Here is a 111,498-nt window from a genome sequence, read left to right on the forward strand (position 1 = left end):
CTGGGTCAATCTCGAGCAGCTCTCCGCGTGGCACAACGTGCCGCTCGCCAGCAAGGCCAACGGCCTCGACGGCTTCGACACCAAGCTCGAGTTCAACGCGCCGCTGCAGGAGAAGCATCTCGAGAAGCTGGTCGAGCTGCAGAAGGACAAGACCTACGACTACGCCGGCCGCACCAACCAGGGCGAAGGCCGCTTCACCTCGGGTGAGTGCGCGATCTACCTGACCTCGTCGGCCTTCTTCGGCAACGTCAAGGCGCAGGCCAAGTTCAACTTCACCGCCGCGCCGATGCCGTATTATCCGGACGTCAAGGGCGCGCCGCAGAACTCGATCATCGGCGGCGCTTCGCTCTGGGTGATGGGCGGCAAGTCGGCCGACGAATACAAGGGCGTCGCCAAATTCCTGACCTTCCTCTCCGACACCGATCGTCAGGTCTACATCCACAAGGCCTCGGGCTATCTGCCGATCACCAAGGCCGCTTATGAGAAGGCCAAGGCCGAGGGCTTCTACAAGGATCAGCCCTATCTCGAGACCCCGCTGCTCGAGCTGACCAACAAGGAGCCGACCGAGAATTCGCGCGGTCTGCGCCTCGGCAACATGGTCCAGCTGCGTGACGTCTGGTCGGAAGAGATCGAGCAGGCGCTGGCCGGCAAGAAGACCGCCAAGCAGGCGCTCGATGCCTCCGTCGAGCGCGGCAACACGATGCTGCGCCAGTTCGAAAAGACCGCCGCAAAATAAGGCGAAGGCGCCGGCGGGCCGCACGATCGGCGGCCCGCCGGCACCACCCCATCATGCAAAAGCAAGCGATTTTCCAATCAAAGCTGCTGCCGTATGCGCTGGTTGCGCCGCAACTCGCGATCGTTCTGATTTTCTTCTACTGGCCGGCCGCGCAGGCCGTCATCCAGTCCTTTCTGCTGCAGGATGCTTTCGGCCTCTCGACCAGCTTCGTCTGGTTCGAGAATTACGTCGAGCTGTTCAGTGATCCCGCCTATTTCGAGACGGTCGTCCGGACCTTCTTCTTCTCGTTTGCGATCGCGGCGTCCTCGCTCTCCGTGGCACTGCTGCTCGCGGTGATGGCGGACAAACCGTTGCGCGGCGGCGCGGTCTATCGCACGCTGCTGATCTGGCCCTATGCCGTGGCGCCGCCCGTGGTCGGCGTGCTCTGGGTCTTCATGCTGCATCCCTCGCTCGGCGTGCTCTCGCGCTATCTGCGTGCCGCCGGCATCGAATGGAATCCGCTGCTCGACGGCAACCAGGCCGCGACGCTGGTCATCCTCGCCGCCGCCTGGAAGCAGATCTCCTATAATTTCCTGTTCTTCCTCGCGGGTCTCGCGGCCATTCCGAAGAGCGTGCTCGAGGCCGCCGCGATCGACGGCGCGCGCCCGATGCGCCGGTTCTGGACCGTGACCTTCCCGCTGCTGTCGCCGACCATCTTCTTCCTGCTGGTCGTCAACATCGTCTACGCCTTCTTCGACACGTTCGGCATCATCGACACCATGACGCGCGGCGGTCCCGGCAAGTCGACGGAGACGCTGGTCTACAAGGTCTACAATGACGGCCTGATCGGCGGAAACCTCGGCAGCTCCGCGGCTCAGTCGGTGATCCTGATGGTCATGGTCATCGTGCTGACCGGCATCCAGTTCCGTTTCGTCGAACGCAAGGTGACCTACTGATGGTCGAGCAAGAGGGCTTTCGACGCTACGTCGCCCACATCGTCCTCTGGATCGGGATCGCGATCGTCGCCTTCCCGGTCTACGTCGCCATCGTCGCCTCGACCCAGGACAACGCGCTGATCGCCAACGGGCAGATGTCGCTGTTGCCCGGCGGCCATTTCTTCGAGGTCTACTACCAGACCATCTTCGTCGGCACGAGCGGCACGACCCGCGAGCCGGTCGGCAACATGATGCTGAACTCGCTGGTGATGGCGCTGGCGATCGCGATCGGCAAGATCGCGATCTCGATCATCTCGGCCTATGCGATCGTCTATTTCCGCTTTCCCTTCCGGATGCCGATCTTCTGGATCATCTTCATCACGCTGATGCTGCCGGTCGAGGTCCGCATCTATCCGACCTACAAGATCGTCGCCGATCTGCACATGCTCGACAGCTATGCCGGCCTCGCGCTGCCGCTGATCGCATCGGCCACCGCAACGCTGCTGTTCCGCCAGTTCTTCATGACCGTGCCGGATGAATTGCTGGAGGCCTCGCGCATCGACGGCGCCGGCCCGTTGCGCTTCTTCTGGGATACGCTGCTGCCGCTGTCGCGCACCAACATGGCCGCGCTGTTCGTGATCCTGTTCATCCTCGGCTGGAATCAATATCTCTGGCCGCTGCTGATCACCACACGCGACGACATGCAGACCATCCAGATCGGCATTCGCAAGATGATGACCACCAACGATGCGCTGACCGAATGGCCGATCGTGATGGCGACCGCCGTGCTGGCCATGCTGCCGCCGGTGTTCGTCGTCGTCGCCATGCAGAAATTGTTCGTGCGCGGCCTGGTCGAGACGGAGAAGTAGAGAGTCATGGCCAACGTCACCCTGCGCAACGTCCGCAAGACCTATCCCGGCGGCTTCGAGGCCATCAAGGGCGTCAACGTCGATGTCGGCGACGGCCAGTTCTGCGTGCTGGTCGGGCCCTCCGGCTGCGGCAAGTCCACGCTGCTGCGCATGGTCGCGGGGCTCGAGACCGTCACCGGCGGCGAGATCGACATCGGCGGCAAGGTCGTCAACCAGGTCGAGCCCGCCGATCGCGACATCGCGATGGTGTTCCAGAACTACGCGCTCTATCCGCATATGAGCGTATTCAACAACATGGCTTACGGCCTGCGCAATCGCGGCATGAAGGAAGCCGAGATCAAGACCCGCGTCGAGGAAGCCGCACGCGTGCTCGAGCTCGCGCCGATGCTGGAGCGCAAGCCGCGCCAGCTCTCCGGCGGCCAGCGCCAGCGCGTCGCCATGGGCCGCGCCATCGTGCGCCAGCCAAAAGTGTTCCTGTTCGACGAGCCGCTGTCGAACCTCGACGCCAAGCTCCGCATCTCGATGCGCGTCGAGATCCGCAAATTGCAGCGCCGGCTCAACGTCACCTCGATCTACGTCACCCACGACCAGCTCGAAGCGATGACGCTCGCCGACATCCTGGTCGTGATGAACGGCGGCCAGGTCGAGCAGGTCGGCAATCCGCTGGCGATCTATGAGAAGCCGGCCACGACCTTCGTTGCGTCCTTCATCGGCGCCCCGCCGATGAATCTGATGTCGACGCGCCAGGACGAGATCAAGTTGCAGCTCGGCGGCAGCGCAGGCGAGGCCGGCATCCTCGGCATCCGTCCGGAGGATCTTGCGATCACCGACCAGACCCCGGCCGGCGGCGTTGCACTGCCGCTGACGGTCGAGGCGATCGAGCGCGTCGGTGCCGAGACCTTCGTTTACGGCTCGCGCGCCCAGGACGGGCAGCGTGTCGCCGCCACCCCGGGCGAGCTACCGGCAGGCGAGGTCATCGTCCGCATTCCCGGAACCGAGGCCCCGGCGATCGGCCAGAAGATCCGGGTCGCGGCGGTGCGCCAAAAGCTGCATTTGTTCAGCGGCGATGGCCGGACGCGGATCGAGGCCTGACCGGTTCCGAAAGGTCCGGCCGGCCAAGACCGCGAAAACAACCCCATGCACAGTAGACGGGGCGCTGTTTTCATTGAGGTAATTCGCCCGCACCGTCGTCATGGCCGGGAGAGGGCGGAAGCAGTGAATCCACAGCCCCCTCCTACGTCCTTGAACCCAAACCGGGATATGCCCATATTGCTGACCAAGGGGCGCCGCTTCCGGGCCCTGAAATGCCAAAGTCGCTTCGAGAGGACTTTGTAAACTATGTCTCGTGTTCCTACGTTATCCAGTCCGTTCCTTCTGGGCTTCGACGAGATCGAGCGCGTGCTCGACCGCGTCGTCAAAGGCGCCGACGGCTACCCTCCCTACAATATCGAGAGGTGTGGCGGTGCGGACAGCCAGCCCGAGCGCTTGCGCATCACGCTGGCGGTCGCCGGATTCACCCGCGACCAACTCGATGTAACCATTGAGGAAAACCAGCTCGTCATCCGCGGGCGGCAGCAGGACGACAAGACCCGGCAATACATCCATCGCGGCATCGCCGCGCGCCACTTCCAGCGCACTTTCGTGCTGGCGGAGGGGATGCTGGTGCTGGGTGCGGATCTGAAGAACGGGTTGTTGTCGATCGACCTGGCCCGGCCTGAACCGGAGAGGATCGTTAAGACAATCGCTATCAATGAGCACGAATAATGGAACGAGTAGCGGACTCGACCGCTTAGTTTCTGTGAAGGAGTCGAGACCATGAGTGAAGGTCACGTTGTATTCGAACACGAAGCCAGGAACGCCTCGCCCGAGACGCTGGCGAACCTCGGCGAAGGCCACATCGCCTATGTGAAGCAGATCCGCTCCGAGGATGTGCCCGGCCTGTTCCCCGAAGCCCCGAAGATTGCGCCCGGCCTCAAGCTGTTCGCGCTACATGCCGCCGACGGCACGCCGATCATGCTGACCGACAGCCGCGAAGCCGCAGTGGCGAATGCCTGGAGCAACGAGCTGCAAGCCGTCAGCGTGCACTGAGCGCACGCGCGTCGCACGACTAGAAATTTGGCGGGCATGCCTTCGCACGAAGGCGCGCCCGTTTTCATTTGTGCCGCGCCGCTGCTAGACGATGGTCATGGATCAGCAGATGCCCATCGCGATTACGACATCCGAGTTGTCGCCCGGCGAGAAGCTGGCCGAGAGCATGCTCGCTCTCAACAACAGCCATGCAGAGGAATTGTCGTGGCTTGAGCGCGAGCGGATGCAGGACCTCGTCGCGCAGGCCTTCTACGCGCGCAGGATCGGCCAGCTCGATGCCTTCCTGATCGCACTCGATCAGGACGGGCGATACGACAGCCCGAACTTCCTGTGGTTTCAAGCGCGTTACGCGCGCTTCGTCTATGTCGACCGGATCGTGGTCGCAGCATCCGCACGCGGCATGGGATGCGCGCGCCGGCTTTACGCCGACCTGTTCGATCGTGCGGCCGAGGCCGGCCACGATCGCATCGTTTGCGAAGTCAAGCGCGTGCCGCCGAATCCGGCCTCAGACGCTTTCCACGCCGCCCTCGGATTTACCGAGGTCGGTAGCGCGAGCATCCAGGACGGAAGCAAGACGGTCCGCTACCTCTCGCGCCAGCTGTAGACGCGGTCCCGGACCACGACGAGGTAGCGCCCGTCAGGCGCGACTCAGGCTGCCGGTAGCTTTGCCTTGCGCAGATAGGGCAGCACGGTGACGAAGGAGCCGAAACGCTTGGCGGCGTCTTCATCCGACACCGACGCCGCGATCACGACATCTTCGCCTTGCGTCCAGTCGGCGGGCGTCGCCACCGGGAATTTAGCCGTGAGCTGCATGGAATCGATGACGCGCAGGATTTCCCGGAAGTTGCGCCCGGTCGTCATCGGATAGGTCAGCACCAGCTTGATCTTCTTGTCGGGGCCGATGACGAAGACCGAGCGCACCGTCTGATTATCGGCCGGCGTACGCCCTTCCGACGTATCGCCGGCCGAGGCCGGCAGCATCCCGAAAAGTTTTGCGACCTTGAGATCACGATCGCCGATCATCGGATAATTGACGGCATGGCCGGTGGCCTTGTGGATGTCGCCCTTCCACCTGTCGTGGTTCTCGACCGGATCGACGGAGATGCCGATGATCTTGACATTGCGCTTGTCGAACTCGCCCTTCAGGCCGGCCATGGTGCCGAGCTCGGTGGTGCAGACCGGCGTGAAATCCTTCGGATGCGAGAACAGCACCGCCCAGGAATCGCCGATCCAGTCGTGGAAGCGGATATCGCCTTCGGTGGTCTGCGCCGCGAAATCCGGCGCCATGTCGTTGAGTGCGAGTGCCATGAGGCAGGTCCTTCTGTGGTCTTCCGGTGAATGGCCAATGCGCGCGACGAATCCCGATGCAACTTCGACCTGTCCCTGATCGCGGCCGGGACGACGCGTTGCACCTGTTTGATTTTGCGACCGAAAATCCGGCCGGATCGAATAGCGCTGCAAGCAATGGCCCGATATCTGCGCCTGGCCGGGCCGAAAGTCATGGTGTCGTTCTGAAAAAGTTCTTAAGCATTGCGCCATGGCTACGAGCTACATCATCGGCCCGTTCCGGCTCGACGCGGACGCCGCGCTCCTGTTTCGCGGCAGCGCTCCGGTCGCGATCGGCCAGCGCGCCCTCGCCGTGCTGCGCGTGCTCGTCGAGCGCGCGGGAATGCCGGTCTCAAAGGATGCGCTGATCAAATCGGCCTGGGCCGGCCTCATCGTCGAGGAGAGCAATCTTCCCGTGCAGATCGCCGCACTGCGCCGCGTGTTCGAAGAAGAGCCGGGCGGCGAACGCTGGATCGAGACCATGCCGAAATACGGCTATCGGTTTGTCGGCCCGGTGAGTCCAGACCACCAGACCTCCGTCGCCGCGTTGCCTCCCGCCGCGACCGACGCGCCTCCCCTTCCGGCTCAACCGGCGATCGCGGTGCTGCCGTTCCAGAACATGAGCGGCGATCCAAGCCAGGAGTATTTTGCCGACGGCGTCGTCGAGGAGATCATCACGACGCTGTCGCGCTTCCGCTCGCTGTTCGTCATCGCGCGCAATTCCAGCTTCACCTACAAGGGCCGCGCCGTCGATGTGAAGCAGATCGGTCGCGAGCTCGGCGTCAGCTTCGTGCTCGAAGGCAGCGTGCGCAAATCGGCCGACCGCGTCCGCATCACCGCGCAGCTCATCGATGCGTCGACCGGCGCGCATCTGTGGGCCGACCGGTTCGACGGCGCGCTCGAGGATATCTTCGATTTGCAGGACCAGATCGCGCGGCAGGTCGTGGGGCTGCTGGTGCCGAAGCTCGAGCATTCCGCGATCGAGCGCGCCAAGCGCAAGCCGACGGAGAGCCTGGGCACCTACGAATATTATCTGCGCGGCACGGCGGCGATCTATCGCTTCACCATCCGCGAGGCCAATGTCGAGGCCCTGCAGATGTTCAGGCGTGCGATCGAGCTCGATCCGGAATTCGCGGCCGCCTACGGCATGGCCGCCTATTGCTACGTCAAGGACAGGACCAATCGCTGGCCCACCGACGATCTCGCGCGCGACATCGCCGAGACCGATCGGCTGGCGCGGAACGCCATTCGCCTCGGCGGCGACGACGCGCTCGCGCTCGCCACGAGCGCCGGCGCGTTGGCCTATGTCGTACGCGATCTCGACACCGGCGCCGCGTGCATCGCGCAGGCGCTTGCCGTCAATCCCAACATGATGTGGGCCTCCTATTTCGCCGGCTTCATCAAGAGCTGGATGGGCGAGCCTGAGGCCGCCGTCGCGCATCTGATGTATGCGATGCGCCTCAGCCCGGTCGATCCGTTGATGCCCCTGATGCAGGTCGCCACCGCCCACGCGCACTTCTTCGCCGGCCGCTACGCGGAAGCCTCGTCCTGGGCCAACGCAGCCTTGCGCGGCACGCCGAGACTGTTGCCGGCACTGCGCATCGGCGCAGCCGCCGATGCATTCGCCGGAGAGCTCGACGCCGCGCAGAAGTCCGTGGCCCGGCTGCTCCAGATCAACCCCGGCGAGCGCGTGTCCAATCTGGAGGCGATCTTCGGCCCCTACCGGCGCCCCGACGATGCCTGGCGCTATGGCGAAGGCCTGCGGCGAGCTGGACTGCCGGAATGACCGAGGCGTAGGGGCACGCTCGATCAGGTCAATCGCGCGCGGATGTCCGGCTTCAGCACCTTGCCGACCTTGGAGCGCGGAAGATCGTCCCAGACTTCGATCTGCTTCGGCGTCTTGACGCTGCCGATCTGTCCCTTGACGAAGGCGGCGAGCGCCACGGGGTCGATCCGATGGCCGGCGCGGGGCTGCACCACGGCGACGATCCGCTCGCCCCATTTCTCGTCCGCCAGCCCGATCACGGCGCAATCCTGCACCGCCTCATGCGCCCGCAGCGCGTTCTCGACCTCGATCGAGTAGACGTTGAACCCGCCGGTGATGATCATGTCCTTGGCGCGATCGACGATATAGAGGTAGCCGTCGTCGTCGAGGTAGCCGATGTCGCCGGTGTGGTGCCAGCCATGCACTGAGGCTTCAGCCGTGGCTTGCGGATTCTTGTAGTAGCCGTCCATCACGAGCGAGCCACGGACCACGATCTCGCCGCGCGCGCCGGTCGGCAGCAAATTGCCGTCGCCATCCATGATGCCCGCCTGCACCAGCGGGCTGATCCGCCCGGCCGAGGCGAGACGCTCCATCGCGATCGTGCCGTCGGCATTGTAATGCTCGCTCGGTGCCATCATCGAGATCATCATCGGCGCTTCGGTCTGGCCGAACAACTGCGCCATCGGCCCGATACGCCGGAGCGCCTCCGCAAGCCGCGTCGCCGAGATCGGCGCCGCGCCGTACCAGAAGCATTGCAGGGACTCGAGCTTCGCGGAGTTGAGCTTGGGATGATCGAGCAGCATGTAGATCACGGTCGGCGGCAGGAAGGTGTGCGTGACCCGGTAGCGTTCGATCAAATCGAGGAATTCGCCGATGTCAGGGTGATGCATGATCACGATGCGGCCGCCGAGCGCCATGATCGGGAAACACAGCACGCCGGCCGCATGGGTCAGCGGCGCGAGCGCGAGATAGACCGGGCGGCCCTTGAAGGGATAGCCCATCAGGGTCAGCGCCGTCATGGTCTCGATGTTGCGCCCGGACAGCATCACGCCCTTGGGCTTGCCGGTGGTGCCGCCGGTGCCCGGGATCATCGCGAGATCGTCGATGGTCTCGCGCTGATAAAAGCCGTCGTCGAGACCCACGAGCCAGTTGTCGAAGGATGGCGCGAAGGGTAACTCGGCATCGAGGCAAACGAGTGCGCGCAACTTCGGCAGCTCCGGCCTGACCGCCTCGACCATCGGTGCAAAGCTGGAGTGGAACAGCAGCAGGCCGCAATCGAACCCGTCGAGGATGAACTTGTTCTCGGCCGCTTCATTGCGCGGATTGATCGGGCACCAGACGGCGGCAGCGCGCGAGATGCCGAACACGCAGGAGAAGGCAAGCGGATCGTTGCCGGACAGGATCGCAACCTTCTCGCCGGGCGCGATGCCCGAGCGGTCGAGCCCACGCGCAATCCGATAGCTCAGCCGTTGCACCTCGCGATAGCTGAGATCGCGTCCGTCCATGGTGAGGCAGGGCGCGTCGGCGCCGAGCGAAGCACCTTTGTCGAGGTAATCGATGAAGCGCATGGTCGCTCCCGAAGCTGCAGCCGGTGGCGCAGAGAAACCGCGCCACCAGCCGATTGACTTAATCGTGCACGGTCAGAATCGGCTTACCGACAAGGCCAAAACTGCGCAACTGGCCGAGCAATTCGTGATGGCCGAACGCCTGGCAGCCGGAGGCGAAGCCGACGCGCTTGGGCGGCTGCTGCAGCAGATGTGCCGCCGCATAGGCCTGAAGCATGCCGGTCTGCTTGTAGTTGCTATTGCCGTTGATGACGCAGTGCGCGCGCCCCAACGGGCCGGAGGCATGCACCGAATCCAGCGACTTGTTGACGCGCGGGTTCTCGCGCGGCGGCATCGTGTTCATCACGCTGGCCGCGGTCTGCGCCAACGCGGCGTAGCGGTCGTCGGGGTTCATGTTCTTGGTCGCCTCCAGCGCGCCGGCGACGATCTGCGGCACGCCCAGCATCAGGGCGCGATTGAACACGCCGCCGAGCACCTTCACGTTGGCCACGCGCGGATCGCGCTTGAACCACACCGGATGCGAGGTGCCACCCCAGGGCAGCGCCAGCGCCAGCTCGTGCTGGCCGGGGATGGCGAGGTTGTAGAGCCCGGCATCGGGCTGATGCTCGACGTACTTGTTCTGCTCCAGATAGTAGGCCTTGGCCATCGCAGCGTTGACCAGGATAGTCTGCGTCGAGGCGATGGTCGGGCTGCCGCCCCAGAACACGGCAATGTCGAGCGTGTCGAGGCCGGGCGTCTCCAGGCACAGCTGGGCTGCGATCTCGCCGGTGGTGTACATCTGCGCGATGCCTGGCGCCAACAGCAACCCGGCATTGGCGAACTTTGCGCCGAACTCCTGTTCGAGCGTGATCAGCCAGTCCTGCTCGCCGGTGGTGTCAGTGTAGTGGCACCGGGCAGCGGCGCAGGCCTGCACCACCTCGGTGCCGAATTTGGCGAAGGGGCCCACGGTGTTGAGCACCACCGAGGCGCCCTTGAACAATTCGGTCAGCGCGGCCACGGTGTGCGGCACCGTCACCACCTCGTAGTCGGCGGTCTCGATGCCGGCCACATTCGATTTCATCGCGGCGTTGAGCTTCTCGGTGCTGCGGCCGGCGGCGATGAAGGGGATATTGTACTCGCGCAAATATTCGCAGACCAGGCGGCCGGTGTAGCCGGACGCGCCATAGACGATGACGGGCTTCTTGCTCATTGCGATCCTCCTGATGGGTTGTTGGTGGTGATCCGCGCTCACATGCCCATGCCGCCATCGACCGGCAGGCCGATGCCAGTGATGAAGCGCGCCTGGTCCGAACACAGGAAGACAGCAGCGTCGGCGATGTCCCTGACCTCGGCGAGCTTGCCGAGCGGCGTCTGCTCCACCACCGAGCCGACCGCGGCGTTGACGTCGGGCGCGAGCCCGATCTTCACGATGTCATTGGCGAGCTGCATGCCCATGTCGGTCGGGATCAGGCCCGGATAGATGCAGTTGACGCGCACGCCGAAACCGAGCTTGCCGGCTTCCATCGCACCCACCCGCGTCATGCGATCGACCGCGGATTTGGTGCCCGAATAGACCGCGATGGCCGGGAAGGCGATCGTCGCCGCGACCGAGGCGATGTTGACGACGGCGCCGCCCTTGCCCGCCGGCCCGCCCGGACGCATGGCGCGGAAGGCGTGCTTCATACCGAGCACGGTGCCGACGATGTTGACGTCGCACATCCGCCGCGCGTCCTCGGCCTTGACCTCGGAGATCAGCGAGGTGATCTCGATGCCCGCATTGTTGATCAGGATGTCGTAGCCGCCGAGCGTTGCGATCGTCGCAGCGGCCGCTTTCTCCCACTGCGCATCGTCGGTGACGTCGAGATGCACGAAGCCGGTCTTCACACCGAGCTTGGCAATCTGGCCGGCGCTGTCCTTGCCGACGTCATCGAGGATGTCGCCGATCATGACCGCCGCGCCGGATTGCGCGAGTGCATTCGCAATCGCGGCGCCTATCCCGCGGGCTCCGCCGGTGACCAGGGCTTTGCGGCCATCAAGACTCTTCTCACTCATCGCACATCCTCCCTTTGCTGATCTTTTGGACTGATCTTGTCGCTGATGATCGGTGCGTGCTGCGCTTCGCAGCACGGTGCCGGCGCCATGGCGCAACGGCATGCGAGTCCGTTCCGGCGGCGCGGCGCCGGTGGGGGCATTTCCTCCATTTGCTGGCGTCTTGACGACTGTCCAAATTCTTGGCGCGCACCCTCCTCCCGGAGCTTGACAGTTGTCAAGGCAAAATTTGACAGTTGTCAAAGAGGATGGTCTGTAGACGATGTGATCGTCGTAACGAAGAGACGGGAGACAGCGCGACAATGGCGCGGCGAGCGACAGGAGCGGTGAAGCGTGAGGCCGTGGTGGAGGTCGTGCGGGACGACAAGTTCAACGCGCGGCGGATCGAGCTGGCGGAGGCTGCGCTCGAAACCCTGGGCGAGCTCGGCTTCGCACGCACCAGCCTGCGCGAAATCGCGCAAAACTCCGCGTTCACGCACGGCGTGTTCCACTATTATTTCAGCGACAAGCTCGACCTGATCTGCTGCTGCGTCCGCCACTACAAGGCGAAGTGCGTGACGCGATATGACGATGTCGTCGCGACGGCAACGAGCCGCGACGAATTGACGGAGGGTTTCCTCGCCAAGCTCGCGGCAACGCTGCAGAGCGAAGCCCGCATGCACCGCCTTTGGTACGATTTGCGCTCGCAGGCGATGTTCGAGGCGGCGTTCCGCAAGGATGTGCTCGAGATCGACAAGAGCCTGGAAGCCATGATCTGGCGCATCGCCTCCCGCTATGCCGAGCTCGGCGGCAAGCGACCGGCGTCATCGCCGGCTGCGCTCTATGCGCTGTTCGACGGTCTATTCCAGAGCGCGCTGCTCAGGCACCTCGCGGGTGACAAGACGGCGACGCCCGAACTGCTCGACGAAGTCCGGCGCCTGATGCCGACGATCTGCTGAAGCGCACGAGCGCGCATTCACGAAGGAAGCGGGATCCGTCACCGCTCTCACCACGCATAGCGCAGCACGCCCTTGCCGGCGTAGCTGCGCGTGACGTTGGAGAATTCGCCTTCGAATGTCGCAGCCGCAGACCAGCCGTTCAGCCATGCCTTTTCCACCGAGGCCGTGACCAGCGCCGCGTCGGCGGCCTGCGCTGCGCCGTTGACGACGAAGCTCGCGCCCGGCAGCGCCTGGAAGGTCGCGCCGATCGAACGATCGGGATTGAAATCGTGGGCCCATGCGATGCGGCCGCGCAGAGTGGCCACGCCATCGGCCATCGCAAAGGATTTGTCGGTGCGCAGGCCGAGTTCGCTGCGGGTGTCGATGACGCTCTTGGCGCCATAGCTCAGGGCAAAGGTGTTATTGCCCGTGAGCGCCTGTTCCGCATAGGCCGGCAGGTCGAACGTGGTGAACTGGGCTGCCGCATAGGGCGTGACGCCGGCGCCGCCGATCGAAGGCACGACGAAACGGTAGCCGCCTTCGAGCCGACCGGACCAGGCGTTCGCGTTGAAGCGGGCCTGGAGGTGATCGGCGCCTGCGATGGTGACGGTGCGGTCGGTGGTGATGTCCTGCCAGCCATAGGCCAGCGCACCCGTGACATAGGCCGCACCTGCATTGTGGCGGATGAAAGCGCCGGCCTGAAACAGGTCGGAGCGGCCGGTGCCGCCATTGGCGACCGAGAAATTGGTGCCGCCGCCGGCAAGCGCAAAGCCGGCCACGGTAGAGGGGGAGATCCAGTAGTCGGCTCCAGCGGCTGTGCCCGCAATACGGCTGGTCGCGCTGTTCGAGCCGAGCGTCGCATTGCCATCGGTGGTCTGAGAGCCGCCAAAACCCGCGGCCCATACATTCCAGCGCGACTCGAAGCTCTGGGCCAACAGAGCCTTGCGCGACATCGCCGCATAGGCCTCCCGCTCGGCACCCTTGTCGGCACCCTTGCGGCCACCGGCGTAAGCGAGCGCCTCGCTGTCCTCTGCCGCATAGCCGGTCGTGCCACCGGATGCGCGCGGATCGCCGCGCCCCGCCACGAACGGATCGGTCAGCACGCCCATGAACTGGTTCATGGCGCTGAACGTCGCCTGCTGCGAACCGGTTGCCGTTTCACCCGAGGCCTGTGTCAGCGCATTGAGCAGCGGCGTGCCTGCCAGCGCGAACAGCGGGGTGAAGCCGGCCGGCAGGACCGCGCCGCCGATCAAGGGAGCATCGATACCCGCGGCGACGTTGCGCTGATTGACGCTGGCATTGCCGGGCAGCGAGTACGACAGCAGGCCGGGATCGAGCGTCAGCAGCACGTCGTTGCCGACTTGGCTCAGCCGCGCGTTCCGCGCAAAACTGTTGGCGATCAGGAAGTCCACACCGGAAAAGCTGCCATTGACCGTGCCCGCGGTCGCGATGGTGTAGGTCGTCGTCGTCGCAAGGCGCGTCAGCGGATCCACCACCACCTTGCCGGCGAGGCCCGCCGTACCGCTGACGTTGAGCCGATCCGCGGTGTGGGCGGTCGGGTCCACGTCCACGATGAATTGCGCGCCCGCGCCCTGCACGAAATTGCCCGTGAGCGTCGTGGTGCCGACCGTGCCGACGCCTGATGGCGCCAGCGTGCCGCCATTGTTCAGCAGATTGCCGGCGCCGAGATCGACCGTCGCGCCGCTGTTGAACACGCTGCCCGCGAGATTGTTGAAGGCGTTCGATCCCGCGCCGAACGCGACACTGCCGCTGACAATGCCGGAATTGTTCACCGTATGGTCGCCGCTGTTGCCGATGACGGCGTAAAGGCTTCCCGCGACCGATGCCGTGGCGCCAATGGTCAAGGTATTGGTTGCGCCGTTCAGATAGACGCCCCACGCGCCCGATATCGCGCCGCCATTGACCGTGACGGCGACATTGCCGCCACCGCCGGCATAGATGCCGCTTGCGGCGAGCGAGGTGACGTTGCCGATGCTGTTCACCGTGACGTCGCCCCCGGCCTCGGCGTGGATGCCGTCGTCATGCGCGCTGATGTTTCCGCGGCTGGTGACCGTCGAATAGCCGACGGCGGAGTACGCAAAAATTCCTGCGCCGCCGGACGCGGTGATGTCGGCAATACTGTCGACCGCGACGACGAACCCGAAGACATTCAACATGGTCGCATAGATGCCGTGATCGGCGGCGCGGATGTTTCCGCGGTTGGTAATCGAGATAGCTCGCTGTGATACGATATACATGCCGGAGCCGTTGCTCACGGTCATGTCGCCGATGCTGTTGATCGTGACATCGCCCCCGCCGCTCACGATAATTCCGTAGTCACGGGCGACAAGATTGCCGTGGTTGGTAATGCTTGAGTTATCGAGGCTCGTCGCAAAGATGCCGGTACCACCGGACGAGATATCACCGCCATCATGCGTGATTGTCAGGGAGGCACCCGTCGGCGTCTGCGCGACAAGACCGTATTGAGTGGCCGTGATGCTTCCGTTCTGCGCGATCGTTATATCGCTAAACTGTGACCCGGCCATAATGCCGGTGGCGGCGACAATGTTCCCAGTGCTTTCGACCCTAACGCCAAGGTTGCCTTCTGCGTAGATCCCGGCCCCCTGCGCGTTGATGTTTCCGACATCCTTGACGGTGATGCCTGCGCTGTACGAAACGGCAAAAATGCCGCTACCAATGCTGGAGCTAATGTCGCCGCCGTGCGCGATGGTGATATCACCGCCGGTAAATCTGGCATGGGTACCGGTGTTGATGCCATCACGATATGCTGTGATCGTGCCGCTGCTGGTGATGTTGAGGCCAAGGGTGCCGAAAATGCCACCTGTGAACGCGTAGATGCCGAAACCGCCGGCCGAGCTGATGTCGCCCGCTTGGTTGATCGTCAACACCCCGGTTTCCCACGATCCCGTCGCCAAGGACGAGACATGAATGCCGTCGGCAGTTCCGGTCACGGCGATGGAATAGCGCGTCATGTCACTGTTGATCGTGACGTCACCGCTCCCGCGCTCGAAATCGATGCCGGACGTGCCCGTAGCCGGCGTGATCTTGGTCGTCAGCGAATTGACGTTGAGCGTATCGACCGTGGCTTGATTGAAGTCAGCAGCGCCGATCCCGCCGGATTGATCGCCGGTACAGGTGGCGGTGGTTCCGACCGCGGTGCAGGCGCCCGGTCCGGCTTGCGCCGGCTGCAGCGCCATCAGCCCGAGCGCGCCGTTTGCCGCCGTGCCCAGCAGCGCCGCGCGCAAGCGGCGGCGCATTCCATTCCGCATCATGTCCGTTCATTGCCAATCGTGTCGCTGAACGACTTCTAGCGGACCCCGGCGCCTGACAATGTGCCGCCCGTCTCAAGCGCAAAAATTTCGCGACGCCTGTTCGGCTATCGCGAGACCGCGACGATCCGCGCGCGTGTCGCAGCGCGGCTTCGATCCGGCTTCGTGGCTCGGCGGGGAAGGAAAGCGGCCTTACGCCGCGGTCGCCGGCGGCAGCGCCAGCACCGAATAGATCGCCTGGGCATCGCGCGAGGCGCGGAGCTTCTTGGCGATGTCCTGGTCGCGGAGCAGGCGGGCGATGCGGGCGAGCGCCTTCAAATGATCGGCGCCGGCGCCTTCGGGGGCGAGCAGCAGGAAGACGAGGTCGACCGGCTGGCCGTCCATCGCCTCGAAATCGATCGGGCGATCGAGCCGGGCGAACAGGCCGAAGATCTTCTCGAGCTTGGGCAGCTTGCCGTGCGGAATGGCAACGCCATAGCCGACCGCGGTGGTGCCGAGCTTTTCGCGCTGGAGCAGCACCTCGAACACCGCGCGCTCGTTCTGTCCGGTCAGCTCAGCGGCCTTGGCCGCGAGTTCCTGGAGCGCCTGCTTCTTGCTGTTGACCTTCAATGCCGGGAGAATCGCCTCGGGCGCGACCAGATCGGTAATCGGCATGGAAGTGTTCCGAGGTGAATTAAACCGTCAGGTTCCGAATTGGCCGTCTCGATAGGTCGAGCCCGGCCGGCGTCAAGAAGGTGAAGCAGGAGGGGGACTTAGCCCAAGTCCCGTTACGTCCTGATGTGGGGCGCTTCTACTCCAACGCAATCCCGGTGCCAACTCCCGCGTGCGGCTTTGCCCCGGTCATTGTTAAGACCTGTGGTTGATACGGGGCTTCCTACCCCCCGGATTTGGTGCCCGGCGGGTCGATCCAGCCGACATTGCCGTCGGCGCGGCGGTAGATGATGTTCACCCGGCCCGAGGAGCCGTGCTGGAATACCAGGCAGGGTGCTCCGCTGAGGTCGAGTTCCATGACGGCTTCGCTGACCGACATCTGCCGCAGCGACGTCGTCGCCTCGGCGATGATCACGGGGCTGTAGCCGGTGACCTCGTCCTCGTCGTCGCCCTCCCCCGGCGCCTCCAGCACGTAAGCCGTCGCGTCCAGCGCGGCCAGCGCCGCGGAAGCGACGTGGGCCTTGCGGGCCGAACGGTCCTTGAGCCGGCTCTTGTAGCGCTTGAGCCGCTTCTCGATCATGATCAGCGCCTGGTCGGCGCTGGCATAGGCGTCCTGCGCGTTCGAATCGGCCTCCAGCGTTATTCCCGAATCGAGATGCAGCGCGCAATCGGTCCGGAAGCCGAAGCCGTCCTTGGACAGCGTGATGTGACCGGAATAATTGCCGTCGAAATATTTGCGCAGGACCTCTTCAGTCCGGTCGGTCACGCGGCCTCGCAGGGCCTCGCCGACGCTGACGCTCTTGCCCGAAATCCGAAGAGTCATGTGATGCCTCGCTTGGTTGCCCAGCTTGGATCGGTCGCGGTGGGGGATGAGAGTAGCGCGATTTCGCGCCAGCGCAATCAGGCCGGTTCGGTGTTGCGGGAGCGATCGGACATTGCCGTTGAAAGGACGTTACCAAGAGCGCTCTGCTTGTCGCGGCGGCGTTGCACCGAGGACGGAATGCGCATGGCTTCGCGGTACTTCGCGACCGTGCGGCGGGCAATATCAATGCCTGAAGCGCGCAAGCGTTCCACGATGGTATCATCAGACAGGATCGCGGACGGCTCCTCCGAATCGATCAGCTGCTTGATGTGGTGACGCACGGCTTCGGCGGAATGCGCCTCGCCGCCGTCGGCCGAGGCGATCGAGGCCGTAAAGAAATATTTCAATTCGAATGTGCCGCGATTCGTCGCCATGTATTTGTTGGCGGTGACGCGCGACACCGTGGATTCATGCATCTGGATGGCGTCGGCAACGGCCTTCAGATTGAGCGGCCGCAGATGCGCGACACCATGGGTGAAGAAGCCGTCCTGCTGGCGCACGATCTCGGTCGCAACTTTCAGGATGGTGCGGGCGCGCTGGTCGAGCGCGCGCACCAGCCAGGTCGCGTTCTGCAGCGCGTCCGAGAAATACGATTTGTCGCCGTCCTTGCCGATCTTCTTCGACAGCTCGGAATAGTAGGTCTGGTTGACCAGCACGCGCGGCAAGGTGTCGCTGTTGAGCTCGACATGCCAGCCGCCGTCCGGACCCGGGCGAACGTAGACGTCCGGCACCATGGTCTGGAGCCGCGCCGAGCCGAACTTCATGCCGGGCTTGGGATTGAGCCGCCTGATCTCGCCGATCATGTCGGCGATGTCCTCGTCGTCGACGCCGCAGAGCTTGCGGAGCGCGGCGATGTCGCGCTTGGCAAGCAGATCGAGATGCTCGACCAGCGCCTGCATCGCGGGATCGTAGCGGTCGAGCTCGCGGAGCTGGATCGCCAGGCATTCGCTCAAGCTGCGCGCGCAGACGCCGGGCGGATCGAATTTTTGCAGCACGGCAAGAACGTCCTCGACGTCCTTTTGCGTTGCGCCAAGCCGCTCGGCAGCCTGGCCGAGATCGGGCGGCAGATAGCCGGCCTCGTCGACGAGGTCGATCAGGTACTGCCCGATCATGCGCTGGGCCGCGCCGGTGAAGGCGACCGAGAGCTGCTCGGCAAGATGGTCGCTGAGCGTGGTTTCCGCCGCGACGAAGGCTTCGAGATTGTAGTCCTCGTCGCCGGAGGCGCCGCCGCCCCATTCGGTGTAGGTGGTCGGTGCGGCGTCCTGGGCGTTGCGCGCCGCCGCCTCGGCAGGCTCCTCGGAGAAGACGTTGTCCAGGCCCGTGTCCAGGGTCTGCTCGATCTCGGCGCGGGTGCCGAGATCCTTGCTCATCCATTCTTCCTGGCCGGGCTCGAAGGCGTTGCCGGTGCCGCCAAAGCCGTCATCGGCGCCATGACCGTCACCCTGGCTGCCTGAATCATCGCCATCGTGGTCGCTGAACTGGCCGGCCTCGGCCGGAGCCTCGCCGCCGGGGGCCTCGTCATTGGCCCGCTCCAGCAGGGGATTACGCTCGAGCTCCTCTTCCACGAAGGTCGTGAGATCGAGATTGGACAATTGCAGCAGCTTGATCGCCTGCATAAGCTGCGGCGTCATGACCAGCGACTGCGATTGCCGGAACTCTAATCTCTGCGTAAGCGCCATCTAACAAGAACCGTTCCCGAAAATTGGTCCGATTCTTGCTTATCTTAGTCCTGGCCCGATGTACACGCCTTGACGAAATGGAAAAAAGGGCTAGAGGCGGAATTCCTCGCCAAGGTAAAGGCGGCGCACATCCGGATCGGCGACGATCTCGTCCGGACTCCCCTCCGTCAGGATTTCACCGGCATAGACGATGTAGGCGCGGTCGGTGAGGCCGAGCGTCTCGCGCACATTGTGGTCGGTGATGAGCACGCCGATGCCGCGATTGGTGAGATGGCGGACGAGGTCCTGAATGTCGCCGACCGCAATCGGATCGATGCCGGCGAAGGGCTCGTCGAGCAGCATGTAGTTCGGACGCGTTGCGAGCGCGCGCGCGATCTCGACGCGGCGGCGCTCACCGCCCGACAGCGCGATCGAGGGCGATTTCCGCAGCCGCGTGATGTTGAATTCGTCGAGCAGGGAATCGAGCTGCTGCTCGCGCTTCTTGCGCGACGGCTCGACCACTTCGAGCACGGCGCGGATGTTCTGCTCGACGGTGAGGCCGCGGAAGATCGAGGCTTCCTGCGGCAGATAGCCGATGCCGAGCCGGGCGCGCTGATACATCGGCAGCTTGGTGACGTCGTGGCCGTCGAGCTCGATGGCGCCGCGATCGGCCTTGATCAGGCCGGTGATCATGTAGAACACGGTGGTCTTGCCGGCGCCGTTCGGACCGAGCAGGCCGACGGCTTCGCCGCGGCGCACATAGATGCTGACGCCGCGCACGACCTGGCGGCTGCCGAAACTCTTTTCCACGCTATGCACAGCCAGGAAGCCCGGCCGACGCAACAGCTGCGGCGCGCCCGTGCCGTTGGACTTTACGGCAGGCTTCGCGACGGGTCTGGCTTTGGGCGGTTGAGCGGCCGGCTGACGGGCCCGCGGCGGCGCCTCCACGCCATAGGGGTCCGGGGCCTGCATCGGCTGGTCACGGGCAATCGGCGGCGCGTCCCGCACCGGGCTCGCTACCAGGCCGCCGACGCTGTCACCGAGCGCGGTGATGTCCTGACGGGCAAATCCTGGCCGGCCGCGCTTGGCGGGGCGCCGACGGAACATGCTGAACAGATCGACCATCCCCGCCTTCTAGCCTTCCACGGATCCTGCGCGGTCATCGCGCGGTCTGCCATGCCGGCTTCTCGCTTCGCCGACGCAGCATGAATGTAGGGATGTCTCATGCCCAGTGAAACACGCCCGAAAAGCGGCGGACGCCGCTTCGAAAGCCCTGCCGCTAGATACAGTCTCGCCGGGCAAGCTTCAACCTCGGATCGGCCGCATCTCAGCCAAGTCGTTGAAGTTACGTTCGGAATTTACTTTTGTTTACCTGAACCGGGCAATTGCATTGGCGCGCCCGCGCCAGGCGCGACGGGCGTTCCGCATTTGCCGTTCGCGCCGCCCTGGGTCTGGATGAACAGACCCTGGACCTTGCCGCTGTCGGATTCCACCCGGGAGACACCGGTGGTCATGTCGACCATCAGGCGGTCGCCGCGCAGCACGTTCTGGCACTGCGTCAGCACCACGCCGCCGAGCATGGTGATGAGGTTGGTCTTGGTGTCGAACACCGCGGTCTCGCCGGTCACCACCTGGTCCTTCTGGGTGACGACGACATTGCCGCGCGCTTCCAGCCGCTTGATCGAGGAGGCGCCGCCAGGCCCAGGTGTCGCCGATTGCATCGGCGCTCCCGCTCCCGTCCCCGTCCCCGTTCCCGCTCCTGTCCCCTTGGCCGCCGCCTTGGCCCCCTTGGCCGGCTCAGCCGGCGGCGCGGCCTGCTTGTCGCCAGAGGATTCGTAGAACACCACCAGCGTCTTCGAGGTCATGGTGGTGTCGCCCTGCACGACCTTCACATTGCCGGAGAAGGTCGCTTCCTTCTTCTTGTCGCGCATCTCGAGCGAGGCGGCCTCGATCTGGATCGGCTGGTCGCGGTTCTGCGAAAAGCCCTGCATCGCGTTGGGCACGCCTTGCATGGTGCTTTGCGCGACGGCGGCACCGGTCGCGACCAGCGCAGCGCCGCCAAGCACCAGCGCTGCGACGATGGCGCGACGCTTACTGTCGTTGCGCGGAAAAAAATGAGCCATGAAAATCACTTTGAGTTCGCAGATTTGTTCTTGGACTTCGCAGGCGGAGGCACAGGCGCCGGCGCGGGCTGCTCGACCGGCGCGGGCGCAGCGTCATCCGTGCTGATCTTGTCCAGATGCATCACGACATTGCCTTCGAAGCGGATGACGTCGCCGCCCTCGGTGATGCGCAAGCGATCGGCAGTGAGCGTGCCGTTGGTCAGCTTGACGTCGACATGATCGTCCGAGGACACCGTGCCCTTGTTCATGTCGACGAAAGCGGAGTTCAGCCGCGCCTCATAGCCCGTCGAAGTGCGCAGGAAGATGTCCTTGTGCAGGTCGAGCTGCTGCTGCTTGTTGTCGAAGCGGCCGGTGCGGGCATCGAGCAGCAGGGTCGACTGGTCTTCCATCAGCACCTTCGCCTTGAGGTCATTGAGATCGACATGGTCGGGGTCGGTGATGTCCTGTGTCGCGGTCTTGGCCCAGAGCTCGTAGGGCCGCTGGTCCGGCGTGAAGCCGGACAGATGCGGCGATTCCATCGTGATCTTGGTGCCCGTCACCACCAAGTTTCCGGAATCGACCTTCACCGGGATCATGGTGAAGGGGTTGAGGAAGGTGGAGACCGCGACGATCGAGGCCATGGAGAGAACCACGGTCACCGGCACGGCGATGCGCAGAATCCGCACCAGGCGGCTGTGGCGCGCCGCGCTGGCAAACTTCGCCGCAAGCGCGGCGTCGTAGGTGGAAAACTGGGCCGAGTTCACCGCTGCTCCAGAGAGTCGCTCGCCTTCCGGTCCGAGAGGCGCGCCATTGTACCCGGCATCGCCACGATATGCAGCCTGCGACAGGCCGGACGAAAGTGTCCGAAACGGGGCGGCAGCCCGAACCTAGCCGCGGCCAGAGGGCTCAGGAATGCGCGAAAATGTCCTCTTCCTCCCAGCCCTGGAGGTCGAGCAGGGCGCGGGTCGGCAGGAAGTCGAAACAGGCTTTGGCCAGCGCGGTGCGGCCCTCCCGGACCAGCATGGCGTCGAGCCGCTCACGCAGGGCGTGCAGGTGCAGCACGTCGGAGGCGGCGTAGGCGAGCTGCGGCTCGGTCAGGCTGTCGGAACCCCAGTCGCTGGATTGCTGCTGCTTGGAGAGGTCGACATTGAGCACCTCGCGGACAAGGTCCTTGAGGCCATGGCGGTCGGTATAGGTGCGGGTCAGGCGGGAGGCGATCTTGGTGCAGTAGATCGGCCCGGTCATCACGCCGAAGCTCTGGTACAGCACCGCGACGTCGAACCGCGCAAAATGGAAGATCTTCGTGATGGCGGGATTGGCCAGCAGGGCCTTCAGGTTCGGCGCATCGGTGTGGCCCTTGGGGATCTGCACCACGTCGGCGCTGCCGTCGCCGGGCGAGAGCTGGACCACGCAGAGACGGTCGCGGTGGGGGTTCAACCCCATCGTCTCGGTGTCGATCGCCACCGCGCCGGTGTAGCGGGAGAGATCAGGCAGGTCACCGCGATGCAGGCGTACGGTCATGGCGTTTCAAACCCTTTGGTCGAATCGGTCGCGTCGATATCGTCAGCAAATTGGATAGCCCGCGATGTATCCACTGCCGGAGGCCTGCGCAAGCGCGGATAGCACCCGCTCAGATCGCCGCCAGCATGATGCAGACCATCGCCGCCACCGTGGTGCGGCTGGCGCCGTCCCGGAAGGCGTAGATGATGGGATCGTCGGGCATCTCGCGGCGATGCGCGATCATCAGGGCGCGGCCGAACCAGTAGAGCAACAGGGGCGCGAGCAGCCAGAGCATCCAGGGACGGCTATAGAGCGGCGTCACCGCGGAGGACGAGACGTAGAGCGCGAACACGGTGACGGCATTCATGGCGCTCGCCGCGGCCATGGCGGCGATGATTTGCAGATCGGTGATGCGGTAGTCGCGGTTGGACGGATCAGAGAGCCCTGCGCCCTCGCGCATGCTGAGTTCACTAAAACGCTTGATCAGCGCGAGCGAGGTGAACACGAACAGCGAGAACACCATCAGCCATTCCGACAGCATGACGCCGGCCGCGACTGCGCCCGCGCCGATGCGCAAGGAGTAGAGGCCGGCAAGCGTGACGACGTCGACCAGCATCTTGCGCTTGAGCACGAGCGAATAGGCGATGGTGGTGGCGAGATAGGCGGCGAGCACGCCGAGGAAAGTGACGGAAATGCAGAGGCTGGCGGCGACGGCGAAAGCCCACAACACGGGGATGGCGGTGAGCGCGGAGGAGATCGGCAAGTCGCCTGCCGCGAGCGCGCGATGGCGCTTGGTCGGATGCTGGCGGTCGGCGGCGAGGTCGAGCAGATCGTTCATCAGATAGGCGCCCGACGCACAGGCCGAGAACGCCAGGAACGCCAGCAGCGTCGAGCCGAGCGTGGCCAGATTGAGCTGATGCGCGGTGATGACGGGCACGAACACCAGCGTGTTCTTGGCGTATTGATAGATTCGCAGCGCCTTGGCCCAGATCTTCAGGCTGGCGCGGTGGCTGCTTCGGTGTGCGATACGCTCGATCGACGCGCGATCGAACGGCAGATGATCGCCCACGGCGAGATCGGCCGGCGTCACGACGCCGTCAAAGCCGAGATGCGCGGCGATGCCGGCGGCATGATCGGCGAAGCGGCCCGCGACCAGAAAAATCCGCTCGCCCCGCGCCCGCGCCACCAGCGCCTGGTTCAGCACGTCGGCATCATAGGGAAGGTGGGCGTAGTCGAGCTCGGCGCGTGCCAGAATATCCGTGAGCGCCGCCATGCCGGCGCGTCCGCCGGCGCCGAAGCGGGCCAGCATGCGCGCAGGCGCGGAGAACAGCGCCTCCATCAGCAGCTCCGAGCGCAGCAGCGCGCCCTCGAGATCGATGACGAGGGTCCGGGCAGGCGCGATCGTCGCCTGCGGCGCGGCCTCGCTCCGATCGTACTTCCTGACGGGCTGCTCCATCCGAAAACGCTCTGACTGACTGCAACACGACCGGCCCAGGGGTTGGGGAGGCCGGGAGCAGGAAAATGGACGGCCGCGAGCCTAGGGAGCATTCGCTAAGGGCGGCTTAATTCGGCTGTCGAAGGGGCCGACGCCGGCCTGTTGCAAGGATCCCACAATCCGGCGCGCGCTTGATATACCAGCGGAACCTGGGCCCCGCGCCCGTGGAAATCGCCTCCAACCACCCTATGTGAGGCCAGCCCCTCAGCACACATCAGGTGTCATGACAGACCAGACGCTCGCCGCGCCGATCGACGATCAGCAGGAACGCCAGCGCGGCTTTACGCGCTACCAGTCACTCCTGGTGGCGCTGCTCGCCTTCGCCCAGTTCACCATCATCCTCGACTTCATCATCATGTCGCCGCTCGGCGCCATCCTGATGCCCTCGCTCAACATCACGACCTCGCAATTCGGCGTCGCGGTGTCGGCCTATGCGTTCAGCGCCGGATTTTCCGGCATTCTCGCCGCCGGCTTTGCCGACCGGTTCGACCGCAAGCGGCTGCTGCTGTTCTTCTATACCGGCTTCACGCTCGGCACCGCGCTCTGCGCCGTCGCACAGACCTACGAGGTGCTGCTGCTCGGCCGGATCGTGACCGGATTGTTCGGCGGCGTGATCGGTTCGATCGTGCTCGCCATCGTCACCGATCTGTTTTCCCTGCAGCTGCGCGGCCGCGTCATGGGATTCATCCAGACGGCGTTCGCCGCGAGCCAGGTGCTCGGCATTCCGGCCGGCCTGTTTCTCGCCAATCACTGGAACTGGCATGTCTGCTTCATTGCGATCGTCGGCCTGTCGATCCTCGCAATTGCCATCATCGCCTTCGCCATGGAGCCGGTCGATGCGCATCTGAAGCTGAAGCAGGACAGGAATCCGTTCCATCATCTGCTCGCGACCGTGTTCGAGCCGCGTTACACGCTGGCCTTCGCGGTGACGACATTGCTGGCGACCGGCGGCTACATGCTGATGCCGTTCTCCAGCGCGTTCACCGTGAACAATATCGGCATCGACATGGCGCATCTGCCGACGATCTATCTCGTCTCCGGCCTGTTCAGCATCATCACGGGACCGCTGGTCGGCAGGGCGAGCGATGCGTTCGGCAAGTACCCGACCTTCGTGTTCGGCTGCGCGATGACCGTCCTGATGGTGCTGATCTACACCCATCTCGGCCACGTCTCGCTCACGACGGCCATCGCCGTCAACGTACTGCTGTTCGTCGGCATCTTCTCGCGCATGATCCCGTCGCAGGCGCTGATCTCGGCGATCCCCGACCAGAGCCAGCGCGGCTCGTTCAGCGCGATCAGCGCATCGCTTCAGCAGCTCTCCGGCGGGCTCGGCTCGGTGCTTGCGGCCGCGATCATCTCGCAACAACCCGACGGCTCGCTGCTGCATTTCGAGCGGATCGGCTATGTCGTGGTCACGACGACGATCATCACGCTGGTCGCGATGTATTTCGTGCAGAAAGGGGTAGCGGAGCGGGCGGGCAAGCGGGTGGTTTGAGGGGCGCCTCGCTCCCCCAAAGGACCCTCGCGGCGGCGATCCCGGGATCGCCGTCCAGCTAGCTTCAAAGATCGGAAGCAGCTCTATTTGGGGACCAAATCCCGCAAAATGGTGCCCAGGAAAGGACTCGAACCTTCACGGCCGTTAAGCCACTGGCACCTGAAGCCAGCGCGTCTACCAATTCCACCACCTGGGCATGCCGTTTGGGGCACGGAGGCGGTTACTACGGTTCGGTGACGCCGTTGTCAATTCATGGTTCGGGATGCGGATTGCGCATTGCAAACCGGCCCGATACAAGCCTGATAACACGCACTCTTCCCGCAGGATCTGACCCATGGCATCGAATCTGGAAACTCTCGTCACGGTTTTCGGCGGCTCGGGGTTTCTGGGCCGGAATGTCGTCCGCGCACTGTGCCGGCGGGATTACCGGGTCCGGGTCGCGGTGCGGCGGCCGGAACTAGCCGGATACCTCCAGCCCTCGGGCAAGGTCGGCCAGGTCCACACCATCCAGGCCAATCTGCGCTATCCGGCGTCGGTCGAGGCGGCGGTGCGTGATTCGCACATCGTCATCAATCTGGTCGGCATCCTCACCGAGGGCGGCGCCCAGACCTTCGACGCGGTCCAGGCCAAGGGCGCCGAGACCGTCGCCAAGGCGGCAGCGGCTGCCGGCGCCAGCCTGATCCATGTCTCGGCGATCGGCGCCGACGCCGAATCACCCTCGCGCTATGCCAAGGCCAAGGCGGCCGGCGAAGCCGCGGTCCTGGCCGCGGTGCCGTCGGCCACGATCTTCCGCCCCTCCGTGATGTTCGGCCCCGAGGACCAGTTCACCAACCGCTTCGCCTCGCTGGCGCGGCTGTCGCCGGTGCTGCCGCTGATCGGCGGCGAAACCAGGATGCAGCCGGTCTATGTCGGCGACGTCGCCACCGCGATCGCGGATGCCGTCGACGGCAAGGCCAAGGCCGGCGCGACCTACGAGCTCGGCGGGCCGGAAGTGCTGACCATGCGCGAGATCATCGAGACCATCGTCGGCATCGCCGATCGCAAGCCGATGCTGGTGCCGCTGTCCTTCGGGCTCGCCCGGCTCAAGGCCAATTTCCTGCAATTCGCGCCGGGCGCGATGAAGCTGACGCCGGACCAGGTGACGCTGCTCGAGCGCGACAATGTCGTGTCGGATGCGGCGAAGGCCGCCGGGCTGACGCTGGAAGGCCTCGGCATCACGGCCGATTCGCTGGAAGCGATCGCTCCGCAATATCTGTGGCGTTTCCGCCCGCAGGGCCAGTTCCAGCGCAAGAACGCGTGAGGGCTTCTTGCTTAACCTCGCCCCGCTTGCGGGGAGAGGTCGGATCGCCCCCGGCGATGCGAAGCATCGTCCGGCGCGATCCGGGTGAGGGGGTACAGGTCTCTCGACGATTTCCCGTGCGGAGAGAGGCCCCTCACCCCAACCCTCTCCCCGTAAGAACGGGGCGAGGGAGCGCAGCGTCAATACGGCGAGATCTCAAAACTTCAGCTTCTTGAAAACCGCCTCAGGCAGCGTCTTGATGATGAGCATCACGAGACGCCATCTGCCGCTGACATAGACGACGTCGGTCTTCTTCTCGACCGCGTTGAGGATCGCATCGCCAACCACAGGCGCGTCGACGGTGAGCGGGCCGATCAGCTTCATGCCTTCGGTCATCTTGGTGCGGACGAAACCGGGCTTCACGGTAATGACATGGACACCGCCGCGGCTGGCGCGGGCGCGCAGCCCGGACAGGAAGGCGGAGAAGCCGGCTTTCGCCGAGCCGTAGACATAGTTCGAGGCGCGGCCGCGATCGCCGGCGACCGACGACACGCCGACGATCGTGCCATTGCCGCGGCCTAAAAACTTCTCGGCGAACAGGCCGAGGATCAGCGACGGGCCCTCGTAGTTCGAGCGCATGATGGTGGTGGCGTGCGCGAGATCGCTCTCGGCGTTCGGCTGCACGCCCAGCAGGCCGATGATCGAGACGACGACATCGGGCAGCGCCGGAAGGCCTGCGACAAAGCCATCGAACGAGGCGGTGTCGAGCACGTCGAAGACCAGCGTGCTCGCTTCAATATTGTAGCGCGCGCGCAGATCGGCGGCATCAGGCTCGAGCGCGGCGGCATCGCGGCCTGCGAGGCCGACATCGTAGCCCGCCTTGGCAAAGGCGCGTGCCGCGGCGCGGCCGATATCGGAGGAGCCACCGAGTACCAGAACGGTCTTGCGTGACGTCACGGTTCAAACCTCATCGAACAGGCGTTGTGAAAGTTTCGAGCGGATGTTTTGGGCGGGATCGAGCGATTTGCGAATCGCGTTGAACCGCGCCAGCGCGGGGTAACCGGCCTCGAACGTCGCACGCGACTGGCGCGCATCCTTGGCGAGATAAAGCCGCCCGCCGGCAGCGACGACGAGGCGGTCGATCTCGTCGAGGAAATTCAGGATGTCGCCCTTCACCGGGAAATCCAGCGCCAGCGTGTAGCCGGGCAGCGGAAACGACAACAGGCCGTCGCCATGGCCGAGCTTCTTCAGCACCGCCAGGAACGAGGCATCGCCGCGCTTCGCAACACGATCGAGGATATCACCGAGCACGGCGCGTGCACTGGCTTGCGGAATCACGCATTGATGCTGGAGGAAGCCGCGCCGCCCATAGATGCGATTCCAGTCGGCAATGCTGTCGAGCGGAAAGAAATACGGATAGAGCGAGACCACATGGTCGCCGCCGGCCCGCCTTGCGCCCATGCGGTAATAGAGCTCGTTGAAGGCGCGGATGCTGATGCGATTGAGCGTCATCGACGGCAGATCGATCGGCACCGCGAGCCCGGGATTTTTACCCACGGGAAAGCGATCGGCGCCCTCGGCAAGCTCGCTGGCCGCTGCATGCTCGCCGAGATAGATCAGCGAACGGCCGAGATCGTTGCCGCGCGCCACGCAATCGATCCACGCCACCGAATATGTCGCGGAGTCACCGGCCTCGAGCGCGCGCATCGCGGCATCGAGATCGGACGCCGAAATCACGCGCTCGCGGATCCAGCCGGTCTCGACCGGGCGCAGTCGCATCGTGGCTTCGAGGATGATTCCGGTGAGGCCCATGCCGCCGACGGTCGCGAAGAAGGCATCCGAATTCTGCTCGCGCGAGATCTCGATGGTCTCGCCCTGCCCGGTGCGGAGCAGGATGCTGTCGACATAGCGGCCGAAACCGCCCTCGCCATGATGGTTCTTGCCGTGCACGTCGGCAGCGATGGCGCCGCCGACCGAGACGAACCGCGTGCCCGGCACCACGAACGGCAGGAAGCCGCGCGGGCCAAAGGTATCGATCAGGTCGGACAGCAGCACACCGGCTTCCAGGCGGATGCGGCCAGTTGCCGGATCGAACGACCTGACCCGGTCGAACCCGGTCATCCCGATCGTCCTGACGGCACCGATCGCGGCATCGCCATAGGCGCGGCCGTTGCCGCGCGCCACGGAACCGGTCACCACGGCTTCGCCCACGGCCTCGAACGACCGCGGCCGCAGCACTTCGCTATCGACGACCGGGAAGCGTCCCCAGCCGCTGACGAGGGTCATCGTTCAGCTCCGCCCGCGGGCCATCCCGCTCGGGGACCTGCCTAGCGGGCAAAAGCTGATATTGCGTTGAGGTGCGTCAGCGAGTTTGCGGCAGTTGGTACCGCTTCCCACCTCTCCCCAGCGGGGAGAGGTCGGATTGCTTTGGCGCGCCATTGCGCGCCTGAGCAATCCGGGTGAGGGGCCGCGGCACCCAGCGAGACCAGACCCCCTCACCCGGATCGCATCTAGCGATGCGACCCGACCTCTCCCTACGGGAGAGGTAAAACGGAGCGCGCCATCCGGGCTACGGGCCCTAAGCTTAATGCCCCAGCGCCAGTGCGATCAGGCCGAGCGTGCCGACGACGACGCGCCACCAGGCGAACACCGTGAAACCATGCCGGGTGACGTATCCGAGGAACGCCTTCACCACGATGATCGCGGTGATGAACGACACCACGAAGCCGATCGCGACGATGCCCATGTGGTCCATCGTCATCTCGGAGCGGTTCTTGTAGAAATCGTAGGCGAACGCGCCGATCATGGTGGGGATGGCGAGGAAGAACGAGAACTCCGCCGCCGCACGCTTGTCCGCGCCCAGGAACATCGCGGCGACGATGCTGGCACCGGAGCGCGACACGCCCGGGATCATCGCGATGCACTGCGCGATGCCGATATAGAGATACATCAGCAGCGGAAACTTGGTGGCGTCATGCTCGCGCGCCTTGAGCTCGAGCCGATCGACCCACAACAGGATGGCGCCGCCGACGATCAGCGAGAAGCAAACGACCCAGGGATTGAACAGCAGGCTCTTGATGTATTTGCCGGCGACGAGGCCGACGATCACAGCAGGCAGGAACGCCACCAGCACGCCGATCACGAAGCGGCGCGCATAGGCATCGCCCGTAAACATACCGATCGCGACGTCCCACAATTTCTTGAAATACAGCACGACGATCGCGAGGATCGCGCCGAGCTGGATCAGGACGGTAAACGAATCCCAGAAGGCGCCCTCGCCAAGGCCGAAGAAGCGCTCCGCAAGCAGCAGGTGGCCGGTCGAGGACACGGGAAGGAACTCGGTCACACCCTCGATGATGCCGAGGATCACTGCCCGTATTGTATCTGACATATTTACGGTCCATTTCCGCTGGAAAAGCGGGGCTCTTCTCGCCTATTCGTCCCTCGCTCGCAATCGCAAAATGCGCTAACGCGCCCTTGCCTCGCGGTTTTGAGGAACTAGTGTGGCGCCGCACAAACATTGATGGATTCTTAAGCACCATCAAATAGTCAAAGGGTTCATGTTTACGCTGTTTCATCATCCGTTCTGTCCGCATTCGCGTTTCATCCGCCTGATCGCGGGCGAATACGGGCTCGAACTGAAGCTGACCGAGGAGCGCAGCTGGGAACGGCGCGAGGCATTTCTGCTGCTCAATGCGGCCGGCACGACGCCGGTGCTGGTGGACGACGAACAGCCGCCGATCCCCGGCGCGGCCATTATTGCCGAGTATCTCGATGAGGCCTATGGCGCCGAGATGGGCCCCAAGCGCCTGATGCCGGAGACGATCGCCGAGCGCGTCGAGGTGCGCCGGCTGATGGCCTGGTTCAACGAAAAATTCTTCGAGGAAGTCTCCCATCCGCTCGTCACCGAGCGCATCTACAAGCGCTTCATGAGCGAGGAGAATGGCGGCGGGCCGCCCTCGCCCGACGTGATGCGCGCCGCCAAGGCCAACGTGCGCTATCATCTCGCCTATATCGGCTGGCTGGCGCAGACGCGTAACTTCCTCGCCGGCGACCGGCTCAGCTACGCGGATCTCGCCGCCGCGGCGCATCTCTCGGCGATCGACTATCTGGGCGACGTGCCATGGAGCGAGGACGACGCAGCAAAGGCGTGGTACGCGCGGGTGAAGTCCCGCCCGTCGTTCCGTCCGCTGCTGAGCGAATGGCTGGCGGGCGTGCCGGCGTCGCGGACCTACGTGGACCTGGATTTCTGAACTCCGATCCGACTGAACTGAAGGCGGCGCTGGCGCGCGAGGCGCGCGCGCTCGGCTTCGACTGCATCGGCATCACCGAGCCGGGCACGATCGAGAACGCCGGAAAACATTTCCTCGAATTCATCGCCTCCGGGGGCCATGGCGACATGGACTGGCTCGCGAGCCAGCCCGAGCGCCGGGTCGATCCGCGCGGGCTGTGGGCTGACGTGCGCAGCGTGATCATGCTCGGTGTCAATTACGGCCCCGACTCTGATCCGCTGAAAATCCTAGAGCAGCGCACGCGCGCCGCGATCTCGGTCTATGCGCAGGGCGACGACTATCACGACCTCATCAAGAAGCGGCTGAAGGCGCTGGCGCGCTGGCTGGTCGCGACCGCGCCGTCGGAGGTGAAGGTGTTCGTCGACACCGCGGCGGTGATGGAGAAGCCGCTGGCGCAAGCCGCCCATCTCGGCTGGCAGGGCAAGCACACCAATCTGGTCTCGCGCAAATTCGGTTCGTGGCTGTTTCTCGGCGCGATCTACACCACGCTCGACCTGCCGCGCGACGATGCCGAGATCGATCATTGCGGCTCGTGCCAGGCCTGCCTCGACATCTGCCCGACATCGGCGTTCCCCGCGCCCTACAAGCTCGATGCGCGGCGCTGCATCTCCTATCTCACCATCGAGAACAAGGGACCGATCCCGCACGAGTTTCGCAAGAGCATCGGCAACCGCATCTATGGCTGCGATGACTGTCTCGCCGCGTGCCCCTGGAACAAGTTTGCGCAGGAGGGACGTGAAGCAAAACTCTCTGCACGCGACGAGCTGCGTGCACCCGGTCTTGCTGAACTTTCCCAGCTCGACGACGCCGCGTTTCGCGCGCTGTTCACGAAGTCGCCGGTGAAGCGCATCGGCCGCGATCGCTTTTTGCGCAACGTGCTGATCGCGATCGGCAACTCCGGCGACGCGGCGCTGGCCGAAGAGGCGCGGCGATTGCTCGGTGATGCGAGCCCGCTGGTGCGTGGGGCTGCAGTGTGGGCGCTGGGGCAGTTGGTGGCGCAGGATGAATTTGACGCAACGAAGTCGGCCGCGTTGAGCAAGGAGCCCGACGACAGCGTGCGTGAGGAGTGGCGCGCCGCAGGTGCTAGCTGACCCTCATCCTGAGGAGCGCGCGTGCGCGCGTCTCGAAGGATAGAGGCCGAGATGCAGCAGCGGGGGCCTGCATCCTTCGAGACGGCGCTTCGCGCCTCCTCAGGATGAGGATCGGAGAGCTTGATTTCCCCGCGCATTCCCGCAAAGTCGCGCATCATGACAACAAACATGCCTTTCTTCACCCGCGACGGCGATACATTCCATCCGACGGAAGTGGCCAATGGCCCCTGGGATCCGAAATCGCTGCACGGGCGCGTCATCATCGGCCTGCTCGGCTTTGCCATCGAGGAGCGCCATTCCGGGCCTGAATTCGTGCCGGCGCGGTTGACCGTCGATATGTACAAGTTGCCGACCATCGACAAACCGATCGAGGTCAAGACGCGACTGGTGCGTGACGGCCTGCGCATCCGCGTGGTCGAGGCGGAATTCTTTTCCGGCGGCGTCAGCATGGCGCGGGCCTCGTGCCAGCTGTTGCGCAAAACGCAAAATCCCGACGGCAATGTCTGGTCGCCGCCGAACTGGGACGTGCCGAAGCCATCGGACATTCCAAAGCCGACCGATCCCAGGCTCGGCATGAACGGCAAATGGACGACGCGGCCGATCGTCGGTCACATGGGTTCGCTGGGTGCGCGCCGGCTCTGGATGAGCGAGGTGCGCGAGCTCGTTGCTGGCGTGCCGATGACGCCGTTCGTCCATGTCGCCACCGGCGCCGATTTCGCGAGCCCGTTCGCCAATGCCGGCGACAAGGGGCTCGGCTACATCAACAGCGACGTGACGATCTATCTGCATCGCCTGCCGGTGACGAACTGGATCGGCTTCGACGTGGTCAACCACCAGGCCACCGAAGGTGTCGCGATCGGCGAATGCTGGCTCTATGACGAACAGGGCCCGATCGGCACCGCGACGGTGGCCGCACTGGCGCAGCGCAAGCCGATGGCGAAGCCACCGCCGCCGTAGTTCGGAACAACAGACATCCGCGACTCGCTCCGCTGCGCTCCCTCCCCCGCAAGGGGGGAGGGAATGAGAGAGCGGTGCATCACGCCAGATGCCGCTTCATCTCGTCCCGCGCCTTCAGCTCTGCGCCCTGCTTGCCGACGATCTTGGCAATCCGCTCCGGCGCGAATTTCAGATCGACGAACGCCGGCGCGGTGTTGGCGACCTCGTGATAGCTGACGATCTTGCCGTCGCGCAGCGTCATGATCGCGACGCCTTCGAACATCGCACGCGCGCCGCCTGCTTCCGGCAGGGTTGATTTGTAGCTGAAGGTGTAGCGCGCATAGAGCGTGGTGCCGTTGCTGACGGGATCATGCATGTCCCAGCGGAAATCCATCGCCGTGCGATAGAAGAAATCATCGACCATCGCGGCGATCTTTTCGCGGCCCGCAAATGCGCCGTAGAACACGTCGTGATAGACGCCGTCCTCGGTGAACAGGTCTGCAAAGGCGCGACCGTTGCGTTGTTCGACCGCATCGCAGAAGGCGCGCAGCATGGCGGCGGTGGTCATGGGCGTTTCTCCCTTTCCATTCTCTGTCATGCCCCGGCTTGACCGGGGCATCCAGTACGCCGAGGCTTATCGGCTCTATCGCTGCTGCCTCTGGAGTACTGGATCGCCCGATCAAGTCGGGCGATGACACCGAGTGCTTGGCTGCACTTCACCCGATCTCCGCCACCGCGGCAAGAATGCGCGCGATGTCCTGCGGGCGCGACAGGCGGTGATCGCCGTCCTGGATCATGGTCAACACGACATCGTCGGCCGGCAGGCGATGCGTCAGCGCGAACGCATGCTGCCACGGCACGTCAGGATCCTGGGCGCCTTGCAGGATGCGGACGGGACAACCGAGATCGATCGCGCTGCCGAGCACGAGATGGTTGCGTCCCTCCTCGATCAGCTTGCGCGTGATCGGATAGGGCGTGCCGTCACCATATTCGGACGGCCGCAGCCAAAACCCCTTGGTCTCGATCTCCTTCTTCACCTCGGGCGAAAAATTCTTCCACATCAGCTCTTCCGTGAAGTCGGGCGCCGGCGCGATCAGCACCAGGCCGGCGAGCGAGGCCTTTCCCGAGCGCTTCCTGATCTCGCGCGCGAGCAGCAGCGCCATCCAGCCGCCCATGGAGGAACCGATCAGGATTTGCGGACCGGTGCAGAATCGCTCGAACACGGCGACGCTGTCCTCGAGCCAGCTTCCGATGGTTCCGTCGGCGAAATCGCCGCTGGATTCACCATGGCCGGAATAGTCGAACCGGACCGCGGCGCGGCCATGCTCGCCGGCCCAGCCGTCAAGCGCCACCGCCTTGCCGCCCTGCATGTCCGACTTGAAGCCGCCGAGCCAGACCACGCCGGGCCCTTGTCCGGCGCGGCGGCGCACCGCGATCCGGCGCGCCGAGGGCCCCTCGCCCACATCGATAAAATCAAGCACGGCATCTGGAATTGCTGGAGTCATGGAACGTTTACTCTGGCTGTGGGGTTTGAGCTGTCCGGGCGCATTCCGCGAAACAACCCTATATTGGTATTGTCCCTTTGGGACGCTTGCGGAACAGGTGCAAGGTGTCTATGTCGAGCACCGTGTCGATGGGCGTGACCAAAATGCCTCGCATTTGAGGGTTTTTCGCTCCCTGCAGGAGCGAGTTGCTTGCCCGCAAACGCATCTTCCTGCAAAATAGCCGCTTCCTTTCACAACTTTGGAGAACTACCCATTCGCCGTCCCAATAGAGCCCCGGCGCCTGCCGCCAAAGACGGGCCGCGCATCAATGATGATATTCGCAATGCGCAGATCCAGCTGATCGATCAGACCGGTGACAACAAAGGCACCGTCGAGACGATGCTTGCCATCAAGATGGCCCAGGAAGCCGGCATGGATCTGGTCGAGATTTCGCCAAATGTCAGCCCTCCCGTCTGCAAGATCATGGACTACGGGAAGTATAAGTATTCCGCCCAGAAGAAAGCCGCCGAAGCCCGCAAGCGTCAGAAGACCGTCGAGATCAAGGAGATCAAGCTCCGCCCGATGATCGACGATCACGATTATGACGTGAAGATGCGCGCGATGCTGCGGTTCTTCGAGGAGGGCGACAAGGTCAAGATCACCCTGCGCTATCGCGGCCGCGAAATGGCGCACCAGGAGATCGGCACCAAGCTGCTGGACAAGATCAAGACCGACGTCGCCGAGCTCGCCAAGGTCGAGCAGGACGCCCGGTTCGAGGGCCGTCAGGTCGTCATGGTCCTGGCGCCGCGCTGAGCGCAGCTCTTCAGGACTGAGAGTTCAACGGCCCGTCCGGATCCCCGGCGGGCCGTTTTGTTGTCAGGTCCGCGTCGCCTGCCACGTGCCGCTGCACTGGTCTCCGGAAATGATGCCCCTCCAGGAGCCTGCCCCCGCCGCACCGCCGAGTCGACCGCCGCCGGCGGCGTGCGAGGCGCCGACCGACACCTGGACCGCAACGGCGCCGCCACGATTGACCGTGCCGGACACCCGGCCGCCGCCGGCCGACGACACCCGGCTCCCGGTGACGGTGAAGGGGACGCTGTAGCCCGAGCTGCAATTGCCGCGGGTGGTGGCGAAAGTGACATTCCAGACACCGTCATAGCTGCGGATGCGGGCATCGGCCGTCGACGGAACGGCGGCAGCAGCAAGCACGGCGAGCAGCGCCAGATGGCGCGGACGGGCGACGACAGACAAAAGCGATTGGGAAAAATGGGCCATTTTGGTCCTGCTCGAGCCACACGACTTGGACAAGGATGTAGTAACTCCGAATAGTCGGCGCCCGGGTTCGGGCGGTTCATCGTTGCCAATTCGCCCGTTCTCTGTCATAAGCCCGGCCTTCATCGCCCGGCTGATTAAGGGCTGCCGTGGCGGTGTTTCGTGCGGGTTTCGCGCTTGTTCGTAAAACCTGAGCACAATCAACGCTCTAACGAGCATTTTTGACGGCCAGCCGCCTTCGCGGGCGGAACTCTGTGGCCATTAGGAGAGCCAAATGCCCAAGCTGAAGACCAAATCGGGCGCTAAAAAGCGCTTCAAGGTGACTGCCACCGGCAAAGTGATGTTCGCCCATCGCGGCAAGCGTCACGGCATGATCAAGCGGACGAAGAAGCAGATCCGTCAGCTCCGCGGCACATCCGTGCTGTTCAAGACCGACGGCGACAACGTCAAGAAGTACTTCTTGCCGAACGCCTGATCGCGTCCAGCGATCGTCGAAGATCATTGCCATCCGCGCCGCGCCTTTCGCGGCGATCCCAAACCGAAGTCATCTCTGAAGGATTTTTGTCATGTCTCGCGTCAAACGCGGTGTGACCGCTCACGCCAAGCACAAGAAAGTCTACAAGGCCGCCAAGGGCTTCTACGGCCGCCGCAAGAACACCATCCGCGCCGCCAAGCCGGCCGTGGAGAAGGCCCAGCAGTACGCGTTCCGTGATCGCAAGCGCAAGAAGCGCACCTTCCGCGCGCTCTGGATCCAGCGTCTCAACGCTGCCGTCCGTCCGTTCGGCCTGACCTACAGCCGATTTATCGACGGTCTCGCCAAGTCGGGCATCACCGTGGACCGCAAGGTGCTGTCGGATCTCGCGATCCACGAGCCCGCGTCGTTCCAGGCCATCGCCGAGAAGGCCAAAGCCGCCCTCGCGGCGTAATACGGCAAGGCTGCTCTGGCAGCCTGGGGCTTGCGCTAGCGGGCCTTCGAGCCCGCAGCCTTCAGCGCGCGTTGCGAGTAACGCTGGGCGACCTCCGCCCGGCAGAATGCCGTAAACGAGAGATACATGGTGCCGGACTTGTTCCGGTACTTGACGTCGCACGCGTGCATCTCGCGCTTGTAAGCCTGCGTTTGTGCGGCACTGAGGCCGGGCTTGAAGTCCGCCTCGCATTTCTTTTCGACGGCGGCACCGAGCTGGACGTCGCCGCTCGCGGTCAGCTCGCAATCCCTGAAGACCTTCATCGCGCTCTCGCAGCTCTTCTGCGCGCTGATGGTGTCGGCGACCTCGTCCAGCGTCATGGACGTGTCCATGCAGACCATGGCGCGCGTCGGGGTGGCCGCGACCGACAGGACGATGGCCACGACGGCAAGGGAAGCGGCACGGCAGCATTTCGAAAGCATCGCAAAGGTCTCCTCGTATCCCCCTTGGTGCCCGGCCCCCGCGCGAGGTTCAACCCAGCTGGTCCCATGCCCGAAATGACCGGCTTTTTGCTTGACGTTACGGCCTTCGGGCGGCGACAACCCAGCCGAATTTGGCAGCAAGGATTTGACTGTGTCCGACCTCGCAACGCTCGAAACATCCATCCTCGACCAGATCGCCGGCGCCGGCGATGAAGCCGCGCTCGAAGCGGTGCGCGTCGCAGCCCTCGGCAAGAAGGGCTCGATCTCGGCGCTGCTTGCCACGCTCGGCAAGATGTCGCCCGACGAGCGCAAGACGCAAGGTGCGGCGATCAACCTGGCCAAGGACAAGGTCACCGAGGCGCTCGCCGCACGGCGCGACCTGCTGAAGTCCGCAGCGCTCGATGCGCGGCTGGCATCCGAAACAATCGACGTGACCTTGCCGCTTCGCGATGCCCAGGCCGAAGCCGGCCGCATCCATCCGCTGAGCCAGGTGTGGGACGAGCTGACCACGATCTTCGCCGACATGGGTTTCTCGGTCGCCGAAGGCCCCGACATCGAGACCGACGACTACAACTTCACCAAGCTGAATTTTCCGGAAGGCCATCCGGCGCGCGAGATGCACGACACGTTCTTCTTCCATCCGAAGGAGGACGGCTCGCGCATGCTGTTGCGCACCCACACCTCGCCGGTGCAGGTGCGCACCATGCTGAGCCAGAAGCCGCCGATCCGCGTGATCTGCCCGGGCCGCACCTACCGCATCGATTCGGATGCGACCCACACGCCGCAATTCCACCAGGTCGAAGGCCTCGTCATCGACAAGCATTCGCATCTCGGCCACCTCAAATGGATCCTGCACGAGTTCTGCAAGGCGTTCTTCGAGGTCGACCACATCAACATGCGCTTCCGGCCGTCGTTCTTCCCCTTCACCGAGCCGTCGCTGGAAGTCGACATCCAGTGCCGCCGCGACAAGGGCGAGATTCGCTTCGGTGAGGGCGAGGACTGGCTCGAGATTCTCGGCTGCGGCATGGTGCATCCGAACGTGCTGCGCGCCTGCGGCATCGATCCCGACGAGTACCAGGGTTTTGCCTGGGGCATGGGCATCGACCGCATCGCCATGCTGAAATACGGCATCGCCGACCTGCGCCAGCTGTTCGACAGCGACGTCCGCTGGCTCAACCATTACGGCTTCAAGCCGCTCGAAGTGCCGACACTCGCGGGAGGGCTGAGCTCGTGAAATTCACCCTCTCCTGGCTGAAGGATCATCTCGACACCGACGAGCCGCTGGAAAAGCTCGCCGACAAGCTCACCATGATCGGGCTCGAGGTCGAGAACATCGAGGACAAGGCGAAGGCGTTGAAGCCGTTCACCATCGCGAAGGTGATCTCGGCCGAGCAGCATCCGAATGCAGATCGCTTGCGCGTCTGCATGGTCGACACCGGTGACGGTGGTGCGCCGGTGCAGGTCGTATGCGGTGCGCCGAATGCGCGCACAGGCCTCGTCAGCGTATTCTCGCCGCCCGGCACCTACATTCCCGGCAAGGACATCACGCTCGGCGTCGGCACAATCCGCGGCGTCGAGAGCCGCGGCATGCTGTGCTCGGCGGCCGAGCTGCAGATCTCCAACGACCACGACGGCATCATGGAATTGCCGGCGGATGCGCCGATCGGTGCGGGTTACGCCGAATGGGCGGCCCTTGGCGATCCCGTGATCGAGATCAACCTGACGCCGAACCGGCAGGATTGCACCGGCGTGCACGGCATCGCACGTGACCTCGCCGCCGCCGACATGGGCAAGTTCAGGGATCCCTCGATCAAGCCGATCAAGGGCGAATTCCCCTGCCCGGTGAAGGTCACGGTCGAGGACGCCGCGCTGTGCCCGGGCTTTGCGTTGCGCCTCGTGCGTGGCGTGAAGAACGGCCCGTCGCCGGAATGGCTGCAGAAGCGGCTGACCGCGATCGGGCTGCGCCCGATCAATGCGCTGGTCGACATCACCAACTTCATGACCTACGACCGCGCGCGTCCGCTGCACGTGTTCGACGCCAAGAAGGTGGTGGGCAATCTCGTGGTGCGCCGCGCCCGCGACGGCGAGGCGCTGCTCGCGCTCGACGGCCGCGCCTACAATCTCGATCCCTCGATCTGCGTGATCGCGGACCAGCATGGCGTCGAATCGCTCGCCGGCATCATGGGCGGCGAAGCCTCGGGCTGCGACGAAAACACCACCGACGTGCTGATCGAATCGGCGCTGTGGAACGAGATCAACGTCGCCCAGACCGGCCGCAAGCTCGGCATCAACTCCGATGCGCGCTACCGCTTCGAACGCGGCGTCGATCCGGCCTTCATGGTCCCGGGGCTCGAGCTCGCCACCAAGCTGGTGCTGGAGCTGTGCGGCGGCACGCCGTCGGAGAACGTCGTGGTGGGCAAGACCTTCGGCGACGATCGCGTGATCGATTTCCCGCTCACCGAGGTCAAGCGTCTCTCCGGCATCGAGGTGCCGCAGGTCGAGATGAAGCGCATCCTGAGCCATCTCGGCTTCATGATGGCGGGCCCGGGCCCCGTCGTGAAGGTCGCGGCGCCGTCGTGGCGCACTGACGTGCATGGCAAGGCCGACATCGTCGAGGAGGTCGTGCGCATCTACGGCGTCGACAAGGTGCCGATGACGCCGTTCGAGCGTGGCGAGGATGCACGCAAATCCGTGCTGACGCCGCTGCAGCTTCGCACCCGCCGCGCCCGGCGCGCGCTCGCGAGCCGCGGCATGATCGAAGCCGTGACGTGGTCGTTCATCACGAAGCCCGCGGCAAAGCTGTTCGGCGGCGGCCAGCGCGAGCTCGAAGTCGCCAACCCGATCGCCGCTGACCTCTCCGACATGCGGCCGAGCCTGTTGTCGGGCCTGGTGGCAGCCGCGCAGGCCAATGCCGATCGCGGCTATGGCGACGTCGTGCTGTTCGAGGTCGGCCAGGTCTTCAAGGGCGACCGTCCGCAGGATCAGTTCATGGCGGCGAGCGGCGTGCGCCGCGGCCTTGCGTCGTCGGACGGATCGGGACGGCACTGGTCGGGCTCGGCGCAGGCCGATGTGTTCGACGCCAAGGCCGATGCGCTTGCCGTGCTGGCCGCGGCCGGCGCGCCGATGCAGGCGCTCCAGATCGTTGCCGGCGGTCCCGCCTGGCTGCATCCGGGCCGCTCCGGCACCATCCAGATCGGCCCGCAGAACGTGCTCGGCACCTTCGGCGAGATGCATCCGCGCGCGCTGGAGGCGCTCGGCGCCGACGGCCCGCTTGTCGTGTTTGAAGTCACGCTCGACCGCATTCCGGAAGCCAAGAAGAAGCCGACCCGCGCAAAACCGCTGATCGAGCTGTCGGCGTTCCAGCCGGTGTCGCGCGACTTCGCCTTCATCGTCGACCGCGCCGTGAAGGCCGGCGACATCGTGCGCGCCGCGCAGGGTGTCGACAAGAAGCTCATCACCGGCGTCAACGTGTTCGACGTCTATGAGGGCAAGGGCATCGACGACGGCAAGAAGTCGATCGGCATCGCGGTGACGATCCAGCCGCGCGAGAAGACGCTGACCGACCAGGAGATCGAGGCGGTTGCCGCGAAGATCGTGGCGGAGGTCACGAAGAAGACCGGCGGCTCTCTGAGAGCATGATGCCGAAAAGCGCGAAGCGGTTTTCGGACAACGTCATGCTCACGAGACATCGAGCATGACGCTCACGGACTTCCTTCCCAAGGATGTCAGTCTCACCATCGCGATGGCGCTCTGCGCCATCGCTTTCGTTTCGGGCACCGCGCGCGGCTTTTCGGGCTTCGGCTCGGCGCTGATCTTCATGCCGCTGGCAAGCAGCGTCGCGGCGCCGCGGCTGGTTGCGGCGCTTCTCCTGGTCATCGATTTCGTCGCGGCGGCGCCGCTGCTGCCTGATGCGTGGCGGAAGGCGGATCGCAAGGCGACCGCGGTGATCGTGCTGGGCGCGCTGGTCGGTGTGCCCGTCGGCACCTATTTCCTCAGCGTGCTCGAGCCCGTCACCACGCGCTGGATCATCTCCTGCTTCGTCGCTGCGCTGCTTCTGCTGCTGCTGTCGGGCTGGCGCTATCGCGGCAAGGACCATGCCTGGCTCTCGGTCGGCATCGGCGGCCTCTCCGGCTTTTGCAGCGGACTGGCGCAGACCGGCGGACCGCCGATCGTCGGCTATTGGCTCGGCCGCCCCATCGCTCCCATCGTGGCGCGCGCCAACATCGTGCTGTTCTTCGGCGCGTCCGATTTCTTCTCGATGGTCAGTTATGCCACCACCGGCCTGATCTCGCGCGAGTCGCTGCTGCTGTCGCTGATCGTCGGGCCGGTCTACGCGATCGGCGTCGCCTTCGGCGCATCCCTGTTCGGCCGCGCCAGCGAGATCGTGTTTCGCAGAATCTGCTATGGGCTGATCGCGATCGCAGTGATCACCGGGTTGCCGGTGCTGGACGGGGTGTTGCGCTAATGTCGTCCTGGCGAAAGCCAGGACGACGCGAGAATGATTACTGCCTTGGCGCGCGACGCTTCTTCGTCGACTGCGTCGGCACTTCGGCCGGCTCGTCCTTCAGCGCGCCAATTTTACGGAGCGCGGCGTCGGCCGCGCGCTCGCCGCTGTCCCAGGCGCCGTCGACCGTGCCCCACAGCGTCTCATGCGTGGCTTCGCCGGCGAGGAACACATTGCCGATCGGCTCGCTCAGGATTTTTCGCGACAGCTGGCCGCCGGGAGAGGCTGCCGACATCGCGCCCATGACATAGGGCGAGGCATTCCAGCGCGTCACGGCCGTCTTCTGCACATTGGCGGCCGCTTCGCTACCGAACAGCTTCGTGATCCATTCCCTGGCGAAGGCCGCCATTGCCTTCTCGCCCTGCTCGGAGAGATCGCGGCCGAACGAGCCGCCGACGTCGATCGAGCACAGTGAGGATCCGCCGATATTGGCGAACATCAGCGCGGTGCGCGTCGAATTGCTCTGCTCGATCAGGATGTCGTCGCGCGAGAGCCCGAGCGGATTTCCCGGCAGTTGCAGCACGATGTGATCGTAGCTACCGAGCGTGAGCTTCGACGCAGCATCGAGCGTGCGCTTGGGAATGTCGGGCGCAAACTTGATCGCGCCGCTCGTGAGCACGTTGGTCGAGACGGTGATGATAGCGGCGCGCGCGGCGATCTTGCCCGCTTGCGTCTCCACGCTGACGTCGCGATTGCTCCAGATGATCCGGCTTGCCGGGGTCGAAAGCACGACCGGCGCCTGCTCGCCGAGCTTGGCAATGAGGGTGCCGAGACCCTGGCGGCAGGCGATCGGAGCGTTGCGGTCCTGCGCACGCGCCTTGTCGATCGCCGACAGCTCTTTCAGGTCCTTGCCGGCAAAGCTCGCACCGAGCACGAACTCGGCGGCGCCCGCCCAATCGCCGAGCTCTTTTGGCAGGACCGATGCGCAGGACGTATCGAGCTTGCCGCGCGCGGCCTCGTCGATCGCACGGTTGGCGCGCACCAGCGCTGCCAAAAACTCCTCGGTCTCGCCCGCGCGGGCATTGCGGCGGCCGATGCGCATCTTCTGGCCGGACGGTGCCGGCGAGACGTCGAGCCCGGCACTGCGCGCCAGCCGGATCATCGGGTTGGTGTCGGGATTGTGCATCCAGCGCGCACCGCGATCGAACGGGACGTCGAAGGTGGTGCTGTCGGTGATGCAGCGCCCGCCGATCTGCGAGGCTGCCTCCACCACGACCACCTTACGATTGGCCGCCATGACGCGCCGCGCTGCAGCGATGCCGGCCGCACCTGCGCCGATCACGACAATGTCAGCCTCGCGCGGCAGGGGTGCGGCAGTTGCGCCCAGGACCGGCATCGCAGCAAAGGCCGCCGACGCCGATAGGAAGCTGCGGCGCGTGATTGTCATGTCATGGTTTCCGGAGACTTGCAGCGAACGGGAACAGCAAGCGAACCTTGCCGCATCTGATGTTGCGCAGCAACCATCATGGTGAATCAATCGTGCTTGACCTCACAGACCCATGAACTGAATTGCAACAGGTTTCGACCATGATACAGATGGAAAAAAGATGGCCAGAAAGGCCCAGGGGGAGTTCATGGGGACGGTCCTAGATTCAGTCGGCAAGGTGATTGCCGCGTACCTCTCGAAGGAGGTGCCGGGCTACGAGCCGTTCACGCCGAGCGACCCCGAGCACCTGCGCGGCGTGATCCAGCCCGGCGACGTGATGCTGGTCGAGGGCAACAACCGCATCTCCGGCATCATCAAATATCTGACGCAGTCGACCTGGTCGCATGCCGCGCTCTATGTCGGCCCGGTCGAAGGCGCGGTCGAGCCCAACGGCGAGCCGCATGTGCTGATCGAGGCCAATATCGGCGAAGGCGTCACCTCCGCGCCGCTGTCGAAATATTTTCCGTACCACACCCGCGTCTGTCGCCCGGTCGGGCTGTCCTATGAGGACCGCACCACGGTGTGCCGCTATGCGATCAACCGCATCGGCTTCGGCTACGACACCAAGAACATCATCGATCTGATGCGCTTCCTGTTCCCGCTGCCGATACCGCAACGATGGCGGCGACGCATGATCGCGATCGGGTCGGGCGATCCGACCAAGATCATCTGCTCGGCGCTGATCGCACAGGCCTTCGACGCCGTGCGCTATCCGATCCTGCCGAAGATCACCAAGGCCGGCAGCCGCGCCGCCCGCCGCGAGATCCTGCACATCCGCGATTCCTCGCTCTACATGCCCCGCGACTTCGACATCTCGCCCTATTTCGAAGTGGTCAAACCCACCATCGTGCACGGCTTCGACTACACAGCCTTGCACTGGGCCGACAAGCAAAAGCCGCTCGAGGAGGTAGCGGGCTCATTCGGTGTGTTTCCAGAAACGCTCCGTGCGCCGCCGCTCGTTCCTGAAGCGATTGACGAAGAAGCGCCGGCTGAGGTTTCGGCTGAGCAAGTGAGTGCGGAAGCGGTTCAACGCGACACCGACTCCGAGCGTTTCCCGCTGCTGAAGCGGCTGGCGATGTACCGCCCACGGCGCCGCCGGCTAGCTCGCGAAAGAGCTGCATAAACAGCAGTCGTCCCGGCGAAGGCCGGGACCCATAACGCGTGATCTAACGCTTGCTGACGGTTGAAGTACAGAACAACGAGTCTTCGCCAAACCACTCCCTGTGGTTATGGGTCCCGGCCTTCGCGGGACGACACCTGTGGGTGTGGCGCGATATCGCTTTTCCACAGTTGCTGCGCTCGCAATGAGAGCGCGCCCTACCGCTCCGCCCGTCCAATCACCGCCATCAGCTCCGCAATCTTCTCGCGCTGGTCCGACTTGTCGCCGCTCGCGATGGCATGCTCGACACAATGGGCGACGTGGTCCTTCAAGACCTCTTCCTCGACACGGCGCAACGCGGCGCGCACCGCCGAGATCTGCGTGACGATGTCAATGCAGTAGCGATCCTCCTCGACCATTTTCGACAGGCCGCGAACCTGGCCCTCGATCCGGCCGAGACGTTTTCCGACGGATGCCTTGATGTCCTTGCGCATGGGGTCTATATACCCCTACCGGGTATAGGTTACAAGGCCGGAGTGCAGGAATGAACGACGCGGACCACGAGCATCATCACGAGGGGAACACGCATTCCGGATGCGGCTGCTCCGCCAAGACCGCCGCGCCTCCCAAACCCGCGGCCTCGTCCTGCTGCGGCGGCCATGGCGGTGATGCCGGCCATGACCACCATCACGCCCACGACCATGGAACGGCCGCGGCAAAGGTTCTTGATCCCGTCTGCGGCATGACGGTCGATCCCGCGACGTCAAAGCACCGCTTCGACCATCACGGCGAGACCTTCCATTTCTGCTCGGCCGGCTGCCGCACCAAATTCGCCGCCGATCCGGCAAAATATCTCGCAAAGGACAAGGCGCCCGAGCCGGAGATGCCGGCGGGCACGATCTACACCTGCCCGATGCATCCGGAGATCCGCCAGGTCGGACCCGGCAGCTGCCCGATCTGCGGCATGGCGCTGGAGCCGGAGGTCGCGAGCCTGGAGACCGGACCGAATCCGGAGCTCGCCGACATGACGCGCCGGTTCTGGATCGGCGGCGCACTGGCGCTGCCGCCTGTCATGCTCGAGATGGGCGGGCACCTCGCAGGCCCGCACAACTGGGTCGACCCGACACTGTCGAACTGGATCCAGCTCGTTTTCGCCACGCCCGTGGTGGTGTGGGCCGGCTGGCCGTTCTTCGTCCGCGGCTGGCAATCGCTGCTGACGCGCAACCTCAACATGTTCACGCTGATCGCGATGGGCACGGGCGTGGCTTATGTCTACAGCCTGATCGGCACCATCGTGCCGCAGATTTTCCCCGCCACTTTCCGCGGCCATGAGGGCGCGGTCGCCGTCTATTTCGAAGCCGCCGCGGTCATCACCGTGCTGGTTTTGCTCGGCCAGGTTCTGGAGCTGCGCGCCCGCGATGCCACCTCGGGCGCGATCAAGGCGCTGCTTCAGCTCGCCCCGAAAACCGCGCGGCGTGTCGATGCCGATGGCGGCGAGCATGAGGTCGAAATCGACGCCCTGCACGCGGGCGATTCCTTGCGCGTACGTCCCGGCGAAAAGGTGCCGGTCGACGGCGTCATTCTCGAGGGCCGCTCCTCGCTCGATGAATCGCTGGTGACCGGCGAATCCATGCCCGTCACCAAGGAGGTTGGCGCCAAGGTGATTGCTGGAACGCTCAACCAGTCGGGCAGCTTCATCATGCGCGCCGACAAGGTCGGGCGCGAAACACTGCTGTCGCAGATCGTGCAGATGGTCGCGGATGCACAACGTTCGCGCGCGCCGATTCAGCGACTGGCGGACCAGGTCGCCGGCTGGTTCGTGCCGACGGTGATGGCCGTCGCCGTCGCAGCCTTTGCCGCATGGGCGTGGTTCGGCCCGGAGCCACGGCTTGCCTTCGGCCTCGTCGCCGCCGTCAGCGTGCTGATCATCGCCTGCCCCTGCGCGCTGGGACTGGCGACCCCGATGTCGATCATGGTCGGCGTCGGCCGCGGCGCGCAGGCCGGTGTGCTGATCAAGAATGCCGAGGCGCTGGAGCGGATGGAGAAGATCGACACGCTGGTGATCGACAAGACAGGCACGCTGACCGAGGGCAAGCCCAAGGTGGTCGCGATCGTGCCGGCATCCGGCTTTGCCGAGGATGACATCCTTCGGCTTGCGGCCAGCGTCGAGCGTGCCAGCGAGCATCCGCTCGCCGACGCGGTCGTGCGCGCGGCCAAGGAGAAGCAGCTTGGCCTCGGCCAGGTCGAAGAGTTCGACTCGCCGACGGGCAAGGGCGCGACCGGCAAGGTCGACGGCAGGGTCATCGTGCTCGGCAACGCCAAATATTTCGCTTCGATCGGCATCGATACCAGATCACTCGACGCGGAGGCCGAGCGCCTGCGTGGCGACGGCGCCACTGTCATCAACATGGCGATCGACGGTCGGCTCGCCGGACTGTTTGCCATCGCCGATCCGGTCAAGGCTTCGACCCCGGAGGCGCTGAAGGCGCTCGCCGCCGAAGGCATCAAGGTGATCATGCTGACCGGCGACAACCGCACCACGGCGCAAGCCGTCGCGCGCAGGCTCGGCATCGCCGACGTCGAGGCCGAGGTGCTGCCGGACCAGAAGAGCGCGGTGGTGACAAAGCTGCAAAAGGCCGGCCGCAGCGTCGCGATGGCCGGCGACGGCGTCAACGACGCCCCGGCGCTGGCTGCAGCCGAGGTCGGCATCGCCATGGGCACCGGCACGGATGTGGCGATGGAAAGCGCCGGCGTCACCCTGCTGAAGGGTGATCTCACCGGCATCGTCCGCGCCCGAAAGCTGTCGCAGGCGACGATGAGCAACATCCGTCAAAACCTGTTCTTCGCCTTCATCTACAACGCCGCCGGCATCCCGATCGCCGCCGGCATCCTCTATCCTGCCTTCGGCGTGCTGCTGTCGCCGATCATCGCGGCCGCCGCGATGGCGCTGTCCTCGGTCAGCGTGGTCGGCAACGCGCTGCGGCTTCGGGCGACGCGGCTGTGAAGCGAAGGTGCGCTCCCTCGCCCCGCTTGCGGGGAGAGGGTTGGGGTGAGGGGGAGTCTCCACAGGGACGGTAGGAGTTGGACTCGCGGAGAGTCCCCCTCACCCGGAATTCAAGCTACGCTCGAATTCCGACCTCTCCCCGCAAGCGGGGCGAGGTAAGAGAGACCAGGCGCGCGGAGAGGACCTGATGCAGCGAATTACGATCACGATCGAGGACGATTTGCTGGCGGAGATCGATGCCGCGGCCGAGGCGCGCGGCTACCAGAACCGCTCGGAGATCATTCGCGATCTCGCCCGCGCCGGCTTGCAGCAATCGAGCGAGGACACCGCCCAGACCGGCCCCTGCGTCGCCGGCCTCGTCTATGTCTACGACCACGCCGCGCGCGATCTCTCAAAACGGCTGGTGCAGGAATTCCACGGCCACCACGACCTCGCGCTGGCGACGCTGCACGTCCATCTCGACGACAACAATTGCATGGAGATGACGGCGCTGAAGGGCGATGCCGCCGAGGTCAAGCATTTCGCCGACCACATCATCGCGGAGCGCGGCGTGCGCTATGGACGTGTGGTGATGATCCCGACGGGGGAAGGCAAGCCGGCCAAGGTGCGGAAGCACGGGCATCGGCATGAGTAGGTTAGACTAGCAGAGCGGGCCACTCTTACCCTCCCCTGGAGGGTAAGCAAGATCACGCCGCCTTCGCGGCGCTCCCGCCCGGCAAGCCTGCTCGCGCGAGGCCGCCATAGAGCTGCTCGTTCGGCATCTCCTCGCGCAGGATCTTGCGGACCGCGATCAGCCTGTCGAGATCGATGCCGGTCGCAAAGCCCTTGCTCTCGCACAGGAACACGAGGTCTTCGAACACCACGTTGCCGGTCGCGCCGGGCGCGAAGGGGCAGCCGCCGAGACCGCCGAGCGAACCGTCCAGAATACGCGCGCCTTCATCCAGCGCGGCGGATGCATTGGCGATGCCCATGCCGCGGGTGTCGTGGAGGTGGATACAGATCGGCTTTGATCCCGAAAGCTTGACTGCGCCGCGGGTCAGCTCCGCCACCTGCTTCGGCCCGGCGTAACCAACGGTGTCGGCGATCGCGACGAAATCGACGCCGGCCTCGAGGCACTTGTCGACCAGACGCAACACCTCTTTCGGATCGACCGCGCCGGTGATCGAGCAGCCCAGCGCCATCGAGATCGCAGCATTCACTAATGGCTTGTGGGCGCTGGCGTCGCGCATTTCGCAGAGACGCTTCACATTGGCGATCGCGGAGTCGCGCGAACGATGCGCATTGGCTTGGCTGTGCTCCTCCGTCGCCGACACCACCGAGGCGATCTCGCCGACGCCGGATTCGAGAGCTTCATTGACGCCGCGTTCGTTGAGCGCAAGCGCGACACCATGGGCCCCCGGCAGGCTCGCCACCGTCGTGACGACATCGCGGACATCGACGAATTGCGGAAAGGTCTTTGCCGGCAGGAATGAGCCGACCTCGAAATGCCGCACGCCGGCCGCATATTCCTCACGCACCCAGCGTTGCTTGGCCTCGGTGGAGGGAAACTTTTTCACGAGCTGAAGTCCGTCGCGCAGGCCGACCTCGCGCAAGCTGACGCGGTCCGCGGGGTAGATGGTCTCGATCCGGCTCATGTGCGCCTCCCTGCGGCTTTTGACGTGACGTCGTTGTTGTCGATCTCGGCGCGGACCGCCGATGTGTCGGCGCCGAGCGGCGCGACCTTCAGGCCTTCACCGAGATGGTCGCCGTTCCACTCGATCGGCAGCGTCGGCACATGGAACGGCTTGCCGTCGGCGGTGATGTTGGTGACGAGCCCGCCGGGCCGCAGCACATGCGGGTCGGTGAGGAGGTCCTCGGGCCGGTTGATGGGCGAGAAGCAGATGTTGAGCGCGTCGAGCCTCTGCGACAGCTCCGCCACGTCCCGTTGCCGGATGATCTCGGCCACACGCGGAAGGATCCGCGGCCGCGCCAGGATGCGATCGGTCGTGGTGCGCAAGGTGGGATCATCGAGAAACTCGCTCAGGCCGAACTCCCGGCAGAACGCCTGCCAATGGCCCTCGGTGACGACGCCGATGAAGATGCGGCCGTCGCCGGCGGCATCGAAGATGTCGTAGATCGGCCAGGCATGCTCGCGCTCCGGCATCGAGCGCGGCTTGTTGCCGGTCATCTCGTATTCGACCATGTGCTGGGCGACCAGGAACAGGCAGTTCTCGAACAGGCCGATGCGGATGTCGGCGCCGTCGCGTTTTCCCCCGCGCTTCTGATAGAGCGCGGCGAGAATCGCGATCACGCCGAACATGCCGCCCATGATGTCGTTGGCGGAGGAGCCGACCCGCTGCGGCTTCTCCTTGGTGCCGGTCATGGCGGCGAGGCCCGACATCATCTGCACGACTTCGTCGAGCGCGGGGCGATGCTCATAGGGGCCGGACAGAAAACCCTTGTGGCCGGCGATGATCAGATGCGGATGAAGGCGGCGCAATTCCTCGGCACCGAGCCCCTGCTTCTCGAGCTGGCCGTCACGAAAATTCTCCAGGAACACGTCGGCCGTTTCCAGCAGCCGGTGCATGGTGTCGCGATCCCCGGGCTTCTCGAAGTCCAGCACCACACTGCGCTTGCCGCGGTTGAACAGCGGGAAAAATGCCGTGCCCATGCCGCCGAGGGAGCGGGTCTTGTCACCGGCAGGCGGCTCGACCTTGATCACGTCGGCGCCGAGTTGCGCGAGGATCATGCCGCAGGTCGGGCCCATGACCATGTGCGTCATCTCGACGACCCGCACGCCTTCGAGCGGCAATCCGGTCTCAGCCATCCGTCACTCCTGTCCGTTCGGGGTCGAAGACTAGGCCTTCACAAGCCTTCTTAAAAATATAATCTGTCGAAGATTGCCTTCGCACTTATAGAACGCTGGACCATCATGGATTCGCGCCAGCTCCGCTACTTCATCGCCGTCTACGAGCAGCGGAACCTGTCGCGCGCGGCCGACCAGGTGAATGTCGCGCAGTCCGCGCTGAGCCATCATATCTCGAATCTGGAAGCCGAGTTCGCAACGCCGCTGTTCGAGCGCAAGTCGCGCGGCATGGACCCGACCGCGGCCGGCGAGCGGCTCTATGAGCACGCCCGCATCATCCTGCGCGCGATGGCGGAGGCCGAGACCGAAGTGCGCGAGGGCGCCCGCGTCATCGCCGGCGAGATCTCGATCGGCATGGCCAATTCCGGCGTCAAGGCGATCGGCGTCGAGCTGATGCGCACGGTGCTGACCAAATATCCCAAGCTCAAGCTGTCGCTGACCGAGAGCCTGTCGGGCGCGACGCTGATGCACCTGATGATCTCCAATGTCGATCTGGCGCTGGTCTACAACCCGCCGTCGGAGAAGGAGCTGATTACGGAAGCCGTGCTTGAGGAGGAGATGTTCCTGGTCGGCATTCCAAAACTGGTCGGCAAGACCAAAACCCCGATCCGATTTGAGGAACTAAGCCGGCTGCCGCTGATCTTGCTGCGTTACGGCCTCGGCCTGTCCTCGCGTGCACTGCTCGACGACCCCGTGCTGCTCAAGCGGCTGGAAGGCAGCGCCATCCTGCACGCCAATTCGATCACGGGCATGACCGGCGCGCTGGTGGAGGGGCTCGGCTGCACCATCGCGACCAAGCTGTTCGCGCGGGAGGAGCTCGCCGCCGGCCGCCTGGTCGCGCGCGAGGTGATCGCCCCGACACTCACCCGCACGCTCTATCTCTGCCGCCTGCGCAACCGCCCGATGACCTACGCGATGGAGGAGATGCGGCGGTTGATACTGGCGCTGATCGCCGAGCAGGTGCGCGAGGGGGCCTGGCAGGCCGAGCTGGTGGGGTAAGGGGGCGACGGTGCTGCACTCCCTCTCCCGCTTGCGGGAGAGGGCTGGGGTGAGGGTATCTCCTCATCGGGATTGTCCCGTTGCGGAAAGAACCCTCACCCGGCGCTGCGCGCCGACCTCTCCCGCAAGCGGGCGAGGTGACCGAGCGTGCCGACCGACTGTCCTGCCCCATCAGCCTGAGTTCGAAAATCTCGAACGCTTCCATCGATATGTTCTTCTGGATTTCCGGCATCGACCCGCCAACATGGCGCGGTCCGGCAAGGCTTACGAAAAACCACAGAGATGAGCCGCCGGGAACCGCGCGCGATCCGCGCGCCACGGGAGGACTTCATGAGCGTTGTCGGCATCGACACAGGCTTTGAGCTCGGCGCTGCACCATCCGGACCGGACGAGATCTCGCGGCGGCTCGAGGCGATGCCGGCGACGGCGTATGTCTGGCGGCTCGTTATCCTGCTCTCGCTCGGCGGCTGTTTCGAGATCTACGATCTGTTCCTGACCGGCTATATCGCGCCGGGGCTCAGCCGCAGCGGATTGCTCTCCACGACGACAACGGCCTTCTTCGGCTTCTCCGGCATCGGCGCCTTCGTCGCTGCAACCTTCGCCGGCCTGTTCGTCGGCACCTTCTTCCTCGGCTTCCTCGCCGACCGTTTTGGCCGCCGCGCGATCTTCACTTGTGCGCTGCTCGGCTACAGCGCGGCGTCGGTGATCATGGCCTGCCAAACCTCGTCGGAAGGCCTGCTGCTCTGGCGCTTCCTCGCCGGGATCGGCATCGGCGTCGAGGTCATCACCATCGATGCCTACATCACCGAGCTGGTGCCGAGCCGGGTGCGTGGACGCGCCTTTGCGGTGAATCAGTCGATCATGTTCATCGCCGTGCCCGTGGTCGCCTTCCTCGCCTGGTGGCTGGTGCCGCTCGCGCCTTATGGCGTCGAGGGCTGGCGCTGGGTGGTGCTGATCGGCGCCGCCGCCAGCATGATCATCTGGGTGCTCCGGTTGTTCCTGCCGGAGAGCCCGCTCTGGCTGGCGCGCCATGGTCGCACGGACGAAGCTTTTCGCATCCTATCGGCGCTGGAAGCCCGAGGCGGCGCCGCCGCGCCGAGCCCCGCCCCCTCGCTCGCGCGGCCGGCGGCGCAGACGCTCGCACGCATCGGCTTTGCCGACCTGTTCCGCCCGCCTTATGTCTCGCTCGTGGTCCTGTTCATGGTGTTCAACCTCTGCCAGGCCTTCGGCTTCTACGGCTTCGCCAATTGGGTGCCGACGCTGCTGGTGGAAAAGGGCGTCACCGTCACTAAGAGCCTGCAATATTCCTTCATCGTCGCCGTCGCCTATCCGATCGCGCCGCTGCTCGCCGCCAGCTTCGCCGACAAGTTCGAGCGCCGATGGATCATCGCCGGCGCCTGCATCGCCATCATCGTGTTCGGCATGGCGTTCGCGCAATTGACCGAGCCCGGATTGCTGATCGTCTGCGGCGTGCTGCTGACGGCCTGCAACACGACGATGTCCTACGCCTATCACGCCTACCAGACCGAGGTGTTCCCGACCCAGATCCGCGCGCAGGCCTCCGGCCTCGTCTATTCGATGAGCCGGCTGAGCGCGACATTCTCAGGATTCATCGTCGCCTACATGCTGAAGGAGGCCGGCGTCATCGGCGTGTTCGGCCTGATCACCGTGGCCATGCTGATCGTGGTGATCACGATGGCGCTGTTCGGCCCGAACGTGCGCGGCAAGGCGTTGGATACGATGTAGCCGCGGTCCCTCCTCGCGTCATTGCGAGCGCAGCGAAGCAATCCAGAGTCTTTCCGCGGAGACGGCCCCTCACCCTAACCCTCCCCCCGTAAGAACGGGGAGAGGGAAAAGCGAGAGTCTCTACGACCTCACGTCGCCAGCAAATTCTGCAACGCTGCGCCGTTGGGAACACCCAGGCCGGAGCAGGCATCCCAGCCGGGGCCGGCCTTGTACATGCCGTGCAGATCGCCGGTAATGTCGTTGTTGCCGACCGTGATGTCGCGGAACACGCCTTGTGCATGCGAGGCGTAGATCAGCGGGTTGATGAAGCCGACCGTCTTGCCGAACTTCTTGGTCGTGGCCTCGTTGATGCGAGCGATCAGTCCGGCCATTAGCGGCGCCACAGCGCTGGTGCCGCCGATCGTGGTCATGACGCCGTTGAGGAAGATCTGGTAGCCGGTCGCGGGATCGGCATCGCCGGAAACATCGGGCACGCCGCGCCCGACCGAGTGCGACGGCGATTTCGGCACATGCGCGTTGGCCTGGTATTTCGGCTTGGGGAATACGATGCTGACGCCGCCGCCGCCGGCGCCGTCCTGTGGGCCGCCGTTCCAGACCGTTTCGGTGATGGTCCCGTTCGAGGCCCGCAAATTGGTGCCGCCGCAGGCCAGCGCAAACGGGCTCGAGGCCGGGAAATCGGCATGCGGCTTGCCGTCCCATCCCTCGGCCATGTCCGCGGAACCGTTGTCGCCGGAGGCGACACAGACGGTGACGCCCATCGCGGCGGCATCGCGGATCGCCTCGTTGAGGCCGTCGACGAATTGCTGCGAGCCGGTCGGATCTTCCGGTCCGCCCCAGCTGATCGAGATCACCGAGGGTTTTCGCGCGCTGTCGTGGACGGCGGCTTTCACTGCATCGATGAAGCCATTGGTGGTGTTGGGCGCGAAATAGACCACGATCCTGGCGCCGGGTGCGATCGCACCGGCCACCTCGATGTCGAGCACGACCTCGCCATCCGCATCGGAATGGCCCGGCTTGTTGGCGCCGCCGTCGACGCTCGCGGGGACGATCCGCGGCATCGGGATGCCCGCCTTCTTGAAGAAGGTTTTCAGGTCCGAAGTCTTGTAGCCGGCGCCCGTGGGATGGCCCTTGGTGTCGATGTCGTTGAGCTCGATGATGGCGATGCACTGGCCGGCACCGGTCTCACCGCCCGGGAAGTTGTAGAGCTGCGCGATCTGCTCGACCGAGAAGCTGCCGCCCTGGCCCGCGCGCGCGGTCGCGCCCTTCTTCGCGAGCTTGCGCCGGAAATGCGGCTGCGCCACCGGCCGGTTGTCCAGGCCATGCACGCCGACCACGATGCCTTCGAGCTCGGCCGGGATCTGCACATTGCCCTTGCGCATGCGATAGGTCGCGCCGTCGTGCTTGACCTTGTCGAGCTTGACGCCGAAGGCGGCGTTCATCGCCTTCACCGTACCGGTCAGCTTCACCGTGCGCGAAGCCAAGTGCACGCTCTTGACGTTGAGCTCGTGGTGATGCGCGAAATCATCGATCTTGGCGACGTCGGCGGTATCGGCGCCCATCTGTTCGGCGAACTCGGCGCGGGAAAGATACTGCCGCTCGCGCGGCGGTTGCGCGCCGAGCGCCATCACCTGTTCGTCGTCGGAGCGCTTGGCACGCAGGCGAATGCTGATCTCGATTTCCTGCTTGGGATCGGCCGCACCGACGACCTTGGCCCCCTTCGGCAATTTACGGGCGCTGTTCGCCAGCGTGACACGCTTAGTCGAGCTTGCCATGACTTCCTCCGTTTGTGATTGGAAGGCTGATTGTCGCACCTCAACTATAGGTGTAATCTCAGCAGCGAATTGGTTCAGATGATTGAGCGATTTTTTCAAAACTAGCCTTGTTTGGTAGAGTCAATTCTCACTGCCTCAAATCGGCACGGAATCGGTCAATAGTGCGGACCATTCGGCGCCTGCTTTTTCGACCTCAGATTGCAACCATTGGCTGGCCTGGCCGACCAATGAAAGACGCTTGTCGACAACAGATGCTTGTCAAAAACAATTGGCGGAGACCGCGCAATGCCTGCTGACCGCAAATGGGTTGAGAAGAACCTCGGCTTCGATCCGATCACCACACCGCCACCGCGCGGGACCTTCGTGGTCAAGCGCATCGCGGATGCCGCCGTGAAGAAGACCGCGAAGGTCGCGCCCGAGGACTTTCAGCGCGAGATCATCGATTTCGATTCCGAATCGACCGAAGGCCGCGAGTTCATGGCCTTCTCGACCGCGACCGGGCTGTCGCGCTTCACCGATATTCCCTGGCCCAAGGGGCTCGCGCCGCAGACCGGGCCGAAGCCGGGCAATGGCAAGGGCCCGCTGCCGCGCGCCGACGTGCTGGTCGTGACCTGGACAGTCGACGAAGGGCACGCAACCAGCCGCGTGCTGACGCCGGGCAAGGACTCGCACAACGACTACGTCCCCTACACGCACAATTACGCGACCATCTCGAAGAAGATGCGCAACGGCTGCCCGGCCAAGGAGCTGAAACGGCTCGGCGCCTTCTGGACCACGACGATCAACAAGAAGAAGGTCGTCGTCTTCAAGTCAGATTCGCACATGTCGCAGGACGGCCCGCAACTGCCGAACATCGACGTCTGGCGCCAGATCATCACCGAGGTGCAGCCCACGCTCGTGATCACCACGGGCACGGCCGGCGGCATCGGCAAAGAGGTCGAGGTCGGCGACGTCGTCGTCAGCCCGATCGTGCGCTTCGACTGCCTCTCGAAGTTCAAGAAGCAACCGTTTGCGCAGGAGCATTTCTCCAGCAAGCCGGCCAAAACGACGAAATTCGCGACGGCCAAGACACTGTTCAAGGCCAATGCCGGGCAACTGCCGAAGACCAATACAAGACCGCCGAAAATCTTCGTCGTCGCACCGAACGGCCTGTCATCCTCCGTGGTGACCACAGACTTCTTCGGCTTCGACACCTCGGACAATCACTTCAAGCTCCAGGGGCTTGGCGACGTCTCCGAGATGGGCGACGCCATCCTCGGTCTCGTCGCCCAGGAGATGGGCGCCAAGGCGCCGCGCTGGCTCGCGATCCGCAACGTCTCCGACCCGCAGATCAAGGCCGAGGGCACCCTGAAGCAGCAGGAGCAGGTCGCCGCCCAGATCTACAAGGGATTTGGCCGCTGGAGCACGGTCTGCAGCGCCATCGCGTGCTGGGCCAGCATCGTGGCGGAGCCATAGGCCGCGGCGGTCCAAGGGTCAGCCTCCCTTGCCGAAGCGGCCCGGGGTGTCTACCTCTCGCGGGTGGTTTGGTGAGAGGTTCCCATGCTGGATGCCGCCGTGAAGGCGCTGTCGCAAATGATGTCGCCGCCGATGCGCACGATCCTGTGGCGATCGATCGGACTTGCACTGGTGCTGATCGTCGTGCTGGCGATCGGGTTGCAGCGGCTGCTGAGCTGGTTCGCAACCTATGGCGAGGTCTGGCTCGAGGGCCTGCTCGGGCCGAGCTGGCACTCGTCCCTCGAAGTCCTCGCCTGGATCATCTCGATTGCGGCCGGCCTCGGCGTCGTGTTCGGCAGCGTATTCCTGATGCCGGCGATCACCTCGCTGATCGCGAGCTTCTTCGTCGACGACGTCGCCGACGTCGTCGAGCGCGAATATTATCCGGCCGAGCGGCCGGGCACGGCGCTGCCGTTCAACCAGGCCATGCTCGAGGGCATCAAGACGGCGCTGCTGACCCTGCTGGTCTATCTGATCGCACTGCCGCTGGTGTTGTTTGCCGGCGCCGGTTTCCTGATTTTCTTCCTCGCCGCCGCCTGGCTGTTGGGCCGTGAATATTTCGAGCTCGCCGCGATGCGCTTCCGTTCGCCGGAAGATGCCAAGGCGATGCGGCGCGACAATGCCGCGACCATCTTCACCGCGGGCCTTTTCATCGCAGCCTTCGTCTCGATCCCGATCGTCAACCTGGCGACGCCGATCTTCGGCATGGCCTTCATGGTCCACATGCACAAGCGGCTATCGGGACCGCGGCCCGAGCTGATCGAGCCGGCGCGACAGATGCGGTGACGTCGACTACGTCACCGCCACCCCGCACTTTCGCAGCAGCATCTTGGCGAAGCCGAATGGCGCGGGCGTGAACGGGCCCGGCGGCGCGCGGGTGATCAGGGCGATGAAGCCGAGCGCTGATATCGCCAGCCAGAAGCAGAGCCAGAAGCCGTCGATATAGGCCAGCACATTGGCCTCGCGCGCAACGAAGCTTGCGAGCGTGCCGACCGCGCGCGCCGGCGCCGAACCGGCGCCGTGGGCGGCGAAGAGATCGGCAAGCTGCTTCAGCGCGCGCACCACATTGACGTCGCCGACTTCGAGGTTCTGGCCGATATAGAAGGAATGGACCTGCTCGCGGACGCGCAACCAGGTTCCCATCAACGCCACGCCGATCTCGGCGCCGCCGAGCCGCATGACCTGGATGTAGGCGGCAAAGGCAGTGGCGCGGCTCGGATCGGAGTTGGACAGCAGCGTGATGATCAATGGCAGCAAGGTCAGCGACTGCCCGATCGCCTGGAGCAGCACGATGCCGATGAAATCCTCGCGCGCCCACTCATGGGTCAGTTGAGTCCCCCAGAGATTGGCAGCCGCGAAGCAGGCAAATCCGACGACCGCCACGGTGCGCGTATCGAAATGCCGCAGCAGCCAGATCGAGATCGGCACCAGCACGAACATCGGCAACGCGCCATAGGTCAGCAACAAGAGGCCGCTCTGCTCCGGCCTGAGCAGACCGACGTTGCCGAGGAAATTCGGCACCAGCGACGAGTTGGAGAGGCTGGTCAGCGTGTAGAGCAGGATCAGGACCAGGCCCAATCCGATGTTGCGCGAGAACAGCACATCGACATGGGCCCAGGGCTGGCGCACCAGCGATTCATTGACGATGAAACCCGCGAACAGCACCGCGCCGCCGACGAGCAGCGCCATCACCGTCCCGGAGCCCAACCAGTCGAGCCGATTGCCCTGGTCGAGGCCGGCATAAATCATCGAGACCGCGACACCGAGCAGCAGCATGCCGCCCCAATCGGCTTCGCGCAGCAACGCGCGGTTCACAGGCTCGCTCGGCGTGCCGAGATAAACCATCAGGCCCATCAGGGGCGCGATCACCACGCTCTGCCAGTACACCCATTGCCAGCCGAGATGATCGACATAGAAGCCGACCAGCGAACTCGACGTGTCGAAGGCAAAGCCGACGCGGATCGAGTAGAGCGAGATCGCCGGCAGCCACCAGCGCATCGGCAAATTCCGGAATATGATCATCAGCGTCGCCGGCACGAAGGTGCCGAGCAGGAGGCCATGCACGACGCTGAGCGCGATCAGCGTCGGATAATCGTGAACGAGGGGGACGATCAGCGAGATCACGGCATAGATCAAGCTCGGGATGCCGAGCACGCGGCGCAGGCCGAACGCGGTCGCAAGCCACGGCACTGCGGGCGCGATCAGGATCTGCGATCCGATGCCGGCGGTGGAGAGCCACGCACCCTCGTCGAATGAAAGCGAGAACGCACCGCGCAGATCCGGCAAGCCGATTGTGGTCAGGCGGCTGTCGACATTGGTGAGGAACGAGCCGAGCAGCACGGCCGCCACGGCAAACAGCGGCTGAGGCGCGATGCCGCCGCGCGAGACCGGTCCGCGACGGGCGTCGTCATTTTCCGCCATCCGCGCCCTTCGTGTCGATGCTGGTGACAACAGACATGCCCGGCACGAGCCGCGCCAGCAAAGGCTGGTTGTCGTCGAACTGAATGCGGACGGGAATACGCTGCACGACCTTGGTGAAATTGCCGGTCGCATTGTCGGGCGGCAGCAGCGCGACCTGCGCGCCGGTCGCGGGCGCAATACGCTCGACCTTGCCGCGCAGCTTCTCGCGCGAAAAGCTGTCGACGGTGATCTCGACCGGCTGACCCGGCGCGACATGCGTGAGCTGGGTCTCCTTGTAGTTGGCGATCACATAGACCTTCGGCAGCGGCACGACGTTGATCAGGTTGGTGCCGATATTGACGTAATCGCCCGGCTGCACCTGGCGCTCGCCGACGACACCGTCGAACGGCGCCGTGATCTTGGTGTAGCCGAGCTTGAGCTTCGCGCTCGCCAGCGTCGCCTTGGTGGCATCGAGATCGGCGGCGCGCTGCTTCTTGGTGCCTTGCAGGACCTCGAGCTGATGCTGCTGGGCCGCGATCACGGCGCGGCTGGCGCGCACATCGGCTTGCGCCTTGGCCAGGCCCGCAACCGCCTGCTCGAGCCGCTGCCGCGTGCCGGCTTCGGTCTGCGTCAGCGATTGCTGGCGCTCCTGCTCCTGCTTGGCCTCGACCTCCAGCGCTTCCGCCGACAATCGCGCGGCCTCGGCCTGCGCAATGGTCGCGTATTGCAGCTCGATCTGGTTGGCCAGATTGTCGAGCACGGCTTGCGCGGCGGCCACCGCGGCCTCGGACTGCGCGACCTGGGCCTCGTAATCGGCGGGATCGATCTGGATCAGGAGGTCGCCGGCCTTGACGCGCTGGAAGTCGTCCACTGCGACGGTCAGCACTTCGCCGGAGACCCGGCTCGAGAGCCGGGTCAGGTCGGCGCGCACATAGGCATCATTGGTGGTCTGAACCACGGCATTGCCGACCCATTCGTCGAAGCGCAATGTCGCCAGTGCGACGAAGGCGAGCGCGACGATCACGGCAAACATCGGGATCGCGAGCCGGCTCCAGAGCGAGGACGCCGGCCGCTGCGTCGGCTTCGGCGGCGGCGCCGGCGTGGCTGCGGGCGGCGGTGACGAAACTTGTTCCTGCTGACTCAACGACTGCCCCCAAAACCACTTGGCCCGAACGCCATGTTCACACCGTCTTCTCCGGCCACCGGCAGAGATCGTTGATCAGGCAAACCTCGCAGCGCGGCTTGCGCGCGAGGCAAGTATAGCGGCCGTGCAGGATCAGCCAATGATGGGCATGCAGCATGAACTCGGCCGGGATCACCTTTTCGAGACCAAGCTCGACTTCCAGCGGCGTCTTGCCGGGTGCAAGCCCGGTGCGATTGCCGACGCGGAAGACGTGCGTGTCGACCGCCATGGTGTGCTCGCCGAAGGCCATGTTGAGCACGACGTTGGCAGTCTTGCGTCCCGCGCCCGGCAGCGACTCGATCTCGGCCCGTGTGCGCGGCACCTCGCCGCCGAAATCGCTGAGCACCTTGGCTGACAGCGCGATCACGTTCTTGGCCTTGGTACGGTAGAGGCCGATGGTCTTGATGTATTCGCGCAGGCGTTCTTCGCCGAGGTCGAGCATCTTCTGCGGCGTGTCCGCGATCTCGAACAAGGCGCGTGTGGCCTTGTTGACGCCGGCATCGGTCGCCTGTGCCGACAACACCACGGCAACCAGCAGCGTGAACGGATTGACGTGCTCGAGCTCACCCCTCGGCTCGGGATTGGCCTGTTGGAAACGGCTGAAGACTTCGCGAACTTCCGCCGGCGTCCAAGGTTTAATAGAATTGGGTTTGATGCCCTTGAGGGATTTCTTCGCAGGCGCCTTTGGTTTGGCCGTGGCTGCCTTTGCCTTTTTCTTCGGCACCGCCGCTTTGCGCGAGGCCGGCTTGCGGGTGATTTTCGCCATGATCGGGATATACTGAGGGACGATGAGCACAGGCAACGAAATTGAGCGCAAGCCTTCTGAAGATCCGCGCGAACAGCAGATCTTCTCCGCGCTGCTGACGCCGCACCGCTCGCTGAACCGCACCGGTTTCCTCGCCGTGATGCTGTTCCTGAGCGTCGTCAGCTTCGTCACCGGAATAGTCTTCCTGATGAAGGGCGCCTGGCCGGTGCTCGGCTTTTTCGGCCTCGACGTGCTCGTGGTCTGGTGGGCCTTCAAGGTCAATTTCCGCACCGGGCGGGCGCGCGAGGAGATCACGGTCACGACCTCTGAATTGCGCGTGCGCCGCGTCAGCCACCACGGCCAGGTGGCCGAATTCATCTTCAATCCGCTCTGGGTCCGCCTCGACATGGAGGTCGACGAGGATTTTGGCATCGAGCATCTCTACCTGATCTCGCGCGGCCACCAGATCCAGATCGCACGTTTTTTAGGGCCCGATGAAAAAGCGAGTTTTTACAAAGGCTTGATCGAGGCCCTGAACGCCGCCAAGCGTGGCCCGACCTACAACCCGGTGAGCTAGCGCGCAGTCGGAAATCGGGTGGTTTCGCACCCCCGCCGCGCCTACATTTCCGACCATGATGACACTCGCCATACATGACCAGCGCCTGGCCAAGCCGGGCCCCCAGAACGCCGCGCTGCGCGATTACGATTCCGTGCGCCGGGCCATCGCGTTCATCTCGGAGAACTGGCGCGCGCAGCCGACCATCGAGGCGATGGCCGATGCGGCTGGCGTCACGCCGGATGAGCTGCACCATCTGTTCCGCCGCTGGGCCTCGATCACGCCGAAGGCCTTCATGCAGGCGCTCACCCTCGACCATGCCAAGGGACTGTTGCGGGACTCCGCCAGCATTCTCGATGCGGCGCTCGACTCCGGGCTCTCGGGTCCGGGCCGGCTGCACGACCTCTTCGTCACGCACGAGGCGATGTCGCCGGGCGAATGGAAGAACGGCGGCGCCGGCTTGACCTTGCGCTACGGCTTCCATCCCTCGCCATTCGGCACTGCGATCGTGATCGCGACCGATCGCGGCCTCTCGGGTCTCGCCTTCGCCGACCCCGGCGAGGAGAAGGCGTCGCTGGCCGACATGACGCGGCGCTGGCCGAACGCAACTTACATCGAGGATCACGAAGGCACCGCGCCGCTGGCGCAACGCATCTTCGACACGAAACTGTGGCGGCCGGACCAGCCGTTGCGGGTGGTGATGATCGGCACCGATTTCGAGGTGCGAGTGTGGGAAACGCTGTTGAAGATCCCGATGGGACGCGCGGTGTCGTATTCCGACATCGCCTGCAACATCGACAATCCGAAGGCCTCGCGCGCCGTCGGTGCAGCGGTCGGAAAAAACCCCGTCTCCTTCGTCGTGCCGTGTCACCGCGCCCTCGGCAAGAGCGGCACACTCACCGGCTATCACTGGGGCATCACCCGCAAGCAGGCGATGCTGGGCTGGGAGGCCGGGCAGCTGGGGATGCAGTGATCGTCGCGCACGCGACGCGCGATGCCTCCCGCTTGCGGCATCGACCGGTCACGATCGTTCGGGGATGACCGGCAAGACCACGTGCGACGGGCGATCGCGGTCCAGATAGATGCTGTTGCGAGCCACCCGGCGCGAGAGGCCCTTGCCCTCGGATGCGCCGGTGTTCGGGTTGACGTCGAAGTGAGGAAAATTGCTCGACGAGACATCGAGCCGGATACGGTGCCCGCGCTTGAAGAGATTGGCAGTGGGGAAAGCCTCGACCGTCACTGCAACGGGTTCGCCCGGGTGCAGCAGCTCGGGCTTCTCCCAGGAATTGCGATAGCGCAGCCGCAGGATGCCGTCAGTCAGGTTCATGGCGAAGCCCTGCGGATAATCATCAGACGACGGATAGACGTCGATCAGCTTGATCGTGATGTCGGTATCGAGCTGGTCGGACGAAACCCAGAGATGAGCCACGATCGGCCCGGTGATTTCGATGTCGCGATCGAGCACCGGCGTCTCGAAGACCAGCACGTCGGGGCGTGCGGCAAGCGGAAGATAGGGCTCGCGCGAGCCGAAGAAGCGCGGTCCCTCGGTCTGGTCAAACGCCCCGCCAACCATCACGGGAGCGCCCGAAGTCACCGTACCACCGATCGTCGGCACCGGATGCGCCGGATCGAAATCGAAGGTCAGCGGCTCGACTGCTGCCGCAGGCGGTTCCGGCGCCAGACGGCCGTTCTCATGCAGATGGTACGGCGTATTGCGCGCGTCCGGGATAGGCCAGTCCTTTTCGGCGCGCCAGCTTCCGCCGTGGTCGAGCCGGCCTGCAGCATTGCGGCGGCCGGAGCCGCCTCCCATGACGAAAATCCGTACCGCCGGCTCTTCGGCCACACCGTTGGGCTCGCCTTTCAGCCAGGCGTCGAACCAGCGTAATCTCAGGCTCAGATAATCCTGCGCCAGATTGCGGTCGAGTGTGGCGGCCGGCCCGAAATCGACGTCGCCTGCATAGGTCAGCGAGCGGTCGCCGTGTGTCCAGGGGCCAAGGATCAGCCTGACCGGGCCTTTCTTGCGGGCCTTGAGACCTATGTAATTTTCGGACGCCGTGCGCGGATAGGGATCATACCAGGCCGACATGTGCACCATCGGCGCGTCACTGAACTGGTCGTAATAGCCAGCCGCGTGAATGCCGATCTGCTTCCAGTAATCGTCGAAATTGCCGTGTTCCCACTGGTCGTAGACGTAGTTTTCGTATTCAGGAGCGGGCGTCAGCGGAGAATGGCCGCGCTTCCAGGGCATGCGCGCAAACCAGGCCTTCAGGTCGATCGCCTTCATTTCGGCGAGTCGGACTGGATCGTTCTGAACCGCCGGGCTGACCAGTCCGTTGTTGAAGCCCCAGGTCACCTGCTTCAGCTCGAAGGCTCCGCCCTGGCGAATCCCGCCCTGGTAGGAATTGGAGAAGCCGCCGCTGTCGAGAAACATCGCGGCAATGCCTGGCGGGTTGGTGCAGCCGAGCGCGCCCTGGGTATGAGCCGCGTAGGATAGCCCCATGGTGCCGATCTTGCCGTTGCACCACGGCTGAGCCACGATCCATTTGCAGCAATCGTAGCCATCGTTTCCGTCGCTCAGATATTTGACGAACTCGCCCTCGGAATCATAGCGCCCGCGGCAGTCCTGATAGATCACGACATAGCCGGTCCTTGCAAAGAACGCCGCAACCTCGGCACGCGATTTCGGCTTCGGCTCCGCGACGGATATTTCGGATCGACTGACGATATTGCGGCCGTAGGGGGTCCGCTCGAGAATGACAGGAAACGGGCCGGGCAGTGCCTTCCCGTTCAGCGCGGGGCGGTAGACATCGGTGGCAAGCCTGATGCCGTCGCGCATCGGCACCATGATTTTGGCTTCGAGGATCACCTCGTAGGACTGGGCCGCCTTTCCGGCGCCGGCGACCGACATCAAACCAAGGCCAATGCCGAGCTTGGCCGCTTCACGTCGGGAGATTCCGCTCCGTGCCGAACCGTCCATGGAGGCCCGCCCTTTCTGCGCCGCTCCGCACCAGCTCCCGAACGATTACGACGCCAGATCCAGCTTCGACGCCACCGTCGAATCCGCATTGAGCCGATAGATAATCGGCACGCCGGTCGCGAGCTCGCGCTTCAAAATGCCTTCGGGCGACAGCTTCTCCAGCACCATGATCAGCGCGCGCAGCGAGTTGCCGTGGGCGGCGACCAGCGTACGCTTGCCGTTGAGCACGCCGGGCAGGATTTCCTGCACGTAATAGGGCAGCGCGCGCGCCAACGTGTCCTTCAGGCTTTCGCCACCGGGCGGCGGCACGTCGTAGGAGCGGCGCCAGATCAGCACCTGGTCCTCGCCCCACTTCTTGCGCGCGTCGTCCTTGTTGAGGCCGGAGAGATCGCCGTAGTCGCGCTCGTTCAGCGCGAGGTCTTTCGAGGTCGGCAGGCCCTTCTGGCCGAGCTCGCCGAGAATGAGATCGAGCGTGTGCTGCGCGCGCGTGAGCACCGAGGTGTAGGCGACGTCGAACACGAGGCCCTGTGCCTTCAGCTTGCGGCCCGCCTCGGAGGCTTCCTTCACGCCGAGCTCGGTGAGATCAGGGTCCTTCCAGCCGGTGAACAGGTTCTTCAGATTCCATTCGCTCTGGCCGTGCCGCACCAGCACGAGAAGACGTTCGCTCATTGACAGTTTCCGTTGCTTGCTTGGTTCAGATGTCAGCGAGGCCGAGCACATCGGCCATGGAGTAGTGTCCCGGCTTCTTGCCGTGCGCCCACAACGCCGCTTTCAGCGCGCCGTGCGCGAACAGCATGCGGTCCTCGGCGAGATGCGACAGCGTCAGGCGCTCGAACTGGCCGAGGAAGGTCACGCTGTGCTCGCCGGCGACGGTGCCGCCGCGCAACGAGGCAAAGCCGATCGCGCCGGGCTTGCGCGCGCCGGTGATGCCGTCGCGACCGCGTTCCGAATGCTCATCGTCGAGCGGGATGCCGCGACCGGCAGCCGCCGCCTGGCCCAGCATCAGCGCAGTCCCCGAGGGCGCATCAACCTTCATGCGGTGATGGGACTCGACGATCTCGATGTCGAAATTCTCGTCGAGCGCCTTGGCGACGCGCTTGACCACGGCGGCGAGCAGATTGACGCCCAGGCTCATATTGCCCGACTGAACCACGACCGCGCGGTTGGTGACGCTCTTGATCACGGCGTTGTCGGAAGCCGACAGCCCGGTGGTGCCGATGACATGGACGAGCCCGCGCTCGGCGGCGATCGCGACATTGGCGATGGTCGCGGCCGGCACGGTGAAATCCAGAATGCCGTCGGCGTCCTTGGACATCGCCCAGAGATCGGCGGACAGCTTGATGCCGTTTTCGGGCAGGCCCGCGAGCACGCCGGCATCCTTGCCGAGCAACTCCGAGCCCGGCGCCTCCAGGGCGCCTGCGAGCACCGCGCCTTTGCTGTCGGCAATCGCCCGCGTCAGGGCGCGGCCCATCCGGCCACCGGCTCCAGCAACAATCAGGCGCATATCTGACATGGTTTGATCCTCTCAGCGCCGTTGTAGCGGCGGGATGCAGTTCCGGCAACCGAGAGGCCATGGGCGCACGGCGCGCTCCCACCCTCCCCTGGAGGGGGAGGGTCGGCTCACATGGAGCGAAGCGAAATGTGAGACGGGGTGGGGTGACAGTCTCTCCGCGACGCACAGTCCCCGTGTGGAGAGATCACCCCACCCCGCCCGCGCTTCGCGCGATCGACCCTCCCCCTCCAGGGGAGGGTAAAGAAGACCGCGCCTCAGCCGTCCGACGGCTGCGGGCCGTCATAGCCCTCGATGATGATGAGGTCGGCGATCGAGTGCGGCTGGCGCACCTTGATGTTGGCCTGGTATTCCGGGGAATTGTAGCAGGCGATCGCAGTCTGGTAGTCCGGGAATTCGATCACGACGTTGCGGGTGCGGCTTGCACCTTCGACGGTGGTGAACTTGCCGGCGCGGACGACGAAGCGGCCACCCCATTTCTTGAAGATCGGACCATTGGCGACGGCGTAGGGCTTGTAGCCCTCGTCACTGCTCACGTCGACGCGTCCGATCCAGTAGCCTTTTGCCATTGTTCTTCTCCCTGGTTGTTGGTTAGGCAAGAGCCTGTGCAATCTCGACCTGGATGGCCTCTGCGATCGCCTTGGGGTCGGAGGCTTCCACCACCGGCCGCCCGACGACGAGATAATCCGCGCCCGCGACAATCGCACGACCGGGCGTCATGATGCGCTTCTGATCGCCGGTTGCCGAACCCGCCGGGCGAATGCCGGGCGTGACGAGATGCATCTGGTGGCCGACGATCTTGCGCAAGGCTCCGACTTCCTCGGGCGAGGACACGAGCCCGTCGACGCCAAGCACCTGCGCCTGCTGCGCGCGCGCTTCGACCAGCTCTGAGACGCCGAGCCGGTAGCCGGCCGCGTGCAGATCGTCCTCGTTGTAGGAGGTCAGCACCGTGACGGCGAGGATCTTCAGCTGCGAAGAGCCGCGGCCTTCGACGGCGCCCTTCATGGTCTGCGGATAGGCATGCACGGTGAGGAAGGTCGCACCCAACTTGGTGATGCTCTCGACGCCTTGCGTCACGGTGTTGCCGATGTCGTGCAGTTTGAGATCGAGAAAGACCTTCTTGCCCTTGTCGGCAAGCTTGGCGACCAGCGGCAACCCGCCGGCATAGGCGAGGCGATAACCGATCTTGTAGAAGGTGACGCTGTCGCCGAGCCTTGCGATCATCGCCTCCGCGGCATCGACGCTGGGTAAATCGAGCGCAACGATCAGGCGGTCTTTCGGGGCGATTTCGGCTTGCGTCATGTCACCTCACATCATGCGTTGGGAAATGTCGATCAACTGCCGCACCATCTCTTTCATGGCGTCGATATCGCCCTGGTTCTTGAGCCTGTCCATATCGTCATAGGCCTGGTCGGCAAAGGCGAGCGTGAGCTGGCTGGCAATCACATTGGCGTGGCAGGATGTCAGGATCAGCCGCAACGCCTGCAGCGCGCGGGCCGCACCAAGCCGGCTCTGGGAGGCACCGGCAAGCGCGAAGGCGCGGTTGCGGAAGACGTCGCCACGCGCCTCGTGCAGATCCTGCACGCGACTGACCCAATCGATCGCATTCTTGAGCAGCGGCGGCACCGAGGCGTTGTACTCGGGCGAGACGATCAGCACGCCATGATGCGTGCCGATCATGCGCTTGAGATTGATGGCGTGCTTCGGGATGCCCGACTTGGCCTGGAGATCGCCGTCGTAGATCGGCAGCGGAAAATCGGCGAGCGAGATGCGGGTGACGTCGACGCCGGCCTGGGCGAATTCATAGGCGGCGACCGCGGCCAGCTTCGCGTTGTGCGAGCCGGTGCGCAGCGAGCCGGGAATGACCAGGATTTTCGGGGCTGACATCCTCTTCCATACGTTCGGCGAAACGAGCCCGCCGCGCATGAAAGGAAGCCGGCGGAATTAGTCCTTGCGATACACCCAGACGCGGGCCGGCGGAAGGTTCATCCAGATCCGTTCCGAGGCCTCTGTGGACACGCCGGGCAGCGATTTCGGGATCGGCGGCACCACCGCATAGGTGAATTGGACGAAGGGCGCGCCGGGCGAGAGCGCCGTAAAGGCATCGCGGATCAGCCGCAGCCGCGTCAGCATCGGCTTGGTGACCAGCGGCAGGCCGGACACGACGGCGGAGGCGGGCGCGCTCAGCACGTTCCAGAGCGTGTCGCGCAGGCGGTAGGCGTCGCCCTGCACCACCTTGGCCTGCGGATAGCGGTCGCGCAAAAGCGCGCAGAAGCCGGGATTGTATTCGACCAGGACGAGGCGCTTCTGATCAACGCCGCGCTCGACCAGCGCCGAGGTGATGGCGCCGGTGCCGGGCCCGAGCTCGACCACCGGAGCATCCGAATCGACATCGACGTAGTGAGCCATGGTCCGGGCAAGCAGCTTGCCCGACGGCATCACCGCGCCCATGTGGAGGGGCTTTTCGATCCACGATCTGAGAAAGCGCACCTCGTCATCAAGACGAGGCTTCTTCAACGCACGCGCGGACGACGGCAATGGCATGTCTGGACCGGACGGGACGAGACCGCATGATCGCGGCGTGTCAGAAAATGGTCATAAACACGTATAGGCCGAAGGCGGTACGGTCAAGACGGCTCAACTCGCCCGATTACCGAAGAAATCCTTGACCTTGGTGAAGAAACCCTCGGATTCCGGCTGGGTGTTGCCGGAGGAGAGCTTTTCGAACTCGGCCAGCAATTCCTGCTGCTTCTTGGTGAGGTTCTGGGGGGTCTCGACCACGACCTGGACGTACATGTCGCCCATCTGGCGCGAGCGCAGCACCGGCATGCCCTTTGATGCAATGCGGAATCGGCGGGCGGACTGGGTTCCGGCCGGCACCTTCACCTTGGCCTTGCCCTTGTCGATGGTCGGCACCTCGAATTCACCGCCGAGCGCGGCCGTGACCATCGAGATCGGCACGCGGCAATGCAGATCGGCGCCGTCGCGCTGGAAGAACTGGTGCTGGGCCAGCGACAGGAAGATGTAGAGGTCGCCGGGCGGGCCGCCACGGACGCCGGCTTCGCCTTCGCCGGCGAGCCTGATCCTGGTGCCGTCCTCGACGCCTTGCGGAATGTTGACCGACAGCGTCCGCTCGCGGGTGACGCGACCCTGGCCCGAACAGGACGGGCAGGCGTCCTCGATCATCTGGCCGCGGCCCTGGCAGCCGGGGCAGGTGCGCTCGAGGGTGAAGAAGCCCTGCGACTGCCGCACGCGGCCGGCGCCGCCGCAGGTCGAGCAGGTCTTCGGCTTGGTGCCGGCCTTGGCGCCGATGCCCGAGCAGGCCTCGCAGGTGACGGAGACCGGGATCTCGATCTGCGCCGTCTTGCCGCCAAAGGCTTCCTCGAGGGTGATTTCCATGTTGTAGCGCAGGTCTGCGCCACGCTCACGGCCGCCGCGGCCGCGCTGCCCGGCCATGCCGAACAGATCTTCGAAGATGTCGGAGAAGGAAGAGGCGAAGCCCGCGCCGAAACCAGCACCGCCGCCACCGGGACCGCCCTGCTCGAAAGCGGCGTGGCCGAAGCGGTCATAGGCCGCGCGCTTGTCCTTGTCCTTCAGGACCTCGTAGGCCTCGTTGATTTCCTTGAACTTGACCTCGCTGCTGTCGTCCCCGGGATTGCGGTCGGGGTGAAACTTCATCGCAAGCTTGCGGAAGGACGATTTCAGGACCGAATCGTCGGCAGAGCGTTCGACTTCGAGGGTTTCGTAATAGCAGCGCTTGGTGGACATTTCTGACTCGGCCTATCCAATCGCGGTTCAAGTCGGCGCGAAGCAACGTCGCCACGCGACCATATAGGCAGCCTTCCGCGCGATGGCAGAGGGCTGCATGGCAGCGTTGAGCTTAGTGGCTGGGAATTGATTGATCGTAACGGGACCGATCGAAACAGATCCGCCGCCCGTCGCACCCGACACGAAAGCCTCCCCCCTGAGGGGGGAGGCCATTGCAGTGTGTGGGGTCCAAGCCGTCCGCATCATACCCTCTCGGGCTTAAGCGGACTTCTTGTTGTTCTTGTCGTCGTCGACTTCGGTGAATTCCGCGTCGACGACGTCATCCTTGGCCGCATCCCTCTTGGCGTCGGCCTCGGCTTGCTGCGCGTACATGGCCTCGCCGAGCTTCATCGAAGCCTGGGCCAGCGTGTTGGTCTTGGCCTTGATCGCCTCGGCATCGGTGCCCTTCAGCGCTTCCTTGAGGTCGCTGACGGCGTCCTCGATGGCGCGGCGCTCGGTCTCGCCGACCTTCGAACCGTGCTCGGCCAGTGCCTTCTCGGTGGAATGCACCAGCGCGTCGGCGTGGTTCTTGGCATCGACCGCCTCGCGGCGCTGCTTGTCGGCCGCGGCGTTTGCTTCGGCGTCCTTGACCATCTTGTCGATGTCGGCTTCCGACAGGCCGCCCGAGGCCTGAATGCGGATCTGCTGTTCCTTCGCAGTCGCCTTGTCCTTGGCCGAGACGTTGACGATGCCGTTGGCGTCGATGTCGAAGGTCACCTCGATCTGCGGCATGCCGCGCGGAGCCGGCGGAATGCCCATCAGGTCGAACTGGCCGAGCATCTTGTTGTCGGCCGCCATTTCACGCTCGCCCTGGAAGACGCGGATGGTGACCGCGTTCTGATTGTCCTCGGCGGTCGAGAACACCTGGCTCTTCTTGGTCGGGATCGTGGTGTTGCGGTCGATGATGCGGGTGAACACGCCGCCCAGCGTCTCGATGCCCAGCGACAGCGGGGTCACGTCGAGCAGCAGCACGTCCTTGACGTCGCCCTGGAGCACGCCGGCCTGGATCGCGGCACCGATCGCCACGACTTCGTCCGGGTTGACGCCCTTGTGCGGCTCCTTGCCGAACAGCTGCTTCACGACTTCCTGGACCTTCGGCATGCGCGACATGCCGCCGACCAGGACGACTTCGCCGATCTCACCGGCGGTGACGCCGGCGTCCTTCAGCGCCTTGCGGCAGGGCTCGACGGTTTTCTGGACGAGGTCGTCGACCAGCGCTTCGAACTTGGCGCGGGTGAGCTTCATCGTCAGATGCTTCGGACCGGTCTGGTCCGCGGTGATGAAGGGCAGGTTGATCTCGGTCTGCGTCGTCGACGAGAGCTCGATCTTGGCCTTCTCAGCGGCTTCCTTCAGGCGCTGCAACGCGAGCTTGTCATTGCGCAGGTTGATGCCCTGCTCCTTCTGGAACTCGTCGGCCAGATAGCCCACGAGGCGCATGTCGAAGTCTTCGCCGCCGAGGAAGGTGTCGCCGTTGGTCGACTTCACCTCGAACACGCCGTCGCCGATTTCGAGAATGGAAATATCGAACGTGCCGCCGCCGAGGTCGTACACGGCGATCGTGCCGGTCTTGGTCTTGTCCAGACCATAGGCCAGCGCAGCCGCGGTCGGCTCGTTGATGATGCGCAGCACTTCGAGGCCCGCGATCTTGCCGGCGTCCTTGGTCGCCTGGCGCTGGGCGTCGTTGAAGTAGGCGGGAACAGTGATGACCGCCTGGTCGACCTTCTGGCCGAGATGGGCTTCCGCGGTCTCCTTCATCTTCTGCAAGATGAACGCCGAAACCTGCGAGGGCGAGTAGGTCTGGCCGTCGGCCTCGACCCATGCGTCGCCGTTGGAAGCCTTCACGATCTTGTACGGAACGAGCTTCTTGTCCTTCTCGACCATCGGGTCGTCGTAGCGGCGGCCGATGAGGCGCTTCACTGCGAAGAACGTACGCTCTGGATTGGTTACGGCCTGGCGCTTGGCAGGCTGGCCGACGAGGCGCTCACCGTCGTCCGTCACGGCGACGATCGAAGGCGTCGTGCGCATGCCTTCGGAATTCTCGATGACTTTGGCGTTCTTGCCATCCATTACGGCGACGCACGAATTCGTGGTGCCGAGGTCGATCCCAATGACCTTTCCCATGGTCCTGATATCCTTGTTTTTGCGGCAGGTTGGCTGGGCCCAGAAGGCACCCGAACCGAAACCCCCTAAGATCAAACATTCGCGATATTGCGATGGTTGACGCTCATATAGGAGGGGGGGAGGGGCCCGCAAGGACCGAACGCAAGTTTCGGCCGTGAAAACATTGGGTTTTGGAAGATCATATCCGGGCTCAACCGCCCTTGCGGGTGAGGAAATATTAACAGGTTCGGCGATCTGCCGGCCCTGCCGCCGTGGTCGGCCCCGGCCCTGTTACCGGCGCGCCAAACCCGCTACAAGGCCGACCTGCCGGACAGCCTCGCCATGGGGCCGCCTCGCGCGACAAAGCGGCCCAATCGCCGACCATTGAACGGCCTCAATGTGAACCAATCAGAGTGCCCATGAAGCTGACCCGCCCCCTCGCCGCGCTCGCCCTCCTCGTTGCCACGGCACTTCCGGCGCTTGCCGCCGATGCCGTCTACCCGCCCGGCTTGCGCCTCGGCATGGTGCCGCTGGTCGGATTGAACACGGCCAAAACCTTTCCGGGCTTCGAGAACGAGGATGGCAGCGTCAAGGTGCTGGTCACCGAACTGCCGCCGGCGGCTTACGGCGAGGTCGTGAGCGCCTTCACCGCCAATCCGGCCGGCAACAATGGCGTCAAGCCGGACAAGATCGAGACGCCGGCGGGCCTTGCCTATTTCACCACCGAGAGCGGCAAGGCCGGCACGACGCCGGTGAAGCGTTATTCGATGATCGTGCCGGGCACCGGCTTCTCCGGCTACGTCGCGGTGCAGGTCCCCGAAAACGCGTCGAAGATCTACACCGATGAGGCGGTACGCCAGATGTTTGCGACCGCCACCACCCGCAAGGAAGTGTCGGCTGACGAGCAGATCGGGCTGATGCCGTTCAAGATCACCGATCTCGCCGGCTTCAAGGACGTCCGCACGCTGGTGCCGGGCTCGAGCCTGATCCTGGCCGACGGCAACGAAGCCTCGGGCTATGAATCGAAGCCCTTCATCATCCTCGGCCTGATCGGCGCCACCCCGCAGCAGGCTGACGACCGCGCCCGCTTCGCCCAGGAAGCCGCGCTCCAGATTCCCGGCGTACGCGAGTCCCGCGTCACCATGTCCGAGCCGATCCGCATCAACGGCCAGCCGGGCTTTGAGACCCGGATCGACGGCGTCAGCGGCAAGGACAAGACCCCGGTGACGGTGGTGCAGTGGATCCGCTTCGGCGGCGGCACCTCGCTGCGCATCATCGCCAGCGCGCCGCGCGACCAGTGGTCGGACGCCTTCACCCGCTTCCGCGCCGTGCGCGACGGCATCCAGCCGAAGGGCTAGCACGGCTCGTCCAGCACCCTCGGTGTCGTCCCGGCGAAGGCCGGGACCCTAACCACAGGGAGAGGTTGTTGGGCGAACTGGTAACTCCGAGTCGTCGCATAACTATTGCTGCGGCGTATGGGTCCCGGCCTTCGCCGGGACGACGGCGATGTTGGGGCTGGCAGCTCAACCGCTAGCCAAAGCCGGCTGCATTTTCGGGCTTTTGTTCGTACACGAACGGAATTAGGCTTCCCTCCATTGGATCAACCTTTGAGGGGAGGTGGACGATGCTGGACCGACGACAAATCTTGGCGGCGCTGGGAACCACGGCGCTCGCGAGCCTCGCACCAAGCGCACTTTTCGCAGCAGCCTCGATCAAGCCGGATGACACCTCCGCGCTGCTCGTGATCGACGTGCAGAACTGCTTCCTGCCCGGCGGCAGCCTCGCGGTGAAGGAAGGCGAGCAGGTCGTGCCCGTCATCAACAAGATGGCGAAAGCGTTTTCGAACGTGGTGATGACGCAGGACTGGCACACGCCCGGCCACGTCTCGTTCGCATCGGTGCATTCCGGCAAGAAGCCGTTCGAGACCATCGACCTGCCCTACGGCAAGCAGGTGCTGTGGCCCGACCATTGCGTGCAGGGCACCGACGGTGCCTCGTTGTCGAAGGACCTTTCGATCCCGCAGGCCGAGCTCATCATCCGCAAGGGTTTTCACAAGGACGTCGACAGCTATTCGGCGTTCCTCGAGGCCGACGGCAAGACAACGACTGGCCTTGCCGCCTATCTGAAGTCGCGCAAGATCAAGCGCGTCTTCGTTGCGGGTCTCGCCACCGATTTCTGCGTCGCCTGGACCGCGCTCGATGCACGCAAGGCGGGCTTCGAGGTCTATGTCGTGGAAGACGCCTGCCGCGGCATCGACAATCAGGGCTCGCTCGCGAAAGCCTGGGCCGACATGGCCAAGGCCGGCGTGAAGCGGATTCAGTCTGCGGATATCGCGGTGAGCGCGTAAGGCGCTCACGTTGTCAAACCTTGATGATGAGGAGACGCGCGCGAGCGCGCTCCTCAAAATCGCTCAGTTCGCTTCGTTGCTGTTCGCAGCCGGCGCGGGCTTGGCGCCACCCTTGGCGACGCCGACCAGCGCCGGGCGCAGCACGCGCTCGCCGATGGTGTAGCCAGCCTGCATGACCTGCACGACGGTGCCGGCGGGCACCGACGCATCCGGCACCTCGTACATCGCCTGCTGGAAGTTCGGATCGAACTTCTGGCCCTGCGGATCGAACTTCTTCACGCCGTGCTTTTCCAGCGCGTTGAGCAGCGAGCGCTCGGTGAGCTCGACGCCCTCGATCAGCGCGGTCAGGCCGGGATCGGCCGCGGCACGCGCTTCGGCCGGAACGGCATCGAGCGCGCGCTGAAGGTTGTCGGCGATGTCGAGCACGTCGCGGGCAAAGCCGGTGACGCCGTAGAGCTTGGAGTCAGCGACCTCCTTGGCGGTGCGCTTGCGCAGATTTTCCATCTCGGCCAGCGTCCGCAGCATGCGGTCGCGCGCCTCGGCGGCTTCCTTCTGCAGCAATTCCACCGAACCCGGCTCGGGGTCGTCGGGCATGATGTAGGGTTTCGACACCACGGGCTCGCCGGTCGCGGCAGTCGTGTCTTCGGGTTGCCGGTCTCGATCGGTCATCGGCTCTCTTTTCGAACTGGTCTTACGGGATTTTGCTGGCCCGGATATCGTGCTTCGGGCGCTGAAAATCAAGCGCCCGTGATCGTCTCAAATGCCGGTCAGCCCCCCAGCAGGCGGCTGACGATGCGGGCGGCGTAGTCCACGGTCGGGATCACACGGGCATAATTCAGCCGCGTCGGCCCGATCACGCCCAAAACGCCGACGATGCGGCCGGCGGCATCCCGATAGGGCGAGATGATGGTGGAGGACCCGGACAGCGAAAACAGCTTGTTTTCGCTGCCGATGAAGATCCGGACGCCCTCGGCGGTTTCGGCACGCCCCAGCAGGTCGATGACGCCGCGCTTGGTCTCGAGATCGTCGAACAGCAGGCGAACGCGCTCGAGATCCTCCAGCGCGTGCAGGTCCTCCAGCAGATTGGCGTGGCCGCGGACGATGAGCTGGCGGTCCTCATTCTCGCCGCCAGACCAGCTCGCGATCCCGGCCGAGATCACCTTTTGCGTCAATTGATCGAGCTCGGCGCGAGCCTCGCCCAGCGCGGTTTCCAGCTCGAGCCGCGCCTCGGCGAGCGTCCGGCCGCGAATCCGCGCATTGAGGAAATTGCCGGCTTCGATGATGGCGGAGGAGGGAACTCCCGGCGGCAGCGTCAGCACGCGGTTCTCGACCTGGCCGTCCTCGCCAACCAGGATGACCAGCGCCTTTTCGGGTTCCAGGCGGACGAACTCGATGTGCTTCAGCCGCGTATTCGATTTCGGCGTCAAAACGACGGCCGCGGTGCGGGTGAGACCCGACAGCCGCGTCAGCGCCTGATCGAGCGCCGCCTCGACCGATTGGGCCTGACCGACGGAGGTCAGCTGGCTCTGGATCGACTGCCGCTCCGCCTCGTTGAGATCGCCGACCTGCATCAAGGCGTCGACGAAGAAGCGCAGGCCGAGTTCCGTCGGTAGCCGGCCGGCAGACGTGTGCGGGGCGTAGATGAGGCCGAGATGTTCCAGATCGGCCATGACGTTGCGGACCGAGGCCGGCGACAGCGGCATCGCAATCAGCCGCGAGATGTTGCGCGAGCCCACCGGCTCGCCGGTCGCGAGGTAGCTTTCGACAATTTGACGAAAGATGTCGCGTGAACGCTCGTTGAGCTGGGCGAGGCCTGCGCGCGGCGCGATCAGATGGATCGGATCGTGATGGGCCACAGACGGTAACTCCTCTCAGATGCTCATAATTTGTCCATCCCCGAGGGTTCTGACAAGCGTGGCGTTTGCGGGGTGGAAAACCCGGGGTGAAAAAGCCTTGTCCTTTCCCCTTGCCGCCCACCCTCACCCCACCTACAAGCACCGCGAATAGCCCTTTTCCGAGAGTTTTGGAGGATTCCCCATGCGGCCAAGCCGCCGTGCGCCCGACGAATTGCGCCCCGTGACGCTGGAGCGTGGCGTGGTGAAGTATGCGGAAGGCTCCTGCCTCGTGAAATTCGGCGACACCCATGTGCTGGTCACCGCCACTCTGGAAGACCGCTTGCCGCCGTGGCTGAAGGGCCAGGGCCGCGGTTGGGTCACCGCCGAATACGGCATGCTGCCGCGCGCGACCTCCGAACGCACCCGCCGCGAAGCGGCCGCCGGCAAGCAGAGCGGCCGCACCGTCGAGATCCAGCGCCTGATCGGGCGTTCGTTGCGCACCATCGTCGATCTCGAAGCGCTCGGTGAGCGCCAGATCACGGTTGATTGCGACGTGCTCCAGGCCGATGGCGGCACCCGCACGGCCTCGATCACCGGTGCCTGGGTCGCGCTCGCCGACTGCATCAACTGGATGAAGACGCGCAACATGATCAAGGCCAACGTGATGCGCGACAACGTCGCCGCGATCTCGTGCGGCATCTATCAGGGCAAGCCGGTGCTGGATCTCGACTATGCCGAGGATTCCGAAGCTGAAACCGACGCCAATTTCGTCATGACCGGCGACGGCCGCATCATCGAGGTGCAGGGCACCGCGGAACGCGAGCCGTTTACGCAGGACGAGTTCCTCGCGCTGATCGCCCTGGCGCAAAAAGGCATCGCGCGTCTGGTGGACTTGCAGAAACTGGCTGTCGCGTAGTCAATAGGCCCATGCACCGCCGAATCACCGGAAAGCTCGTCATCGCGACCCACAATCCCGGCAAGCTCGCCGAGATGAAGGAGCTGCTCGCGCCTCACGGCATCGAGGTGGTGTCGGCCGGCGAGCTCGGCCTGCCCGAGCCCGACGAGACCGGCAACGACTTCCGCAGCAATGCCGCGATCAAGGCGATCGCGGCGGCGCAGGCGACCGGATTTCCATCCTTCGCCGATGATTCCGGCATCGTGGTTGATGCGCTCGACGGCGCGCCCGGCATCTACAGCGCGCGCTGGGCCGGACCGTCCAAGGATTTCGCCGCGGCCATGGCGCAGATCGAGCGCCTGTTGCAGGAGCGCGGCGCCGCCACGCCCGACAAACGTAAATCGCATTTCGTCTCGGCCCTCTGCGTCGCCTGGCCCGACGGTCATCTCGAAGAGGTCGAGGCGCGCGTCGACGGCACGATGGTCTGGCCACCGCGCGGTACCGCCGGCTTCGGTTACGATCCGATGTTCTTGCCCGACGGTCACACGCGCACCTTCGGCGAGATGGAAAGCATCGAAAAGCACGGCCTGCCGCCACTCGGCCTCGGCCTGTCGCACCGCGCCCGCGCCTTCGTGAAACTGGCGGAGATCTGCCTTGAGCCGCGCTAAAGCGTTTTCAAGCGAAGTGGACACCGGTTCGCGCCAGGAAAACGCGTCAAAACAAGAATCTGAAGCTTTTGGCGTTTACGTGCACTGGCCGTTCTGCCTGTCGAAGTGTCCCTATTGCGACTTCAACAGCCATGTCCGCCACGCCGCGATCGACGAGGCGCGTTTTGCCTCCGCGTTCGCCCGCGAGATCGAAACCACCGCACAGCGCGCGCCCGGCCGTGAGGTCTCCTCGATCTTTCTCGGCGGCGGCACGCCGTCACTGATGCAGCCTTCGACCGTCGGCGCCGTGCTCGACGCGATCGGCCAGCATTGGAACGTTGCCAAGGACGTCGAAGTGACGCTCGAGGCAAACCCGACCAGTGTCGAAGCCACGCGCTTTGCCGGCTATCGCGCAGCCGGTGTCAATCGCGTTTCACTGGGCGTGCAGGCGCTCGACGATGCCTCGCTGAAGGCCCTCGGCCGCATGCACAGCGCGCGCGAGGCGCTCGATGCCGTCGCGATCGCGCGCCGTTCATTCGATCGCTATTCGTTCGACCTGATCTACGCCCGCCCGGACCAGACGCCGGCGATGTGGGCCGACGAGCTGCGTCTCGCCATCGATGAAGCGGCCGAGCATCTGTCGCTCTATCAGCTCACCATCGAGGAAGGCACGCCGTTCTTCGGCCTGCACCAGGCCGGCAAGCTGAAGACGCCGGACGAGGCCGTCGCGCGCGCGCTTTACGACGTGACGCAGGAGACCTGCGACAAGCTCGGTCTGCCGGCTTACGAGATTTCCAATCACGCGCGGCGCGGCGCCGAGTGCCGGCACAATCTGGTGTACTGGCGCGGCGAAGAATATGCCGGCATCGGTCCCGGCGCGCACGGCCGCCTCGACATCGACGGCGTGCGCCATGCCACCGCCACCGAGAAGCGGCCCGAAGCCTGGCTGATGCGCGTCGAAAGCAGCGGCCACGGCGTCGTCACCGACGATCTCCTCAACAGCGAAGAACGCGCCGACGAATTCCTGCTGATGGGATTGCGCCTCGCCGAGGGCATCGACCCCGAGCGTTACACGGCGCTCTCAGGTCGCCCGCTGGACCCCGGTCGCATCGCGCTGTTGCGCGAGGAAGGCGCGATCACGGTCGATGCAACGGGCCGGCTGCGCGTCACGAGCAGCGGATTCCCGGTGCTGGACGCTGTGGTCGCGGATCTCGCGGCGTAAAGGCTTTGATAAGCGAACCGCCGGTATTTCCGGCAGCTGACCTTATGCCGTGCTAGATTTGCTCGCGCGTCATCTTGCCCCGCCTCCGGACGGCCATGAACGAGCGAGCCCCTCTCCCTGCGATCCACGATCCCGAACTCGACCGGCTCGTGAAGGATGCCGGTGCGAGCAAGACGGTCTACGCCCTCGTCACGCCGGAGACCGAAGCGGCGAAGCACGCAATCCTCGGCAACTGCCCGGCGTCACCGGATGCCGCGCGGCGACAATATCTCGAGCAATTCCGCGACGCCTGGACCGGCAAGCAGTTTGCGCTTCACGAAGCCTTCCTCGCACGCTGGATGGCCTGGGCCGACCCAGTGGTTGCGCTTTCGCCCACCGGATTTCCCTGGCGCTATCCGACGGCCGGCGGCAGCGAAGCCCTGTTTCACGTCATAACCGCTTATGGCAACCGCGCGCGCAGCGAGCGTTTCGATCCCGAAGTCCACGTCTTCTCTGGCGAGTACGAGGGCTACAAGGCCTATGCCGAGGCATGCGGGATAACAGTCGTCGAGCATGACCGGGCCGATTGGGAAAAGGTCGGACGTTTGCTTCCGCCGACCGCGTTGTTCTGTATCAGCCAACCCTCTGCGATTGACGGCGATGTCTGGCCGCAGGCAAACGCTTTCTTCGACCTGCTATCGGCCGGCGCCTCAAAACCTCGCCTGCTGCTCGACGTCACCTATGTCGGAAGTATTGCCGAAGAGCTCGGATCGCGTATTGCCGCGGACAGTCCCGCGGTGCAGGCCGTTGCCTTCAGCCTCTCAAAGCCGTTCGGGGTCTATTACGACCGCATCGGCGGCATCTTCTGTCGCGAGGCCATGCCGTCCCTGTTCGGCAATCAATGGTTCAAGAACCTCACCTCGCTGCAGCTCGGTCTCGCGCTGATCGAGCGTCATGACGTCTACGACCTGCCGCGCCGCTATAAGCGTGTTCAGCGCGAGGCTGCCACGGAAGTCGGCCGCCGGCTCGGCATCGCGCTCACACCGAGTGACGTCACGATCCTTGCGCGGGCGTCCCGGTCTGACACTCTGGACCCCGCGCTCGCCGCCTTCCTACGGCGACCCGCGAATAACGCGCAGGCGCATTTGCGCGTTTGTCTCACACCCGCCATGGCGCAAATGATCGGCACCGCCGGCCCGATCCCCGGAGGCGCATCTTGAAGAATCTCGTCGCGGTGACTGATCCCGAAGACATCCACCGCCATGTGCACGGCTTGTGGCGATGCGAGCCGATCCGCGATTCGCACGCCAATCGCGGCTTCATCCATGACATCGTCGAACAATTCGCGAGCCTGCCGCGCTTGTTCTGCGATACCACCAATGACCGGCTCGAACGCGCTCATTTCTGCTCGTGGTGGGGCGTGTCGATGAACCGGACCTACGACAATCCAGCGATCGAGGATCTATACCGCCTGCACGAGATGTTTCATTCGGCCTTCATGCCTTACTTTCCCGGCATCGGCTTCGATGCCTTTCATCGCAAGATGGAAGACAACGAACTGAAGGCGAGCGTTTGTTCGGAGATTCGCGTCTATTTCGAACTGCCGCATTTGCGGGAGCTTGCGTTCGAGCATCCGATCTATGCCGACCGCTTCCTCTCCGACACCTCGATGCAGACGCTCTGGCGGAAGAACAAGCCGGTCGCGATCGAGACGCTGCAAGAAGCGCGCCGCGACGTGATGTTCTCCAAGCCCGAGCATGAGATGGACCTGGCAGAGCGCTGGATCAGGCGCTTTGCCCTGCAAAACCGTCAGTGGTCGACGTGCTGGTACGATCGCTACCTCGATATCGAGCAGCACATGTACGAATTCCAGATCCGTGCCCTGCAGGGCGACCGCTCTGGCGCCATTGCGGAGCACCTGGCCTGGATCGAGGCGCACGCCGGCGAGGACACCGACGATCATATTCCCTATCGCCAGGAAGCCGCTCTGTTCGCAAACATCTATTGGAGCAACCGGCGCCGGTACGAGGCGCAGGTCCCGGCCGTGGCCAAGCCAGGATAGATTTTTAGGCGAAGCCTGCTACGCCCCAAAACTCTTCGGCGAACCCGCCACCGCAACACCACCGCCCGTCGTCACCTTCATCACCGCAAGGCCCCGCTCATTGGTGCCGTCGGCGCGGAAGCGGAACAGGCCGTCGATGCCGGCGAAGCCGGAGGGATTGGTGAGCACGTCGGACGAGAAGCGCGTGGTGCCCTGCGTGCGCGCGAGTGCGGCCACGAGTGCGACCGCGTCATAGGCAAGTGTCGCGGTGCGGATCGGCTCGGCGCCGTATTTGGTGCGGTAACGGCCGGCGAATGCGCGGAAGCCGGCGGGATCCGGCGCGGCGTAGAGGCCGCCTTGCAAGTTCGGGCTGGCATAGACGCGCGGGCTATCCCAGAGGCCGGTGCCGAGCAGCTGGATGTTGCGCAAGTTCGCGCCAGCGGCCGTCATCGCATCCGCGACGGAAACGACGGCATCGCCGTCATCGGCAATGAACAGCGCATCGGCGCTGCCGAGCTGCTGCGCGACAGTGCGCGCGGGCGTGGCGCGATCGGCGCCGTATTTCTCGAATGCGACGATGCGTCCGCCGCGCCTAGGCACCGCGGCCTTCACCGCGGCTTCGACGACATTGCCATAGGCATTGTCGGGCAAGAGCACGGCGACGGAGCGTTTTCCGATGCTGGAGGAATATTCGACGATGCGATTGACGTCGGACTCCGGCAGGAAGCTCAAGAGATAGACGCCGCGGCCGGCGACGCTCGAATCCGTCGAGAACGCCATCACCGAAATGCCCCGCGTGCGCGCGACCTGCGCCACGGCCGGGACCGACTGTGCGAACAACGGCCCCAGGATGATCTCGGCGCCTTCGTCGACCGCCTGCTGCGCGCCGGCTTGCGCGCCCTGCGGGCTGCCATTGTCGTCCTTGATCAGGAGCTGGATGTTCGGGTTCTGGAACTCGGCCAGCGCCATCTCGGCAGCGTTGCGCATCGACTGCGCGGCGAGCCCGGCATTGCCCGCGGCCGACAGCGGCAGGATCACCGCAACCTTCACCCCGCCGGTGCCGGCGGTGGTCGCCTGCTGCGGCGGGCCTGCCGGCTGGGCCGGCGGCGGAGAGGAGCTCGAGAACGGGTTGGAAAACTGGCTGAGGCTCTGCTGCACGCCGGCGCAGGCTGACAGCAGGGGCGTGCCGAGCAGCAGGCCAAGCGCACTCCGCCGGGTCGCACCCGCGAAACGGGGCCCCTCAACGGGAGACTTCAGATCACGCGGGCCCACCATGGCAACTTCTCTTCTGATCGTCCGTCGCCGGCCGATCACAGCAAATCTTGCCGCGACAGAAGCCGCGGATTCAGGCATATTGTCGGCAAATAGTTAACCAAAACAAAAGGATAATGACCGCTTAACGCGGCTGCCCTCGCTGCCTGGCTGGCTGTTCGCCGTCCGTCATCCAGCATCAAGGCGGGCTTTCCGCCGCGAATATGGCGCTGACGCTTGGTTCCGTTGAGAATGTGATGCCGGATGGATCACATTCCAGTCCTTCCTCGCCCCTCATCTGGCACGATCTTTTTCGAAGGACCGGTTCCCAGCCCCGGGGATCATGCCTAAGTTCGAATCATTATGCGCGCAAAGCCGGCCCCGATAAATACGCCTGAAGGCCCAGACGCCGCCCCGCGCGGTTTCTCCATCGACGCCCATCGGCTCGCGGTGCCGAAGCCGGCGGCCGGCCTCTATCTGGTGGCGACCCCGATCGGCAATCTCGGCGACATCACGCTGCGCGCGCTGCAGACGCTCGCCGGGGTCGACGTCATCGCCTGCGAGGACACCCGCATCACGCGGCGCCTGACCGAGCGCTACGACATCTCGGCGCAGCTCAAGCAATATCATGAGCACAATGCCGAAGCCGCCCGCCCAAAGATCCTGGAGGCGCTTGCCGCCGGCGGCTCGGTCGCGCTGGTATCGGATGCCGGCACGCCGCTGATCTCCGATCCCGGTTACAAGCTGGTTCGCGAGGTCTGCGCCGCGGGCCATGCGGTCTATGCACTGCCCGGCCCGTCCTCCGTGCTGGCAGCGCTGTCGGTCGCCGCGCTACCGACCGATCGCTTCTTCTTCGAGGGCTTTCTGCCGGCGAAATCCGCCGCGCGGCGGTCGCGCCTGGCTGAGCTCGCCCGCATCGATGCGACGCTGGTGATGTTCGACTCCGGAAACCGCGTGCAGGACACTCTCGCCGATCTCGCCGAGATCATGGGCACGCGTGAAGCCGCGATCTGCCGCGAGCTGACAAAGCTGCACGAGGAGATTTCCCGCGCGACACTGAGCGAGCTCGCCCGCGACGCCGACAGCCTCGAGACGCGCGGCGAATTCGTGCTGGTGATCGGCCCGCCTGCTGCGGATGCCGACGTGCTGACGGCGGATGCGCTGGACGATCTCCTGCGCGCGCAGCTCGCCGCGCATAGCGTCAAGGACGCCGTCGCGCACGCGGTCGCGCTCTCGGGGCGGCCCCGCCGTGAGGTCTATGCCCGCGCGCTCGAGCTCGCAAAGAATTTGCGGGGCGGCGATGGCGAAGACTAAGGATGCAGCGGAACCGAAACCGGCCTCGCCCGAGCGCGTCGCCGCGTTCCGCACCGGCATCTCGGCCGAGAGTCGCGCCGCAGCCTTCCTGATGGCAAAGGGCTACCGCATCCTCGCCAAGCGCTACCGGACGCCGCATGGCGAGATCGACCTCGTGGCGCGGCGGCGCAATTTGATCGCCTTCGTCGAGGTCAAGGCGCGTGCCAGCCTCGATGAGGCCGCCTACGCGGTGACGCCGCGCCAGCAGCAGCGCATCATCGACGCCGCGCAGGGCTGGCTGGCCACGCATCCCGAGCATGCGGAATTCGAATTGCGATTCGACGCCATGCTGATTGCGCCGCGATCACTTCCACGCCATGTGTTGGCGGCATTCGACGCCTCGACCTGAAAGGCAGACCATGAAACTGAACGTCGCCGTCCAGATGGACCCCATCGCCCGCATCAACATCAAGGGCGATTCCACCTTTGCGCTGCTCCTGGAGGCGCAGAAGCGCGGCCACGGCCTGTCCTATTACACGCCCGACAAGCTTTCGATGGTCGGCGAGGAGATCGTCGCGCCGGTCCAGCTCCTGACCGTACGCGACGAGCCCGGCGATCATTTCACCCTGGGCGAGCCCCGGCGCGAGGCGCTGAACGGCTTCGACGTGGTGCTGCTGCGCCAGGACCCGCCGTTCGACCTCGCCTACATCACCTCGACGCACATGCTCGAGCGGATTCATCCGAAGACGCTGGTCGTCAACGATCCGGCCTCGGTGCGCAACGCGCCCGAAAAGCTGTTCGTGATGAATTTTCCGCAGCTGATGCCGCCGACCTTGATCTCGCGCGACCTCGACGAGATCAACGCGTTCCGCGACAAGCACGGCGCCGTCGTGATGAAGCCGCTGCACGGCCATGGCGGCGCCGCGGTGTTCCGCGTGATGCCGCAGGACATGAATTTCGGCTCGCTGTTCGACATGTTCTCGGTCACCTTCAAGGAGGCCTGGGTGATCCAGCAGTTCATCCCCGAGGTGAAGCTCGGCGACAAGCGCATCATCCTGGTCAATGGCGAGTTCGCGGGCGCGGTGAACCGCGTGCCGGCCGCCGACGACCTCCGCTCCAACATGGTGCGCGGCGGCGCGGCCAAGGAGACCGAGCTGACCCCGCGCGAGCGCGAGATCTGCGCCACCGTTGGACCTGCGCTGCGCGAGCGCGGCCTGCTGTTCGTCGGCATCGACGTCATCAACGGCAACCTCACCGAGATCAACGTGACCTCGCCGACGGGCATTCGCGCCATCGCCCGCCTCGGCGGCCCGGACGTCGCGGCCAGGATCTGGGACGTGATCGAGCAGAAGCGGGCGAAATAACGCCGGTTATGGCGCGCGCAATCTCCCCGGTGTCGTCCCCGCGAACGCGGGGACCCATACCCACAGGGAGAAGTTTGGCGACGACTGGGGGTGGGTACTTCCACCTTCTACAATGGAGAGATCACGCGGTATGGGTCCCGGCCTTCGCCGGGACGACACCGGTGATGTGTCGCGTTGTTTCCGTCTCATCGCCGTAGCGATGCAGCACCGCCCATCACTAACCACCCATTCACCATGACGCGCCCCGCGCCTCGTGCGAACGCACGAGCGCGTATGCGTGAATCTACGGGGTCGGCGCCGTTCGAATAACGCGGCATTCACCATCTGCCGAAAACCAGCAGCATCACTGACCATCACACTCGGTCTCGCAACACCCCTTATACTTTTACTCCCTACTCATCGATGCAGGGGAACCCGCCACGTGCGGTTCGCGTACCCCGCGTAAGAGTAGAAGCGTATGAACACCGCACGCATTGTGGTTCTCGTCATCGCGCTGGGCGCCGGCGGCGTCGCTGCGTATCTGGCGAGCAGCTACGACAACAAGCCCGCGACCGCGCTCCCGGTGGCCGAGAAGCTGCCGACGGTCGAGGTGCTCGTCGCCAAATCCGACATTCAGCTCGGCCAGGCCGTGAAGGCCGAGGATCTGCAATGGCAGACCTGGCCGCAATCGACCGCAAGCAGCGCCTTTATCCGCCGCGACAACCGGCCCGACGCGCAGACCCAGATCGCCGGCTCGATCGCACGCGTGCCCTTGATGCAGGGCGAGCCGATCCGCGAGCAAAAGCTGGTGCGGGCCGACGGCTCCGGCTTCATGGCCGCGATCCTGCCATCCGGCATGCGGGCCGTGTCCACCGAGATTTCAGCCGAGACCGCGGCCGGCGGATTCATCCTGCCGAACGACCGCGTCGACATCGTCCTGACGCGACGCCTGAAGAATCCCGACGGGGTCGGCACCAGCGGCTCGACCGGCGGCAATGACCTGATCCTGTCGGAGGTCATCCTGACCAACATCCGCGTGCTCGCGATCGATCAGGCGCCGAAGGAAAAGGAAGGCCAGAACGCCGTGGTCGGCAAGACCGTCACGCTGGAGCTCAGGCCCGACCAGATCACGACACTCTCGGTCTCGCGCCAGGGCGGCACGCTGACACTTGCGCTGCGCAGTATCGCCGATGCGAGCGCCGCAGACGGGCCCGAGGACCAGGCATTCAAGCAGCGTTCGAACGGCGTGAACGTGATCCGCTACGGCGTGCAAGCGAGACAACTGACGTCACAGAAGTGATGGGGACATGATGACCTACGGGGACAATCGGATGGGCCTGCGCATTCGGGGGAAGCGCGCCGGCTCGATCTGGGCAGGGGCAATGCTGTTACTGGGGCTGGTCGCAGCCCCCGATCTCGTCCGCGCTGCGGATGCGCCGGTCGGAGACCAGGCGCCGATGCAGGCGCCGGACCTCGGCGTGTCGCCGGTTGCAACCATGCCGGCGCGGATGCGTTCGCTGTCGCTCGGCATCGGCAAGTCGGTCGTGATCGACCTGCCGCGCGAGGTCAAGGATGTGCTGGTGGCCGATCCCAAGATCGCCAATGCGGTGATCCGCTCGGCGCAGCGCGCCTATATCATCGGCGGCCAGGTCGGCCAGACCAACGTGGTGTTCTTCTCCGCCGACGGTCAGCAGGTCGCGTCCTACGACATCGCGGTCAAGCGCGACCTCAACGGCATGCGCACGGCGCTGCGCTCATCGCTGCCGGGCGTGCAGATCGAGGGCGTCGGCGACAGCGTGATGCTGACCGGCTCGGTGTCGAGCCCGGTCGAGGCCCAGCAGGCCGGCGACGTCGCCGCCAAGCTCGTCGGCGGCGCCGACAAGGTCGTCAACAACATCGTCGTGCGCGGCCGCGACCAGGTGATGCTGAAAGTCGTCGTCGGCGAAGTCCGCCGCGACATCGTCAAGCAATTGGGCGTCGATCTCAGCGCCAGCCTGAATGCCGGCACCGCGGTGGTGAATTTCAACAATTCCAACCCGTTCTCGGTCTCCGGCGGCCCGCTGGTCTCCAGCAACGGGCTCGGCGTCGCCGGCCTCGCCAAGGGCGTCGCCACCGTCAGCGCCACCATGCGCGCGATGGAAAGCGCGGGCGTGATGCGGACGCTGGCCGAGCCGAGCCTGACCGCGATCTCCGGTGAATCTGCGACCTTCATCGCGGGCGGCGAATTCCCCATCCCCGCAGGCTATTCCTGCGATCCGACCACGCATGTCTGTACCACCCAGATCTCCTACAAGAAGTTCGGTATCTCGCTGAACTTCACCCCGGTCGTGCTCAGCGAGGGCCGGATCAGCCTGCGCGTGATGACCGAAGTCTCGGAGCTGTCGAACCAGCAGGCGATCACCGTGACGCAGGCGGTGTCGTCGACCGCGAACAACTCCATCACCATTCCCTCGATCCAGACCCGCCGCGCCGAGACCACGCTCGAGATTCCCTCGGGCGGCTCGATGGCAATGGCCGGCCTGATCCAGCAGCAGACCAAGCAGGCCATCAACGGCCTGCCCGGCGTCGACCAGGTGCCGATCCTCGGCGCGCTGTTCCGCAGCCAGGACTTCGTCAACAACGAGACCGAGCTGATGGTGATCGTGACCCCCTATGTGGTGCGCGCGGTCGCCCAGAAGGAATTGTCGCGGCCCGATGACGGCTTCGCGCCGTCCTCCGATGCGCAGTCGGCGCTGCTCGGCCGCATGAACCGCCTCTACGGCATCGCGCGCCGGGTCGATCCGATCGACGGCAATGCCGGTGATTTCGGCTTCATCATCGACTGACACCAACGGTTCGGGGACCGGGCGAGATACGGGCAAGGGGGATGAAGCGATGACGAAGACAAATGATCGACGTCGCAACTGGCGCATCGCGCTCGCGCTGACGGGGCTCTCCGTCGCGCTGGGCGCCTGCAACACCACGGGTGATGTCGTCACCACCCAGACGGTGCCGACCGACTACCGCATGCGTCACCCGATCGCGGTCCAGGAAGGCAAGCGCTCGATCGTGATCTTCGTCGGCAAGGCGCGCGGCGGGCTTTCGGCCGAGCAGCACGCCGACGTGACGGGCATCGCCCAGGACTGGGTGCGCGAAGGCACCGGCTCCGTCGTCGTCGACGTGCCCATCGATACCACGAATTCGCGCGCGGCGGCCGCGACCTATCGCGAGATCCGCGCGGTGCTCGGCAGCGGCGGCGTGCCGTCGCGCGCCATCGTGCAGCATCCCTATCGTCCCGAAGATCCCGGACTGCTTCCGACCATCCGGCTGAGCTATTCCAAGATCGCGGCGGTGGCCGGCCCCTGCGGATTGTGGCCCGAGGACATGGGACCGTCGATCCTCGACCCCGGCTACAACGAGAACCGGCCCTACTTCAATCTCGGCTGCGCCACCCAGCGCAACCTCGCCGCGATGATCGACAACCCCGCCGACCTCGAGCAGCCGCGCGCCGAGACGCCGGCCTATACCGCACGGCGCGACATCGCCTTCGACCGCTACCGCAAGGGCACGACCACGGCGACCTCTTATCCCGAGGCTGACAAGGCCAAACTCAGCGACACAGGCAAATGACGGACATCCACGACGAAGAAGCGGACGATCCGCAGCACCCCGAGGAACACATTGCGCCGGTTCCCCGTATCTCGGTGCAGGCCTTTTGCGAGACCGAGCAGACGCTCGCCGCGGTGACCGCGGCCGGCCAGGACCGCCGTCTCGCCAAGGCGCATCTCACCGCCAAGAGCGGCGGCCTCGCCGCGGCGATCGAAGTCTATGACACGATGCCGACGCCGAACGTCATCGTGATCGAATCCGACGGCACGCGCGACATTCTCGAGGGGCTCGACGATCTCGCCGGCGTCTGCGATCCCGGCACCCGCGTGGTCGTGATCGGTAATCCCAACGACACCGCGCCCTATCGCGAGCTGGTGCGTCGCGGCGTCAACGATTACGTGGTCGGGCCGGTCGAGACCCTCGACGTCGTGCGCTCGATCTGCAGCCTGTTCTCGGCGTCCGAGACCATCATCACCGGCCGCGTCATCGCGGTGGTCGGTGCCAAGGGCGGCGTCGGCGCCTCCACCGTCGCGCACAACGTGGCCTGGACCATCGCGCGCGACCTCGCGCTCGACTCCGTCGTGATCGATCTCGACCTCGCCTTCGGTACCGCCGGCCTCGACTACAACCAGGATCCGGCGCAGGGCATCGCCAACGCGGTGCTGTCGCAGGACCGGCCGGACACGGCGCTGATGGAGCGCCTGCTTTCCAAATGCACCGAGCGCCTCAGCCTTCTCGCTGCACCCGCCACGCTCGATCGCGTCTATGATTTCGGCGCGGAAGCGTTCGATGCCATCTTCGACACGCTGCGCATGACCACGCCCTGCATCGTGCTCGACGTGCCGCACCAATGGTCGGCCTGGACAAAACGCGCGCTGGTCAATGCCGACGACATCGTCATCGTGGCCGAGCCGGATCTCGCCAACCTGCGCAACACCAAGAACATGCTGACCGTGCTCAAGGCGGCGCGGCCGAACGACCGGCCGCCGCTCTACTGCATCAACCAGGTCGGCATGCACAAGCGCGCCGAGATCGACGTCAAATCGTTCGCCAAGACGATGGAGAGCCAGCCGCTCGCGGTGATCCCGTTCGATTCAAAGCTGTTCTCGACCGCCGCCAATAACGGCCAGATGATCGCGGAGGTCTCCAAGAGCCACCGCACCACCGTGCTGTTCCAGAATATGGCCAACCGCCTGGCCGGACGCGGCGAGGTGAAGAAGCCGAAGCGTTCGCTGCTCGAACCGCTGCTGAAGAAGCTGAAGGGCAAATCGGGGCGCGGATCCGCTCCGCATCGCAAGGCGTCGTAAGCACGAGCGCGTTTTTCGAGCGCGTAGGACTCTCAGCGGCGGCGGATTACTTCTCCGCCCGCTGCTGCTGCTTCTTCGACAGCAGCTGGCGCAGCGCCGTGACCTTGGCTGCGGCCTGATCCGGCGGCAAATCTGCTTTCACAAGGATTTCAGCCTCGGCCTCGCGGCCCTGTAATCCCAGCACGAGTGCGAAATTGGCGCGGACCCGCGCATCGTTCTGATTGCGCTGATGAGCGCGGCCGAGCACCTGTTCGGCCTTCGACAGATTATTTTGCAGCATGTAGGACAGGCCGAGATTGGACAGCACGGTCGGCTCGTCGGGCACGATCTTCAGCGCTGCGGCGTAATATTGCTGCGCTTCCTCGTTGCGGCCGAGCTGATCGAGCGCGGCGCCCTGCGCCGACAGGATGCGCCAGTCCGGATCCTCCGGCGTGTGCGCGCGGCTGAGCACGTCGAAAGCCTGCTGGAAATTGCCATTGTCGGCGAGCGCGCGGCCATAGCCGGCGAGCAGCGCCTTGTTGCTGGGATGGGCGAGCACGGCCTGCTCCATCACCGCGACCGCCTGGGCACGCTGGCCGCTTTCGCGCAGCGCCTTGCCGTATTCGAGCGCAACATTGGGATCGCTGGGCTTGGCGCGATAGCGCTCGCGCAGGGCGTCCATGGGCCTGGCGTCCGCCGTCGCGGCAGGCTCCGACTTGCTGCCGCCACCGAGCGCGCCGGTCACGTCCTCCAGGCTCGTGGTCTGGCAGCCACCAAGGGCAAGCACCAGAAGCGCGGGAAGCAGAAATCTCGCCGGGGGAGAGGCAAGGGACGAACGCTTGGACATACTCTGATCACCGCCGGCGGACTGATCAGAGATGCTTTGCCGATTAACGCTAAAGTCCGGTTAAGGAAACGCGTCTGGCAGGACTAGTCGGTGAATTCCGCACCGAATTCGCAGCCGATGCGCCAGCGCAGGCGGCACTGGCGGGAATAATCGGGCGCGAAGATGATGGTGAATTGCGGCGGCACTTCCAGAAACTCCGCCACGACCTTCACGCCCCCATCCGAGATATCCGTGATCGTGCAGTCCCGCGGCAGCGAGCCCGCACCAAAATGGATCTTGGCGAGCCGCGTGCACACCCGACGTTCGCTTCTGCGGCGATTTGCAAGCATTTGAATTCTTCACCCGTTAGACCACGGCCCATCCCGCAGCCTTAGGAGTAGCGAACATTCGTTGGAATGTGCTGAGCGTAGCCGGTCGCATTCGAGGCGTAGTCGAAGCTTAATGTCGTCGTCCCGTTGACCGGTCGTTAGGGAATGCGGCGCCCGCACCTTCGTTCCCGTATTGTTCTTGTCAGATTGATCGGGGTCTGCTACCCCTAATTGTGCGAGGGGCAAATCTGGTTCGAGAATGGTCCAGCGGGTTTCGACAGTCGCCTTTGAAGGGATCGAGGCCCGCGCGGTTGACGTGCAGGTGCAGGTCGCGCCGGGCCTGCCGGCCTTCGCCATCGTCGGCCTTCCCGACAAGGCGGTGTCGGAGGCGCGCGAGCGGGTCCGCTCGGCGCTGATCGCCTCGGGCCTGGCGCTGCCGGCGCGGCGGATCACCGTCAATCTTGCCCCTGCCGACCTGCCCAAGGAGGGCAGCCATTACGACCTGCCGATCGCGCTCGGCCTGATGGCGGCGATCGGCGCGATTCCGCCGGATGCGCTGACCGGCTTTACCGTGCTCGGCGAGCTCGGCCTCGACGGCTCGATCGCGCCGGTGGCCGGCGTTCTGCCCGCCGCGATCGGCGCCAATGTGCGCGAGGAAGGCCTGATCTGTCCGGCAGCCTGCGGCTCGGAAGCGGCATGGGCGAGCCCGGATATCCAGATCGTCGCCGCACATTCGCTGATTCAGATCGCCAACCATTTCAAGGGCACGCAAGTGCTGTCGCGGCCCGAGCCGAAGGTGCACGAGGCTGCCGCCTCAAGGCTCGACCTGCGCGACATCAAGGGCCAGGAGAGCGCCAAGCGCGCGCTGGAGATCGCGGCCGCGGGCGGTCATCACCTCTTGATGATCGGCGCGCCCGGCGCCGGCAAATCGATGCTGGCGGCGCGCCTGCCCTCGATCCTGCCGCCGCTGTCGCCGAGCGAATTGCTCGAGGTCTCGATGATCGCCTCCGTCGCCGGCGAGATCGAGGGTGGCGCGCTGACGTCGCAGCGGCCGTTCCGCTCGCCGCATCATTCCGCCAGCATGGCCGCGCTCACCGGCGGCGGCGCGCGCGCAAGGCCCGGCGAGATCTCGCTGGCGCATCAGGGCGTGCTGTTCCTCGACGAGCTGCCCGAGTTCGATCCACGCGTGCTGGATTCGCTGCGCCAGCCGCTGGAGAACGGCGAGGTCTCGGTCTCCCGCGCCAACCATCGCGTCACCTACCCTGCCCGCTTCATGCTGATCGCGGCGATGAATCCGTGCCGCTGCGGCAACGCGTTCGAGCCCGGCTATGCCTGCAAGCGCGGCCGCATCGACCGCTGCACCGGCGATTACCAGGCGCGCATCTCAGGCCCGCTGATGGACCGCATCGATCTGCGCATCGAAGTGCCGGCCGTGACCGCAGCCGATCTGATCCTGCCGCCGCCGGCCGAAGGCTCCGCTGAGGTCGCCGCGCGCGTCGCAGCCGCGCGCGACATCCAGCTCGCGCGCTACGCGGATGCCGGACTGCCGCAGATTCGCACCAATGCCGAGGCGCCGGCGTCCGTTCTGGAGGACATCGCCAAGCCGGACGCGCAGGGACAGAAGCTGCTGCGCGATGCCGCCGAAACCATGCGGCTGTCGGCGCGCGGCTATCACCGGGTGCTGCGGGTGGCGCGCACGCTCGCCGACCTCGACGGCGCCGACAAGATCGGCCGGCTGCATCTCGCCGAAGCGCTGTCCTACCGCGCACTCGCGGAGGATGTACGACAGCTCGCCTGATCATCCAGCGCATCAACCCGGCGGTAACGAGTTTCCTTTACGCTCTGCAAACCATAGGCCCACAAGTTCCAGTTCGGGCTTGGGCGTGTCCTTGGCGAGTAGCGTGTCATGTTGCGTTTCAAGATCCTGGCCTCGGTGGTTCCCCTGTTGGCGGCTGCGGTGTTCGCCCGCAACGAGATCGGATCGGTCTCGCATCCCTGCATCGCCTTCGGCGAGACCTCGGTCGAGCTCACCTCCCTGTTCTGGACCGCCGGCGTGCATGTCGCCTTCACCGAGGATCCGGAACGGGCCACGGTACGGGTTCAAATCACCGACGATGCCGACGCTGCCGACTTCGCGGTCGTCGACGATGGCACAAGCGACGAGCCGGGCGCCTGCCAGGGCAATCCGTCGACCCGCCTCATTACGATTGCCTCGCAGCCCGTCGACGGCGGTCCGGTGATCTATCTCGCCACCGACGGCCCTGCTGACTACCGCATCTATGTCCGCTCGAAGACGTTCTCGCAGAAGGAAGCGGCAGCCCTGATCGTCGGCGCCCGCGGCAACCGCCCGCTCCCCCTCCAGGCCGCCTCGCTTTGAGGCGTTAACGCCTCGTCAACCCTGTTTGGAGGCCGCCGCAAAGCCTCAAGTTGTTCGCAAGGTCCGCGAGACATCGTCGCGAACGGCGGTGGCAGGTTTCGGATAAGAGTCGGGGTCGGTGGCAATGGGTCGGACGTTCCGGATCAAGGTGCGCATGCGCCGCTTCAGGCGACAGCACCCCAAGATTGCCTTCGCGATCCGCTCCTTCATGATCTTCTCGGCCACGTTCGGCGGCGCCTATGGCTTCGTCACCGGCAGCCGCGCGCCGAATTCGGGCTACGATCCCAACGCGTTTGCGATCGGTGCGAGCTTCCTGTTTGCACTGGCCTGCCTCGGGCTGGCAACCCTCAGCATGCGGCTGCGTTTCGTCAACAAGCGGATGAAGAAGCTCGCCGCCCACAACGAGGTGCTGATCGATCGCAACTGGGAGCTGAAGGAAGCCGAAGAGCGCGCCCGCAGCCTGTTCGAATCACAGGGCGATCTGATCGTGCTGCGCGACCATCAGGGACGGATCACCTTCGCCAATGACGCCTATTGCGCGCTGGCCGGACAGGAGCGCGGCGCGCTGGTCGGCACGCGCTTCGATTTCGACGTGCTGGAGCAGGGCGACAGCGCCCGTGAAAGCAACGGCACCCGCATCCACGATCAGAAGATCGCAACGCCGGTCGGCGCGCGCTGGATCGCCTGGCGCGAGGGCTTTGTGCGGCACGACGCCGGCCAGCCCGCGGAATTGCAGAGCGTCGGGCGCGACGTCACCGACCGCACCGAGACCGAACGCGCGCTGTCGGATGCCCGCGACCAGGCCGACGCCGCCAACCGCGCCAAATCGCGCTTCCTTGCGATGGCCTCGCACGAGATCCGCACGCCGCTGAACGGCATCATCGGCATGGGCGGCCTTCTGCTCGACACCTCGCTGACGCCGGAGCAAACCACCTACGCCCGCGCGGTGAAAACCTCGGGCGAAGCGCTGATGGCGCTGATCGAGGAGCTGCTCGACTATTCCAAGATCGAAGCCGGCAAGCTCGATCTCGACCAGCGTCCCTTTGCGCTCTCGACCTTGATCGAGGAGGTCACCGAACTGCTGGCGCCGCGCGCGCAGGCGAAAAACCTCGAGATCGCGGCTTACGTCGACGAGCGCCTTCCGCTGGAAGTCGTCGGTGACGCCGCACGGCTGCGCCAGGTGCTGCTCAACCTCGCCGGCAACGCCATCAAGTTCACCGCAAGCGGCGGCGTGGCGCTGATCGTCGAGCCCGGCATCTGGCCGAACGAGATCAGTTTTCTGGTCCGCGATACCGGCATTGGCATTGCGCCGGACGCGCAGCAGCGCATCTTCCGCGAATTCGAGCAGGCCGACGACCGCGTCGCCCGCACCTATGGCGGCACCGGGCTCGGCCTCGCCATCTCCGAGCGCATCGTCAAGCGCATGGGCGGTCGCATCACGCTGGAGAGCGCGCCGGCGCAGGGCTCGACCTTCGAGGTCGCAATCCCGCTCGCGCCGTCGCACGGCGACGCCGGACATACCGCGTTTCCGAGCCCCGATCTCGCCGGCAAGTCGATCCTGCTGGTGGCCGACGGCATCGAGGCGTCGCTGATCGCGCGGCGGCTGGAACGCTGGGGTGGCCAGACCTGCCTGGTCTCCGATACGTCCGTCGCGGAAGCGTTGCTGCCGGAACGCCCATGGCATGCGGTGCTGATCGACCGCGCGCTCGGTCCGGTCGTCGCCGACCGCCTGGGCGAAGTCGCCCGCGGTCACGCGACACAGCGGCTCGTGCTGCTGACGCCGAGCTCGCGTCATGACAAGCTTTCGCCGGCCTTCACCGGCTTCCTGGTCAAGCCGCTGCGCGCAGCCTCCCTCGCCGCGCGTCTTGCGCTGACGCCCGAAGTCGCTTCGCCCGATCTCGCGCCCGAGCCCGTCGAGCCTGCCGCGATCAAAACGCCCGCGAAAGGTCTTTCAATCCTCGTCGCCGAAGACAACGAGATCAACGCGCTGCTGATGCGGTCGCTCCTCACAAAACTCGGCCACCGCGTCGTCATTGCGGTCCATGGCGAGGCCGCACTGGAATCCTGGCTTGCGGCGAGCTCGGCCGGCACGCCCTATGATCTGGTCTTGATGGACATCCAGATGCCGCAGCTCGACGGCATCGAGACAACGAAACGCATCCGCGCCCATGAGACGGCCACCGGCGGCCGCCACACGCCGATCCTCGCGCTCACCGCGAACACGCTGGTGGAAGATCGCTATGCCTGCTTCGAGGCGGGCATGAACGGGTTTCTGATCAAGCCGCTCGATCGGGAAAAGCTGGACGAGGCACTGGCGGGATTGGCCGCGTCGCGGCAGCTGGCGGTGTAGCGGCAGGCGACGCTGCCGTAGGGTGGGCAAAGCGAAAGCGTGCCCACGTATTTGCATTTGGCAATACGGATAGAGGCCGTGGGCACAGCGCTTCGCGCCTTTGCCCACCCTACGGCACTGATCGACAACTTCACGACAACCTGATATCGGCCGGCAATCGACGATTGAAATCGACTGCGCGGCGCGCCACCATCCTCCGGGGCATTTGAATCGAGGATTTTGCGCATGGGTGTGCTTGTCCGGCTCGCAATCATTGTCCTTCTCGCTGGCCTCTCCCCGGGCGCTGCCGCCGATACGCCGGAACTCATCGCTCAAGCGAGGCGGCTATGTGCTGGTGTTTCGGCATACCGCGACCGACGACAGCCAGAAGGACGTCTATCCCTTCAAGTTCGACGACATGAGTGCCCAGCGCCAGCTGAGTGAGAAGGGCAGGGATATGGCGCGTCAGATCGGGGCGGCAATCCAGGAGCGCGCGATTCCGATCGGGAATGTCTACACGAGCCGTCTGAACCGCGCGATCGAAGCTGGCAAGCTGATCGCCGGCAAGGATGGTAAACCGGTCGACGCATTGACGGACAGCAGCAACGCCAGCGCATCGGGAATGGCAAACCCCACCGCGGCGAACGCAAAGGCCGGAGCCGCCGTGCGTCAGCTCGTCGATCAATCTCCGGCCCCCGGCACGAACACCGTCCTCGTCACGCACAAGACGAACATTGCCGATGCCTTCGGCAAGGAGGCCGGAGACGTTCAGGAAGGCGAAGCCTTCGTCTACCGAGCCAACGGCTCCGGGCCCGCGACTTTCATGGCACGCATCAAGTTCGCAGATTGGACGGCAAAGGCGGGCAAATAGGAGGCTGCGAAGCTACAGCCTTCTCAGCGCTACGCTCTCCACCGCATGATCCGCGCCCTTCTTCAGGATCAGCGTCGCGCGGGGGCGGGTCGGCAGGATGTTGTCCTCGAGATTGGCGAGGTTGGTGCGCTCCCAGATCGCGGTGGCGGTCGCGGTGGCCTCCTCATCCGACAACAGCGCATAGCGGTTGAAGTAGGATTTTGGATTGGTGAACGCGGTGTCGCGCAGCGCCAGGAAGCGCTTGATGTACCAGCGCCGCAGCGCCGCCTCGTCGGCGTCGATATAGACCGAGAAGTCGAAGAAGTCGGAGACCACGGGCACTGCCTTGCCGTCGCGCGGCAGCTTGCCGGTCTGCAGCACGTTGACGCCTTCGACGATCAGGATGTCGGGCTGGTCGACCTCGGCCCATTCGTTCGGCACGATGTCGTAGGTCAAATGCGAATAGACCGGCGAGCGCACATGACGGCGGCCCGCCTTGATGTCGGACAGGAAGTTGAGCAGCAGCGGCAGGTCGTAGCTTTCCGGAAAGCCTTTCTTCTGAAGGATGCCTTGCTGCTCGAGCAGGGCCTTCGGGTAGAGGAATCCGTCCGTCGTGATCAGCTCGACTTTCGGGCGCGGCGACCAGCGCGCCAGCAGCGCCTGGAGCACACGGGCCGTGGTCGACTTTCCGACCGCAACCGAGCCGGCGACGCCGATGATGTAGGGCACCTTGCGGTCGCGGATGTTGAGGAACTGGCGTTCCGCGTAATACAGCCGCTGCATCGCATCGACATAGATCGAGAGCAGGCGCGACAGCGGAAGATAGATGTCCTCGACTTCCTTGAGGTCGAGGCGGTCGTGCAGCGAACGCAGCCGGTCAAATTCGCCCGGCTCCAGCGTCATCGGCGTGTCGTCGCGCAACCGCGCCCACTCTTCGCGCGTGTAGACGCGGTATGGATTATATTGCTGCTCGGGTGCGCGGATATCCATGACGCGACCTTCTCCGTAACGAGCTCAGCTCGGCTAGCTGCCGCTCTTGCGAGACGCTTTCTCTTCCAGCCCGGACATGTTCGTACGCTTGTCCAGCGCCGCTTCCACCTCTTCCAATTTTACGCCGCGCGCCTTGAGCAGCACAAGGAAGTGATAGAGCAGGTCGGCGCCCTCGGCGATCAGATGATCGCGATCGTTTTCGACTGCTGCGATTACGGTTTCGACTGCTTCCTCACCGAACTTCTTGGCGCAATGTTCGGCGCCCTTGTCGAGCAGCTTGCGGGTATAGGAGCCCTCGCCACCGGAGGCCGCACGGGCATCGATGGTGACGGCGAGATCGTGGATCGTGAAACGCGGCATACTGAATACTCGAAACGCGCGTCTGGCCGGTTGGGCCAGTCCCCGCCGGTTGATGTAGCACTTTTATGAACGGGAGTCGTCAGGCATCCAGGCGCATGGGTAATCCGCGCCGGGCCATGTGCTCCTTGGCTTCACGGATGGTGAATTCCCCGAAGTGGAAGATCGAGGCGGCGAGCACCGCGGTAGCGCGACCATCGCGGATCCCGTCGACGAGGTGGTCGAGATTGCCGACACCGCCCGAGGCGATCACGGGAACGGGGACACTGTCAGCGATCGCCCGGGTCAGCGGGATGTCAAAGCCCTGCCGCGTGCCGTCGCGGTCCATCGAGGTGAGCAGAATTTCACCAGCGCCGAGCGAGACCACTTCCTGGGCATATTCGATGGCGTCGATCCCGGTCGAGTTGCGGCCGCCATGGGTAAAGATCTCCCAGCGCTCGCCACCGCCGGCGCGCTTCACCCGTTTGGCGTCGATCGCCACCACGACGCACTGCTCGCCGAATTTTTCGGCCGCTTCCTTGACGAACTCGCGCCGCGACACCGCGGCGCTGTTGATCGAGACCTTGTCGGCGCCGGCGCGCAGCAGCGTCTTGATGTCGTCCACCTTGCGGACGCCACCGCCGACGGTCACCGGCATGAAGCAGGCCTCTGCCGTGCGCCGGACCACGTCCAGCATGATGCCGCGGTTCTCATGGGTCGCGGTGATGTCGAGAAAAGTCAGCTCGTCGGCGCCGGCGGCGTCATAAGCAATCGCGGCTTCGACGGGGTCGCCGGCGTCGCGGAGATCGACGAAGTTGACGCCCTTGACGACGCGGCCGTCCTTGACGTCGAGGCAGGGGATCACGCGCACCTTGAACATGTGTCAGCTCCCGGGCGCGTTGCGGATCAAAGTGAGGGCGGCGGCGGGGTCGAGCCGGCCGTCATAGAGCGCACGGCCGGCGATCGCACCGGCGAGCTTTTTCGCGCGCGGTGTCAGCATGGCCTTGACGTCCTCGATCGAGGCGAGGCCGCCCGACGCAATCACGGGAATCGAGATGGCGTCTGCCAGCGCAATGGTCGCATCGAGGTTGAGGCCCTTGAGCAGGCCATCGCGCGCGATGTCGGTGAAGATGATGGCGGCAACGCCGGCATCCTCGAAACGCTGCGCGATCTCCAGCACGGTGACCTGCGAGGTCTCGGCCCAGCCTTCGACCGCGACCTTGCCGTCACGCGCGTCGAGCCCGACCGCGACGCGGCCGGGGAATTTCTTTGCGGCTGCCTTCACCAGCTCCGGATCGCGCACCGCAGCGGTGCCGATGATGACGCGGGTGATGCCCTTTTCGAGCCAGGCTTCGACGGTCGCGAGATCGCGAATTCCGCCGCCGAGCTGCACCGGGATCTTGATCGTCTTCAGCATCGCCTCGACGGCCTGCGCATTCACCGGCTTGCCGGCGAACGCACCGTCGAGATCGACGACGTGGAGATACTCAAAGCCCTGCGTGACAAAGCTCTCGGCCTGTGCGGCGGGATCGAGATTGAACACGGTCGCGCGCGCCATGTCGCCTTGCTCGAGGCGCACGCACTGGCCGTTCTTGAGGTCGATGGCAGGAAAAAGAATCACGGTTTCCATCGCAAAAAGTTCGAGATCAGGGCTAGCCCAAAACGCTGGCTCTTCTCGGGGTGAAACTGCGTACCGATGGCGGTGTCCTTCGCGACGATCGCGGTGACGGGACCGCCGTAATCGGCGCGCGCGAGCACGTCCGCCTCGTTGGCGGCGTTGAGGTGGTAGGAGTGCACGAAATAGGCGTGCTGGCCCTTGGGACCGAGCGGCAGCTTGTTCAGCACCGGATGCTCCGCGAGCACATCGAGCGTATTCCAGCCCATGTGCGGGATCTTCAGGCTCTCGTCGCGCGGCGTGATCTTCTCGACGTCGCCGCCGATCCAGTTGAGGCCTTCGGTGATGACATGTTCCTTGCCGCGGCTCGCCATCAGCTGCATGCCGACGCAGATGCCGAAGAACGGCCGCGCCTTGACGCGGACCGCTTCGGTGATCGCCTCGACCATGCCGTTGACGGCATCGAGCCCGCGCCGGCAATCGGCGAAGGCGCCGACGCCCGGCAGCACCAGGCGATCAGCCTCATAGGCCTGATCGGGATCGCTGGTGACGAAGACCTTTTGCGGATTTTCCAGGCTGCGCGCGGCGCGCTCGAATGCTTTCGCGGCGGAATGCAGATTCCCGGAACCGTAATCGATGATGGCGACGCTCATCTTGACCCTCCCGGTTCTGGAAACAATCCAATGATGCCGCCGGCCGGAATTGGCGGCGGGTTGGAAAATTGCTGACCCGGCACGTTGCGGGTCGGCGGCGGGCCGCCGCGATCGACAGCCCATTGATCGTTGACGATGCCGCGCTGCTTCTGGCTCCAGCGCTCGAAGAAACGCCGCTCCGCGGTGTCCTCGTCATCGGCAACGACGACATCGAGTTGCCGCCAGCTGCCGCGCGACAGCGTCCAGCGGCGCAGGCTCGAGGCCTCGAAGCCCATCAGCAGCGCGACGATGATGTTGGCGAAGAAGATCGAGCCGCGGCCGACGCCGAGACTATGCAGCCCGGCATCGAACGCGGCGAGGAAGACGATCCAGCCGATCAGGGCCAGCCAAAGCCTGTTCCAGGCCAGCCAGAACGGACCGAACACCATGGCCCAGAAATGGAAGCCGTCGCGCACGAACACGAATTTGTCAGTCGCGCGCAGGTCGGCCCCGCCTGGGGTGGGAGCATGAACTGTGTAGACAGGCATTTTCGATGCCCCGTTCTCGAGAATTGAGGTCAATGCCGCCGGCGGCGCCTGGCCACCGAAACGGAGATGTCAGCCGCCAAGCGAGCCCTTGGTGGACGGGATTTCGCCCGCCGCCTTGGGATCGATCGCGACCGCGGTGCGCAGCGCCCGCGCCAGGCCCTTGAAGCAGGACTCGGCGATATGGTGGCTGTTATCGCCATATAGGGTCTCGACGTGGAGAGTCACGCCGGCGTTGATGGCGAAGGCCTGGAACCACTCGCGCACCAGCTCGGTGTCGAACTCACCGATCTTGTCGCGGGGGAAGTCGGCCTTGAACACCAGGAACGGGCGGCCCGAAATGTCGATGACCACGCGCGTCAGCGTCTCGTCCATGGGCATGTGCACGCCGGCATAGCGGGTGATGCCCGCCATGTTGCCGAGCGCCTGCCTGACCGCCTGGCCGAGCGCGATGCCGGTGTCTTCGGTGGTATGGTGATGATCAATGTGCAGGTCGCCCACCGCCTTGACCGTAAGGTCGATGCGGGAATGGCGGGCGAGGAGATCGAGCATATGGTCGAAAAAGCCGATGCCGGTCGCGATATTGGCCACGCCGGTGCCATCGAGGTTCACGGAGACCTCGATGTCGGTTTCCTTGGTCTTGCGCTTGATCGTCGCGGTGCGCATTGAAAGCTGGCTTTCATCCTAGCTTGGAGCTGAAAACGCCTGTCTCTTAACAGCCAAATGACGCCTTCGCTACTGCGGGAACGGCTGGCCGGGCCTCTACTTCTGCCTATGGTGAGCGAATTCGGCCCGGAACGGCCCGTTGTGCCCCGGTTGTCCCTTTCGCCGCGACCGCCTAAATCAGCCGGACAACGAGGTTTAAGATGCAGGATTCCCAGAACAGCTCGCCGGTCTGGCACGGCACCACGATTTTGACGGTCCGCAAGGGCGGCAAGGTGGTGGTCGGCGGCGACGGCCAGGTCTCGATCGGCCAGACCGTGATCAAGTCCAACGCCAAAAAGGTCCGGAAACTCGGCAAGGGCGACGTCATCGGCGGCTTCGCCGGCGCCACCGCCGACGCCTTCACGCTGTTTGAGCGGCTCGAATCCAAGCTCGAGCAATATCCGGGGCAACTGACCCGGGCCGCCGTGGAGCTCGCCAAGGACTGGCGCACCGACCGCTACCTGCGGCGGCTGGAGGCCATGATGATCGTGGCCGACAAGGACGTCTCCCTGGTCCTGACCGGGACCGGCGACGTGCTCGAGCCCGAGGCCGGCGTCATGGCGATCGGCTCCGGCGGCAATTATGCGCTGGCCGCGGCCCGCGCCCTGATCGACACCGACAAGGACGCCGAGACCATCGTCCGCCGCTCGCTCGACATCGCCGCCGACATCTGCGTCTACACCAACCGCAACGTCACCATCGAAACGCTGACGGCCGGCTGAGCGGATGGCATTGGCCCGCAGCGACAGCCCGACCCGACCCGCGTTTCCGGCGCTCGCCTGGGTCGGCATCGCGCTGTTGCTGCTGGCGCTGCAGGCCTCGATCCTGTTCGCGATGGGGCGGGTGCCGATCTGCACCTGCGGGTATGTCAAGCTCTGGCACGGCGTGGTGAACAGCTCGGAGAACTCCCAGCACATCGCCGACTGGTACAGTTTCTCGCACGTGCTGCATGGCTTCCTGTTCTATGGGCTGACCTGGCTGTTGTTCTCGCGACGCTTGAGCTCTTTGCAGCTCTCCTGGCCGGCGCGGCTGATCATCGCGATGCTGATCGAGGGCGCCTGGGAGATCGTCGAGAACTCGCCGTTCATCATCGAGCGCTACCGCGCCGGCACGATCTCGCTGGATTATTTCGGCGACAGCATCGTCAACTCGGTCTCTGACAATCTGTTCATGGTGCTGGGCTTCCTCACCGCGCGCGTGCTGCCGATCCCTGCAACCGTCGTGATCGGGCTCGCGTTCGAAATCATGCTGGCGCTGCACATTCGCGACAATCTGACGCTCAACGTCCTGATGCTCATCCATCCGATCGAGGCCGTGAAGGAATGGCAATCCGGTCCGCCGATCATTTGACGGTCAAAAAACCGGCTTGTCCCCGCCGGCTTCTAATCCTAGCTAAGGTCCCATGACAGACTTTTCCCCCCGCGAAATCGTTTCCGAACTCGACCGTTTCATCGTCGGCCAGGCCGATGCCAAGCGCGCCGTCTCGATCGCGCTGCGCAACCGCTGGCGGCGACAGCAGCTGACCGGCTCGCTGCGCGAAGAGGTGCTGCCGAAGAACATCCTGATGATCGGCCCGACCGGCGTCGGCAAAACGGAAATCGCGCGGCGATTGGCGAAACTCGCGAATGCGCCGTTTCTGAAGGTGGAAGCCACGAAGTTCACCGAGGTCGGCTATGTCGGCCGCGACGTCGAGCAGATCGTGCGCGATCTCGTCGAGGTCGCGATCGCCCAGGTGCGCGAGCGCAAGCGCAAGGATGTGCAGGCGCGCGCCCAGCTCGCCGCGGAAGAGCGCGTGCTCGATGCGCTGGTCGGCGCTAATGCGAGCTCGGCGACGCGGGAATCCTTCCGCAAGAAGCTGCGCGCCGGCGAGCTCAACGACAAGGAAATCGAGATCGAGACGCAGTCGTCCGGCAGCGGCATGCCGATGTTCGAGATTCCGGGCATGCCGGGCGCGCAGATGGGCGCGATCTCGATCGGCGATATTTTCGGCAAGATGGGCGGCCGCAGCAAGACGCGGCGGCTGACGGTCGAGGGCTCGCACGAGATCCTCGTCAACGAAGAGTCCGACAAGCTGCTCGACACCGACCAGCTGACGCTGGAGGCGATCAGCGCCGTCGAGAACAACGGCATCGTGTTCCTCGACGAGATCGACAAGATCTGCGCCCGCGATGGCCGCGTCGGCGGCGACGTCTCGCGCGAGGGCGTGCAACGCGACCTGCTGCCGCTGATCGAGGGCACCACGGTCTCGACCAAGCACGGCGCGGTCAAGACCGACCACGTCCTGTTCATTGCCTCCGGCGCCTTCCACGTCGCAAAGCCGTCCGACCTGTTGCCGGAATTGCAGGGCCGCCTGCCGATCCGCGTCGAGCTGCAGGCCCTGACCCGCGACGACATGCGTCGCATCCTGACCGAGCCCGAGGCCTCGCTGATCAAGCAATATGTCGCCCTGATGCAGACCGAAGGCGTCACGCTCGACATCACCGACGATGCCATCGATGCGCTCGCCGACGTCGCGGTCGCCGTCAATTCGACCGTCGAGAACATCGGCGCCCGCAGGCTGCAGACCGTGATGGAGCGCGTGCTGGACGAAATCTCCTTCACCGCCCCCGACCGCAACGGCGAGACCGTCCGGGTCGATGCCGATTTCGTGCAGAAGCATGTCGGCGACCTCGCCAAGAACGCGGATTTGAGCCGGTTTATTTTGTAATTCAGGGCGGCCGCGCTATTCATTCCGCCGTCGTCCCGGCGAAAGCCGGGACCCATAACCACCAACGCTTATTGTTGGAAATGATAGCGGCCCCAGCCTTGGCTCAAAACGAACATTCGTGGCTATGGGTCCCGGCCTTCGCCGGGACGACGCCGGAGGTTGACGCGCGCCGGGTGCCGCGTGCCCGCTAGCATTTGGCAAAATCCCTGGCGGCTGCTGCTCGCGATCAACGCGGCGGTCATCGTCGGCGTGTTCGTTCACAAGATCCAGCTGCCGCCTTACGTCCCCTATATCCACCTCCTCGTCGATTACCATTTCGGCTTCATCAAGCGCGGCCTGATCGGGGCTGTTGTCGCGCTGTTCACCAGCAACGTGCCTGTGTGGCTGGTGTTCGCACTCGGCGGCGGGACCTGGCTGGTGACATCGGCGCTGTACGCAAAGCTGTTTCAGAAGACGTTCGGCTTCACCGCGAAGACGCTGCCGCTGTTCGTCTTCATCGCGGGATCGCCGTTCTTCCTGAAGAACTTCATGCACACGCTCGGCCATTTCGACATCTATGGCTGTGCGCTGGCGATCATCCTGTTGCTGATGCCGGCCAGCTCACTCGTGTTCGTGGCGACGGCGGCGCTGTTCTCGATCATCCTCGTGCTGATCCACCACATTCATCTGCTGATGTATGTGCCGACGATCATCACCATCGTCGTGACCAGGCACTATCTCGCTTACGGCCTCAATCGCGGCAATGTCGCGTTCGGCATCGCCGCCCTCGCCGCGGTCTCCGCGCTGTTCTTTGCGGCGCAGTTCCTCGGAACGATGCCGGTGCCGGAAGCGGATTTCGTCGCGTACCTGAAAACGCGGATGGCCGATCCCTCGCGCACCGATCTGCTGCAATTCAGCTACATCTGGTACCAGCCGCTGGCGAAGGAGCTTTCGGATACCTGGGGCCGCCTGCCGCACAACAGCCTCGGCATTCCCGTGTTCGCGCTGCTGATCTGGCTGCACACACCGCTGTGGCGCTATTTTGCGAAGCTGATCGGCAATCTCGCGAACCAGACACACCGGCGTCTCGTCATCGCAGCGCTGATCGGAATCAGCCTCGCCTATCTCGTGATGTTCGCGATGGTGTTCGACTATTCGCGCTGGATCTCGAACTGGGCGGTCTGCATGTTCCTGATGCTGCATGCCGTGAAGATGTTGCCGGCCAAGCACGAGACAGTTCTGATTCCGGAAGAAGACCAGAAGACCAACATCTTCGGCCTGATCATCACACTGATCCCGCGCGTCGGCATCGTCCGGCCGTTCTAGAACCGCGCCCGCCGGATCCGCACGTAGAGTGCACCCTCGCCGCCATGACCGATAGCGGCCTCTTCAAAGCCGACGACGAAGGCGCGGAATTCCGGCAGGCTCAGCCATTCCGGCACCTGCCGGCGCAGCACGCCGCTTTCGCCGCCGCTGCGGCCCTTGCCGGTGATGACGAGCACGAAGGTCAGGCCGTCCTGATGGGCGCGGTGGAGAAAACCGGTCAAGGCGCGGTGCGCGCGCATCTGGGTCATGCCGTGCAGATCAAGCCGCGCCTCGATCTCGCTGCGGCCACGTGACAGCTTGGTCCGCTCGCGCTTGCCGAGCGGCGCGAGTGGCGGCATCGCTGGCTTTGATGGGCGCGGGGCGGCCGCAGCAGCCAATGGCCGCGGCGACAGCGCCGGCTTGGCGACATGCGCGGCAGGCGCAGGCTCCGCGCGCGGCGCGGGATGCAGCTTCGTCGCGCGATGCTTCCGCAGCGGCTTGACCTGTTTTGCGACGAGCTCCCACAGCTCGCGATCTTCCTCGGTGAGCCCACGACGGCGCGGCGAGGGACGCGGAGGATCCAGCACGGGCGGACGGGACGATCGCTTCATTGCTGGTGGGGACGACTTTTCATGTGCCTGCGCGGTTCGCGAACAGGTTCTATCACAGGACGCGGCGCCGGCAGCGGCACCGGGCCGGCGATTGCGACGGTCTCGCCCTTCGTCGGGTCCTTGGCCGTGTCCTTGGCCGCCTCCTTGGGATCGGTCTGCGGAAACAGCTTTGCGATCTTCTCCGACGGCCGCGGATCCGGCACCGGCAGCCGCGCGGCGCGCAGGCCGGGATCGAGGCTCTTCGGCACCAGCATCACGAAATGCATGGGGTGACGCAGCCGGCCCGAGACGCGGCCGGCGTCAGCGCCCGCGCCAAAATAGAGATCCGCGCGGGCAGGCCCGATGATGGCCGAGCCGGTGTCCTGCGCGATCATCAGGCGATGGAACGGCGTCTTGGCGCGGTCGGACTCGATCGGCAGCTCGCCCTCGATGAAGAACGGCGTGCCGTAGACGTGGAGCGATTTGTCGACCGCGATCGAACGGCCGGCGGTCAGCGGGATGCCTTGCGCACCGACCGCTTCGTCCTTGTCGGACAGATTGACCTCGCGGAAGAAGATGTAGGAGCGGTTCTGGCGCCGCAGCTCCTTGGCGCCATCAGGGTTCTGCGCCATCCACTCCCTGATCTTCTGCATCGACATCTCCTCCCTCGGAATGATGCCGCGCTCGATCAGGACACGCCCGACGGCCGTGTAGGGATAGCCGTTATAGGAATCGTAGTTGAGCCGAAGGGTGCTGCCGTCGTCGAACTTGATCCGCGCCGAGCCCTGGATCTGGGCGAACAGCAGATCGGTCGGGTCCTTCAGCCAGGCGACCTCCAGCCCGCGGCCGGCGATCTTGCCGTCCTCGATCTCGCCGCGGTCGTAATAGGGCACCAGCTTGCGGCGGCCGATCTTGCGGTAGACCGATCCCTTGTTGGGCAGGCTGACCGAGGCCTGATTGAAGCCGCGCACGAACAGGTTGGAGGGGCGGCGATAGACCGGGACGTTGTAGACATCGGTCTGCGTGCGCGATCCGTCCAGCACCGGCTCGTAATAACCGGTGACGAAGCCGTCGGGCTCGCCGAGCCGCGAAATCCGCAGCGGCGAAAAATTCTCCTCGAAGAAAATCTTCGCCTGGGCGTCGTCGGCCGGCTCGAGCGATTTGACGGCCCGGCAGGGTTCGCTCAACGAGCCGCCCAGGGCCTTCTGTTCGGGAGCGCCGGTCTGCGCATTGATCGAGCGGCAGCTGGCGCGAAAGGTCTTGTAGGCCGCGAGATGATCGTCCTCGCTCCAGCCCTTCACGTCGGCCCAGGCCAGCGGCAGATATTGCGCGCCGGGAATCTCGAACGGGAGCGGGAGCTGCGGGTAGGGCAAAGCCCGCGGCGGGATCGCAGCGACTTCGGGAAGGTGGTGGTAATGGCTGCGGTAGTGACGCCGCGCAGCCTCGGCGCCAAGCGAAAACGAAGCCAGCACGACGAGGCCTGCGCAAAGCGCCGTCGCGCTGTTCTTCAGAAAGATCTTAATTCGCGCTTCCGGTGCCAACCAGCTTCCAGTTCGGATCGCGAGAGGTGGTGTCGCGGGCGAAAGTCCAGATATCGGTGATATCGGCGACCTTGTCGGCGCTACCGTCGACGATGTTGCCGGCCTTGTCGCGGGTGGCCGAGATCATCTGCGAGACGAAGCGGATGGTCAGCTGCGCCGTGCGGTCGCGCAACTCGGCGCCGACCAGCTCAGCCTTGTCGATCGAGACGAAGCGCGTCTCGGTCTTCTGCTCGTTCTTCTCGCGGTCCTTGATCGCGGCGTCGAAGCTCTCATAGACCTCCGACGACAGCAGGTCGCGCAGCGCGCGGCGGTCGCCATTGGCGAAGGCCAGCACGATCATCTCATAGGCGCCGCGGGCGCCCGAGATGAAGTGACGCGGATCGAAGGTGGAATCCTTGTCGACGATGGCATCGAGGCCCTGGGCGAGCGCAGTGCCCGGTTCGGTCAGGCCCTTCCAGCGATCGGAGGGCGGAGCCGGCTCGGCCGTCGGCGCCACGGGCGCCTGGTCGATCACCTTGCCTGGCATGGTCACGACGTTCTTGTCCGGGGCACCACCCAGCGTATTGCGAGCCGTGCGGTCGAACGGCGGCCGTTCGTTGCCGGTCCGCTGCCCCAGCACGCTGCGCAGTCGCAGGAAAATAAAGACCGCCAGCGCCAGGAAAATGATGGTGTAGATGTCCACGTGGTATTCGCTTTCTGGTCTTTTCGAGAAGGGGCCGTCGCCGGGAAAATCGATCCGGCCAGTAGACCGTTCCATACGGGAACGGCAAGTCTACATCACCATTTTGGGTCCGAGCGTCACGTCCGCCGGATGTAGGCACGAAATTTGGCCCGGCCAATGGCGCCTTTTGGCACAGCGCGGAGTGTAGCGCGTTTTATGCTTAAGGGGAAACCCGATCCTGGCCGGAAATCGCGCATCTTCAAGCGTTTAACATGCGATTTCGGGTTAGGGACGGGTCAAACGTCACAGTTACGGGCGCGGCCCGGATCGATCCTCCGGAGCCGTTCGTCCTTGTCGAATGAGGCGGCCCTATGTTAGCCAACCGCCGCGAAATTCAGCCCAAATCGGGTAAGGAGACACTTCGATGACCAACGGTAACGGTACCCCTCCCGAGGCGGCCCAGGCTCCCCAGCTCAACGTGCTGGCGCAGTATACCAAGGACCTCTCGTTCGAAAATCCGAACGCACCGGGCTCGCTCCAGCCGCAAAACCAGGCGCCCCAGATCAACATCCAGATCAATGTCAGCGCCAACAACCTCAGCGATTCCGAGTTCGAGGTCACGCTGTCGGTCGAGGGCAAGGCCGAGAACGCGGGCAAGGTGATGTTCTCGTTCGAGCTCGCCTATGCCGGCGTGTTCCGGATCGTCAACGTGCCGAAGGAAAACCTGCACCCGCTGGTCATGATCGAGTGCCCGCGCCTGCTGTTCCCGTTCGCCCGCGAGATCATCGCGACCGCCGTGCGCGACGGCGGGTTCCCGCCCCTGATGCTGGACCCGGTCGATTTCGTCGGTCTCTATCGCCAGAACATGGAGCGGCAAATGGCCGCCGGTGGTCAGGCCGGCCAGGCGTAAGGCTAAGGCCTAACCAGCAGGATCGACGGTAGCTGGAGCGGGCAGGAACTCGTTCCAGATCGCCTTGTCGCCGAGCGTTGCGATGAAAGCCCGGTGGGCTTCGCGCTCGGCGTCTGACACCCGCGGCGCGAGCGGCACGGACCGCTGCCGCCGCGGCGCATCGCCCGCGGCATTGACGCGAATCTCCTGGGTGTCCGACGCCAGCAGCAGCTGCGACTGCCGCGCCCCGACCAGATCAACATAGACTTCAGCGAGCAGTTCGGAATCGAGCAGCGCGCCGTGCTTGGTGCGGTGTGAATTGTCGATCGAATAGCGCGAGCAGAGATCGTCGAGCCGGTTCGACACGCCAGGATGCTTGCGCCGCGCCAACAAAAGCGTATCGACCAGCCGCTCGCGCGGGATCGCGGGACGCTTGATCCGGTCGAGCTCGGCATTGATGAAGCTGATGTCGAACGAGGCGTTGTGGATCACCAGCGGCGCATCGCCGATGAATTCCAGAAACGCGTCGACCACCTCGGGGAATAGCGGCTTGGTCGACAGAAACTCCGCCGACAGCCCGTGCACCGCGAAGGCCTCCGCCGGCATATCTCGTTCGGGATTGATATAGACGTGGTACGTCTGTCCGGTCGGCATGCGGTTGAAGATCTCGACGCAGCCGATCTCGACCAGGCGATCGCCGCGCAAGGGATCGAGGCCGGTGGTTTCGGTATCGAGAACGATTTCACGCATGATTCTGAGAGGTCTGAGGCGCCGTGTGGAGCGGCGAATCAGGCTCGCCGCTGCGGCATCTTAACGACCTCAGCCAGGATGTGCGTGATTTGCGCGCGCACCGGCTCAAGTCCGTGTGAGGTATCCACGACGAAATCGGCCCGCTTGCGCTTTTCGGCATCGGGCGTCTGCTTGGCTATGATGGCGTCGAGCTTTGCTTCGTCCATGGTTCCCCGCGCCAGCACCCGTTCGCGCTGGACCTCCGGCGAGGTCGAGACCACGACCACGGCGTCGACCCGCTTCTCGCCACCGGTTTCGAACAGCAGCGGAATATCGAGAACCACGACCGGTGCTTTGGCGGCTTCGGCATCGGCAAAGAATTTCTGCCGGGAGGCACCGAGCATGGGGTGAACGATCTGCTCCAGTTGCTTGATCGCGGCAGGATCATGCACCACGCGCGCCGACAGTTTGGGACGATCGACCTTGCCGTTCGCGGTGGTGCCGGGGAAGGCGGCCTCGATCGCGGGCGCAGCCTCACCTTCATAGAGCTGATGGACGGCAGCATCGGCGTCGTAGACGGGCACACCGGCCTCCGCGAACAATTTCGCGGTGGTGGATTTGCCCATTCCGATCGAGCCGGTCAGTCCGAGAATCCGCATCAGCGCAAAACCATCCCTGTCAATCACACCGTCATGAGCCGTTCGCGCCGCAGGAACGCAAGCAGCGGCAGCAGCGGCAGGCCGAGAATGGTGAAATGGTCGCCCTCGATCCGCTCGAACAGATGGATGCCAAGGCCTTCGAGCTGATAGGCACCGACGCTGGTGGTGACGGCATCACCGGCGGCGTCGAGATAGGCCGAAAGCTCGGCCTCGGTCATAGCTCGCATGGTCATGCGGGCAATCGACACATCCTCGAAAACAATCTTGCCGTCATGCGCCACCGCGACGGCGGAATTCAGCTCGTGGCTGTGACCGGCGAGATCGCGCAACTGCGCCAGCGCCTGGGCCCGACCGGCCGGCTTGTTGAAGAGGCGCTCGCCAAGCGCGAGCGTCTGGTCGGCGCCGATCACATAAGTTCCGGGACGATTGGCCGAGACGGCCTTGGCTTTCTCGCCCGCCAGCAGCAGGGCGATCTCGCGCGGGCTTGAAAGTCTCGAAGCAGCCTGGATGCCGCGCTCGTCGATGTCGGCGGTCGCAGTCTCGAATTCGAGCCCGGCGTTCGCCAGCAGCATTTTGCGTGCGCTGCTCTGCGAGGCCAGGATCAACGGAGTTTTGCCGCGCCACAGAGCCATTTTCAAAAGCTATTCAGAAGGCCGGTTACGCTGGCGATCGCTGTAGAGCTTCATGATCGCGGCTGCGGTTTCCTCGATCGAGCGTCGCGTCACGTCCAGCAGCGGCCAGTCGTGCTTGGCGCTCAGCTTGCGCGCGAACGCGACCTCCTCGGTCACCGACTGCCTGTCGGTATAAGTGTCGCTGCCGGATCCGGATTCGGCGCCCATAGAGAGCAGGCGGTTCTGACGGATCTGGATCAGACGTTCCGGTGTCGCATGCAGGCTGACCACCAGCGGCCGGGTCAGCGTCTCCAATTGCGCCGGGACAGGAATACCCGGCACCAGCGGCACGTTCGCGGTGCGGATGCCGCGATTGGCGAGATAGATCGACGTCGGCGTCTTCGAGGTGCGGGACACGCCGACCAGGACGACGTCGGCTTCCTCGAGCCCTTCGACGTGCTGGCCGTCGTCATGGATCATCGTGTAGTTCAATGCGTCGATGCGCTTGAAATATTCGGCGTTGAGCACGTGCTGCGCGCCGACGCGACCCGTCGTCGCAGCGCCGAGATAGGCTTCGAACAGCTGCATGACCGGGCCGATGATCGACAGGCTCGGAACATTGATCGCCTTGCACTTGTCCTCGAGCCGCGAGACCAGATCCTTCTCCAGCAACGTGAACAGCACGATGCCCGGCGCTTCCTCGATCTCGTCGAGCACGCGGTCGAGCTGCTTCTGGCTGCGCACCAGCGGATAGACATGTTCGACCGGCGTGACGTTCGCGTATTGCGCGGCGACGGCGCGCGCGACCGTGATCAGGGTCTCGCCGGTGGAGTCGGAGACGAGGTGCAGATGGAAATAATTGTTCGAGGTCGGCACAAAATCTCTTTGTATGTCGGCGGTGTGGTTTGTGGATTTCTGTGGACCTTAACCCCTCGGAAAGGGTTGCGCGACACCAGGGGCGGGACAAGTGCCAATTTTCTTCACACCACTGCCCGTCAGAATAACTCCGGCGGCCGGTCGCGCGAGAAGCGGGATTGCGCGGACAAGCCCCTTGATAGGCTGCGGATGGAAATGCGCAAGCCTTTGAGTCCGGACCATTTATCTGGTCGGGCGGGAACTGTCGCGGACATGTTGATGGATGTGAACAAGCGTCTGCGAAGTGGCGGACGGCATTGTGTGAGTCCAATCCACGGTCACTCAGACTCAAACCTTAAGAATCTAAGATTCTTTATTGGAGAAGGGCGCTCCAGAGAGATATGTGTGCAGGTGAGATCTTAACGAGTTCTTACTATCCCCAGATCGCCGAACGGCTGGGCGCACAGATGGACGCCGGACATGTTTGAAGACGTCTATCTCTGGATCAAGGCGCTGCACGTGATCGCCGTCATCTCCTGGAT

At 64.8% G+C, this 111,498-nt stretch carries 110 protein-coding genes and 1 tRNA gene (2 of these 111 cut by a window edge); 54 read left to right on the forward strand and 57 right to left on the reverse strand.

Translation table 11 applies throughout. The features are described 5' to 3' along the window. From ugpB to NLM31_RS00530, 7 genes are all read left to right on the forward strand, one after another. Window positions 1-736 carry the 3' portion of a sn-glycerol-3-phosphate ABC transporter substrate-binding protein UgpB gene (ugpB, locus tag NLM31_RS00500; protein ID WP_254127261.1) on the forward strand. 581 nt of this gene lie to the left of the window's left edge, so 736 of the gene's 1,317 nt are visible here — the last part of the coding sequence; its start codon lies beyond the left edge, outside the window; the stop codon is at window positions 734-736. Window positions 737-789: 53 nt separating this feature from the next. Continuing rightward, window positions 790-1,671: a sn-glycerol-3-phosphate ABC transporter permease UgpA gene (ugpA, locus tag NLM31_RS00505; RefSeq protein WP_254127263.1), complete on the forward strand. Its 882-nt coding sequence runs from the start codon at window positions 790-792 to the stop codon at window positions 1,669-1,671. Then, window positions 1,671-2,519, forward strand: a complete 849-nt coding sequence (gene ugpE, locus NLM31_RS00510; RefSeq protein WP_254127265.1) for a sn-glycerol-3-phosphate ABC transporter permease UgpE — start codon at window positions 1,671-1,673, stop codon at window positions 2,517-2,519. The genes ugpA and ugpE overlap by 1 nt, the downstream gene beginning before the upstream one ends. Window positions 2,520-2,525: 6 nt before the next feature. Then, on the forward strand, window positions 2,526-3,611 hold the full coding sequence (locus tag NLM31_RS00515; RefSeq protein ID WP_254191153.1) for a sn-glycerol-3-phosphate import ATP-binding protein UgpC: 1,086 nt from the start codon (window positions 2,526-2,528) through the stop codon (window positions 3,609-3,611). Window positions 3,612-3,857: 246 nt separating this feature from the next. Beyond that, complete coding sequence (locus NLM31_RS00520) at window positions 3,858-4,283, forward strand: Hsp20 family protein (RefSeq protein ID WP_254127269.1); 426 nt, start codon at window positions 3,858-3,860, stop codon at window positions 4,281-4,283. Between the two features lie 51 nt (window positions 4,284-4,334). Next, window positions 4,335-4,607 carry a DUF1150 domain-containing protein gene (locus NLM31_RS00525; RefSeq protein ID WP_194465218.1) on the forward strand — a complete coding sequence of 91 codons (273 nt, stop codon included), beginning with the start codon at window positions 4,335-4,337 and terminating at the stop codon, window positions 4,605-4,607. A gap of 109 nt (window positions 4,608-4,716) precedes the next feature. Then, window positions 4,717-5,211 carry a GNAT family N-acetyltransferase gene (locus tag NLM31_RS00530; RefSeq protein WP_254191154.1) on the forward strand — a complete coding sequence of 165 codons (495 nt, stop codon included), beginning with the start codon at window positions 4,717-4,719 and terminating at the stop codon, window positions 5,209-5,211. Between the two features lie 44 nt (window positions 5,212-5,255). On the opposite strand, the gene NLM31_RS00535 is transcribed toward NLM31_RS00530, so the two are convergent. Then, window positions 5,256-5,915: a peroxiredoxin gene (locus NLM31_RS00535; RefSeq protein WP_254127273.1), complete on the reverse strand. Its 660-nt coding sequence runs from the start codon at window positions 5,913-5,915 to the stop codon at window positions 5,256-5,258. Between the two features lie 30 nt (window positions 5,916-5,945). Between NLM31_RS00535 and NLM31_RS00540 the strand changes: the two genes are divergently transcribed. After that, entirely contained in the window at window positions 5,946-6,122 is a 177-nt protein-coding gene (locus NLM31_RS00540; protein ID WP_254191155.1) for a hypothetical protein, read from the forward strand. Window positions 6,123-6,144: 22 nt separating this feature from the next. Further along, window positions 6,145-7,719 carry a winged helix-turn-helix domain-containing protein gene (locus NLM31_RS00545; RefSeq protein ID WP_254191156.1) on the forward strand — a complete coding sequence of 525 codons (1,575 nt, stop codon included), beginning with the start codon at window positions 6,145-6,147 and terminating at the stop codon, window positions 7,717-7,719. A 23-nt stretch (window positions 7,720-7,742) separates the two neighbouring features. Here the strand turns inward: NLM31_RS00545 and NLM31_RS00550 are convergent, their stop codons facing one another. Genes NLM31_RS00550 through NLM31_RS00560 form a run of 3 tightly spaced genes read right to left on the reverse strand, consistent with a single transcriptional unit; the run spans window position 7,743 to window position 11,294 of the window. Continuing rightward, window positions 7,743-9,266: an AMP-binding protein gene (locus tag NLM31_RS00550; protein WP_254191157.1), complete on the reverse strand. Its 1,524-nt coding sequence runs from the start codon at window positions 9,264-9,266 to the stop codon at window positions 7,743-7,745. A gap of 58 nt (window positions 9,267-9,324) precedes the next feature. After that, window positions 9,325-10,452: a DUF5938 domain-containing protein gene (locus tag NLM31_RS00555; RefSeq protein WP_254191158.1), complete on the reverse strand. Its 1,128-nt coding sequence runs from the start codon at window positions 10,450-10,452 to the stop codon at window positions 9,325-9,327. 38 nt (window positions 10,453-10,490) lie between these two features. After that, complete coding sequence (locus NLM31_RS00560) at window positions 10,491-11,294, reverse strand: SDR family NAD(P)-dependent oxidoreductase (protein ID WP_254191159.1); 804 nt, start codon at window positions 11,292-11,294, stop codon at window positions 10,491-10,493. A gap of 299 nt (window positions 11,295-11,593) precedes the next feature. Between NLM31_RS00560 and NLM31_RS00565 the strand changes: the two genes are divergently transcribed. After that, entirely contained in the window at window positions 11,594-12,229 is a 636-nt protein-coding gene (locus tag NLM31_RS00565) for a TetR/AcrR family transcriptional regulator (RefSeq protein ID WP_254127285.1), read from the forward strand. Between the two features lie 47 nt (window positions 12,230-12,276). Here the strand turns inward: NLM31_RS00565 and NLM31_RS00570 are convergent, their stop codons facing one another. The 9 genes from NLM31_RS00570 to NLM31_RS00610 form a co-directional block, all read right to left on the reverse strand. After that, window positions 12,277-15,501, reverse strand: a complete 3,225-nt coding sequence (locus NLM31_RS00570) for an autotransporter domain-containing protein (protein WP_254191160.1) — start codon at window positions 15,499-15,501, stop codon at window positions 12,277-12,279. A gap of 189 nt (window positions 15,502-15,690) precedes the next feature. Further along, window positions 15,691-16,152 (reverse strand): PTS IIA-like nitrogen regulatory protein PtsN, encoded by a 462-nt coding sequence (gene ptsN, locus NLM31_RS00575; RefSeq protein ID WP_063681444.1) that lies wholly within the window; start codon window positions 16,150-16,152, stop codon window positions 15,691-15,693. 220 nt (window positions 16,153-16,372) lie between these two features. After that, complete coding sequence (gene hpf, locus NLM31_RS00580) at window positions 16,373-16,972, reverse strand: ribosome hibernation-promoting factor, HPF/YfiA family (protein WP_254127289.1); 600 nt, start codon at window positions 16,970-16,972, stop codon at window positions 16,373-16,375. Between the two features lie 77 nt (window positions 16,973-17,049). Beyond that, complete coding sequence (gene rpoN / locus NLM31_RS00585; protein ID WP_254191161.1) at window positions 17,050-18,690, reverse strand: RNA polymerase factor sigma-54; 1,641 nt, start codon at window positions 18,688-18,690, stop codon at window positions 17,050-17,052. Between the two features lie 90 nt (window positions 18,691-18,780). Beyond that, complete coding sequence (gene lptB, locus NLM31_RS00590; protein ID WP_254127293.1) at window positions 18,781-19,794, reverse strand: LPS export ABC transporter ATP-binding protein; 1,014 nt, start codon at window positions 19,792-19,794, stop codon at window positions 18,781-18,783. Window positions 19,795-20,027: 233 nt separating this feature from the next. Continuing rightward, window positions 20,028-20,792, reverse strand: a complete 765-nt coding sequence (locus NLM31_RS00595; RefSeq protein WP_254191162.1) for an LptA/OstA family protein — start codon at window positions 20,790-20,792, stop codon at window positions 20,028-20,030. A gap of 5 nt (window positions 20,793-20,797) precedes the next feature. Beyond that, window positions 20,798-21,535 (reverse strand): LPS export ABC transporter periplasmic protein LptC, encoded by a 738-nt coding sequence (gene lptC / locus NLM31_RS00600; RefSeq protein WP_254191163.1) that lies wholly within the window; start codon window positions 21,533-21,535, stop codon window positions 20,798-20,800. 142 nt (window positions 21,536-21,677) lie between these two features. Next, entirely contained in the window at window positions 21,678-22,292 is a 615-nt protein-coding gene (locus NLM31_RS00605; protein ID WP_212328139.1) for a ribonuclease D, read from the reverse strand. A gap of 109 nt (window positions 22,293-22,401) precedes the next feature. Continuing rightward, the gene (locus NLM31_RS00610; protein ID WP_254191164.1) at window positions 22,402-23,727 is read right to left on the reverse strand and encodes a UbiA family prenyltransferase; all 1,326 of its coding nucleotides are present in this window, start codon (window positions 23,725-23,727) and stop codon (window positions 22,402-22,404) included. 262 nt (window positions 23,728-23,989) lie between these two features. Here NLM31_RS00610 and NLM31_RS00615 point away from each other — a divergent pair, with 262 nt between their 5' ends. Beyond that, on the forward strand, window positions 23,990-25,261 hold the full coding sequence (locus tag NLM31_RS00615; protein WP_254191165.1) for an MFS transporter: 1,272 nt from the start codon (window positions 23,990-23,992) through the stop codon (window positions 25,259-25,261). A 109-nt stretch (window positions 25,262-25,370) separates the two neighbouring features. On the opposite strand, the gene NLM31_RS00620 is transcribed toward NLM31_RS00615, so the two are convergent. Beyond that, window positions 25,371-25,457, reverse strand: a tRNA-Leu gene (locus tag NLM31_RS00620). 138 nt (window positions 25,458-25,595) lie between these two features. Between NLM31_RS00620 and NLM31_RS00625 the strand changes: the two genes are divergently transcribed. Then, a complete protein-coding gene (locus NLM31_RS00625) occupies window positions 25,596-26,561 on the forward strand; it encodes a complex I NDUFA9 subunit family protein (protein WP_254191166.1) in 966 nt (321 codons plus the stop codon). Window positions 26,562-26,756: 195 nt separating this feature from the next. Here the strand turns inward: NLM31_RS00625 and NLM31_RS00630 are convergent, their stop codons facing one another. The 3 genes from NLM31_RS00630 to NLM31_RS00640 form a co-directional block, all read right to left on the reverse strand. Next, a complete protein-coding gene (locus NLM31_RS00630; protein ID WP_254191167.1) occupies window positions 26,757-27,497 on the reverse strand; it encodes an SDR family oxidoreductase in 741 nt (246 codons plus the stop codon). 3 nt (window positions 27,498-27,500) lie between these two features. After that, the gene (locus NLM31_RS00635; protein ID WP_254191168.1) at window positions 27,501-28,826 is read right to left on the reverse strand and encodes an FAD-binding oxidoreductase; all 1,326 of its coding nucleotides are present in this window, start codon (window positions 28,824-28,826) and stop codon (window positions 27,501-27,503) included. 298 nt (window positions 28,827-29,124) lie between these two features. Further along, window positions 29,125-29,931 carry an undecaprenyl-diphosphate phosphatase gene (locus NLM31_RS00640; RefSeq protein ID WP_254191169.1) on the reverse strand — a complete coding sequence of 269 codons (807 nt, stop codon included), beginning with the start codon at window positions 29,929-29,931 and terminating at the stop codon, window positions 29,125-29,127. Between the two features lie 169 nt (window positions 29,932-30,100). Here NLM31_RS00640 and NLM31_RS00645 point away from each other — a divergent pair, with 169 nt between their 5' ends. From NLM31_RS00645 to NLM31_RS00655, 3 genes are all read left to right on the forward strand, one after another. Further along, a complete protein-coding gene (locus NLM31_RS00645) occupies window positions 30,101-30,793 on the forward strand; it encodes a glutathione S-transferase family protein (RefSeq protein WP_254127313.1) in 693 nt (230 codons plus the stop codon). Continuing rightward, window positions 30,742-31,923: a tRNA epoxyqueuosine(34) reductase QueG gene (gene queG, locus NLM31_RS00650; RefSeq protein WP_254191170.1), complete on the forward strand. Its 1,182-nt coding sequence runs from the start codon at window positions 30,742-30,744 to the stop codon at window positions 31,921-31,923. The genes NLM31_RS00645 and queG overlap by 52 nt, the downstream gene beginning before the upstream one ends. Before the next feature lie 168 nt (window positions 31,924-32,091). Beyond that, window positions 32,092-32,880 carry an acyl-CoA thioesterase domain-containing protein gene (locus NLM31_RS00655; protein ID WP_254127316.1) on the forward strand — a complete coding sequence of 263 codons (789 nt, stop codon included), beginning with the start codon at window positions 32,092-32,094 and terminating at the stop codon, window positions 32,878-32,880. A gap of 79 nt (window positions 32,881-32,959) precedes the next feature. Here the strand turns inward: NLM31_RS00655 and NLM31_RS00660 are convergent, their stop codons facing one another. Both NLM31_RS00660 and NLM31_RS00665 read right to left on the reverse strand, forming a co-directional pair. Beyond that, window positions 32,960-33,427 (reverse strand): nuclear transport factor 2 family protein, encoded by a 468-nt coding sequence (locus tag NLM31_RS00660; RefSeq protein ID WP_254127317.1) that lies wholly within the window; start codon window positions 33,425-33,427, stop codon window positions 32,960-32,962. Window positions 33,428-33,575: 148 nt separating this feature from the next. Continuing rightward, window positions 33,576-34,364 (reverse strand): carboxylesterase, encoded by a 789-nt coding sequence (locus NLM31_RS00665; RefSeq protein WP_254127318.1) that lies wholly within the window; start codon window positions 34,362-34,364, stop codon window positions 33,576-33,578. Window positions 34,365-34,616: 252 nt separating this feature from the next. On the opposite strand from NLM31_RS00665, the gene infC reads away from it, so the two are divergent. Next, window positions 34,617-35,156 (forward strand): translation initiation factor IF-3, encoded by a 540-nt coding sequence (gene infC / locus NLM31_RS00670; RefSeq protein ID WP_148778009.1) that lies wholly within the window; start codon window positions 34,617-34,619, stop codon window positions 35,154-35,156. Window positions 35,157-35,219: 63 nt separating this feature from the next. Here the strand turns inward: infC and NLM31_RS00675 are convergent, their stop codons facing one another. Then, on the reverse strand, window positions 35,220-35,618 hold the full coding sequence (locus tag NLM31_RS00675) for a hypothetical protein (protein ID WP_254127319.1): 399 nt from the start codon (window positions 35,616-35,618) through the stop codon (window positions 35,220-35,222). 271 nt (window positions 35,619-35,889) lie between these two features. Here NLM31_RS00675 and rpmI point away from each other — a divergent pair, with 271 nt between their 5' ends. Next, entirely contained in the window at window positions 35,890-36,090 is a 201-nt protein-coding gene (rpmI, locus tag NLM31_RS00680; protein WP_027535561.1) for a 50S ribosomal protein L35, read from the forward strand. A 91-nt stretch (window positions 36,091-36,181) separates the two neighbouring features. Then, a complete protein-coding gene (gene rplT, locus NLM31_RS00685) occupies window positions 36,182-36,541 on the forward strand; it encodes a 50S ribosomal protein L20 (protein ID WP_014490867.1) in 360 nt (119 codons plus the stop codon). 35 nt (window positions 36,542-36,576) lie between these two features. Here the strand turns inward: rplT and NLM31_RS00690 are convergent, their stop codons facing one another. Further along, window positions 36,577-37,002, reverse strand: a complete 426-nt coding sequence (locus tag NLM31_RS00690; protein ID WP_254127320.1) for a hypothetical protein — start codon at window positions 37,000-37,002, stop codon at window positions 36,577-36,579. 151 nt (window positions 37,003-37,153) lie between these two features. Between NLM31_RS00690 and pheS the strand changes: the two genes are divergently transcribed. Genes pheS through NLM31_RS00705 form a run of 3 tightly spaced genes read left to right on the forward strand, consistent with a single transcriptional unit; the run spans window position 37,154 to window position 41,467 of the window. Continuing rightward, a complete protein-coding gene (gene pheS, locus NLM31_RS00695) occupies window positions 37,154-38,236 on the forward strand; it encodes a phenylalanine--tRNA ligase subunit alpha (RefSeq protein ID WP_254127321.1) in 1,083 nt (360 codons plus the stop codon). Next, window positions 38,233-40,641 carry a phenylalanine--tRNA ligase subunit beta gene (pheT, locus tag NLM31_RS00700; protein WP_254191171.1) on the forward strand — a complete coding sequence of 803 codons (2,409 nt, stop codon included), beginning with the start codon at window positions 38,233-38,235 and terminating at the stop codon, window positions 40,639-40,641. The genes pheS and pheT overlap by 4 nt, the downstream gene beginning before the upstream one ends. Before the next feature lie 55 nt (window positions 40,642-40,696). Continuing rightward, on the forward strand, window positions 40,697-41,467 hold the full coding sequence (locus NLM31_RS00705; protein ID WP_254191172.1) for a sulfite exporter TauE/SafE family protein: 771 nt from the start codon (window positions 40,697-40,699) through the stop codon (window positions 41,465-41,467). A gap of 37 nt (window positions 41,468-41,504) precedes the next feature. Here the strand turns inward: NLM31_RS00705 and NLM31_RS00710 are convergent, their stop codons facing one another. Continuing rightward, window positions 41,505-42,893 (reverse strand): NAD(P)/FAD-dependent oxidoreductase, encoded by a 1,389-nt coding sequence (locus NLM31_RS00710; RefSeq protein ID WP_254191173.1) that lies wholly within the window; start codon window positions 42,891-42,893, stop codon window positions 41,505-41,507. A 187-nt stretch (window positions 42,894-43,080) separates the two neighbouring features. Here NLM31_RS00710 and NLM31_RS00715 point away from each other — a divergent pair, with 187 nt between their 5' ends. Then, entirely contained in the window at window positions 43,081-44,055 is a 975-nt protein-coding gene (locus tag NLM31_RS00715) for a YiiX/YebB-like N1pC/P60 family cysteine hydrolase (protein WP_254191174.1), read from the forward strand. 194 nt (window positions 44,056-44,249) lie between these two features. Here the strand turns inward: NLM31_RS00715 and NLM31_RS00720 are convergent, their stop codons facing one another. After that, window positions 44,250-44,525: a metal-sensitive transcriptional regulator gene (locus tag NLM31_RS00720; protein ID WP_027535553.1), complete on the reverse strand. Its 276-nt coding sequence runs from the start codon at window positions 44,523-44,525 to the stop codon at window positions 44,250-44,252. A gap of 50 nt (window positions 44,526-44,575) precedes the next feature. Here NLM31_RS00720 and NLM31_RS00725 point away from each other — a divergent pair, with 50 nt between their 5' ends. Both NLM31_RS00725 and nikR read left to right on the forward strand, forming a co-directional pair. Further along, complete coding sequence (locus tag NLM31_RS00725) at window positions 44,576-47,035, forward strand: heavy metal translocating P-type ATPase (protein ID WP_254191175.1); 2,460 nt, start codon at window positions 44,576-44,578, stop codon at window positions 47,033-47,035. Window positions 47,036-47,222: 187 nt separating this feature from the next. After that, entirely contained in the window at window positions 47,223-47,669 is a 447-nt protein-coding gene (gene nikR / locus NLM31_RS00730) for a nickel-responsive transcriptional regulator NikR (RefSeq protein ID WP_254127326.1), read from the forward strand. A 52-nt stretch (window positions 47,670-47,721) separates the two neighbouring features. Here nikR and NLM31_RS00735 read toward each other — a convergent pair whose 3' ends face one another. Further along, window positions 47,722-48,669, reverse strand: a complete 948-nt coding sequence (locus NLM31_RS00735; RefSeq protein WP_254191176.1) for a hydroxymethylglutaryl-CoA lyase — start codon at window positions 48,667-48,669, stop codon at window positions 47,722-47,724. Then, window positions 48,666-49,841 (reverse strand): CoA transferase, encoded by a 1,176-nt coding sequence (locus NLM31_RS00740; RefSeq protein WP_254191177.1) that lies wholly within the window; start codon window positions 49,839-49,841, stop codon window positions 48,666-48,668. Before NLM31_RS00740 ends, NLM31_RS00735 begins: the two co-directional genes overlap by 4 nt. Before the next feature lie 105 nt (window positions 49,842-49,946). Between NLM31_RS00740 and NLM31_RS00745 the strand changes: the two genes are divergently transcribed. After that, window positions 49,947-50,879, forward strand: a complete 933-nt coding sequence (locus tag NLM31_RS00745; RefSeq protein ID WP_254191178.1) for a LysR family transcriptional regulator — start codon at window positions 49,947-49,949, stop codon at window positions 50,877-50,879. Window positions 50,880-51,209: 330 nt separating this feature from the next. After that, on the forward strand, window positions 51,210-52,625 hold the full coding sequence (locus tag NLM31_RS00750; protein ID WP_254191179.1) for an MFS transporter: 1,416 nt from the start codon (window positions 51,210-51,212) through the stop codon (window positions 52,623-52,625). A gap of 128 nt (window positions 52,626-52,753) precedes the next feature. On the opposite strand, the gene NLM31_RS00755 is transcribed toward NLM31_RS00750, so the two are convergent. Next, the gene (locus tag NLM31_RS00755) at window positions 52,754-54,397 is read right to left on the reverse strand and encodes a protease pro-enzyme activation domain-containing protein (RefSeq protein WP_254191180.1); all 1,644 of its coding nucleotides are present in this window, start codon (window positions 54,395-54,397) and stop codon (window positions 52,754-52,756) included. Between the two features lie 285 nt (window positions 54,398-54,682). On the opposite strand from NLM31_RS00755, the gene NLM31_RS00760 reads away from it, so the two are divergent. Then, window positions 54,683-55,852, forward strand: coding sequence for a hypothetical protein (locus tag NLM31_RS00760; RefSeq protein WP_254191181.1), 1,170 nt, complete (start codon window positions 54,683-54,685; stop codon window positions 55,850-55,852). 84 nt (window positions 55,853-55,936) lie between these two features. Beyond that, entirely contained in the window at window positions 55,937-56,677 is a 741-nt protein-coding gene (locus tag NLM31_RS00765) for a sulfate transporter family protein (RefSeq protein WP_254191182.1), read from the forward strand. Window positions 56,678-56,683: 6 nt separating this feature from the next. Here NLM31_RS00765 and NLM31_RS00770 read toward each other — a convergent pair whose 3' ends face one another. The 3 genes from NLM31_RS00770 to nth are packed head-to-tail and all read right to left on the reverse strand — an operon-like array spanning window position 56,684 to window position 60,240. Beyond that, window positions 56,684-58,312, reverse strand: coding sequence for an MFS transporter (locus NLM31_RS00770; RefSeq protein WP_254191183.1), 1,629 nt, complete (start codon window positions 58,310-58,312; stop codon window positions 56,684-56,686). After that, the gene (locus NLM31_RS00775; RefSeq protein WP_254191184.1) at window positions 58,299-59,435 is read right to left on the reverse strand and encodes an HlyD family secretion protein; all 1,137 of its coding nucleotides are present in this window, start codon (window positions 59,433-59,435) and stop codon (window positions 58,299-58,301) included. The genes NLM31_RS00770 and NLM31_RS00775 overlap by 14 nt, the downstream gene beginning before the upstream one ends. A gap of 37 nt (window positions 59,436-59,472) precedes the next feature. Further along, window positions 59,473-60,240, reverse strand: coding sequence for an endonuclease III (nth, locus tag NLM31_RS00780; RefSeq protein ID WP_254127336.1), 768 nt, complete (start codon window positions 60,238-60,240; stop codon window positions 59,473-59,475). A 22-nt stretch (window positions 60,241-60,262) separates the two neighbouring features. On the opposite strand from nth, the gene NLM31_RS00785 reads away from it, so the two are divergent. Beyond that, window positions 60,263-60,796 carry a DUF2244 domain-containing protein gene (locus NLM31_RS00785; RefSeq protein ID WP_254191185.1) on the forward strand — a complete coding sequence of 178 codons (534 nt, stop codon included), beginning with the start codon at window positions 60,263-60,265 and terminating at the stop codon, window positions 60,794-60,796. A 55-nt stretch (window positions 60,797-60,851) separates the two neighbouring features. Beyond that, window positions 60,852-61,748, forward strand: a complete 897-nt coding sequence (locus tag NLM31_RS00790) for a bifunctional helix-turn-helix domain-containing protein/methylated-DNA--[protein]-cysteine S-methyltransferase (protein WP_254127338.1) — start codon at window positions 60,852-60,854, stop codon at window positions 61,746-61,748. A gap of 48 nt (window positions 61,749-61,796) precedes the next feature. On the opposite strand, the gene NLM31_RS00795 is transcribed toward NLM31_RS00790, so the two are convergent. From NLM31_RS00795 to dnaK, 9 genes are all read right to left on the reverse strand, one after another. Next, entirely contained in the window at window positions 61,797-63,752 is a 1,956-nt protein-coding gene (locus tag NLM31_RS00795; RefSeq protein WP_254191186.1) for a CocE/NonD family hydrolase, read from the reverse strand. A gap of 45 nt (window positions 63,753-63,797) precedes the next feature. Further along, entirely contained in the window at window positions 63,798-64,421 is a 624-nt protein-coding gene (locus NLM31_RS00800; protein WP_148777218.1) for a 2,3-bisphosphoglycerate-dependent phosphoglycerate mutase, read from the reverse strand. Window positions 64,422-64,446: 25 nt separating this feature from the next. After that, on the reverse strand, window positions 64,447-65,265 hold the full coding sequence (gene dapB / locus NLM31_RS00805; protein ID WP_254127341.1) for a 4-hydroxy-tetrahydrodipicolinate reductase: 819 nt from the start codon (window positions 65,263-65,265) through the stop codon (window positions 64,447-64,449). A 254-nt stretch (window positions 65,266-65,519) separates the two neighbouring features. Further along, window positions 65,520-65,831, reverse strand: coding sequence for a DUF1330 domain-containing protein (locus tag NLM31_RS00810; RefSeq protein WP_212301930.1), 312 nt, complete (start codon window positions 65,829-65,831; stop codon window positions 65,520-65,522). Window positions 65,832-65,853: 22 nt separating this feature from the next. After that, on the reverse strand, window positions 65,854-66,564 hold the full coding sequence (gene pyrF / locus NLM31_RS00815) for an orotidine-5'-phosphate decarboxylase (protein ID WP_254127342.1): 711 nt from the start codon (window positions 66,562-66,564) through the stop codon (window positions 65,854-65,856). 6 nt (window positions 66,565-66,570) lie between these two features. Beyond that, complete coding sequence (locus NLM31_RS00820) at window positions 66,571-67,149, reverse strand: NADPH-dependent FMN reductase (RefSeq protein ID WP_254127343.1); 579 nt, start codon at window positions 67,147-67,149, stop codon at window positions 66,571-66,573. A gap of 57 nt (window positions 67,150-67,206) precedes the next feature. After that, window positions 67,207-67,806 (reverse strand): class I SAM-dependent methyltransferase, encoded by a 600-nt coding sequence (locus NLM31_RS00825; protein WP_254191187.1) that lies wholly within the window; start codon window positions 67,804-67,806, stop codon window positions 67,207-67,209. A 93-nt stretch (window positions 67,807-67,899) separates the two neighbouring features. Next, complete coding sequence (gene dnaJ / locus NLM31_RS00830; protein WP_254127345.1) at window positions 67,900-69,030, reverse strand: molecular chaperone DnaJ; 1,131 nt, start codon at window positions 69,028-69,030, stop codon at window positions 67,900-67,902. Window positions 69,031-69,288: 258 nt separating this feature from the next. Further along, window positions 69,289-71,190, reverse strand: coding sequence for a molecular chaperone DnaK (dnaK, locus tag NLM31_RS00835; protein WP_254127346.1), 1,902 nt, complete (start codon window positions 71,188-71,190; stop codon window positions 69,289-69,291). A gap of 398 nt (window positions 71,191-71,588) precedes the next feature. Here dnaK and NLM31_RS00840 point away from each other — a divergent pair, with 398 nt between their 5' ends. Further along, window positions 71,589-72,527, forward strand: coding sequence for a hypothetical protein (locus NLM31_RS00840; RefSeq protein ID WP_254191188.1), 939 nt, complete (start codon window positions 71,589-71,591; stop codon window positions 72,525-72,527). A gap of 266 nt (window positions 72,528-72,793) precedes the next feature. Further along, on the forward strand, window positions 72,794-73,516 hold the full coding sequence (gene pncA / locus NLM31_RS00845; RefSeq protein ID WP_254127348.1) for a bifunctional nicotinamidase/pyrazinamidase: 723 nt from the start codon (window positions 72,794-72,796) through the stop codon (window positions 73,514-73,516). 63 nt (window positions 73,517-73,579) lie between these two features. On the opposite strand, the gene grpE is transcribed toward pncA, so the two are convergent. Both grpE and hrcA read right to left on the reverse strand, forming a co-directional pair. Beyond that, complete coding sequence (grpE, locus tag NLM31_RS00850; RefSeq protein ID WP_254127349.1) at window positions 73,580-74,185, reverse strand: nucleotide exchange factor GrpE; 606 nt, start codon at window positions 74,183-74,185, stop codon at window positions 73,580-73,582. A gap of 98 nt (window positions 74,186-74,283) precedes the next feature. Continuing rightward, a complete protein-coding gene (gene hrcA / locus NLM31_RS00855; RefSeq protein WP_254127350.1) occupies window positions 74,284-75,372 on the reverse strand; it encodes a heat-inducible transcriptional repressor HrcA in 1,089 nt (362 codons plus the stop codon). Between the two features lie 181 nt (window positions 75,373-75,553). Here hrcA and rph point away from each other — a divergent pair, with 181 nt between their 5' ends. The 5 genes from rph (at window position 75,554) to NLM31_RS00880 (ending at window position 80,156) form a co-directional block, all read left to right on the forward strand. Further along, on the forward strand, window positions 75,554-76,267 hold the full coding sequence (gene rph, locus NLM31_RS00860) for a ribonuclease PH (RefSeq protein ID WP_148777231.1): 714 nt from the start codon (window positions 75,554-75,556) through the stop codon (window positions 76,265-76,267). An 11-nt stretch (window positions 76,268-76,278) separates the two neighbouring features. Next, window positions 76,279-76,914: an RdgB/HAM1 family non-canonical purine NTP pyrophosphatase gene (rdgB, locus tag NLM31_RS00865; protein WP_254191189.1), complete on the forward strand. Its 636-nt coding sequence runs from the start codon at window positions 76,279-76,281 to the stop codon at window positions 76,912-76,914. Window positions 76,915-76,930: 16 nt separating this feature from the next. Then, the gene (gene hemW / locus NLM31_RS00870; protein WP_254135174.1) at window positions 76,931-78,115 is read left to right on the forward strand and encodes a radical SAM family heme chaperone HemW; all 1,185 of its coding nucleotides are present in this window, start codon (window positions 76,931-76,933) and stop codon (window positions 78,113-78,115) included. Between the two features lie 95 nt (window positions 78,116-78,210). Next, window positions 78,211-79,314, forward strand: a complete 1,104-nt coding sequence (locus NLM31_RS00875; protein WP_254191190.1) for an aminotransferase class I/II-fold pyridoxal phosphate-dependent enzyme — start codon at window positions 78,211-78,213, stop codon at window positions 79,312-79,314. Continuing rightward, complete coding sequence (locus NLM31_RS00880; RefSeq protein ID WP_254127353.1) at window positions 79,311-80,156, forward strand: hypothetical protein; 846 nt, start codon at window positions 79,311-79,313, stop codon at window positions 80,154-80,156. The genes NLM31_RS00875 and NLM31_RS00880 overlap by 4 nt, the downstream gene beginning before the upstream one ends. A gap of 18 nt (window positions 80,157-80,174) precedes the next feature. Here NLM31_RS00880 and NLM31_RS00885 read toward each other — a convergent pair whose 3' ends face one another. Beyond that, the gene (locus NLM31_RS00885) at window positions 80,175-81,410 is read right to left on the reverse strand and encodes a penicillin-binding protein activator (RefSeq protein WP_254191191.1); all 1,236 of its coding nucleotides are present in this window, start codon (window positions 81,408-81,410) and stop codon (window positions 80,175-80,177) included. Between the two features lie 339 nt (window positions 81,411-81,749). Here NLM31_RS00885 and rsmI point away from each other — a divergent pair, with 339 nt between their 5' ends. From rsmI to NLM31_RS00920, 7 genes are all read left to right on the forward strand, one after another. Then, window positions 81,750-82,700, forward strand: a complete 951-nt coding sequence (gene rsmI, locus NLM31_RS00890; RefSeq protein ID WP_254191192.1) for a 16S rRNA (cytidine(1402)-2'-O)-methyltransferase — start codon at window positions 81,750-81,752, stop codon at window positions 82,698-82,700. Further along, window positions 82,687-83,088 (forward strand): YraN family protein, encoded by a 402-nt coding sequence (locus NLM31_RS00895; protein WP_254191193.1) that lies wholly within the window; start codon window positions 82,687-82,689, stop codon window positions 83,086-83,088. Before rsmI ends, NLM31_RS00895 begins: the two co-directional genes overlap by 14 nt. A 10-nt stretch (window positions 83,089-83,098) precedes the next feature. Next, the gene (gene gshB, locus NLM31_RS00900) at window positions 83,099-84,043 is read left to right on the forward strand and encodes a glutathione synthase (RefSeq protein WP_254127357.1); all 945 of its coding nucleotides are present in this window, start codon (window positions 83,099-83,101) and stop codon (window positions 84,041-84,043) included. Between the two features lie 457 nt (window positions 84,044-84,500). Then, a complete protein-coding gene (cpaB, locus tag NLM31_RS00905; RefSeq protein WP_254191194.1) occupies window positions 84,501-85,322 on the forward strand; it encodes a Flp pilus assembly protein CpaB in 822 nt (273 codons plus the stop codon). A 10-nt stretch (window positions 85,323-85,332) separates the two neighbouring features. Beyond that, a complete protein-coding gene (locus tag NLM31_RS00910) occupies window positions 85,333-86,847 on the forward strand; it encodes a type II and III secretion system protein family protein (protein ID WP_254196114.1) in 1,515 nt (504 codons plus the stop codon). A 49-nt stretch (window positions 86,848-86,896) separates the two neighbouring features. After that, the gene (locus NLM31_RS00915; protein ID WP_254191195.1) at window positions 86,897-87,631 is read left to right on the forward strand and encodes a CpaD family pilus assembly protein; all 735 of its coding nucleotides are present in this window, start codon (window positions 86,897-86,899) and stop codon (window positions 87,629-87,631) included. Continuing rightward, window positions 87,628-88,917 carry an AAA family ATPase gene (locus NLM31_RS00920; RefSeq protein WP_254191196.1) on the forward strand — a complete coding sequence of 430 codons (1,290 nt, stop codon included), beginning with the start codon at window positions 87,628-87,630 and terminating at the stop codon, window positions 88,915-88,917. The genes NLM31_RS00915 and NLM31_RS00920 overlap by 4 nt, the downstream gene beginning before the upstream one ends. A gap of 46 nt (window positions 88,918-88,963) precedes the next feature. Here NLM31_RS00920 and NLM31_RS00925 read toward each other — a convergent pair whose 3' ends face one another. Together NLM31_RS00925 and NLM31_RS00930 are read right to left on the reverse strand one after the other, a co-directional pair. Next, window positions 88,964-89,743, reverse strand: coding sequence for a tetratricopeptide repeat protein (locus NLM31_RS00925; protein ID WP_254191197.1), 780 nt, complete (start codon window positions 89,741-89,743; stop codon window positions 88,964-88,966). An 83-nt stretch (window positions 89,744-89,826) separates the two neighbouring features. Further along, window positions 89,827-90,072 carry a PilZ domain-containing protein gene (locus NLM31_RS00930; protein ID WP_027534981.1) on the reverse strand — a complete coding sequence of 82 codons (246 nt, stop codon included), beginning with the start codon at window positions 90,070-90,072 and terminating at the stop codon, window positions 89,827-89,829. 238 nt (window positions 90,073-90,310) lie between these two features. Here NLM31_RS00930 and NLM31_RS00935 point away from each other — a divergent pair, with 238 nt between their 5' ends. From NLM31_RS00935 to NLM31_RS00950, 4 genes are all read left to right on the forward strand, one after another. Next, the gene (locus NLM31_RS00935; protein WP_254191198.1) at window positions 90,311-91,849 is read left to right on the forward strand and encodes a YifB family Mg chelatase-like AAA ATPase; all 1,539 of its coding nucleotides are present in this window, start codon (window positions 90,311-90,313) and stop codon (window positions 91,847-91,849) included. A gap of 108 nt (window positions 91,850-91,957) precedes the next feature. Further along, window positions 91,958-92,428: a hypothetical protein gene (locus NLM31_RS00940; RefSeq protein WP_254191199.1), complete on the forward strand. Its 471-nt coding sequence runs from the start codon at window positions 91,958-91,960 to the stop codon at window positions 92,426-92,428. 124 nt (window positions 92,429-92,552) lie between these two features. Further along, on the forward strand, window positions 92,553-94,778 hold the full coding sequence (locus tag NLM31_RS00945; protein ID WP_254196115.1) for an ATP-binding protein: 2,226 nt from the start codon (window positions 92,553-92,555) through the stop codon (window positions 94,776-94,778). Between the two features lie 235 nt (window positions 94,779-95,013). Continuing rightward, window positions 95,014-95,628, forward strand: coding sequence for a histidine phosphatase family protein (locus NLM31_RS00950; protein ID WP_254191200.1), 615 nt, complete (start codon window positions 95,014-95,016; stop codon window positions 95,626-95,628). A gap of 12 nt (window positions 95,629-95,640) precedes the next feature. On the opposite strand, the gene coaA is transcribed toward NLM31_RS00950, so the two are convergent. From coaA to hisB, 7 genes are all read right to left on the reverse strand, one after another. Further along, window positions 95,641-96,597, reverse strand: coding sequence for a type I pantothenate kinase (gene coaA / locus NLM31_RS00955; RefSeq protein WP_254127369.1), 957 nt, complete (start codon window positions 96,595-96,597; stop codon window positions 95,641-95,643). Window positions 96,598-96,630: 33 nt separating this feature from the next. Beyond that, a complete protein-coding gene (locus NLM31_RS00960; protein WP_148752730.1) occupies window positions 96,631-96,957 on the reverse strand; it encodes a phosphoribosyl-ATP diphosphatase in 327 nt (108 codons plus the stop codon). A gap of 79 nt (window positions 96,958-97,036) precedes the next feature. Then, window positions 97,037-97,813: an imidazole glycerol phosphate synthase subunit HisF gene (gene hisF, locus NLM31_RS00965; RefSeq protein ID WP_254127370.1), complete on the reverse strand. Its 777-nt coding sequence runs from the start codon at window positions 97,811-97,813 to the stop codon at window positions 97,037-97,039. A gap of 3 nt (window positions 97,814-97,816) precedes the next feature. Continuing rightward, complete coding sequence (gene hisA, locus NLM31_RS00970) at window positions 97,817-98,554, reverse strand: 1-(5-phosphoribosyl)-5-[(5-phosphoribosylamino)methylideneamino]imidazole-4-carboxamide isomerase (protein WP_254127371.1); 738 nt, start codon at window positions 98,552-98,554, stop codon at window positions 97,817-97,819. Then, window positions 98,551-99,201: an imidazole glycerol phosphate synthase subunit HisH gene (gene hisH, locus NLM31_RS00975; protein WP_254127372.1), complete on the reverse strand. Its 651-nt coding sequence runs from the start codon at window positions 99,199-99,201 to the stop codon at window positions 98,551-98,553. Before hisH ends, hisA begins: the two co-directional genes overlap by 4 nt. Next, window positions 99,198-99,728 carry a DUF2628 domain-containing protein gene (locus NLM31_RS00980; protein ID WP_254127373.1) on the reverse strand — a complete coding sequence of 177 codons (531 nt, stop codon included), beginning with the start codon at window positions 99,726-99,728 and terminating at the stop codon, window positions 99,198-99,200. Before NLM31_RS00980 ends, hisH begins: the two co-directional genes overlap by 4 nt. Before the next feature lie 69 nt (window positions 99,729-99,797). Further along, on the reverse strand, window positions 99,798-100,391 hold the full coding sequence (gene hisB / locus NLM31_RS00985; protein ID WP_254127374.1) for an imidazoleglycerol-phosphate dehydratase HisB: 594 nt from the start codon (window positions 100,389-100,391) through the stop codon (window positions 99,798-99,800). A 200-nt stretch (window positions 100,392-100,591) separates the two neighbouring features. Here hisB and hslV point away from each other — a divergent pair, with 200 nt between their 5' ends. The 4 genes from hslV to NLM31_RS01005 all read left to right on the forward strand — a co-directional run bounded on the left by hslV (window position 100,592) and on the right by NLM31_RS01005 (window position 104,442). Further along, window positions 100,592-101,152: an ATP-dependent protease subunit HslV gene (hslV, locus tag NLM31_RS00990; RefSeq protein WP_254191201.1), complete on the forward strand. Its 561-nt coding sequence runs from the start codon at window positions 100,592-100,594 to the stop codon at window positions 101,150-101,152. A gap of 4 nt (window positions 101,153-101,156) precedes the next feature. Then, window positions 101,157-101,780, forward strand: coding sequence for a DUF2585 domain-containing protein (locus tag NLM31_RS00995; protein WP_254191202.1), 624 nt, complete (start codon window positions 101,157-101,159; stop codon window positions 101,778-101,780). 52 nt (window positions 101,781-101,832) lie between these two features. After that, a complete protein-coding gene (hslU, locus tag NLM31_RS01000; protein ID WP_254191203.1) occupies window positions 101,833-103,137 on the forward strand; it encodes an ATP-dependent protease ATPase subunit HslU in 1,305 nt (434 codons plus the stop codon). A gap of 180 nt (window positions 103,138-103,317) precedes the next feature. Continuing rightward, window positions 103,318-104,442, forward strand: coding sequence for a hypothetical protein (locus NLM31_RS01005; protein ID WP_254191204.1), 1,125 nt, complete (start codon window positions 103,318-103,320; stop codon window positions 104,440-104,442). Here the strand turns inward: NLM31_RS01005 and NLM31_RS01010 are convergent. Genes NLM31_RS01010 through NLM31_RS01020 form a run of 3 tightly spaced genes read right to left on the reverse strand, consistent with a single transcriptional unit; the run spans window position 104,439 to window position 107,234 of the window. Then, window positions 104,439-105,032, reverse strand: coding sequence for a Smr/MutS family protein (locus NLM31_RS01010; protein WP_254191205.1), 594 nt, complete (start codon window positions 105,030-105,032; stop codon window positions 104,439-104,441). The genes NLM31_RS01005 and NLM31_RS01010 overlap by 4 nt on opposite strands. Then, entirely contained in the window at window positions 105,029-106,552 is a 1,524-nt protein-coding gene (locus tag NLM31_RS01015) for a murein transglycosylase A (protein ID WP_254191206.1), read from the reverse strand. The genes NLM31_RS01010 and NLM31_RS01015 overlap by 4 nt, the downstream gene beginning before the upstream one ends. Then, window positions 106,530-107,234, reverse strand: a complete 705-nt coding sequence (locus tag NLM31_RS01020) for a Tim44/TimA family putative adaptor protein (protein ID WP_254191207.1) — start codon at window positions 107,232-107,234, stop codon at window positions 106,530-106,532. The genes NLM31_RS01015 and NLM31_RS01020 overlap by 23 nt, the downstream gene beginning before the upstream one ends. Window positions 107,235-107,637: 403 nt before the next feature. Between NLM31_RS01020 and secB the strand changes: the two genes are divergently transcribed. Continuing rightward, window positions 107,638-108,123, forward strand: coding sequence for a protein-export chaperone SecB (gene secB / locus NLM31_RS01025; RefSeq protein WP_254127381.1), 486 nt, complete (start codon window positions 107,638-107,640; stop codon window positions 108,121-108,123). Between the two features lie 9 nt (window positions 108,124-108,132). Here the strand turns inward: secB and dnaQ are convergent, their stop codons facing one another. The 4 genes from dnaQ to NLM31_RS01045 are packed head-to-tail and all read right to left on the reverse strand — an operon-like array spanning window position 108,133 to window position 110,977. Then, a complete protein-coding gene (gene dnaQ / locus NLM31_RS01030) occupies window positions 108,133-108,852 on the reverse strand; it encodes a DNA polymerase III subunit epsilon (RefSeq protein ID WP_254191208.1) in 720 nt (239 codons plus the stop codon). A gap of 38 nt (window positions 108,853-108,890) precedes the next feature. Then, on the reverse strand, window positions 108,891-109,490 hold the full coding sequence (gene coaE, locus NLM31_RS01035; RefSeq protein WP_254127383.1) for a dephospho-CoA kinase: 600 nt from the start codon (window positions 109,488-109,490) through the stop codon (window positions 108,891-108,893). 23 nt (window positions 109,491-109,513) lie between these two features. Beyond that, entirely contained in the window at window positions 109,514-110,122 is a 609-nt protein-coding gene (locus tag NLM31_RS01040; RefSeq protein WP_254191209.1) for a Maf family nucleotide pyrophosphatase, read from the reverse strand. Between the two features lie 9 nt (window positions 110,123-110,131). After that, window positions 110,132-110,977, reverse strand: a complete 846-nt coding sequence (locus tag NLM31_RS01045) for a pyruvate, water dikinase regulatory protein (protein ID WP_254127385.1) — start codon at window positions 110,975-110,977, stop codon at window positions 110,132-110,134. A 459-nt stretch (window positions 110,978-111,436) separates the two neighbouring features. Between NLM31_RS01045 and hemJ the strand changes: the two genes are divergently transcribed. Continuing rightward, on the forward strand, window positions 111,437-111,498 hold the beginning of the coding sequence (hemJ, locus tag NLM31_RS01050; protein ID WP_254191210.1) for a protoporphyrinogen oxidase HemJ. The gene runs 373 nt beyond the window's last position; only the first 62 of its 435 coding nucleotides appear in the window; its start codon is at window positions 111,437-111,439; its stop codon lies beyond the right edge, outside the window.

It is taken from the genome of Bradyrhizobium sp. CCGUVB4N, assembly GCF_024199945.1.
GTDB lineage: Bacteria > Pseudomonadota > Alphaproteobacteria > Rhizobiales > Xanthobacteraceae > Bradyrhizobium.

Bases quoted from the DNA above. Each gene is read 5' to 3' on its own strand.
- ugpA (WP_254127263.1), top strand. From the start codon at position 790: ATGCAAAAGCAAGCGATTTTCCAATCAAAGCTGCTGCCGTATGCGCTG.
- ugpE (WP_254127265.1), top strand. From the start codon at position 1,671: ATGGTCGAGCAAGAGGGCTTTCGACGCTACGTCGCCCACATCGTCCTC.
- NLM31_RS00515 (WP_254191153.1), top strand. From the start codon at position 2,526: ATGGCCAACGTCACCCTGCGCAACGTCCGCAAGACCTATCCCGGCGGC.
- NLM31_RS00520 (WP_254127269.1), top strand. From the start codon at position 3,858: ATGTCTCGTGTTCCTACGTTATCCAGTCCGTTCCTTCTGGGCTTCGAC.
- NLM31_RS00525 (WP_194465218.1), top strand. From the start codon at position 4,335: ATGAGTGAAGGTCACGTTGTATTCGAACACGAAGCCAGGAACGCCTCG.
- NLM31_RS00530 (WP_254191154.1), top strand. From the start codon at position 4,717: ATGCCCATCGCGATTACGACATCCGAGTTGTCGCCCGGCGAGAAGCTG.
- NLM31_RS00535 (WP_254127273.1), bottom strand. From the start codon at position 5,915: ATGGCACTCGCACTCAACGACATGGCGCCGGATTTCGCGGCGCAGACC.
- NLM31_RS00540 (WP_254191155.1), top strand. From the start codon at position 5,946: ATGGCCAATGCGCGCGACGAATCCCGATGCAACTTCGACCTGTCCCTG.
- NLM31_RS00545 (WP_254191156.1), top strand. From the start codon at position 6,145: ATGGCTACGAGCTACATCATCGGCCCGTTCCGGCTCGACGCGGACGCC.
- NLM31_RS00550 (WP_254191157.1), bottom strand. From the start codon at position 9,266: ATGCGCTTCATCGATTACCTCGACAAAGGTGCTTCGCTCGGCGCCGAC.
- NLM31_RS00555 (WP_254191158.1), bottom strand. From the start codon at position 10,452: ATGAGCAAGAAGCCCGTCATCGTCTATGGCGCGTCCGGCTACACCGGC.
- NLM31_RS00560 (WP_254191159.1), bottom strand. From the start codon at position 11,294: ATGAGTGAGAAGAGTCTTGATGGCCGCAAAGCCCTGGTCACCGGCGGA.
- NLM31_RS00565 (WP_254127285.1), top strand. From the start codon at position 11,594: ATGGCGCGGCGAGCGACAGGAGCGGTGAAGCGTGAGGCCGTGGTGGAG.
- NLM31_RS00570 (WP_254191160.1), bottom strand. From the start codon at position 15,501: ATGATGCGGAATGGAATGCGCCGCCGCTTGCGCGCGGCGCTGCTGGGC.
- ptsN (WP_063681444.1), bottom strand. From the start codon at position 16,152: ATGCCGATTACCGATCTGGTCGCGCCCGAGGCGATTCTCCCGGCATTG.
- hpf (WP_254127289.1), bottom strand. From the start codon at position 16,972: ATGACTCTTCGGATTTCGGGCAAGAGCGTCAGCGTCGGCGAGGCCCTG.
- rpoN (WP_254191161.1), bottom strand. From the start codon at position 18,690: ATGGCGCTTACGCAGAGATTAGAGTTCCGGCAATCGCAGTCGCTGGTC.
- lptB (WP_254127293.1), bottom strand. From the start codon at position 19,794: ATGGTCGATCTGTTCAGCATGTTCCGTCGGCGCCCCGCCAAGCGCGGC.
- NLM31_RS00595 (WP_254191162.1), bottom strand. From the start codon at position 20,792: ATGGCTCATTTTTTTCCGCGCAACGACAGTAAGCGTCGCGCCATCGTC.
- NLM31_RS00605 (WP_212328139.1), bottom strand. From the start codon at position 22,292: ATGACCGTACGCCTGCATCGCGGTGACCTGCCTGATCTCTCCCGCTAC.
- NLM31_RS00610 (WP_254191164.1), bottom strand. From the start codon at position 23,727: ATGGAGCAGCCCGTCAGGAAGTACGATCGGAGCGAGGCCGCGCCGCAG.
- NLM31_RS00615 (WP_254191165.1), top strand. From the start codon at position 23,990: ATGACAGACCAGACGCTCGCCGCGCCGATCGACGATCAGCAGGAACGC.
- NLM31_RS00625 (WP_254191166.1), top strand. From the start codon at position 25,596: ATGGCATCGAATCTGGAAACTCTCGTCACGGTTTTCGGCGGCTCGGGG.
- NLM31_RS00635 (WP_254191168.1), bottom strand. From the start codon at position 28,826: ATGACCCTCGTCAGCGGCTGGGGACGCTTCCCGGTCGTCGATAGCGAA.
- NLM31_RS00640 (WP_254191169.1), bottom strand. From the start codon at position 29,931: ATGTCAGATACAATACGGGCAGTGATCCTCGGCATCATCGAGGGTGTG.
- NLM31_RS00645 (WP_254127313.1), top strand. From the start codon at position 30,101: ATGTTTACGCTGTTTCATCATCCGTTCTGTCCGCATTCGCGTTTCATC.
- queG (WP_254191170.1), top strand. From the start codon at position 30,742: ATGGCTGGCGGGCGTGCCGGCGTCGCGGACCTACGTGGACCTGGATTT.
- NLM31_RS00655 (WP_254127316.1), top strand. From the start codon at position 32,092: ATGCCTTTCTTCACCCGCGACGGCGATACATTCCATCCGACGGAAGTG.
- NLM31_RS00660 (WP_254127317.1), bottom strand. From the start codon at position 33,427: ATGACCACCGCCGCCATGCTGCGCGCCTTCTGCGATGCGGTCGAACAA.
- NLM31_RS00665 (WP_254127318.1), bottom strand. From the start codon at position 34,364: ATGACTCCAGCAATTCCAGATGCCGTGCTTGATTTTATCGATGTGGGC.
- NLM31_RS00675 (WP_254127319.1), bottom strand. From the start codon at position 35,618: ATGGCCCATTTTTCCCAATCGCTTTTGTCTGTCGTCGCCCGTCCGCGC.
- rpmI (WP_027535561.1), top strand. From the start codon at position 35,890: ATGCCCAAGCTGAAGACCAAATCGGGCGCTAAAAAGCGCTTCAAGGTG.
- rplT (WP_014490867.1), top strand. From the start codon at position 36,182: ATGTCTCGCGTCAAACGCGGTGTGACCGCTCACGCCAAGCACAAGAAA.
- NLM31_RS00690 (WP_254127320.1), bottom strand. From the start codon at position 37,002: ATGCTTTCGAAATGCTGCCGTGCCGCTTCCCTTGCCGTCGTGGCCATC.
- NLM31_RS00705 (WP_254191172.1), top strand. From the start codon at position 40,697: ATGACGCTCACGGACTTCCTTCCCAAGGATGTCAGTCTCACCATCGCG.
- NLM31_RS00710 (WP_254191173.1), bottom strand. From the start codon at position 42,893: ATGACAATCACGCGCCGCAGCTTCCTATCGGCGTCGGCGGCCTTTGCT.
- NLM31_RS00715 (WP_254191174.1), top strand. From the start codon at position 43,081: ATGGGGACGGTCCTAGATTCAGTCGGCAAGGTGATTGCCGCGTACCTC.
- NLM31_RS00720 (WP_027535553.1), bottom strand. From the start codon at position 44,525: ATGCGCAAGGACATCAAGGCATCCGTCGGAAAACGTCTCGGCCGGATC.
- NLM31_RS00725 (WP_254191175.1), top strand. From the start codon at position 44,576: ATGAACGACGCGGACCACGAGCATCATCACGAGGGGAACACGCATTCC.
- nikR (WP_254127326.1), top strand. From the start codon at position 47,223: ATGCAGCGAATTACGATCACGATCGAGGACGATTTGCTGGCGGAGATC.
- NLM31_RS00735 (WP_254191176.1), bottom strand. From the start codon at position 48,669: ATGAGCCGGATCGAGACCATCTACCCCGCGGACCGCGTCAGCTTGCGC.
- NLM31_RS00740 (WP_254191177.1), bottom strand. From the start codon at position 49,841: ATGGCTGAGACCGGATTGCCGCTCGAAGGCGTGCGGGTCGTCGAGATG.
- NLM31_RS00745 (WP_254191178.1), top strand. From the start codon at position 49,947: ATGGATTCGCGCCAGCTCCGCTACTTCATCGCCGTCTACGAGCAGCGG.
- NLM31_RS00750 (WP_254191179.1), top strand. From the start codon at position 51,210: ATGAGCGTTGTCGGCATCGACACAGGCTTTGAGCTCGGCGCTGCACCA.
- NLM31_RS00755 (WP_254191180.1), bottom strand. From the start codon at position 54,397: ATGGCAAGCTCGACTAAGCGTGTCACGCTGGCGAACAGCGCCCGTAAA.
- NLM31_RS00760 (WP_254191181.1), top strand. From the start codon at position 54,683: ATGCCTGCTGACCGCAAATGGGTTGAGAAGAACCTCGGCTTCGATCCG.
- NLM31_RS00765 (WP_254191182.1), top strand. From the start codon at position 55,937: ATGCTGGATGCCGCCGTGAAGGCGCTGTCGCAAATGATGTCGCCGCCG.
- NLM31_RS00770 (WP_254191183.1), bottom strand. From the start codon at position 58,312: ATGGCGGAAAATGACGACGCCCGTCGCGGACCGGTCTCGCGCGGCGGC.
- nth (WP_254127336.1), bottom strand. From the start codon at position 60,240: ATGGCGAAAATCACCCGCAAGCCGGCCTCGCGCAAAGCGGCGGTGCCG.
- NLM31_RS00785 (WP_254191185.1), top strand. From the start codon at position 60,263: ATGAGCACAGGCAACGAAATTGAGCGCAAGCCTTCTGAAGATCCGCGC.
- NLM31_RS00790 (WP_254127338.1), top strand. From the start codon at position 60,852: ATGATGACACTCGCCATACATGACCAGCGCCTGGCCAAGCCGGGCCCC.
- NLM31_RS00795 (WP_254191186.1), bottom strand. From the start codon at position 63,752: ATGGACGGTTCGGCACGGAGCGGAATCTCCCGACGTGAAGCGGCCAAG.
- NLM31_RS00800 (WP_148777218.1), bottom strand. From the start codon at position 64,421: ATGAGCGAACGTCTTCTCGTGCTGGTGCGGCACGGCCAGAGCGAATGG.
- dapB (WP_254127341.1), bottom strand. From the start codon at position 65,265: ATGTCAGATATGCGCCTGATTGTTGCTGGAGCCGGTGGCCGGATGGGC.
- NLM31_RS00810 (WP_212301930.1), bottom strand. From the start codon at position 65,831: ATGGCAAAAGGCTACTGGATCGGACGCGTCGACGTGAGCAGTGACGAG.
- pyrF (WP_254127342.1), bottom strand. From the start codon at position 66,564: ATGACGCAAGCCGAAATCGCCCCGAAAGACCGCCTGATCGTTGCGCTC.
- NLM31_RS00820 (WP_254127343.1), bottom strand. From the start codon at position 67,149: ATGTCAGCCCCGAAAATCCTGGTCATTCCCGGCTCGCTGCGCACCGGC.
- NLM31_RS00825 (WP_254191187.1), bottom strand. From the start codon at position 67,806: ATGCCATTGCCGTCGTCCGCGCGTGCGTTGAAGAAGCCTCGTCTTGAT.
- dnaJ (WP_254127345.1), bottom strand. From the start codon at position 69,030: ATGTCCACCAAGCGCTGCTATTACGAAACCCTCGAAGTCGAACGCTCT.
- dnaK (WP_254127346.1), bottom strand. From the start codon at position 71,190: ATGGGAAAGGTCATTGGGATCGACCTCGGCACCACGAATTCGTGCGTC.
- NLM31_RS00840 (WP_254191188.1), top strand. From the start codon at position 71,589: ATGAAGCTGACCCGCCCCCTCGCCGCGCTCGCCCTCCTCGTTGCCACG.
- pncA (WP_254127348.1), top strand. From the start codon at position 72,794: ATGCTGGACCGACGACAAATCTTGGCGGCGCTGGGAACCACGGCGCTC.
- grpE (WP_254127349.1), bottom strand. From the start codon at position 74,185: ATGACCGATCGAGACCGGCAACCCGAAGACACGACTGCCGCGACCGGC.
- rph (WP_148777231.1), top strand. From the start codon at position 75,554: ATGCGGCCAAGCCGCCGTGCGCCCGACGAATTGCGCCCCGTGACGCTG.
- rdgB (WP_254191189.1), top strand. From the start codon at position 76,279: ATGCACCGCCGAATCACCGGAAAGCTCGTCATCGCGACCCACAATCCC.
- NLM31_RS00875 (WP_254191190.1), top strand. From the start codon at position 78,211: ATGAACGAGCGAGCCCCTCTCCCTGCGATCCACGATCCCGAACTCGAC.
- NLM31_RS00885 (WP_254191191.1), bottom strand. From the start codon at position 81,410: ATGGTGGGCCCGCGTGATCTGAAGTCTCCCGTTGAGGGGCCCCGTTTC.
- rsmI (WP_254191192.1), top strand. From the start codon at position 81,750: ATGCGCGCAAAGCCGGCCCCGATAAATACGCCTGAAGGCCCAGACGCC.
- NLM31_RS00895 (WP_254191193.1), top strand. From the start codon at position 82,687: ATGGCGAAGACTAAGGATGCAGCGGAACCGAAACCGGCCTCGCCCGAG.
- gshB (WP_254127357.1), top strand. From the start codon at position 83,099: ATGAAACTGAACGTCGCCGTCCAGATGGACCCCATCGCCCGCATCAAC.
- cpaB (WP_254191194.1), top strand. From the start codon at position 84,501: ATGAACACCGCACGCATTGTGGTTCTCGTCATCGCGCTGGGCGCCGGC.
- NLM31_RS00910 (WP_254196114.1), top strand. From the start codon at position 85,333: ATGACCTACGGGGACAATCGGATGGGCCTGCGCATTCGGGGGAAGCGC.
- NLM31_RS00915 (WP_254191195.1), top strand. From the start codon at position 86,897: ATGACGAAGACAAATGATCGACGTCGCAACTGGCGCATCGCGCTCGCG.
- NLM31_RS00920 (WP_254191196.1), top strand. From the start codon at position 87,628: ATGACGGACATCCACGACGAAGAAGCGGACGATCCGCAGCACCCCGAG.
- NLM31_RS00925 (WP_254191197.1), bottom strand. From the start codon at position 89,743: ATGTCCAAGCGTTCGTCCCTTGCCTCTCCCCCGGCGAGATTTCTGCTT.
- NLM31_RS00930 (WP_027534981.1), bottom strand. From the start codon at position 90,072: ATGCTTGCAAATCGCCGCAGAAGCGAACGTCGGGTGTGCACGCGGCTC.
- NLM31_RS00935 (WP_254191198.1), top strand. From the start codon at position 90,311: ATGGTCCAGCGGGTTTCGACAGTCGCCTTTGAAGGGATCGAGGCCCGC.
- NLM31_RS00940 (WP_254191199.1), top strand. From the start codon at position 91,958: ATGTTGCGTTTCAAGATCCTGGCCTCGGTGGTTCCCCTGTTGGCGGCT.
- NLM31_RS00945 (WP_254196115.1), top strand. From the start codon at position 92,553: ATGGGTCGGACGTTCCGGATCAAGGTGCGCATGCGCCGCTTCAGGCGA.
- coaA (WP_254127369.1), bottom strand. From the start codon at position 96,597: ATGGATATCCGCGCACCCGAGCAGCAATATAATCCATACCGCGTCTAC.
- NLM31_RS00960 (WP_148752730.1), bottom strand. From the start codon at position 96,957: ATGCCGCGTTTCACGATCCACGATCTCGCCGTCACCATCGATGCCCGT.
- hisF (WP_254127370.1), bottom strand. From the start codon at position 97,813: ATGTTCAAGGTGCGCGTGATCCCCTGCCTCGACGTCAAGGACGGCCGC.
- hisH (WP_254127372.1), bottom strand. From the start codon at position 99,201: ATGAGCGTCGCCATCATCGATTACGGTTCCGGGAATCTGCATTCCGCC.
- NLM31_RS00980 (WP_254127373.1), bottom strand. From the start codon at position 99,728: ATGCCTGTCTACACAGTTCATGCTCCCACCCCAGGCGGGGCCGACCTG.
- hisB (WP_254127374.1), bottom strand. From the start codon at position 100,391: ATGCGCACCGCGACGATCAAGCGCAAGACCAAGGAAACCGACATCGAG.
- hslV (WP_254191201.1), top strand. From the start codon at position 100,592: ATGCAGGATTCCCAGAACAGCTCGCCGGTCTGGCACGGCACCACGATT.
- NLM31_RS00995 (WP_254191202.1), top strand. From the start codon at position 101,157: ATGGCATTGGCCCGCAGCGACAGCCCGACCCGACCCGCGTTTCCGGCG.
- hslU (WP_254191203.1), top strand. From the start codon at position 101,833: ATGACAGACTTTTCCCCCCGCGAAATCGTTTCCGAACTCGACCGTTTC.
- NLM31_RS01010 (WP_254191205.1), bottom strand. From the start codon at position 105,032: ATGAAGCGATCGTCCCGTCCGCCCGTGCTGGATCCTCCGCGTCCCTCG.
- secB (WP_254127381.1), top strand. From the start codon at position 107,638: ATGACCAACGGTAACGGTACCCCTCCCGAGGCGGCCCAGGCTCCCCAG.
- dnaQ (WP_254191208.1), bottom strand. From the start codon at position 108,852: ATGCGTGAAATCGTTCTCGATACCGAAACCACCGGCCTCGATCCCTTG.
- coaE (WP_254127383.1), bottom strand. From the start codon at position 109,490: ATGCGGATTCTCGGACTGACCGGCTCGATCGGAATGGGCAAATCCACC.
- NLM31_RS01040 (WP_254191209.1), bottom strand. From the start codon at position 110,122: ATGGCTCTGTGGCGCGGCAAAACTCCGTTGATCCTGGCCTCGCAGAGC.